Below are 113815 nucleotides of genomic sequence, written 5' to 3' on the forward strand. Positions count from 1 at the left end.
ACCAAGAACCCCGAGCTGCTCGCCTTCATCGACGAGCTGATGGGGGAAGATCTGCTGCACGCCGAGCGCAAGAGCGTCATCCGCTTCAATGGTCGCACCTACGACTACCCGCTCAACCTCGGCAACCTGCTCAAGACGGCGCCACTGCCGCTGATGGCGGGGGCGCTCAAGGATCTGCTGCTGTTGCCCTTCGCCAAGAAGCCGGCGGATTTCGCCAAGGCCAGCTTCGCCGACTGGATCCAGAGCCACTTCGGTCGCACCCTCTATCGCCAGTTCTTCGAGGGTTACACCGCCAAGCTGTGGGGCATCAACCCGGATCGGCTCTCCGCCGACTGGGCCGGCCAGCGCATCAGCCTCATCGACTTGAAGGACGTGGCGCGCCGCCTGCTGCCAAGGCGCAAGGGCACTCACTCGGTGCGCACCTATGCCCGCAAGTACCGCTATCCGAAACATGGCTTCGGCCAGATCTTCACCACCCTGGGGGAGCGGCTGGTGGCGGAGGGCGTCGTGCTCAGGACAGGGGCCACCATCAGCCGACTGACTCAAGCCGATGGCCGCATCGAGCGGGTAGAGTGGCAGCAAGAGGGCGTGGCGCAGAGTGAGACATTCGATCAGGTGATCTCCACCCTGCCGCTGCCGCTCACCTGCCAGCATCTGGGGTTGCCCTGCGACCTGCACTATCGCGCCCTGCGCTTTATCAACATGCCGCTCAATCAGGAGAACCTGTCGGACAACACCTGGCAGTACCTCTCCGATCCGCACATCCTCGCCACCCGGCTGCAGGAGCCACGCCGGCGCAGCCCCTTCATGGCGCCGGCGGGCAAGACATCCGTGATGCTGGAGGTCCCCTGCAATCCGGGGGATGCCACCTGGCAGGCACCGCTGGCGGAGCTGCGCGGCCGCATCAGCCAGGATCTGGCGAGTCTCGGGGTCGACACCGACAAGCTCGGCGAGGAGACCTTCGAGGCGCGCAGCGAACATGCCTATCCGCTGATGGATCTCGGCTATCAGCAGCGGCGCGACGCCGCCATCCAGGGCCTGATGCCCATCGCCAACCTCATCATGAGCGGGCGCCAGGGTACCTTCCGTTACATCTTCACCGACACCGCCATGGAGATGGGGCTGATGGCCGCCGACATGGTGATCGACGGGGTGGACAGACGTCACCAGATCTTCAATCATCGCAACGAAAACACCGTGATCGAAACCCAGAGCGTGGCCTGACAGGCCCCTGAACGTGGTGATCGACGGCATAGACAGGCGCCACCAGATCTTCAATCATCGCAACGAAAACACCGTGATCGAAACCCAGAGCGTGGCCTGAGCCCGGCTGAATGAATCAATAAAGGAGAGTAAGGATGAGCATCCGCCACGGTTTTATCGCCCTCTTGCTGCTTGCGAATGTGGGGCAGGCCCAGGCCTACTCCTACGCGGCGGCAGGCAAGGAGCCCCTGATCGATGCCCGCGAGCAGTTGCTGACGGCGGCGAGCGAGGGCCAGGATGGCAGCGCCATACTGGCGAGCCTCGCCGAGGAGCTCGACTATCTGGAGCAGCACCACAAGGTGCAGCTCCAGGCGCCGCTGGCCGAGGCCATCAAGGGCAAGGACGTCGAGGCGACCGCGGCCCTGCTCAATCGCGCCTACAAGGCCGAGATCGAGCGCCGCCTCGAGGGGGCCAGCCAGAATCTGGGGGACTATCAGACCGCCAAGGTGCTGGTGGTCAAGAGCAAGCGCTTCCTGGATCTGATCCTGCCCTCCCTCAATGAAGGGGATCGCAAGGCCGCCGAGCAGGCACTGGCCAAGGTGCTGGATGCCATCGGCAACCCCGGCGTGTTCGGCGTCGGCGCCAAGCCCGCCGATGCCGCCGCCTTCGCCGAGGCCGAGAAGGCGCTGATTACCGTGCTGGCCCCGCTCTGATTGCTACCCGCCGACCGATGACGACCTCTCCCCTCATCCCCAGCCCTTCTCCCGCAAGGGGAGAAGGGGGCGATGGACCTCGCAGGCAGGATACGGGGAGAGACGGGATGCGGGCACAAGGTCCCGGCCGCCAGCTTTGGCTGCTGGTGATATTGCAACTGGCCTGGATGGGCTGGCTCTTTGCCTTCCCGGTGGCGCTGGATTCCGACGATGCGCTGAACTTCGCCCACGGGGTGACACGCTTCAGCGTGCTGGAGTTCGCCCCCCACTTTCCCGGCTATCCCGCCTTTATCTGGTTCGCTCGCCTGATCCATCTGGTGGCCCCGGATCCCGCCAGCGCGGTGCAGTGGGCCAGCCTGCTCGGCAGCAGCCTGCTGCCCCCCCTGGCCGCCTGGCTGGCGGTGCGGCTGTGGCAACGACCGGCGCTGCTGGCCCCGGTCTGGCTCGTCACTATGGCGCTGCCGCTCACCCCAACGCTGGCACTGGCTGGCCTCTCCGACGGCCCGGCGCTGGCCGCCTGGCTCGGCGCCTTGCTGGCGCTACAGTATCGTCGCCTTGCCTTGGCGGGCCTGCTGGTGGGGCTGCTGCTGGCGCTGCGCCCCTCCTATCTGGTGCTGGCGCTGCTGCCAGTATTTCAAGGATGGCGGCAGGGCTGGCAAGCCAGGGAGCAGCGATTCGTCTTCCTCTTTCCCATCGCGCTGGTGGGGCTCGCCTGCCTGTTGTTTGTCTGGCAGGCGGATGGCTGGGCCTACTTCGGCGAGGGGCGGCGCTTTACCGATGGCCACTTCACCCTATGGGGCAACACGGCGGCGGCCCACGGCTCCCGCCTGCTGAGCTGGGGCCAGACCCTGTCTTCCCAGCTCAGTCCGCTCTGGCCGCTATTGTTGTGGCCGCTCTGGCTGGGGGGGCGGCGCCTGGCCGCCTGCACTGATGCACTCTGGGGAACGTCATGGCGTTGGGGCTGGCTGGCCCTGCTGCTCTGGACCCTGTTTGGCCAGAACCCGGACAATCCCCGCCACCTCGCCCCGCCGCTCTACCTTGGCCTGATCCTGCTGGCCGGCGGCCTGCCTGCGGCAAAGCCTGTCGCGGTGGCGATCATGCTGGGTGGCCTGGCGCTGCTCTGCACCACCCTTATCACCCCGGCCTTGCCGGCCTCCCTGCCTGCCATAGCGCAGGCCCGCCAACTGGCCGAGCGGCACTGTCCGGCCCTGGTCACCCAGTGGGGCGTGCGCCTGCTGCGCGAATCCAGCCCGCTGCCCGTCACCGATGGCTGGTATAAGGGCGATGCGGCGCTGGCACTGGCACGAGGCGCCTGCCGCCTCAGCCGCCGGCCCTTGGCCTCTGGCGACCTGCCGGGCCCTTACCAAGCTATCTGGTTCGCTCCCCGCTTTCGTGCCGAACCCGGCCTCTGGCTCGGCATCCCGCAGTGATCCCCTGACTCCCCGCCCAGCACGCAGGCAACAAGGTGTCATACGCTTCCCCATCAGGCTCGGCTACACTCACTGCGCATCCGCCAAGAGAGTGTCTGCCGATGAAGGGTCTCAGGGAGTGGTATCTCGTCGTGCCGAGCCTGGCGCTGGCCAGCGGACTGCTGCTGTTGCCGTTCTGGCTGCAGGGGGGCAGCCAGGGCCATGATCTGTTCCACCATCTGCTCTCCGGCCACTATTTCGCCCAGCAACTGTGGCAGGGGGAACCCTATCCACGCTGGCTGATGGCGATGAACGGCGGCTTTGGCAGCCCCACCTTCTTCTTCTATCCCCCGCTGCCCTACTATGTCAGCGCCCTGTTTGCCGGCCCCGGCGCCCTCGCCCAACACGCCATCATCCCGCTTCTGTGGAGCGCCAGCCTGGCACTGCTGCTCTCCGGCATCGCCGCCTACCTCTGGCTGCGCGGCTTCACCGCCCCCGGGCGTGCCCTGGCCGTCAGCCTGCTCTACCTCGCCCTGCCCTACCACCTGGCCATGGATCTCTACGCCCGCTTCGCCCTCGCCGAGTTCTGGGCCTTCGTCTGGGCGCCCCTGATCCTGCTGGGGCAGGATCTCGCCACCCGGCGTCAGCGGGGCGGCCTGTTGTTGATGGCCCTGAGCCTGGCGCTGCTGGCGCTCTCCCACCTGCCCAGCCTGCTGCTGATGATGGGGCTCATCAGCCTGCGTGCCCTGCTGCAGGCCTGGCAGGGCCGCACCCTGCGCCCCTGCTGGCTCATCCTGGGGGCTCAGGGGCTGGGGCTCAGCATGGCGGCCACCCTGCTGCTGCCCGCTTTGGCCGATCAGGGGGCCATCTCCATGGAGCTGATGCGCGGCGGCATGTTCGATTTTCGGCGCAACTTCCTCGACCGCTTGCCGTCCGGCTGGGAGGACTGGCGCTTTCGCAGCCACCTCGCCTGGCAGAGCCTGCTGACCCTGGCCCTGCTGCTGACCGCCTGGGCCGCCGCCCGCGAGCCGCACCATCCCGAGCTGCTGTGCTGGGGGGCGCTGGGGGTGAGTGCCTTCCTGATGATGCTGCCCGTCAGCCAGCCGCTCTGGTCCTTGCTGCCCCCGCTGCAGCGGGTGCAGTTTCCCTGGCGCCTGAACCTGATCCTCTGCCTGGCCACCGTCGCCGTGGTGGCGCTGGCCACCCCCGCGCACCGCCCCTGGCAGTGGCTCTGGTGGGGGTTGCTGCTGCTGACGCTGATCTCCGCCCTCGCCTATGTGCACAGCTCCCCCCTCACCCAGGCACCGGACAGGGCCGCCCTCGCGGACGAGTTCGACAGCAAGCGCAGCGCCCGCGAATATAGGCCCAAACAGGTGCCGAGCGGCCTGTTCGCCCCGACCCTGCTCGCCTGGAAGGAGGAGTTCCTGCCCCCCGTCAGCGCCGATCAACCCGGCGCCCACTGGACGGTGCAACGCTGGCAGCCCCGCGCGCTGGCGCTGGAGGTGACGACCAAGGTGCCGACCAAGCTGGTGCTGCACCAGTATGACTACCCCGGCTGGCAGGCCTGGCTGGATGACTCCCTGGCGCTGACGGTGAGTGCCAACCCGCAAGGGCTGCTGCAGGTCTGGGTGCCCGCCGGCAGCCACTCCCTCAGCCTGAGGCTGATGCCGCGCTGGCCGGAGCGGCTGGGCAACCTGCTGTCGCTGCTGGGCTGGCTGATCTGGCTTGGGCTCGCATGCTGTCGCCAACGATCGCCGCTAGAACGCTGATTTGTCAGCAGATCAGACCTCCCGGCACGGTGCGTGATAGTCCAGCCGGCCTGGCACAAAGCTGATAAACTTCAAGATTATTGCGCACTCCTCACTCGCTCACGATCGGATACCCTATGCCCCAGTCCATAGCCCTCTCCCCTCGCTTCCTGTTTATTCTGCTCGGTGCCCTGGCGGGTCTGACACCGCTGGCGGTCGACATGTACCTGCCCGCGATCCCGGCCATCGCCCGGGACTTGGCCACCAGCATCGACGGAGCCCAGCTCACCATCAGCGCCTTCCTCGGCGGCTTCGCCATCGGTCAGCTGTTCTACGGTCCCCTGGCCGACAGCTACGGCCGCAAGCCGGTGATCCTGGCGGGTCTCTCCATGTTTGCCATCGCCTCGGTCGGCTGCGCCATGGCGGAGTCGCTGCCGGAGCTGCTGGCCTGGCGCATGGTGCAAGCCGCCGGCGGGGCGGCCGGCTCAGTGGTGGTCAATGCCCTGCTGCGAGACATGTTCGAGAAGGATGCGTTCTCCCGCGCCATGTCCTTCGTCATCCTGGTGATGACACTGGCGCCGCTGGTGGCCCCGGTGGTAGGCGGCTACATCAGCGCCCACAGCAACTGGCGGGTGATCTTCTGGCTGCTGGTGGGCATCAGCCTGCTCATCTGCGTGGTGATGCAGTGGAAGATCCAGGAGACGCTCAAACCCGAACACCGGCAGCCACTCAAGCTCGGCCAGGTGCTGCGCAACTACTGGGGCGTGCTCTCTCACCGCGGTGCCATGGGCTATGTGCTGTGCGGCGCCCTGTCCAGCTCCGGCATGTTCGCCTTCCTGAGCGCCTCGCCCTACGTCTACATCGAGTATTTCAAGGTGCCGACCGAACACTACGGCTGGCTGTTTGGCCTCAACATCCTGCTGATGATGGTGGTCACCTTCGTCAACAGCCGGCTGGTGAAGGGGGTGGGCGCCGAGCGCATGCTGCAATACGGCCTGATCATGCTGCCGCTGGCCGGTGCCCTGCTCATCTACAACGCCTGGAGCCAGACCGGCGGCCTCTGGGGCATCGTCATCCCGGTGGTGCTGTTCGTCGGTCACATCAGCCTGGTGGGGGCCAACGCCATGACAGGCTTGATGGGCCACTTTCCCCAGTCGGCGGGCACCGCCGCGGCCCTGGCGGGCACCTTGCGCTTTGGCGTCGGCGCCCTGGTCGGCATCCTGGTCAACCTCAATCCGCCCCAGTCCCCGCTGCCCATGGCCATCGCCATCGCCAGCTGCGGCTTTGGCTCGGCGCTGAGCTACTGGCTGCTGACCAGCAAGCGCGCCGCGACGGCCTGATGGCCTCTTCGGCTCACAGTGACCCCGAAACGAAAAAGCCCTGTCCACCGGACAGGGCTTTTTGCATGCAGCGGGATCGGCGAGTGTGCTATTGATCGGCCTCCAGGCCGCTGCGCACCAGGATCTCGCTCTCGAATCCATCCAGGCTCAGCTGGTTCTTCTTGCGCCAATAGGCCTCGATGCCCTCCTTGCCCTGGCGCGTCGACCAGTTGGCCAGCGCCTCCCTGTCCCCCTGGTAGTCGTACAGGGGCACCGCCATGCCGCAGGAGGTCTGCACCCGTTCGATGTCGAGCAGGAAGATCTGCCGGGCCGCCACGCTGGCCGGAAAGCGCGCCATGGCCGCCTCCCAGCCCGGGTCGCCGCGGTGCAGCACCCGCGCCTGACCATAGGCCCGCAGTATCATAGGCGCCCCCTCGAAGGCGCAGAACATCACCGTCATGCGCGGGTTGCGCAGCACATGGGCCGCCGACTCGTTGCCGCTGCCGGTCAGGTTGAGCCAGGCCAGACGGTGGGGGTCGAGGATCCGCAGGGAGTCGCCCCCCTTGGGGGAGAGGTTGACCGTGCCCTGCTCCGCCGCCGTGCCGACGAAATAGATCTGCTGTGCCTCGATAAAGGCGATATGAGGTGGCGAGAGCGCCTCGAATAACTGTCCCATCTTCCCTTCCCCTTTCCCTCTCCATGCGCCTCAGAGCAGGGCGCTATTGAGCCACAGATGCGCCCCTATGCTGACCATATAACCAAGCAGAATGGCGGGCAACCACTTGAGGTGGCCGAAGAAGGTGTACATGCCGCGGGCCTGACCCATCAGCGCCACCCCGGCGGCGGAGCCGATGGAGAGCAGGCTGCCCCCCACTCCGGCGGTCAGGGTCACCAGCAGCCACTGCCCCGTCGCCATCTCCGGACTCATCGACAGCACGGCGAACATCACCGGGATGTTGTCGATGACGGAGGAGAGCAGGCCGATGACGACGTTGGCCCGGGTCGGATCGCCCCCCGCGTAGAGGAATTGGGAGGCCAGCTCGAGATAGCCCATGAAGCCGAGCCCGCCGACGCACATCACCACCCCGTAGAAGAACAGCAGGGTGTCCCACTCGGCCCTGGCGATCTGGCTGAACACATCGAACGGCACTACGCTATCGAGCCGCTGCAGCCGCACCTTGTCGCCGCTGCGCTCATAGCGGGCGCGCTTGCGGGCCAGGGAGCGAGCCAGGGTCTTGCGCAGGTAGAAACCGAAAAATTGCAGATAGCCCAGCCCCAGCATCATGCCGAGCACCGGGGGCAGGTGCAGGAAGTGCTGGCAGGCGACCGCGGTCACTATGGTGAGGATGAACAGCAGCACTATGACACCGGCGCCGCGCTTGAGCTCCACCTCTTCATCCTGCACCTGGGGGGCGTGGCGCGGCACCATGAGGCTCATCAGCAGGGCCGGCACCAGGAAGTTGAGCAGGGAGGGGATGAAGAGCGCGAAGAACTGGCCGAACTGCACCTTGCCCGCCTGCCACACCATCAGGGTGGTGATGTCGCCAAAGGGGCTGAAGGCGCCGCCGGCATTGGCCGCCACTACGATGTTGATGCAGGCGAGGTTGACGAAGCGGCGATCCCCCCCCGCCACCTTGAGCACCACGCTGCACATCAAGAGCGCCGTGGTCATGTTGTCCGCCACCGGCGAGATGGAGAAGGCCAAGATACCCGTGAGCCAGAACAGGGTGCGCAGGCTATAACCCGAGCGCACCAGGGCGGCGCGCAGGGCATCGAACAGCCGCCGCTCCTCCATGGCGTTGATATAGGTCATGGCCACCAGCAGGAACAGCAGCAGCTCGGCATATTCCAGCAGGTTGTGACGAAATCCGTCGTGGGCCAGGGTGCCGAGCCCCTGCTCGGCATAGACGATGCCAATCACTATCCAGATGATGCCGGCCGCGATCAGCACCGGCTTGGACTTGCGCAGCTGCAGGGACTCCTCGGCCATCACCAGCCCATAGGCGAACACGAAGAGGACGAGGGCGAACCCGCCGGCCCCGCTGTGGGTCAGGGGGATGGCGCCGCCGTCGGCGAGGCTTTCGCAGGAAAACAGACCGAGCCCGAGCAGGGCGATGAGGCGCAGGGATCCAGACATGAATGCTCTTCTCTTGAGAACCATCTGGCATTGATGCTAGCAGCGGATATCAAAATAAATCGTATTTATATCAGGCTTTTCGGCATCACTGCCCGGGGAGATGAGCGGTGTCAACGAGGGTGGAAACGTGACAAATAGGGCCCCAGACAGGGCCCTACATCGGAGCTATTTCTTGCCGAACCCGGATTGCTTGAGGGTATAGCCGGCGCTGTTCTGCCAGGCATCCAGGCCGCTTCTGTTGTTGCCCGCCACCAGACTGGCGGCCAGGCTGGGGCTGTTGAACAGCTGATCGGCGATGAACACCAGGCCGCCCTCGCTGCGGGTGCTGAGCACCCCCTTGGCCAGCAGCTCCTGGCGCAGCTCGATCACCGCCTCGCGCAGGGAGGCGGCATCTTCCCCGTTGGCGGTGGAGCCGGCCTGCACCATGAAGCCGGGATTTTGCCGCTTGCCGACCGGATAACCGTGGGCTTCCGCCCCCTTGCCGTTGAAGTGGTAGAGCTCGCGCTCCCCCGGCTTGTTGTCGGAGAGCGCCTTCTGCAGGGTCATCAGCTCGTTATAAATATCGATGGGCACGACGGCCGCCTGCTTGGTGCCCTTGCTATCGATGATAAAACTGACTTGCTTGTGTAACATCCTTGCTCATCCTGTGCCCCATGGAGACCCCTATTCTAACCACCTCTGGCGAGCGGGATCCAGCAAGGATCCTCATCCCTTTTGCAGGCCCGATCACTAACTGGCATAGTGAAAGCCATTGACCATCAACCGGTTATCCCATGCTGATCCTGCGTGACCTATCCAAGAGCTTCGACAACGGCAGCGAACGCCTGCCCCTGTTTCACGGCCTGGATCTGTGCCTCGCCGCCGGTGAGACCTGCCTGCTGCTGGGGCAGAGCGGTTGCGGCAAGTCGACCCTGCTCAACCTGATCGCGGGCCTGATCCCGCCCGATGGCGGCGAGATCTGGCTGGGGGAGACCCGGCTCGATCTCCAATCGCCGGACGAGCGGGCCCGGCTGCGCGGTCGCCACTTCGGCATCGTCTATCAGGATTTCAACCTGCTGCCGACCCTCAACGTGCAAGAGAACCTCAGCCTGCCGCTCGAGATCAACGGCCTGCCCCGCGAGCCGGCCGTGCTGGATAAGCTGCTCGAACGGCTGGGGCTGACGGATAAACGCCACGCCTGGCCGGAGCAGCTCTCCGGCGGCCAGCGCCAGCGGGTGGCCCTGGCCCGCGCCCTGATTCACCAACCCCAGTGGCTGCTGGCCGATGAGCCCACCGGCAGCCTGGACGAGCACAACGCCGAGCAGGTGATGGCGCTGATGATGGAGGCGGTCAGGGAGACAGGCGCCGGCCTCCTGCTGGTGAGCCACAACCCCGCCTATGCCGCGCTGGCAGACAGGGTGCTGCGCCTCGAGGGGGGTCAGCTGGTGCAACTCAAGGGGCCACGCCATGATTGAATCCTCTCTTCCTGAGGGCATCACATGCTGCCGCTAAAGGCGCTGCTGCGGCTCTATCGCTGGCACCCCTGGCTGCTGCTGATGAGCCTGACCGGGCTGATGCTGGGGGTCTCCCTGGTGGTCGCCATCGACCTGCTCAACCACAGCGCCAAGACCAACTTCGTCGCCGCCCGCACCCAGCTGGCGGGGGATGCCAACTATCGGCTGGCCCCGAGCGGCGGGCTGGATGAGTCGCTCTACGTCAAGCTGGTGCGCGGCCAGCGCGAGCTGGACGCCATGCCCCAGGTGCACGCCTGGCTCAAAGACGAGCAGGGTCGCAGCTTCCAGCTGCTGGGGCTGGATCTGTTCAATCCCGGCCCCCTGGCCCCGCTCTTTACCCTGGCGCCCCAGGCGACGGAAACCCCCTTCGCCCGGACCGACAGCATCTGGCTGGCGGCGCCCGAGGCCGAACGCCTCGACTGGCGCCAGGGCCAGTCCCGCAGCTTCCTGCTGGGCGAGCGTCGACTCACCCTCAGCCTGGCGGGCACCTTCACCCCGGGCCCAGTGCCCATGGATCGGTTGCTGCTCACCGACATCGGCCTGGCGCAGCCCCTGCTTGGCAAGGACGGACGGCTGGATCGCATCCTGTTCAAGCTGACGGAGCCCCAGGCCCACGCCCTGCAGGCCGCCCTGCAAGCCTATCTCCCCAATAAGCCCCTGTGGCTCGAACCCATCAGCCCGGCGCTCGATGCCAGCCAGCTCGGCGATGCCCTGGCCCTGAACCTCAGCGCCCTCTCCCTGCTCGCCATGGCGGTGGGGCTGTTTCTGGTGTTCAACGCCCAGCGCTTCGTGCAGAGCGTGCGCCGCCCCCAGCTCGCCCAGCTGATCATCCTGGGGCTGCCACCGCGCCGTGTGCTGCGCTGGCTGTGGCTGGAGCTGATGCTGCTGGCTTCCCTCGGAACCCTGCTCGGGCTGCTGCTCGGCAGCCTGCTGGCCCTGGCCCTGATGGGGCAGCTGACCCAGGCGCTGGCGGATCTCTACGGCCCCAACCCCATCAGCCTGCTGCGCCTCTCCCCCATCAGCCTGTTCAAGGCCATCGCCATCGGCCTGCTCGGCACGCTCGCCGCCAACCTGCCCGGCTGGTGGCAGCTGCTGCGCCAATCCCCCTTGGCCCTTCGCGAAGGCAACAGCAGGCCCGCCAGCCACCCGGGACGCAGACGCCTGCTGGCGCTGGCCATACTGCTGCTGTGCGCGCTCTGCCTCGCCCTGCCCCAGACCGGCCTGCCGGGCGCCCTGCTTATCGCCGGCGGCTGGCTGCTGGCCATGGCGCTCTGGCTGCCGGACGCCCTGCGCTGGCTGCTAGGCAAGTTGCGCCGCCATGGCCGCAACGGCCTGACCGCCAGGCTGGCGGTGGCCGAGACCCAATATCATCTGGATCGCACCGCCATCGCCGTGATGGCGCTGCAGCTCGCCATCGCCGCGGCCATCGGCATCGGGGTCATGGTGTCGAGCTTTCGCAGCAGCGTGGAGATCTGGCTGAACCAGCGCCTCGCCGCCGATCTCTATGTCAGCGCCCCCAAGGGAGCGGCGAGCAGCAGGGGCAGCCTGAGTCAGACTACCCTGGACGCCATCCTCGCCAACCGGTTGGTGGAGCTGGCTTCGCGCCGCGCGGTCCGGCCCGCCCGCTGGCAGGGGGAGCCGATAGAGTGGGCCCAGATGGACTTTATTCCGCCGCTCCAGGCGGCCTATCCCCTGCTGGCCGGGCGCTGGCCGGAAAAACACAATGAGGTGCTGGCGAGCGAGCCGCTGACGGTGCGGCTCGGAGTCAGGGTGGGCCAGACGCTTGAGATAACGGATGAGGCTGGCCCACGACAAGTTCTGGTCACCGGCGTCTATCAGGATTACGGCAGCGACAAGGGGCAGCTCCTGCATGCCTTCGAGCAGGGGCCGGTGCAGTCCCTCGCGCTCTTTAGCAAGACGCCCGAGCGGCTGGCCGATGCGCTGCGTGCCCAGTTCGGCGAGCGGCTCAATCTGCTACCCGCCCCCGCCATCCACGCCGCGGCGCTCAAGGTGTTCGATCAGACCTTCGTGGTCACCGAGCTGCTCAAATTGCTGATCCTGGGGATAGCCTTCGTCGGCATCGGCTCCGCCTTCATGGTGCTGGGACTGGCCCGCCGCGCCGAATTGCAGACCCTGCAGAGTCTGGGCCTGAGCCCTCGCCGCTGCCGCCTGCTGCTGGTGTGGCAAGGGGCGGGTCTGGGGCTACTCACGGCGCTGCTGGCCCTGCCGGTGGGCTATGGCCTGGCCTGGGTGCTGATCGCCGTGGTCAACCCCCGCGCCTTCGGCTGGACCCTCACCTTCGAACCCGCCCCCGCTCACGCCATCACGGCCCTGCTGCTGGCGCCGGTGTGTGGAGCCCTGGCCTCCTGGTATGCGGCAAGGAGAGTGATATGAAGTGTTTACTGCGGGCCAACCTGCTGGCCGCCCTGCTTGCCGTGCTAGGCACCAGTGTTCAAGCCCAGGATCTCGGCAACCTGCTGGGGGATGGCGGCGATCACTTTAAAAAAGCGCAGCCGGGGCAGACAGTGAACTTGCCCGCCGATCATTCCGCCCACCCGGACTACCGATCCGAGTGGTGGTATCTCACCGGTAACCTCAAAGACGAGCAGGGGCGCGAATATGGCCTGCAGTGGACCCTTTTCCGTCAGGGCATGAAGCGGCAGATTGCCTCGGACAACCCCTGGCTCGCCCCCCAGCTCTGGCTCGCCCAGTTCGCCATCACGGATCTCGCCACCGGCAAACACTTGCAGGACGAGCGCACCAGCCGCCAGGGGCCTGGGCTGGCGGGCGCCAGTGGCGGCGACTATTGGCTAAAGGAGTGGGCACTGACGTCCGAGGGGGCGGCGCTGTTCCCGGCAGAGCTCAGGGTCGACAGCGAAATTGGCCAGCTCAGGCTGCGGGTGAGTGCCCGCAAACCCCTGGTGCTGCAGGGCAAGGCGGGCTACAGCGAGAAGAGCCCGGGCAACGCCTCCTTCTACTACTCCTTCCCACGCCTGGCGCTTACCGGCACACTGACCCTGGATGGGAAGACCCGCAAAGTCAGCGGCCAGGGCTGGTTCGATCACGAGTGGAGCAGCTCGGTATTGGCCGAGTGGCAGGCGGGCTGGGACTGGTTCTCCCTGCAACTTGCCGATGGCCGCGAGCTGATGCTGTTTCGCCTGCGCACCAAACCCGGTCGCGCCAATCCCGAAAACCAGCCCGAGAACCGCTACGCCATACTGATCGAGCGCGATGGCAGCAGCCGGGTGCTGTCCCCCGACAGCATCAGCCTCACCCCAGGCAAGACCTGGCGCGGCCCCAAGGGCCAACCCTACCCCATCGAGTGGCAGCTTAAGGTCGCCGATATGAAACTGCTGATCAAAGCCCGCCAGCCCGATCAGGCCATGACCGGTCGCTTCGATTACTGGGAAGGCGCGGTGACTGTGGAGGGAGATGCCCAAGGGTTGGGCTATCTGGAGATGACGGGGTATTGAGTGCCTTAAAAACCCGATCGGCGTCAAAAAACCTTTCACACCCCACATATCGGGCACATCTTAACTCAACAAGCTAAGGGACACTTGATATAATTCTCATATGGGCCTCTTTATTTACCTAGCAGCAAATGGCGTATATCGTCTGCTAACAAGCCCAAATAATTATCAGTGAAAGCCTGATACCTCTTTGCTAGTCACGCCTATTAAACAATCACTACAACATAACTATAGGATCCTTAATGAAAAATTCTACATTGCAATTTGAACAAGTAAAATTTGAAGGGTTAAAAAATATAAACGTATTAGTAGGAAGAAATGGAGCTGGAAAAAGTAGGCTTCTTCGCAACATAGATCAATACTGTCAAAATAATAATAAATATTTCGTTAGATATATAAGCCCCGAGCGGGCAGGTGTTTTTAAACGCGATGGGAATATAATGACAAACATGGAAAGCTATCCTAACTGGCTTGCCGATGTTAGAAGAAAAAATCAAGCTGACAATTTCAAAGCCGCATCTGCCAACCTTTTACGTGAAGTAGAGACCGCTTATCTGAGAAGAATGCAAGATGATCCGGAAATAAGACTTGACCCTACAAGAAACTTTCGAACAGAAAGACTAGACAGCATAAACAAATTGCTTGCTAACTTAACTGTTTGCCAAGAGGGATCTAACTTTGTTTTTAGAAACAACGAAGGTGAACTGGTTCAACCTGATGAAATTAGTAGCGGGGAATCTGAATCAATAGCTCTTGCAGTAGAAATAATGTATTTTTTTGACAACATAAGGGCTGACACATTAAATATTCTGTTATTGGATGAACCTGATGTTCATTTACACCCAGATCTTCAAGCTCGCCTTGCCTCTTTTTTAATAAAAATTGTTGATAGTGTTGATAAAGCCGTAAAAGACAATATTATTGTGATCCTTGCCACTCATAGCACCCCTTTTATTTGCGCATTGTCTCAATCAATTAATTGCGTTATTGGAACTAAAAACTTTAACATTAATAATGTTTCATTTGTTGAAGTGAGTGATCAACTCAAAAAAATAGCACCTTTCTTTGGGCATCCGCTTTCTTTAAGCCTAAGTCAGGATGTTATGCTTATCCTCGAGGGAGAGGATGATGAGCGAGTGTGGCAACAAGCCTCTCGTACATCTCAAGGAAGAATAAAACTATTTCCTGTCATTGCTAGCTCAGTAGATCAGCAGACGCAACTAGAAAATTTTACGGCTGAGCTTATTGAAAGTCTTTATGACAACCCCAAGGCATACTCTTTACGTGATGGAGATGGAGTTCAACACCCGTTGGATCCTATTCGCTCCGTTGTTCGATTCCGTCTTCAATGCTATGCCATTGAGAATCTACTGGTAACAGAACAGGCACTTCATAAATTAGGTACGAACTGGGAAGGTTTCCAAGAAAAAGCTAAGGAGTGGTTAGATAAAAATGAGCAGCATAAGGATTATAAGAACATAAACGACTTAATTATCTCACCGGATAGGCTTAGGAATATAAAAATAAAAGATATAAGGCAATTGATTTGTGCAATATCTGGTAGCACTAAGCCTTGGGAAGTTATAGTTGGTCAAGCACTAGGCGCCCTGGACCCGTTAAATTTACCACAAGGCGAACATGATCTCCCTATGTATATTGGTTTAGATACGACATCCATATTACTTACAGCATAGGTTTACACCATGGAATAATTAAAGGTTCATATCTCCCATATATAATGCATTCCATATCCACCCCGATATGACAATCGGGGTGTCTATTCATTTTTTTATGATAGCAATAATAATTTTTCTAATGCGGCGACAGAACTGAAATTAATTAGGCTTAGGCCGACCTACCTCTCTAATTAAGTGGAATAAACTGTCTGCGCAGACAGAAACGCCAGCGACTGCCGATTAAAGTGCTCCGGCTGCTCCACGTTGCAGACATGGCCGCAGTTCTCGATGATCGCAAGCTGGCTGTAAGCATCCCGCGCCACCTGCTCGCGCACCGGGGCGATAAACATATGATCCTCCTCCCCCATCAGGTAGAGGGTCGGGATCGGCAGGGCACGCTCGCGGAAGTAGCGCATCAGGGGGTTGACCTCGGTGGCGAGGCGGAACCAGCGTTTGAACTCCTGCTGGCACAGCTTGCGGGCCTCGCGCACGAACAGATTGCGGGACTCCTGATGGTGCTGGCGCGGCATGATGATGAAGGCGAACAGCCGGTAGAGCCACATGTAGGGCAGGATGTGCTGGCCGACCCGGCCGAGCTGCACCAGCGTCTGGGAGCGGATGTCGAGTCGCAGTATGGCGCCGCCGAGTACCATGCTCTTGACCCGCTCGGGGCAGAGCTCCGCCAGGCTGCGAATGAGGATGGTGCCCAAGGAGATGCCGACGAAATGGGCACAGGGAATGCGCAGATGATCCAGCAGCCGCACTATGTCTTCGGTCACCGCCCTGAAGCTGTAGTGACCCTTGACCACCTGTTGCAGCTGGTTGGACTGGCCGTGGCCGCGCAGGTCCAGCAACAGCACGTTGAAGTGCTCGCGATAGGCGCGCAGTTGCTTGAACCAGATGGAGGAGCTGCCACCGGCGCCGTGCACGAACACCACCCAATCCCGCTCGGGGCCAAGCTCAAAGGTCTTGTGGTACAACATCTTATGGGCTCCCGGGGGGTTGGGGGATATACTCGGCGAGCATATTAACAGAAGCGGCGCCCCGCTGAATATGCTGTCACTCATCATCGGACCAGCACGGAGTCCTGTATGACGCTCACTCTTTTGCGTGAATTTCTGCTCAGCCTGCCCGGCGCCACCGAAGATACGCCGTTCGGCCCTGAGTTCCTGGTCTATCGCATCGCCGGCAAGATGTTCGCGCTGGTGAACTGGCAGGCCGATCCGCTGACCATCAACCTAAAATGCGAACCGGAGCTCGCCCTGCTGCTGCGAGAGATCCACCCCGAGGTCAAACCCGGCTGGCACATGAACAAGCAGCACTGGAACACGGTTACCCTGAGCGACACCCTGGCCAGCGATCTTTGGCAAGGCTGGGTGCACCACTCCTATGAGCGGGTGGTGGCCGGTCTGCCCAAGGCCAAGCGGCCGCAGGCGCCGGCCCGATGAGCCCCCGCGAGATGAGCCACCCAGCAGGGCAGTCGGCCCCCCTGCAGATCGTGGCGCTGCGGGAGCAGCACATCCCCCAACTGATCGCGCTGTTCGAGCAGACGGTACGCGAGACAGGTCCAGAACACTACAGCCAGGCCCAGGTCGAGCAGTGGGCCCTCGGCGCCCATCACCCCGGCCTCGCCAGCCAGCTGCGCGAGCACCACGGCTGGGTCATAGAGCAGGCGGCCGAGCCGGAGGCCATCCCGCTCGGCTTTGTCACCCTGAGCGATGACGGTCACCTCAGCCTGCTCTATGTCGGCGCCGCCCATCAACGCCAGGGGCTCGGCAGCCTGTTGCTGGAGACCGCCCTGCTGGGGGCGCGGCGACTCGGCCTGCGGCTGCTGACCACGGAGGCCAGCGCCTTCAGCCACGGCCTCTTCCTGCGTCATGGCTTCGAGCAGGCCGGATTGGAAACCGTGGAGCGCGGCGGAGTCAGTTTTGTCCGTCATCGCCTCTACTGCCGCTTGCCAAGCTAGGTCCAGCCACTAAAATACGGCCCAATTCCGCATATCAATGAATGAAGGCAACCATCATGGTGGTAGAGAGCGAAGGCTATAACGCGCTTGTAGAGTATCTGGTCAAGAGTCTGGGGCTGTTCGAGGGCCAGCAGCAGGGCACGGGCGCCCAGAGCATCGAGGATCTGGTGAGCGGCCGGATTGCCGACAACCTGATGCGCATCTGCGAGCAGAATCCCCAGCTCGATCCCAAGGTGCGCTTCATGATCATGCAGGAGGCCGATGCCGTGGTCGCCGATCTGGAAGAGGTGCTCAGTGCCGTCTGGCTGCGGGCGCCGACCCCGGCCCAGCAGGCCTTCCTCGACGAATTCATCGATCTCATCAAGAACCTGTTCGACAGCGTCATCGGCTGAGCCGCCCCGGCGCCAGCCTCCTCACTCCCCTCAACGCACCAATGAAAAGGGCCGCCTCATCGGGCAGCCCTGCTTGCTATCATTTCCAATTCATCGCGCTTTTCTAAGTTGAATGAATATCGAGGCAAGAAATGTGTCTGGTCTTGGCTGCCATCCATGGTAGCTAGCTTGTTAGTCTAGTCGAAGTCCAATTAAGTTCCCGGCCATGACACATTTTTTAAAGATTCTTTTCAATCTGATGAAGAGAGCGTCATTCAACGCTCTTTTATACCGCCTTCAGCGATTCAGGCTCGGCGGCAGACAGACCCCGATCCCGCCCAGCCCGCAGTAGCCTTCCGGGTTCTTCTTCAGATACTGCTGGTGATAATCCTCGGCGTAATAGAAGGGCGCCAGCGGCAGGATGCGGGTGGTAATGGCGCGGACATCGCCGCTCGCCGCCATGGCCTGCTGGAAGGCGGCCAGGCTCTGCTGGGCGATGGCCTCCTGGCTCTCGTCGTCATAGAAGATCACCGAGCGATACTGGGTGCCGACATCGCCGCCCTGGCGCATGCCCTGGGCCGGATCATGCTGCTCCCAGAACAGCTTGAGCAGGTCGCCGTAGCTGATGACCTTGGGGTCGAACACCACCTGCACCGTCTCCGCATGACCGGTCAGCCCGCTGCACACCTCCTTGTAGGTGGGGTTGGAGGTCAGGCCACCCTGGTAACCGGCGGCGGTGGAATAGACGCCGGGCTGTTGCCAGAACAGGCGCTCCACACCCCAGAAGCAGCCCATGCCAAACCAGGCAACCGCCATCCCCTCGGGCCAGGGGCCCTGGGTCGGGTGGCCATTCACTGCATGCTGCTGGCCTATCACCAGCGCCTCGCGTCGTCCCGGCAGCGCCTCTGCCGGTGAAATAATCTGCTCCATACCACCTGTCCTTGTATAAAAACCCGTGCGACCACAGGGCTGACGAAGAGTCACCTCGAAGATAACAGTTTATGGGGCGGGATCAACCGAAGTGCGGCCGCCGGCGGGGCGCACCGCGGCCCCCGGGTCGGCCCTCCGTCGGCAGAAAATGGTAAAAGAAAACCGAAGAATCAATATTTAGTCTTGATTTGTGAATTTATTTTCATATATTGGGCGAATTGCTGTTTTTTTATGGAAGAAGCCTCAAGTGCGTGAACGCGAACCCAGCCTGGTCTATGCCTTTCGGCAATCCACCCCCTATGTCAATGTGCACCGGGGTGCCACCTTCGTGCTGATGATGGGGGGCGAAGCCATCTGCCACCCCAATTTTGCCAACATCGTCAGCGACATCGCCCTGCTGCAGACCCTCGGCATTCGTCTGGTGTTGGTGTTCGGCTCGCGCCCGCAGAATGACGAAGCGCTGGCCAAAGCCGGCATCGAGGCGCAATACCACAGACGTATCCGGGTCACCGACGATGAGAGTTTCGACATCATCAAGCAGGTGTGCGGCGGTTTGCAGTACGACATCACAGCCCAGCTCTCCATGGGGCTGGCCAACACCCCCATGCAGGGCGCGCGCATCAGCGTGGTGAGCGGCAACTTCGTCACCGCCCAGCCGCTCGGGGTGGACGATGGCATCGACTTCTGCCACAGCGGCCGGGTGCGCCGCATCGACGTGGAGGGGATCTGCCGCCAGCTGGATCAGCAGGGGCTGGTGCTCATCTCCCCCATCGGCTGCTCGGTCACCGGCGAGAGCTTCAACCTGAGCTCGGAAGAGGTGGCCCGGCGGGTGGCGGTGGATCTCAAGGCCGACAAGCTCATCTGTTTCAGCAGCACCCAGGGGGTGATGGACAGACACGGCGAGGCCATCTCCGAGCTCTTCCCCGAGCAGGCGGAAGAGCTGCTGGTGGAGCTGGAGCAGGCGGGTGAGGAGATGTCCGGTACCGCCCGCTATCTGCGCGCCGCCATCGCCTCCTGCCGCGGCGGCGTGCCCCGCTCCCACCTGGTGAGCTATCAGGACGATGGCGCCATGCTGCAGGAGCTGTTCAGCCGCGACGGCCTCGGCACCCAGATAGTGCGCGAAAGCGCCGAGCGGGCGCGCGCCGCCACCATCGAGGACATCGGCGGCATCCTGGACCTGATCCGGCCGCTGGAGGAAGAGGGCATACTGGTGCGCCGCTCCCGCGAGCAGCTGGAGATGGAGATCGACAAGTTCACCATCATAGAGCGCGACGGCCTCATCATCGGCTGCGCCGCCCTCTACTGCTTCATGGAGGAGGCGATGGCCGAGATGGCCTGCGTCGCCATTCATCCCGAGTACCGCAACTCCAACCGCGGCGATCAGCTGGTCGCCAAGGTGGCCGAGCGGGCCAAGCGGCTCGGCATCGCGCGCCTGTTCGTGCTCACCACCCGCTCCATCCACTGGTTCAGGGAGCGGGGCTTCGAGCCGCTGGAGGTGGAGGATCTGCCGGTGGAGCGCCAGCGCCTCTACAACTGGCAGCGCCGCTCCAAGGTTTTGTCCAAGACCATCTCGTAACTGATTGATCTTGTGTCGGGTTATTGCCAATTCTTAAGTTTTTTACAAACTCGATTGACAGTGCAATCCAGTGCAGGGTATTTCTTAATGCACTCCACCGCCTGCGGTGGAGCCAGAAGAGGAGCGCTGCCCAGGCAGCCCAAGGGAGGACACCAGCGTCCTGCGAACTTGGGTCAGGGGGAGTAGCGCCGAGACGAGGCGAGTGACTGGACATCGCCACGTCGGCTGCGGGGGCTGAATCCCCCGGGTTGTCATCGGTCGTGTGCATCCCACACCGCATTCACAGCGGGTTTGGTGTGGGATGGGCACCGCGGATGGAGTGCTTCTGGCCGGGATCCTTCGCTATTCCTGCCATTTTTCGCCTCCTCCTCTCTTTTGCCTGATGAAACCGGATTTTCACATTAAGACAGGAGTACATGATGAGCCCGATCAACGTCGCCAAGTTTGGCGGAACCAGTGTCGCCGATGCCGCGGCCATGAACCATTGCGCCGACGTGGTGCTGGCCAATCCGGCGACGCGGGTGGTGGTACTGAGCGCCAGCGCCGGTGTCACCAACCTGCTGGTGAGCCTGGCCCAGGGCGAGCTCGACGAGGCGGGGCAGGATGCCCAGCTGGCCAAGCTGGCCGGGATCCAGCACGCCATCCTGAGCGCACTGGGGGAGCCGGTCGAGGTGAGCGCCCTGATCCACGCCCAGCTCGGCGAGATCCGCACCATGGCCCGCCAGGCCAGCCAGCACACAGATGCGGAGCTGGCGGACAGGCTCATCGCCTGCGGCGAGCTGATGTCCACCCGTCTCTTCACCGAGCTATTGTGCCAGCGTGGCGTCAAGGCCCGCTGGCAGGATGTGCGCCAGCTGATGCGCACCGACAGCCGCTTCGGCAAGGCGAGCGTGGATCTCGCCGCCACCCGCGCACTCTGCCAGGCCAACCTGGGCCCCCTGCTCGGCGATCACCTCGTCATCACCCAGGGCTTCATCGGTTCCGATGCCGATGGCCGCACCACCACCCTGGGTCGCGGCGGCTCCGACTACAGCGCGGCGCTGCTGGCCGAGGCACTGGATGCGGGCAGCATCGAGATCTGGACCGACGTGCCCGGCATCTACACCACGGATCCCCGGCTGGTGACCCGGGCCCGCCCCATCCCCGAAATCAGCTTCGTGGAGGCGGCCGAGATGGCCACCTTCGGCGCCAAGGTGCTGCACCCCGCCACCCTGCAACCCGCCCTGCGACAAGACATCCCGGTGTTTGTCGGCTCCGCCAAGGATCCGGCGGCCGGCGGCACCTGGATCCGCGCCAGCACCCAGACCAACCCGCTGTTCCGGGCCGTGGCCCTGCGCCGTCAGCAGGTGCTGGTCACTCTGCACAGCCTCAACATGTTCCACGCCTACGGCTTCCTGGCCGAGGTGTTCGGCATCCTGGCACGGCACCGCATCTCGGTGGACCTCATCACCACCTCTGAGGTGAGCGTCTCCCTGACCCTGGATCACACCGGCAGTCAGAGCAACGGCGAACCCATCTTGAGCGACAAGGTGCTGGCCGAGCTCGGGCAGCTGTGCAAGGTGAAGGTGGAGACCGACTTCGCCCTGGTGGCGCTGATCGGTAACCGCATGAGCGAGGCGGCCGGGGTCGGCAGCCAGGTGTTCGACGCCATCCGTGACCACAACATCCGCATGATCTGCTACGGCGCCAGCGCCCACAACCTCTGCTTCCTGGTCAAGGAGAGCGAGGCGGGCCACATCGTCAACCGCCTCCACCAGGAGCTGCTCGACTGAGCCAAGTCCGGATAAGTGACATGAAATAACGAGAGGGGCCAAGGCCCCTCTCGTTATTTCTGCGCGGTCTATGGCATCGGCATCATGCCGAGGGGTCAGAGAACGGCAGCAGGTTGGCCTGGATCTGCTCGCGCAGCCCGGCCAGCTTGCCCATCAGTGCGGCCTGATCGAGCCCGGCCTCATCGGGCCCCAGGTTGTCGACCAGCAGGGGGAAATGTTGGCTCACCGCCCGCTCCAGCCAGTCGAGGCGGCGCAGGGTGAGCGGGCCACAGCTCTTGCCGCTGAGATCGTCCTGGATGTCGAGACTATGGCTGCGGTACATGTCGCGCCACCAGCTGGCGGCCAGCCCCTCCTCGCTCGCCAGCGCCGAGCGCCACTCCGCCTGCAAGCCCTGCAACCGCGCCAGCACGGGGGCACTGGCCCCCTCCCGGGTCAGATGCTGCAACTCTTCCCTTGCCCAGGCGAGGCAGAGCTCGCGCCAATGGCGAAACAGCGGCAAGGGATCGGCCTCATCCAGCCAGAGACCGGACAGGGTGCGGGTCTCCAGCCGCTCGGGCACATGAAACTGGGGGTCGGCCAGGCCGTTGGAGTTGAACTCGTGGCGCGGATCGAAGGGCCACATGTAGCCAAAGTCGAACACCGCTATCTGCTGGCCATCGTCGAGCAGGTTGCCCGGGCTCGGATCCCAGTCAAACCAGCCCCAGCGGGCCAGCTCCGCCTGGACCGCCAGCATCTGCGCCAGGTTGCGTTTATCCAGCTGGCTGACCGGGGCACCGCGCAACCAGGGGGAGACCAGTACCCCGGCCCGGGCTGAGCCGAAGCTGGTGCAGACTACCTTGGAGAGGATGGTGGGGTGCAGCTCGCGCAGGGCCTCGATCTCGCGGCGCCGCTCCAGCTCGGTGAGAAAGGCGGTCTTGCCGTCGGCATTGGCCACCAGGGAGTCGTGCCGACGCCGTTTCAGGCACCAGTGATGCCCCTCCACCTTGAGATGGAACACCTCGGCGGTGAGGCCATGGCGATAGATCTTGAGTACGGCCGGGTGAGCCTCGGTCAACCTGAGCAACTGCGCAAGCGGCAGGGGACAGTCCCGCTCACGGCCGATCCGGATCTCCTCTTTGCTCTCCAGCATCTGGAGCAATCTTGCCTGACGTGCCGCAACCTTGGGATTCATACATGTACCTCCAGCCATTATTGAGAGACTAAGCAGCAAGCTGGAGGCAGACCAGCGGCAAAGCGCCATGATGACGCTTTCATCACAGAATGAATTCGCCCCCTGGATCGGGATCACAATTTGCAAGTTGCGGCAGTCACACAATATTCATCTTTCGGTCATTAAATTGACATCAAGGAACAAGCCCATCACCATCGGGTCAAAATAGATGCAGTCGCACCGCAGCGACCCCACCCGCTCCAAGGATGAGCCCACTATGAATGCCCCCGTTTTCGGCCGCAGCTCGCCCCCGCCATCTCGTCTGGCCAGGCTGCTGTTTGGCCTGCTGGTCGCGCTGCTGCTGCTGACGCTCATCCTGCCGGTGCTCAACCCCGGCGGCTGGCTCGGCCGTGCCCAGCCACTGATCCTGGGGCCCGCCGATCAGCCGCTCGCCACCCTCAGCCGCCACAGCCTGCTCTACAAGAGTGACAGCCGCGGCCTCTATCTGGTGGTGCGCAGCCAATGGCAGCTGCTCAAGCCGTTGCAGGAGGGGGACAAGGTGCGGGTCGAGCTGCTCAACGACAGGGGCGAGCGCATCGATCAGCTGAGTCAGGCGGTGAACAAGCGGCAGAAATGTCGCAAGGATCGCTGCACCCTGGATCTCAACAGCACCCTGCGGGCGCCGGATGATGCCCTCGACAGCCGCTACCAGCTGCGCATCGGCCTGCTGCTCAAGGATCGACCCGAGAGCGGCGAGTACAGCCAGATCCTGCAGACCCTGCCGGAGCGCGGCTTCAATCTCAGCTACCTGATGACCAGCCTGCTGCTGGTGCTGCTGGCCAGCGCCCTGGTGCTCAGGGCCTTGCTGCCACAGCTGCGCCACAGCATGGCCTCGCGGGTGTTTGGCAGCCTGCTGCTCGGCAACCTCACCTTCGTGTTGCTGCACGGCTTCGTGGTGTTCAAGCTCGGGGAGTTTCTACTCTGGTCAGGATTTCGGCCCGAGCACTATTACCTGGCCTGGGGCAGCATGGTGCTGGGCTGGAGCCTCTGCGCCCTGGCGGGCTTCAATCTCTACATGGGGCTGGTGTTCACCACCCTGTCCGGCATAGGCCTGCTCGCCAACTTCATGAAGATCGCCATCTACGGAGTGCCGCTAGGAGGCGACGATCTCGGCAACCTGATGGCGCTGCTGCACATACTGCTCGATCAACATCCTGTGCTGCCGGTGCTGGGCGGCGTCCTGCTGCTGTGGCTCTGCTGGCGCTTTGCCCTGTCGCGCTGGGTGCTGCGCACCGTCGCCGCCACCGCCGCCTTCTTCGCGCTCTGCGTGTTCGCCACCCAGACCGGCAACAAGCTGCTGGGGGCCAATGTCCGCTACGTGGACAGGGCGGTCAATTATCACAGGGACATCATCCGCTCCGGCCCCGGCCTCTACCTGTTCAACCTGGTGGACGAGATGCTGCAAAGCGGCAACGTCTTCCGCTACCCCCTGCAGATCAACGAGCGTACCCCGGAGCTCGGTCACCGGGATCCCGTCCAGTCGGCCCTGGGCCCCTCCCCGCGCTTCGATCTGGTGATAGTGCTGCAATACGAGTCGCTCTGGCTCGACTGGCAAGGCAGGATCTGCGCCCCCGCCCCGACCCTGAGCCTGCCCGCCGGGGTGGCGCAGTGGCGCAAGACCATCCACTCCCCCACCACGGGCGGCATGACGGTGCTGGCGGAGTTCGAGATGAACACCGGCCTGCCGGTGGGCCTGCTCAAGCAGGGGGTGGTGCCCTACTACTATCTCTCGGCGCAGGTGCCCGGGCTCGCGCAGAGCGCGAAGAAAAACGGCTACAAGACCCTGTTCGCCCACCCCTATGTGGAGAAATTCTGGGGCCGCGCCAAGGCCATACCGGCGCTCGGTTATGAGGAGCGCTGGTTCGACACCCGCTTCACCAGCCTGGAGCACAAGGGGCTCTACATCTCCGACGATGCGCTGATCGATCACCTGCTCAAGCGCAGCGAGCAGGACAGCCAGCCGCTGTTCGCCTACGCGGTCACCATGCAGGGCCACGGCCCCTTCGACGGCAATCGCTATCAGGCCCAGCAGATCGACAAGGCCTGCCCGGATCAGAGCCCGGCCGATCGGCAGTTGCTCAACACCTACTACACCGGGGTGGTGGATGCCATGGCCTCCCTGGAGCGGCTGCTCAAGACGCTGGATCAATCCGGCAAACGCTACCTGGTGGTGGCCTTTGGCGATCACCAGCCGTTCCTGATGTCGGCGGGCAAGGGCATCCACGGGGACAAGCCGCCCCGCGACGCCCCCTACCAGATCCCCATGATGGCCTTCACCCGCGACGATGGCTCCCTGTCGCTGGCGCGCCAGTTTGACCCGGTGCGCCAGCTCTATCAGATGGGGCAGGCCACCCGCCAGCTGCTGGCAGGCGACCTCACCCCCATCCCGGAACTGGCACTGCTCCACCCGGTGCTGGGGGAGGAGAAAGGCTTCGATCCCTCGCCGCTGGTGCCGCAGATCCGCGCCAGCTTCCGAGCCGATGCATTGCCCTGAGTTCGATTGAGAGACGAGGTCCGCAGATCCTCGCAACACCTTCAGGGCCGATGCCCTGCCCTGATCCTGCCAGAAGGTGAAAGCAAAGAGGCCGCTGGTGCGGCCTCTTTTTGTCTCTGGCAAGCCCCCGTCAGCGCCACCAGGGCTCGCACAGGCTCAGGCGCTGGGCATCCAGATCCAGCTCGGCCTCGATACCGAGCGGCACCGTCAGCATGGGGTGGGTGTGGGCGCAGTCGAACTCCGCCAGGATCGGAAACCTGGGCTCTCCCACCTGCTCCAGCAGTATGTCGAGCGGCCGCTTGCCGCTGCCCTGGCCGTCGAACAGCTCGTGCTTGCCAAGCACCAGGGCCCCGATGCGCTCGAATACCCCGCACAGCTTGAGGTGGGCGAAGGATCGCTCCACCGTCTCCGCCGACATGAGGCTGTCTTCCAGCAGCAGAATGTCCCCCGTTTCGATCGCCGGCATATAGGGCGAGCCCCAGATCCCCGCCAGGGTGTTGAGATTGCCGCCGATCAGCCTGCCCCGCACCCGGCCGCCGCCCACCGAGATCAGCCGGTTCCGTTGGCACTGCTTGGCGCGGGTCTGCTGCTCCCAATCCAGCCGCTCCTCGGTCCAGTGCATCGGGGTTGGCAAGCGATGGGGCAAGGTTCGCTCCCCGGCGAGGCAGATCTCGGTGAAAGCGGCCAGAGTCTCATCCACCAGCGGTGGCAACTCGCCAAAGGAGGCCACCAGCGCCGGACCGTAGAAGGTCACCAGGCCGGTCTGGGCATGGATGCCGAGCAGCAAGGCGGTCACATCCGAGTAGCCGATGAGGATCTTGGGGTCTCTTCTAAGCGCCTCGTAGTCGAGATAGGGCAGCAGGGAGTTGGAGTTGCTGCCGCCGATGACCGACATGATGCAGCGCACTTCTGGATCCCGGATGAGCGCGTTGAGCTCTTCGGCCCGCGCCACGATGGAGCCGGAGCGCCAGTGATCCCGCTCCCCGGTCAGGCTGCCCGCCTGGAGTGCGAAGCCCTGCGCCGCCAGATACGCCTTGGCGCGGGCGAAGCGGTTCGGTGCCCAGGCGGTGGCCGCGCTGGAGGGGGAGAAAAAGCCGATGGTGTCGCCACGCTTGAGTCGCGTGGGTTTGATGGGAGTCATAAGGTCCGCTCCTTGGTCCTGCGCCGCCCTCTGGGTCTCGGCATGGGATAAAGGATCCATATTACGACATACAAGGAGACCAAAAATAGCGCCAAATGGCGACTTTCCGTCAGAAACAACAAAGCCGATGAGCGGCTCATCGGCTTGTCATCGAGACGCGGTAAGCGTCAGAGCACCACGGCGGTGCCGCTGATGCTGACCATCAGCATGCTGCCATTTTGCCCCACCACCTCGTAGTCGATGTCGATGCCGACCACGGCGTTGGCACCCAGTGCCTGCGCGCGCTCTTTGAGCTCATCGAAGGCGATCTCGCGGGCCCGGGCCAGCTCTTTCTCGTAGGCACCGGAGCGGCCACCGATGATGTCGCGGATGCCGGCGAACAGATCCTTGAAGATGTTGGCGCCGAGGATGGCTTCGCCCACCACTATGCCGCGGTACTCGCGAATGGCCTTGCCTTCCAGGGTGGGGGTAGTTGAGAGGATCATCATAAACTCCAGCTGAGATAATGGGTTCCAGACTACCCCAAAGCCGCGGCCGGCAACATACCCCCACCGCTAATAGCCAGTCGCTCGATAAGGCCTCTCGGCGCCTCGCGGGCACCGAGCCGCGGCCATAAAAAAGGAGAGGCCAGGCCTCTCCTTCTGTCACCTGGCGATCAGACGCCCGCTTAGTGCAGCTTCATGCTCGGGCGCAGCACCCGGTTGATGCGGCCCACCAGCATGATGAGGCCGGTCTTGATGTAGCCGTGCAGGGCGACCTGGTGCATCCGGTAGAGAGAGATGTAGACCATGCGCGCGAGGTAGCCTTCCACCATCATGGAGCCACGCATCAGGTTGCCCATCAGGCTGCCCACGGTGGAGAAGCGGCTCAGGGAGACCAGGGAGCCGTGATCGTGATAGAGGTAGGGCTTCAGCTCGCCACCGTTCATCTTGGCCAGGATGTTCTTGAACGCCTGGCTCGCCATCTGGTGGGCAGACTGGGCGCGCGGCGGCACGAACTTGCCATCCGGCTGCGGGCAGGCGGCGCAGTCGCCGATGACGAAGATGTTCTCGTCACGGGTGGTCTGCAGTGTCTCTTTCACCACCAGCTGGTTGATGCGGTTGGTCTCGAGCCCCGCAATTTCCTTCATGAAGTCCGGCGCCTTGATGCCGGCGGCCCACACCATCAGGTCCGCTTCGATAAGCTCCCCATCCTTGGTGTGCAGCCCCTCGCCGGTGGCTTCGGTGATCATGGTGGCGGTACGCACGTCCACCCCGAGCTTGACCAGCTCCTGGTGAGCTGCGCCGCTGATGCGCTCCGGCAGCGCCGGCAGGATGCGGGGGCCCGCTTCTACCAGTGTCACCTTGAGGCTGTCGGTGGTGAGGTTCTTGAAGCCGTAGGCATAGAGCTGCTCCACCGCGTTGTAGAGCTCGGCGGAGAGCTCGACCCCGGTGGCGCCGCCGCCGACGATGGCGATCTTCACCTTGTCGCCCGGCTGATATTCGGTGGCGAACTGCAGGAAGCGGTTCATCATGCTGTTGTAGAAGCGGTGCGCCTGGGACGGGCTGTCCAGGAAGATGCAGTGATCCTTGATGCCCTTGGTGTTGAAGTCGTTGGAGACGGAGCCGATGGCCATCACCAGCACGTCGTAGGCCACTTCCCGCTCATGCACCACCAGCTCGCCGTTATCGTCGTGGATCGGCGCCAGCACGATGCGTTTCTCGTCGCGCTTGATGTCGGTCAGGCTGCCCAGCTGGAAGTCGAAGCCGTGGTTCTTGGCATGGGACTGGTAGCTCAGGGCATCGATGCCCGCATCCATGGAGCCGGTGGCCACTTCGTGCAGCAGGGGCTTCCACAGGTGGGTGCGGTTGCGATCGACCAGGGTCACCTTGGCCTTGTTCTTCTTGCCCAGCTTGCGACCCAGGCTGGTCGCCAGCTCCAGACCGCCGGCGCCGCCACCTACAACGACAATATTCATCATGATGATTTTCCTTGGTTCCTCAAAACGAAAGGGAGCCATTGGCTCCCTAAAACGAAATCGGTTGACGTGATGGTTCAAGCTTCCTTGAAGGCCTTCATCCGCTGCAGATGATACGAGATGTTCTTGAATTTGTGAGTCTCGTGCTCATCCCATACGATGTCGTAATAGTTCTTCAATTCACGTTCAGTTTCGCGATTATCGCGGATTTCATCCTGAACGGAAAGGATACACAGGCAGTTTCCTGAATTTTTCTTACGAAATTCGGTTACACACTTGGTGCCGATGTCGTCGTACTCTTCCGGCCTGTCGATCTTGCCCTGCATGTTCTCTGCCGGGTGCAGATTGGGGTTGAAGATCACCTGTTTGATGCCGCACAGGAAGCCGATCCGCTCGCTCCAGTAGCCCCCCAGCCCCACCCCGCAGATCAGCGGCTTGGGGTCAGTGCTCATGTCGAGCTGCTTCTTCACTTCCTTGAGCAGATGGCTCATGTCGTGGCGCGGGTGCACCGTGCTGTAGTGAACGAAGCGCACATCATCATCGATAAACTGCAACTGCAGCACTTTCTCATGATTGCCGGGGCTGGTGGCATCGAAGCCATGCAGATAGATGATCATGGATAAGACCTCAGGAACTGTGTCGGTTCTATCGAAACTACCCCAGCGACCGGCCGTGGCGCCACCAAAACATCCAACTTTCTTGCTTTGGATCACGCCCCCAGCCGCCTGAAAACGCATTTCATCCGGGGGTTGTGGTCACTCGCGGACAAATCGACCCGATTGCGCCGCTGCCCGGCGGGCCTGACGAGAGAAAAACCCCGCCTCTCGGCGGGATCTTGTCAGCTGGCGAGAGGGCCCAGGCCTCAGCCCTGGGTCTGCTCGAAGCGATCCACCGCCGCGGCCACCAGCGCCAGGCTGCCCTGCCAGAAGGCCGCCTCACGGATGTCCTGCCCCAGGTGCTTGGCCACCAGATCCTCGGCGCTCATGCGGCCGGTGTCGCGCAACAGGGCGCGGTACGCCTCGGCCACGTTCGCCTTCCCCTGCGCCTGGCGGCTCATCAGCTGGTGGTAGACCCCGAGGCTGAACAGGTAGCCAAACAGGTAGGGGTAGTTGTAGAAGCCGAAGCCGGCGATGGAAAAGTGCGCCTTGGCGGCCCAGAACATGGGGTGATAGCGCGCCAGGCTCCCTTCGTACCAGCGGCCCCAGGCCTCATCGGTCAGGCTCTTGAGCCGCGCCGCCGGGACATAGCCCTGCTCGCGCTCGGCCACCAGCGCCAGCTCGAACTCGAAGCGGGCCGGGATGTTGACCAGGAAGGTAGCGGCGCCGTCCGCCTCGGCCCAGGCGATGGCCTGGCGCTGCTCCGGGTTCTGGGCCTGCTCGAACAGGGCGCTGCGCACCAGGGTCTCGGCGAAGATGGAGGCGGTCTCCGCCAGGGTCATGGGGTAGCCGCGCTGGCTCATGGGCAGATCGCGGATCAGCCAGTTGTGCCAGGCATGGCCCAGCTCGTGGGCGAGGGTGATGACGTTGTCCATGGTGCCGGCATAGGTGATGAAGACCCGCGGCTCCACCGGCTCGGCAAACTTGGTGCAGTAGGCGCCGGTGCGCCGGTTCGGGGTCGGCGCCGCGTCTATCCAGCCGCGCTCGGCCATCATGCGGGCGAACTCCCCCATCTCGGGATCGAAGCGGGCGAAGGCCGCGGCTATGATGTCGATGGCCTCCTCGAACGTTATGGTCCGGCTGACCGAGGCCGGGGGCGGCGCGAACAGGTCCTCCGGCCCCAACTCGTCGATACCGAGCTTGCCGGCCATCAGTGCCAGGGCGCGCTGGCCCAACCCCCGGGCTCTATAGGTCTCGGCCATCATGGTGTCCAGGGTGGCGCGCTCTATGTGGCTCTGGTGACAGGAGAGATCCAGCGCATCAAGCTGACGCACCTTGCCGCGCTGGCGGGCCAGCTCGAGGCGCCAACCGTTGAGGGCGTTGAGGATGGCAGCCACCGTCTCCTGCTCCCCTTCCCAGCCGGCGCTGATGGCATCGAAGGCCTCCCGGCGCAGGGCTCTCTCCGGACTGGACAGCAGGTTGCTCGCCTCGGCCAGCCCCCTCTCCCGCCCATCGATGTGCAGGCGGATCTTGCCCACCAGATCGTTGTAGAGGTTGCCCCAGGCGTGCAGGCCATCGGTACCGAGGCCGATCACCAGCTGCTCGGCCTCCACCGGCAGGCGCTGATCCTGCAGCCGGCGCTCGTGGCGCAGGCGGTAATCCTCCTCCCCCAGCAGCGGATCCTGCATCAACCGCTCGAACTCGGATTCAGGCAGCCCCAGCATCAGATCCTCCACCGGCGCCAGGGCCTTGAACAGGTCCGCATTGAGGGCGCGGGCACGGGAGGCCAGCTGCTTGGCCAGCGGATCCCGGGCATCCTGACTGCCCTGCGAGGCCGCCAGCACGGCGATGTTCCAGCCGATGTTGCGGATGCGCTGGGCGCGCAGGCGCACCTCGCGCAGGAAATCCTGCAGGGCATCGGCCTGCTCGCGCACCGCCCCTAGCCCATTGATGAAGCCGGTCAGCTCCTCGAGGCTGGCGCGGGCCAGGCTCATGTCCGCCTCCAGCATGGCGCTGTCGAGGGAGGGGTAGATGTGCTGGTTGTGCCACTGCTGTGGGTAGACTGGTTGTTGCATCAGACGCTCGTGATCGGAGACGGGCGCTGGCCCGTCATGAAATAGGGGTGGCCCCCAGCGAGGGCCACGATTAAGGGTTGCGGTGGACTATATCAGCCGCTCGAGGCGGCTGACCGCCGCCTCCACCTGGCGCAGGCTCTCCTGCCAGAAGGCGGGCTCGCGAATGTCGACGCCCAGGTGCTTCTCCACCAGATCCTCGGCGCTCATGCGGCCGGTGTCGCGCAGCAGCTCCCGATAGGCCTGGACAAACTCCTTCCCGGCCCGCTCCTTCTGGGCATAGAGCCCCAGGCTGAACAGGTAGCCAAACAGATAGGGGTAGTTGTAAAAACCGAGCTCGGTGATGGAGAAGTGGCTCTTGCTGGCCCAGAACAGTTCGTCATATTGGCTGAGGCTGTCACCATACCACTGCTCCTTCATGGATTTCATCATGCCGCGCAGCTCGCCGGCCCCCACATAGCCCTGCTCCCGCGCCGCCACCAGCGCCCGCTCGAAGTGGAAACGGGACGGAACGTCGAGCAGCAGGCTGGCGGCCCGCTCCCCCTCCAGCCAGGCGATGGCCCTGCGCTGCTCCATGTTGTCGGTGGCGGCCAACAGGGCATCGCGCACCAGGGCCTCGGCAAACAGGGAGGCGGTCTCGGCCAGCGTCTTGGGGTAGTCGCGCTGCGCCAGCGGCAAGTCCCGCAGCAGCCAGCTGTGCCAGGCATGGCCAAGCTCGTGGGCCAGGGTGATGAGGTTATCCATGGTGCCCTCGAAGGTGAGAAACACCCGAGGCTCGGCGGGCTCGGCATACTCGGTGCAATAGGCGCCGCTGCGCCTGTGTTCGCTCGGGGCCGCATCGATCCAGCCCCGCTCGGCCATCATGTGAACGAAGGCCCCCATCTCGGGATCGAAGCCGGCGAAGGCGTCGGCCACCAGCGCCAGCGCCTGCTCGAAGTCGATGTTGATAGGTGTCAGCGCAGGGGGCGGCGCATAGAGATCCCAGGGGGCGAAGTCGGTGATCCCCTGGGCACTCGCCATGGCGCGCAGGGCCCGCCGGCCCAGCTCCTTGTGGGCCTCGGCCTCTGCCATCAGGGTATCCAGCGTGCTGCGCTCGAGATGGCCCTGATGACAGGAGAGCGCCAGGGCATCGAGCCGCCGCCGCTGGCCACGCCGGCTGGCGAGCTCGTTGCGCCAGCCGTTGATGGCATTGAGGATGGCGGCCACCGTCTCCTGCTCCCCGGCCCAGGCCTGTTGAATGCCATGCCAGGCACTGGCGCGCCGCGCCCTGTCCGGGTGGGATAGCAGATTGTCCGCCTGGGCCAGCCCCATGGGTTCTCCCTCCACCAGCGGTCTGAGCCGGGCCACCAGGCTGTCGTAGAGATGGCCCCAGGCGTGCAGCCCATCCACCCCCAGCCCCTCGATCAGCTGCTCGCTCTCGAGCGACAGCCGCTGATCCTGCAACTGGCGATCGTGACGGATGGCATAGGCCAGCTCGAACAGCTCGGGATCCTGCAGCAGGCTGCGCAGCTGGGCCTCGGGGGCGCCCAGCCAGAACAGGGCCACCGGCTTGACGAGCTGGGCGAGGCTCGTCTGCAACTGCTGGCCGCGGGAGAGCAGCACCTTGGCCGGCTCGTCGCGACCGTTGCGGCTGAGCCGGTTGTAGGCATAGGTCTGGCTGTTCCACTCCAGCCGCCTCACCTCATCCGCCTGGCGCCGAATGGCCCGCAGCAGATGGCGCAGGGCGTTGATGTCATGGGTCTCTGGCAACTCGGCCAGCAGGGGGATCAAGGTAGACAGGAGCTGGTGGGCGTGCTGGAAATCGGCGTCGACGGCCGAGCAATCGGGGGCGGCATAGATGTGATCATCCAGCCAAGCGGTTGTGGTCATAACTGTCCTTATTGTTTGCATCCATGGCAGCTGGCTCCGTCTCTGTGGAGGGATGCCAGCCAGGATAGTACGAAGGGTGCCGGCGCTTGCCTAGCCCCCATTCGCGTCAGCAAACGGGACGCACGATGAGTGCGACGGCCCCTATCGGCCGCCTCACCCACGGCCGTTATTTGGCGGGCTTCAACTTGCTCACCAGGGTCATGGCCAGCACCAGCACCAGGCCCGCCACTACGCCGGCCACCGCATTGAGCAGGGTCGGCGTCAGGGCGGCCAGCACTGTGCCCACGGTTGGCAGGGTGGCCACGGCCTCGGCGGCTCCCTCCACCAGGTGATGGGCGAAGGGCCAGCCGTGCACCAGGATGCCGCCGCCGACCATGAACATGGCGATGGTGCCGACCAGCGCCAGCAGGTGCATCAGGCGGGGAGCCGTCACCAGCAGGCCGCGCCCCAGCAGGCGGCGCAGGGCGCCGGCGTCCGGCTTCTTCAGCAGGTGCAGGCCGATGTCGTCCAGCTTGACGATGAGCCCCACCAGGCCATAGACCCCCACCGTCATCAGCAGGGCGATGCCCGCCACCACCGAGATCTGCAGGGAGAGACTGGTGCCTTGGACTGTGCCGAGGGCGATGACGATGATCTCGGCGGAGAGGATGAAGTCGGTGCGAATGGCCCCCTTTATCTTCTGCTGCTCATAGGCCAGCATATCGTCCGGCACGGGCTCCGCCCCCGGCCCCGACCCCTCGTCGCCGTGGGGCAGGAACTTGTGGGCCAGCTTCTCCGCCCCCTCGAAGCAGAGGTAGGCGCCCCCCAGCATCAGCAGGGGGGTGATGAGCCAGGGCACCAGCACGCTGATGGCGATGGCGGCCGGCACCAGGATCAGCTTGTTGCGAAAGGACCCCTTGGCCACCGCCCACACCACCGGCAGCTCCCGCTCGGCGCGCACCCCGGAGACCTGCTCGGCGTTGAGGGCCAGATCGTCCCCCAGCACCCCGGCGGTCTTCTTGGCCGCCGTCTTGGTCATCAGCGCCACGTCATCGAGCACGCTGGCAATATCATCGAGCAGGGCCAACAGACTGGTTCCGGCCATATCAAGCATTCCTCATATCAGTGGTGAGAGCCCCTCGGGCAGATGGCCTGGCGACGACCTTGCTCATCAGGGGTTCCGCATTGCGGGCAAAAGATGGCACAGTGTAACGAGAAGCCGCCGTTTCGGCAGCACCCATAGCAGGGTCAATTGACCTTGTTTTACCCGCAAGCCCCTAGCCCAAGGAGTTCCCATGCAACCCTGGCAACCTCTGCTCGATTTCTGGTTTGGCGATGATGCCGACGACGCCGCTCGCGCCAACCGGCAGGCCCCGCTCTGGTGGGGCAAAAGCAGCGAGACAGATGCGCTGATCGCCAGCCGCTTCGGCGCGCTGGCCGCGGCGGCCGCCGCCGGCGAGCTGGCCCCCTGGGCCGAGGTGCCCGTCGGCCGGCTGGCGCTGATCCTGCTGCTCGATCAGCTGCCGCGCAACATCCATCGCGGCACCCCCGGCGCCTTTGCCCAGGATCCGCTGGCCCGCGAGCTCTGCCTGAAGGGCTTGTCGCTCGGGGCAGACAGGGCACTCTCGCCGCTGGGGCGAGTCTTCTTCTACCTGCCGCTGGAACACGCGGAGTCCCGGGAGCAGCAGGCTCGCAGCGTGGCGCTGTTCGAGGGGCTGGCGGCCGAGCAGGAGGGCAGCCCCGCCGGGGTCACCTTCGCGGGCTTCGCCGACTACGCCCGCCGCCATCAGGTGATAATCGAGCGCTTCGGCCGCTTCCCCCATCGCAACGCCATCCTGAGCCGCACCGACACGCCGGAGGAGGCGGCCTTCTTGCTGCAACCCGGCTCTGGCTTCTAGGCCCCACCGCAAACCGCAGAGATAAAAAAACGGGCCCACTGGGCCCGTTTCGCATTGCTTGGCTCGGGGGATCAGGCCGCCTCCGCCAGCGCCTCCTCTTTCTTCTGGTACGCCTGGGGCGAGAGCCCCAGCAGCTCCTGCACGGTCGATGCCACCGTGATGGAGGAGATGGTGCCCACCAGGATGCCGGCGAACAGGGTAAAGGAGAAGCCGTAGAGCGCATCGCCGCCGAACAGCAGCAGGGCCCCGACGGTGAAGAGGGTGGTGCCCGAGGTGATCATGGTGCGGCTGAAGGTGGCCTTGATGGCCACGTCCGAGCACTCGTGGATCCCCATCTGGGTGCGCGAGCTGAGCAGGTCCCGCAGCCGGTCCGAGATGACGATGCTGTCGTTGAGCGAATAGCCTATCACCGCCATCAGGCCGGCGATCACGTTGAGATCGAACTCGATGTGGAACAGCGCCAGCAGCCCCAGCGCCACCAGACCGTCGTGCAGCACAGAGACCAGGATGCCGATGGCCTGGCGCCACTCGAAGCGCACCGCCAGGTAGGCGGAGATGGCGAGCGATGCCACCAGCACCGCCAGCATCCCCTGCTGGAACAGCTCGGCGCCCACCTGGGGGCCGACTATGGTGGTGCGCAGCAGCTCCACCGGCAGGCCGAGCTGCTGGCTCAGCATCACCGCCAGCTCCTCGGCCGGCCAGGGCAGCTCGTGGGGCGGCAGCTTGATGAGCCACTCCCCCGGGATGCCGGCGCCGCCGAGCTCCACCGCCCCCGCCAGCGGGGCGCTCAGCAGGGCGTTGAGCTCATGGGCCTCCTTCAGGGTCTGGATGCGAAATTCCAGCAGTATGCCACCGGTGAAGTCGAGCCCGAGCGACAGCCCGTTGATGGCCAGCACGGCGACGCTCGCCACTGTCAGCAGCACGGAGATCCACAGTCCGATGTAACGCCAGCGGGTCAGGCCCATGGCAGCGATCATTCTCAGCATTGTTCTTCCCTCGACAGCAGATGGCTCGGGCTTCCCAGCGGGAAGCCGGTGGCGCGGAGCAGGCTCGAACCCACGGCGCTATGACACAGGCAACTCGTTCTGATCATGGTCATACCCTCAGCAGCTTGGCGCTGCTCTTGCCCCAGAGGGGGTTGATGATGGCGCGGGTGCCCCAGATGCCGGTCACCATGCTGGAGATGAGCCCCAGGATCAGGGTGATGGAGAAGCCCTGCAGCGGGCCTGAGCCGATGGAGTAGAGCACCACGGCGCAGATCAATGTGGTGATGTTGGCGTCGAAGATGGTGCGAAACGCCGAGCGATAGCCAAAGTCGATGGCGTTGGCCAGGCTCCCCCCCTCCCGCAGCCGATCCTTGATCCGCTCGAAGATGAGCACGTGGGTGTCCACCGCCATGCCGACGGTGAGCACCAGGCCGGCGATCCCCGGCAGGGTCAGCACGGCCCCCGGCAGCACCGCCAGCATGCCCACCTGCATCAGCAGGTTGGCGATGAGCGCCGTGATGGCGACCCAGCCGAACTTGCGATACCAGGCCATCATGAACAGCATCATGCCCGCCATGCCAAACGCCAGGGCGGTGAAACCCGCCTCTATGTTCTGCAGCCCCAGGGTCGGGCCGATGGAACGCTCCTCCAGGATCTTGAGCGGTGCGGTGAGGGCGCCTGCCCGCAGCAGCATGGCCAGCTCCTGGGCCTCGGGCAGACTGCCAATACCTGTGATGCGGAACTGGTTGCCGAGCGCCGTCTGTATGGTGGCGACGTTGATCACCTCGCTCTGGGCCCGCAGCTTGCCCTGGGCGTTGGTCTTGTATTCGGTGAAGACGGTGGCCATCGGCTTGCCTACGTGCTGGCGACTGAACTGGTTCATCTTGCTGCCACCCAGGCTGTCGAGCACGATATTGACCTGGGGTTGGCCCATCTCGCCCATATTGGCGCGGGCATCGACGATGTGCTCACCGCTCAGCACCGGTTTGCGCGCCAGACCGACCGCCTGACCGCTGCGATCCGCCATGAAGAAGCGGCTGTCGGCCTGGGCCTCGTAGAAGGCCAGCGATGCGGTAGCGCCTATCACTTCCTTGGCCTGCTTGGGATTGTGTACCCCGGGCAGCTCGATGCGGATGCCGTCCTGGCCCTGACGCTGGACCGAGGCCTCGACGATGCCGAGCTCGTTGATCCGCTTCTTCAGGATCGACAGGTTCTGGGTCACGGCGTTGTTGGCCAGCAGGGTGCGCTCGGCCTCGCTCATCACCAGCCGCAGCTCATTGCCGCTGCGATTGAGTTGCCACTGATCCTGCCGGGTACCGGCGGAATCCTTGATGATGTTGAGCCAGGGGGCCTGATCCGCCACCTCGGGCAGCGTGACTCTCACCTCCCCCTCGCTCACCCGGGCCACGTTGGCGCCGCGCAGGCGCGCCTCGCGGAACTGGGTGCGCAGCATGTCCACCAGGTTCTTGGTCTGGTTGTCCACCACGAAGCTGAGATCGACCCCGATCAGCAGCTGGGAGCCGCCGCGCAGGTCCAGCCCGAGCTTGATGGGGGCGGCGCCGAGCTGGCTGATCCAGGTCGGGGCATTGGAGTAGAACTCCAGGGTCAGGGCCGCGCTGTCATGACCCTGCTGCTCCAGCAGCTGCTTGGCCCTTTGCTGATCGGCCTGGCTGTTGAATACCAGCTCGACCCGCTCTTTCTGCTGCACCTGTTTGACCGGCTCTATCTGGTGATCGCGCAGCAGGCTGCGCTGCGCCTCGGTCAGGCTGGTCTGGCCGTGCAGGCCGAGGGAAGGCTGCTCACCGAAGAAGGTGGGCAGGGAATAAAACGCGAAGGTGAACAGCATGAGCAGCAGCAGGGCGTACTGCCACAGGTTCATGCGGTTCAGGGTGATGCGACTCTTTTTTCTCATGGCAAAGGCCTCTGTCGGGCGAAGGCGGCGGGCACGAAACCAGGGTTCGCACCACGCAAGAAAATTCAAATGAGATGGCGGGCCCGTTCACATGCGGTGAACAGGCTTTATGAGCGGCGATGAGGCAGTGCGGTAAGGCCAGACCCCATCGGGATCAGGCGAGATAACTCTGGGAGAAACGGTATTGCAGGTGCTGGCGTTGCAAGCGATGCCGGTGAATGGTGGCAAAGCGATCGCGGAAGCTGTGTTTGGGGTAGAGCAGGGCGGCGTAGAGCAGCAGGCCACACAGCAGCAGCAGGATGGCCTGCTGTGACCAGCTCATGATCAACTCGTAGACGACGCTCTTTGGCTGGTTGTCGCCGCGCAGGGAGTGCTCGAGGCGCAGCAGATGATTCTGGTGGGAGCCGACAAACTTGACGACACCGTCGTCGCTGTCGCTGGCGCCGTGGCTGGCCTGTACCAGCTCGGACTGATCTCCTGCGCCGGCCTCCGTCATCATCTGGCTCTGCTGGGCGGCGGACCGATGAGCGGATACCTTGAGCCCCTCCACCGAGACGGTAGAGAGCAACAGAGTGAGCGCGATGAGCAGGGTCATCGTCGCCAGTTTCACTTTGTCCAGCAGGCTCAAACGGTTAATTCCTGAAAAATAGAGGGGGCAAACTACCACAGCCCCCCGGATAGAACAAGGACGGCAGGCCTCGCGGCCTGCCGTCCTTGTCCCCTAGGGGACGCGCCATCAGCCGCCTTTGGTCATGGCCGCGAAGTCCTCGGCATAGTCCTTGAGCAGGCTATAGAGGTGGGCACGCTGGGAGAGATCCATCGACTGGCTGAGATCGCTGAGCCACTTGATGGTGCGCTGGCGGGACTGGTCGGTGTAACCGGTGAAGCGCCCGTCCATCAGGCCGTCCCCCTGTTGCAGCAGACGGGTCAGCTCCTTGCCAAAATCCGGGCTCTGGCGCTGCTTCATCAGCCGATCCAGCTCCAGGCTCCAGGCCCCCTGGAACTCCAGCCAGGGCCCCATCATCTCGTATTGCCACTCGGCCCATTGGGCGATCAGCGGCTCCTGGGCCGGCTTGACCCTGCCTATCCAGAACCGCAGCCGCTCGTTCATCTTCTCCCTGAAGCCCTTGAGCATCTCCTCCCTGGACTCGGTGGCGAAGTCATGCTGGCGCTCCTGCTGGCGCTTCACCCTGTCGGTCATGAAGTGGGCCACCTGGGCGTCGGTCAGGGTGCGAGCGAGGCGCACGGTGCGGGGGATGGCATTCTCCAGGGTGCGGGTCAGGCTGCCCTGTACCTTGTCGAGATGATACTCGACCTGGACCGGGCTCATGGGGCTCGCCACCGCCTTGGCCAGGGCATCGAGATCCCTGGCGTAGATGGGCAGCTCATGTTGGCGGTGCCAGGCCATCAGCCCCTTCACCTCGCTGTCGAGCAGCTTCTTCTGGCTGCGATCCAGGGAAAAATAGTCGTCCAGCTGCCAGACGATGGCCGAGTCGAGCCAGTAGTAGATCACCCGGGTCGCGCAGCCCGTCAGCAGCAGGCAGAGCAGCAGCAGGCTCCAGCTACGGGGTTGACGCCATGAGAATGTGGTCACCATGCATGCCTCCAATTCGTTGAAAAAATAAGCGTCATTCGATGCACTCGAGCCAGTCTCACTCCAGACGTTGGCGGTGGCGGTCGATCAGGGTCTGATAATCGGGGCCGGCTTGTTGCTCCGCCATCAGCAGGCCCCACAGCAGGGCGATGTAGTCAACCCATGGCAGGAAGGCGTCGGCCTGAAATCCCTTGCCATTGAGCAGCTTATGAGTGCCTCCCCTGTCTTCAAGATAGCAGTTCTCCAACTGACTCTGCTGCTCTTCGCTCCAACCGTGGGTGCGCACTATGCTGGCGAGCTCGAACCCCGGGTGGCCGGCGGCGCCATACTCCCAGTCGATGACCCAGGGTCGGCTGCCCAACAAGTTAGCCGGATTGAGATCGTGATGGCAAGGGAGCCAGCAATCGTCCGGCTCGCGGCTGGCGAGCAGGCCCCGCTCCAGCGCCGGCAACCAGGCCGGCACCTGGGCCAGCCTGGCGCGATAACCGGCGCTGTGGGCCCGCACCGCCATCACCACCCGGGGCAGCGGCAGCCGGTGCAGGCGGCGCAGCGCCTCGGCCAGCAGGCGGGGCTGTTCGGCTGGCGGCGGTGGCGCCACTTGCCAGTTTGGCTCGTCGCACCAGTCCAGCAGCATCAGACCGGAGGCCGGATCGCTGTGATGGCACGCCAGGGCCAACCCCTGCCCCACCGCCCCCTGGTAGAGCTGCCATTCGGTGGCCCGATCGATACCTAGCCGCACCGGATCCGGGTGACCGAGCCGCAAAAAGTAGCTGAGCCCCGAGGAGAGGCGCAGCCGGTAGTTGCAGTTGGTCAGGCCGAGGGCTAAGGGCTCGAGCTTCCCCTGCCGCCAGGGGGCCGGCAGGCGGTTCAGCAGTTCGAGCTCGGCCAGATCGCCGGACTGGGTCCGCGCCGCAGCGACAGCTTTGTGCAGATTACCGGGCTGTTTGTTCACATCACCAAGCTTCTTGTTCACATCACCAACCGAAAGTGGAGGTCTTCGCCTGCTTGCGGATCTCTTTCTGATCGGCCCACAGCAGCTCGCCGTTTTGCAGATCCATCAGGTTCATGGTCATCTGGTAGTAGACGTCCTTCACCTTGCCGTTGTCCTTGACGATGCTGGCCAGGTTGCCATAGACCATGTAGCGGGCGCCGGTCTGCTTGCCGAGCCGCACCATGGAGGCGGAGTCCACCATGCCGCTGCTCTGCTGATACTCGAGCTGCTGCTTGACCGCGGCCACCTTGCTCATGTCGACGAAGCGGAACTTGCCGGCCCGCAGCAGCTTGGTGCGCATGGTGTCGGTGATGGCCTCGGTGTCGATGTGCTCCGAGGTCTTGTTGCGGATGCTGTCCATAAACAGCACGGGACGGCCCGCCGCGGTGATCTCGCCGGTGGCGGGAGAGCTCAGCATGGAGTCCGCCATCTTGTCGGCGATGGCCTGCAGATCCGACGAGCCGTAATCCACGGTCACCGTCTCGGTTTCGGTCGGATCGCCATAGCTGACGGTGGTGCTGGAGCAGCCGCCGAGCAGCAGGGTACCGCTCAGGATCAGCAGGGCATGGTTCATTTTCATCAGTTCGATTCCTCAATCACTTCGCGTACATAGACCCTGTATCCCTGGGCGGTCGGGTTAGGCGCCAGGGCCGACAGGGTGCGGCTCTGGTAACCGTGCAGCTTGATGGGGGTCCAGCCGCGACCATCGCTGACCAGCTCCTGGCCGCTGCCATCATACCAGTAGAACAGGTATTGCAGATGGCTGTCCCCCGAGCGGCTATTGGCCAGGATCACGTTGACCTGCAGCAAGCCATTCTGCTCGCGGCGGCTCTGCTCGGTCAGGGAGACGTCGAGGCCGCTGTTGTGTGTCTCCAGCTGGGCCGCGCCCCCCGCCGGGGCATAGAGCGCCACGCCGGCGGTGTTGGTGGTACAGGCTGACAACAGCAGCATCAGGCCAAGGGCCGCACCATGGGCTTTCATCGTATTCTCCTTATCGACCGCCAAAGGTGGCCATCGGTGGCTGCCCCGCAAGGGGCATAAATCACATCGGGTGTGGCCGCTAGAGCGGCAGCACCCGGGTCGTCAGGCCGGCACCGAGCCGCTGCACCCACACCAGGGTGGTGCGGCCGCCATGGACGGTGAGCGGCAACTCGCGGCGGGCACTGCCCGCCCCCAGCTGGAGCCGCACCTCTCCGGCCGGCAGCATCCCCTGCCAGCTGGAGGCCTGGGCCGGCAGCGTCAGCCAGCTGCGGGTATCTGCCCGCTCCGACAGGGTGTTGAAGATGCCGACCATGATGTTGCCCACGTCTCCCCCCTCCTTGGCGGCGCTGCGCCGCAGCTGCTCCTTGGTCAGCAGCCGCAGCGCCTGCCGGGTCAACATGCCCGGCAACCGCTCCTGCAGATCCTTGGCGGCCAGCGCCCCTAGCTGGACCAGGGGGCTGGTCTGCTCCTGGCGGCCGCCCACCGAGACCAGCAGCGGCCCGCCGTCGCTGGCCCGATTATCGTAATAGGGCACCGCCACGGTAAAGGTCCGAAAATCGCCGCCCGAGGTGGCGATGGGCAGCGGCAGGAACAGCTCCCGCCGCGCCGGGATCAGGCCATCTTCAAACAGCACCACCAGCTGGCCCTGATCCTTGAGCAGTGGCGGCGCCTTGCGACCGACGCTCTTCTCGGTCTCCTTGAGCTCATCGGTGGAGCCGCGCAGCCGCGCCAGCCGCAGCAGGGCATCCTGCAGGCTCCGGTTGTCCGGCGCTATCTGGTAGCCGCGCTGGTAGTCGACCCAGGCATCGTTGAGCTCCCCGGCCGCCTCATAGAGGACGCCGGAGAAATAGAAGGTGTAGGCGTTCTGGAAGCCGTTCTTCACCTGACCTATCAGGCGATCGAGCTCGGGGGCCCCGCGCGACATGAGCTGGCGCATCTGTTGCTCGGTGCTCGCCTCCCGCCCCTGCCGTTCGGCCTGCCGCACCTCGGCGGCCCGCGCCTTGAGCGCCCGCTCCTGCACCTGATTGGCGCGGCGCACCTCCACCAGGGCGCCGTCGGCATCCCCCCGTTGCAGGTAGTTCAGCGCCAGATAGTGGTGCAGCATGGTGCGCTCGTAGTCGGGCACCCGATAGGCCATGGTCTGATCGTTGGTGAGCAGGCTGCCCGCCTGGGCCAGGCCGCGGCTCAGCCGGTACTCGGCCTGGTTGTCCTCCCAGCCGAGGCGACCGTCGGCGGCGGCGAAGGCCTGCTTGCTGCCGGCATCCTGGCCGGCGAGCCAGGCGATACGCCCCTGCTCCAGCCGATCCAGCACATAGCTGTCGTCCCCCAGTGTCGAGTCGCGAACCTCGGGCAGCGCCTCGGCGGCATGACCCAGCAGCAACTGATTGCGCAGCGGCACCATCTGATCTGAATAGGAGACGAAGAGATCCTGCCAGTGGGAGGCGCAGCCCCCCAGCAGCAGACCGGCCAACAGCAGGCCGGTCAGTGGGGCGGGACGGATCACAGGCTGAGCAGAGGGCCCAGCGGCTGGCCACCGACCAGGTGCATGTGGATGTGGTAGACCTCCTGCCCGCCGTGGCGGTTGCAGTTCATGATCAGGCGATAGCCGTTTTCGGCGATGCCCGCCTCGCTCGCCAGCTTGCGGGCGACGGTGAACATGCGACCGAGGGCCAACTCATGATCCGGCTCCACGTCGTTGACGGTGGGGATCAGCACATTCGGCACTATCAGGATATGGGTCTTGGCCTTGGGCTGGATGTCGCGAAACGCGGTCACCAGATCGTCTTGATAAAGGATGTCGGCGGGGATCTCTTTGCGGATGATTTTGCTGAAAATGGTTTCTTGCGCCATGGGTAACTCCTTTATATGAAAAAGAAAATTTAACACAAACCTCAAGCGACTCCCAAAAATACCGCCGTGGTCCGCCAAGTGTGACACAAGCCGATATTTGGCACAGCCGTTGTCCCAATCCCTTCAGTTATTGTTAAAAATACCGATAGTCAGGGGGACGTCCTCCGTATCATCGACGCCTCGCCCGCACAGGGTGGAGTGCAGGGTACCAAAAGGACGGGGTACTCAGGCAAGGGACTTTTGCATAGACAGCGGGACAATAATGAAACAAACCATGTCAGACCTCTCGATCTTACAGAGAGTCTATTTAGGCTTTGCCATCCTGGTCGCCGTGATGGTGGCCACCTCGGTGCTGACGTTTCGTAGCCAGAGCGAGCTCAATCAGGCGCTGGATCAGGTGACGCAGCAATCCATGCCGCTGGTGATCGCCAGCAGCCAGACCCAGATAAGCCTGCTCAGCGCCAACAAGTGGCTCACCGACGTGCTGACCGAGCAGGACACCAAGTTGCTGCAGGGGGAAGTGGCCGAACTGCAACAGGCCAAGCAGCAGGTCGACAAGATGCTGGCCAGCCTCAAGCAGCAGGTCGCCAGCCACCCAGAGCTGCAGGGGGAGATGGCCGCCCTAAGCCAGCTGGTCGATGACTATCTGCGGCTGACCCAGACCCTGCCCACCGAGCACGAGGCGCTGCTCACCCGGCTGCACAAGGTCAACCAGGCCAAGGGCCAGTTCCAGGTCAGCCTGCCCCAGTTCAAGAAGAACCTCGGCGACATGATGGTCACCGTCGACGACAGTTTCATCAAGATGCTGTCCGAGACCCTGACCACCAAGCTCTCCGCCATCGAGCTCTCCACCATGGATGCCCTCAACCAGAGCATCCCCGCCCCCATCGAAGCGGCGCTCAAGCGCAACAAGATGCAGATCGAGGGCTTCAACAGCACCATCAAGGATCTGCAGGGGGAGCTCAAGGATTTTGACAACAACATGGGCCACTACGTCCATGGCTTCGTGCGCGACACCACCGCCACTGAAGGGGTGCTCGCCCAGTACCTGGCGCTGATGAAGCAGCAACAGAGCATGCGTGAGCAGAGCAAGCAGGCGAGCCAGCTCATCGTCAGCATCCAGAACAAGCTGGAGGGGATCACCGCCCAGAGCCAGCAGCTGATGAACGCCAGCATCAAGGCCTCCGATCGGGTGCAGACCCGAAGCACCCTGACCCAGGGGATCAGCATAGTCATCGCCATCTTCGTCGCCATCCTGGTGGCCTATACCCTGGGCAAGGCCATTCGCCGCCCGCTCAAGGAGCTGCTGCGGGTGCTGACCGAGGTGACCCAGGGCGACATGACCCAGCGGGTCGGCTTCAAGAGCCAGAACGAGTTCGGCCAGCTCGGCAGCCAGATCAACCTGCTGATCCAGCAGATGGGGGATGTGCTCCGCCAGCTCTCCCAGGCGTCGAACCAGCTCAACAGCGCCGCCCACGACAACCGCCACACCACCGAATCGGTGCGGGCCGATCTGGAGAAGCAGCGCCAGGAGACCGCCTCGGTCGCCGCCGCCATGACCCAGATGGAAGCCTCGGTGCGGGAGGTGGCCCAGGCCGCCAACCAGACCCTGGAGCGGGTGCAGGATGTGGAGAAGGCCTCGGAGGTGGGCCGCAAGGTGATGGCCGGCAACATCACCACCACCCATCAGCTGGCGGGCAAGCTGCAGCAGACCGGTGCGGTCATCGCCGATGTGAGCGCCATGAGCGGCCAGATCGGCAACATCCTCGACGTCATCCGCGGTATCGCCGAGCAGACCAACCTGCTGGCCCTCAACGCCGCCATCGAGGCCGCCCGCGCCGGTGAGCAGGGCCGCGGCTTCGCGGTGGTGGCGGACGAGGTGCGCAACCTGGCCGGCCGCACCGCCCAGTCCACCAGCGAGATCCAGACCATGATCGAGAACCTGCAGCAGGGGGTCGCCCGGGCGGTCGACGTGATGCAGGAGTGCTCCCGCGAGATGGACAGCTGCGTGGATCAGAGCTCCCAGGCCAACAACGCCATGGAGGAGGTGCAGGGCATAGTGGTGCTGATCAGCGACATGTCGAGCCAGATCGCCTCCGCCGCCGAGCAACAGCAGGCCACCAGCGCCGACATCGCCACCAACCTCAACCGCATCTCGGACATCTCGGATCTCAACTATCGGGGCATAGAGCGGGTGGCCGAGACCAGCCAGCAACTCGACAGCTTGGCCGAACAGCAGGAGGGGCTGGTGCAGCGCTTCCGGCTCAGCGCCTGAGCTTTACCGGGCGTTCTGTAACCAAAGAGAGGGGCCTGCGGGCCCCTCTCTCGTGACGCCGCAAAGCGCCTGGCGCGAAAGTCGGATCCCGATCACGGACAGGGGCGCACCGCTGCGCCAGCATGGGCCATCGACCTCTTTTGACCCCCTCGGCCAGGCCGAGCCCAGGATCTCGCCATGATCTCCCTCAGCCAGTTGCTGCTGTTTGCCGGCGCCGCCCTCTTGATGGCCCTGACCCCCGGTCCCAACATGCTCTATCTGCTCTCCCGCTCCCTCTGCCAGGGGCGGATGGCGGGCATCATGTCCTGGTGCGGTGTGGTGCTGGGCTTCAGCGTGCATATGCTGTGCGCCGCCATCGGCCTGACCGCCCTGTTCATGACGATCCCGCTGGGCTATGAGCTGCTCAAGGTGGCCGGCGCCCTCTACCTGCTGTGGCTCGCCTGGCAGGGCATACGGCCGGGAGCCCGCTCCCCGTTCGAGCCGACCGCGCTGGCGGCCCAGTCCCCCGGCCGGCTGTTCCTGATGGGGCTGCTCACCAGCGTGCTCAACCCCAAGGTGGCCATCTTTTACCTGTCGGTGCTGCCCCAGTTCATCGCGCCGGACGCGGGATCCGTGCTCAGCCAGAGCCTGCAACTCGGCACGGTGCAGGTGCTCATCAGCGCCGTCGTCAACCTGATGGTGGCCCTGTCCGCCGCCCGCCTCGCGCTCTGGTTCGCCCGCCACCGCCTCTGGCTCGCGGTGCAGCGTTACGTGATGGCCACGGTGCTGGGGCTGCTCGCCGTCCGTCTGCTGGCCCAGGGCCGCAGCTAGCAAACCCCGCCCGGCCCCAGACAACAAGAAGGCTCCCGTAGGAGCCTTCTTTGATTGGACCTTCGATGCGGCCAATGGGCCACATCAGGGTTCAGGCGTAGGCGATGGCGCCCTTGCCGACCCCCTCATAGGCCACTATCTTCACGAACTTGTCGCCCACCTGTTGCTTCACCTCGCGGGCGATATGGTGGGCCAGCAGCTCTATGGTGGTGTCGGTGTCGATCATCTCCACCTCAGCCGCCGGCATGGCGAGCTGGAACAGACCCTGGGGCGCCATGTACTTGAAGCCAAGGTGATGCTCACCCAGCTCGGCCTGCGCCAGCTCGCTTAAGGCCAGTTCGTTCAAGGGGACCTTGTCCTCCTCGGTGCCGAGGTAGATGTCGGCCCAGCGCTCGGCCCAGTTCAGCTCGAGCTCCCCATCCCGCTCGCCATCCACCAGGATCTCGATGGGAGAGCGATGGCCGTGGGCGATGCGCTGGCAGTTGCCATCGTGCTTCTTGAGCCCGTGGCTGTAGTGATAGAAGGCGCCGTCGAGCCGCTCCTGGCGCAGGGTCAGCGCCAGATCCTTAATGTTGTCCGGCAGCCGCTTGGCCAGTACCGCCAGCAGATAGCGGGTCACCGACTCCTTGTCCACCTGGGGCGCCGGGATGAAGGCGAACGCCTGGGACGGGCAACGCAGGTGGATGGAGCGCTGGGGGCGCAGCAGATCCACGGTGCACTCGCCGTCGTCCAGGGGGTGGATGTGCACCAGGGCGCTCTCGGTCGGCACCAGCAGCTTGTGATCCACCTCTTCATCGATGATCGACTTGATCAGCTTCTTCACCCGACCAAAGTCCAGCAGCATGCTCATCTCGTTGAGCTCGCCGCTCATCTCGATGTCCACCAGCCAACTCTCCCCCACCATGCCGCGACGCTCGCACAGGTAGCTGGAATCGATCACAGTCAAATCTCTAACAAATAACTTCATCACTCAGGCCTTGCTACAGAGAAAGTGCAGTTTGCGATATTATGACCCCGGATTATCGGCAAAGGAACTGGAACCCCCCATGAACAAATTGCTTATCAAGAATGCCACCCTGGTCAACGAAGGCCGCATCTATGCTTCCGACGTCTTGATCGAGGGTGAGCGGATCGCCCGCATCGCCCCGGACATCAGCGCCCCCGATGCCGTGGTGATCGATGCCGCAGGCCGTCACCTCATCCCCGGGATGATCGATGATCAGGTCCATTTCCGGGAACCTGGCCTGACCCACAAGGGGACCATCGCCAGTGAATCCCGGGCCGCCGTCGCCGGTGGCACCACCAGTTTCATGGAAATGCCCAACGTCAATCCCCAGACCACCACCCTCGACGCCCTCGAAGCCAAATACCAGATAGCCGCCAACTCCGCCGCCGCCAACTACAGCTTCTACCTGGGTGCCACCAACGACAACCTGGAAGAGATCAAGAAGCTGGATCCCAAGCAGTCCTGCGGCATCAAGATCTTCATGGGAGCCTCCACCGGCAACATGCTGGTGGACAACCAGGAGACACTGGCGGCCATCTTCCGCGAGAGCCCGGTGATGATAGTCACCCACTGCGAGGACACCCCCTCCATCAAGGTGCTGGAAGACGAGGCCCGTGCCAAGTGGGGCGAGGATGTGCCGATGCGCGAGCACGGCCGCATCCGCAGCGCCGACGCCTGCTACAAATCCTCCAGCATGGCGGTGGGGCTGGCGAAGCAGTACGGTGCCAAGCTGCACGTGCTGCACCTGACCACGGCCAAGGAGCTGTCGCTCTTCACCGCCACCCCGGATCTGAAGGATCTCAAGGACAAGAACATCACCGCCGAGGTGTGCGTTCATCATCTGTTCTTCAACGAGGCGGACTACGACACCCTGGGCAGCCAGATCAAGTGCAACCCGGCGGTGAAGAGCGCCGCCGACCAGCACGCCCTGCTGGATGCGGTGCGCAACGACGTGCTCGACATCATCGCCACCGACCACGCCCCCCACACCTGGGAAGAGAAGCAGAACAGCTACTTCAAGGCGCCGTCCGGCGTGCCCCTGGTGCAGCACTCCCTGCAGGCACTGCTGGAGCTCTACCACAACGGTGTCTTCTCGCTGGAGACTATCGTCAAGAAGACCTCCCACGCGGTGGCCGAGCGCTTCCAGGTGCAGGATCGCGGCTACATCCGCGAGGGTTATTTCGCCGACCTGGTGCTGCTGGACCTCGGCAAACCCTATGTGGTCAACGACAGCAACCTGCTCTATCTGTGCGGCTGGTCGCCCTTCAATGGCTACCGTTTCCAGAGCACCATAGAGATGACGCTGGTCAACGGCCAGATCGCCTGGCAGAACGGTCAGGTCACCGATCAGGTATTGGGCAAGCGGCTCACCTTCAACCGCTGACCTTTGCTCGCGAGCGATGCCTGTCACTCGTGCCAAACGGCCGCCCATCGGGCGGCCGTTTTCATGCCGGACGGCGAATTGGCGCCGACAAAATGAGCGACTGGTCACACTTTGATCCGAGGTTGCTCGTAAAGCAGACGAACGCACTCAGGAGTGGATTTCCCCTGTTGACAGGATCGGGGCATCTCCATAAACTCCCTCCCCGTCAGCCGAGCTGACTCCGTCGGTGTGTAGCGCAGCCAGGTAGCGCATCTGCATGGGGTGTAGAGGGTCGGAGGTTCGAATCCTCTCACACCGACCAAATTCCCCGAGAAAGGCCTTGTCTAACGACAAGGCCTTTTCTTTTTGTGCTCCCCTGCCTCTTTTTGTGTTCCCCTGCGTGGCCGCGCCGCGATTGTCTCGCCCGGTGCTTTGTGCTGTAGTGATGCCGTGTTTCGCCAACCGGCTTGCAAACTAGATGTCGCGTATTGCCCCCCTCTCCCTCGGTTCCCGCCTGTGCGGCCTGCTGCTGATCGGCCTGCTGAGCGGCTGTGCCACCCCCTATGACAGCGAAAAATCCTTCTGGAACGGCCGCACCGGCTTCTCCCAGACCCAGCTCGGCACGGATCGCTGGCAGCTGGAGTTTGTCGGCAACGAGCTGGTGGACAGGGAGACGGCGCGCAAGTACGTGCTCAAGCGCGCGGGGGAGATGGCGCTGGCACTGGGGTACGCCTGGGTGCAGGTGCATGAGCTGAGCGTTTCACGAGATGCGGTCAGGGTGACCCCCGCCCGCCCCCGGTTCGGCTTCGACGAGTATGAGCCCGACACCTTCATGGACGAGATGCATGTGCAGCATGTCACCTCGGCCCTGTTGATCTTCTCCCTCGCCCAGCGCGCAGTAAACGAGCAGAGTCTCGAAGCTATTTATATTGCAAATGTAAAAATAAACAGTGATTAATATAGATTAATTGCAAGATCTATATCACATACAACTAATAACAACATAAAGTTCTGCCATAAGCCGCTGGATTTCCCTTTCGTGATTAGGCATTCTGCCAGCACACCGGCTGTCAGGATTCCATGGCCCGGATCACAAAAACGGACTGAGGTGGCCCCCCGCCACCTGTACACGCACTGCACACAGAGACACTGGGACTCCCCCATGAAAATGAATAAGTTGACGGTTGCCATCCTCATCGCGATGTTGCTTGGCATTTTTACCGGTCAAGGTTACCGCCTGCTGGCGCCCGCTCAGGCGGCTGATTTCGCCAGTGACATCACCATCTTGACCGACATCTTCCTGCGCCTGATCAAGATGATCATCGCCCCCCTGGTCTTCACCACCCTGGTGGTGGGCATCGCCAAGATGGGCGACACCCGCACCGTGGGCCGCATCGGAGTCAAGACCCTCGGCTGGTTCATGCTGGCCTCGCTGATGTCCCTGACCCTGGGCCTGATCATGGTGCACCTGATGCAGCCGGGCGTGGGGCTCTCCCTCTCCCTGCCCGATGACACCGCCAGCTCCGGCGTGGTCGCCAGTGCCCTCTCCCTCAAGGACTTCGTCACTCACGCCATTCCCAAGAGCGTGATCGAGGCCATGGCCACCAACGAGATCCTGCAGATAGTGGTGTTCTCCCTCTTCTTCGGGCTGGCCGCCGCCGCCCTGGGCGATGCCGCCAAACCCGTGGTCAAGCTGATGGCAAGCAGCGCCGAGATCATGCTGAAGGTGACCGGCTACGTGATGAACTTCGCCCCCTTCGCGGTGTTCGGCGCCATCGCCGCCATGGTCGCCAAGGAAGGGCTCGGCATCCTCGCCACCTACGGCACCTTCATGGCCCAGTTCTATCTGGCCCTGGCCTGCCTCTGGCTGCTGCTCATCGCCATGGGTAGCCTGTTCATCCGCCGCCGCATCCTGACCCTGCTGTCCATGATCCGCGAGCCCATACTGCTGGCCTTCTCCACCGCCAGCTCCGAGGCCGCCTACCCCAAGACCCTGGATCGGCTGGAGAAGTTCGGCTGTGACAAGCGCATCGCCAGCTTCGTGCTGCCCATGGGTTACTCCTTCAACCTGGACGGCTCCATGATGTACTGCACCTTCGCGGTCATGTTCATCGCCCAGGCCTACGGCATCGAGCTCAGCATGGCCCAGCAGATCACCATGCTGCTGCTGCTGATGGTCACCTCCAAGGGGATGGCCGGGGTGCCGCGCGCCTCCCTGGTGGTGATCGCCGCCACCCTGAACCAGTTCCAGATCCCGGAGGCCGGCATCCTGCTGCTGCTCGGCATCGACCACTTCCTCGACATGGGCCGCTCCGCCACCAACGTGCTGGGCAACGCCATCGCCGCCAGCGTGGTGGCCAAGACCGAAGACAGCCTGGGAGAGACCCAGCCCGAGGGCGAACTCGCCAAGGCTTGAGCCAACTCCACCCAGCAAAAGGCCCGCAGATGCGGGCCTTTTGCTGGGCGGTAATCAGCACCAACGCCGCACCCGCCGGCAGTACTGCACATAGGCGATGCCGAAGCGGGCACGCAGGGCGCGCTCCTCCGGCAGGATCTGAAAGCGGGTGAGCCAGCCCAGCAACAGCAGCGGACCCAGCCAACCCCAGAGGCCGCCGAGATAGCAGGCCAGTGCCATCAACCAGCAGAGCAGCCCCAGATACATGGGGTTGCGGCTGAGGTGATAGACCCCCTGGGTCACCAGCACCCGGCACTGTTGCAGGCGGATCGGATTGACCGTCGTGCGCTGCCGATGAAAGTTCAGCAGCGCCCCGCCCCCCAGCAGGGCGCCCGCGATCAGCAGGCCGCCAGCCAGGATGAGCGCCACCCCGCCCCCCCTCTCATCCCCCCGCCCCAGCCACATGGCAAGCGCGATCACGACAAACAATAACAAGGGTGGGATACGCAGCTCGAAACGCATATTTTCTTCCTGCAACATGTGCCACAAATGGCGCCATTACGATACACTCGCAGCGCCGGTAGCTGGGCAAAAAGTGACAAAGATCATCAGCATAGCAACATGCAGCCCCAGCGACACCGCGTCTCGCATCAACCGAGATCATCCTCAACACGAACAATAAGAAGGAATCACCTCATGCACAAGCAAACCCTGCTCGCGACCCTGATCTTCGGCCTGCTCGCCGGCCAGGCCGTCGCCGCCCCCTACCTGCCACTCGCCACCGATCTGCGCAACGGTCAGGAGCAGACCGCGACCAACGCCTGGCTGGAAGTGGACTTGGGTGCATTCGAACACAATATCCAGACCCTCAAGGATCGCCTCGGTGACAAGGGGCCGCAGATCTGCGCCATCATGAAGGCCGACGCCTACGGTCACGGCATCGATCTGCTGGTGCCCTCGGTGGTCAAGGCCAATATCCCCTGCATCGGCATCGCCAGCAATGAAGAGGCCCGCGTGGCCCGTGAGAAGGGCTTCGAAGGCCGACTGATGCGGGTGCGCGCCGCTACCCCGGCCGAGGTGGAGCAGGCGCTGCCCTACAAGCTGGAAGAGCTCATCGGCAGCCTGGAGAGCGCCAAGGGCATCTCCGACATCGCCCTGCGCCACAACACCCAGATCCCGGTCCATGTCGGCCTGAACTCCGCCGGCATGAGCCGCAACGGCATCGATCTGCGCCAGTCCGGTGCCAAGGACGAGGCCCTGGCCATGCTCAAGCTCAAGGGCATCACCCCGGTCGGCATCATGACCCACTTCCCGGTGGAGGAGAAAGAGGACGTCAAGCTGGGGCTGGCCCAGTTCAAGCTGGACAGCCAGTGGCTGCTCGAGGCGGGCAAGCTGGATCGCAGCAAGATCACCATCCACGCCGCCAACTCCTTCGCCACCCTGGAAGTGCCGGACGCCTACTTTGACATGGTGCGCCCGGGCGGCCTGCTCTACGGCGACTCCATCCCCTCCTACACCGAATACAAGCGGGTGATGGCGTTCAAGACCCAGGTTGCCTCGGTCAACCACTACCCGGCCGGCAACACCGTCGGTTATGACCGCACCTTCACCCTCAAGCGCGACTCCCTGCTCGCCAACCTGCCGCTCGGTTACTCCGACGGCTATCGCCGGGCGCTGAGCAACAAGGCCTATGTGCTGATCCAGGGCCAGAAGGTACCAGTGGTGGGCAAGACCTCCATGAACACCATCATGGTGGACGTGACCGATCTCAAAGGGGTGAAACCCGGTGACGAGGTGGTGCTGTTCGGCCGTCAGGGGGATGCCGAGGTGAAGCAGGCGGATCTGGAGGAGTACAACGGTGCCCTGCTGGCCGATATGTACACCATCTGGGGCTACACCAACCCCAAGAAGATCAAACGCTGATCGGCCATCTGATATGAAAAAAGGGCTCCCATGGGAGCCCCTTTTATTGGTTCTAGATGGCGCTGCGCTTAGGCAGTCTTTTTACGGGTCACCCAGAGGCTCAACCCCATCGAGCTCAGCAGGATCAGGGCCACGACGCCCAGGGCGATGTCACTCAGGGGGATCTTGAGCAGACCCCGCCGAGATTATTCACGCCGCCTTTTTACGGGTCACCCAGAGGCTCAATCCCATAGAAGTCAGCAGGATCAGCGCCACCACGCCCAGCGCTATGCCGGTGGGGATCTTGAACACCTCCAGCAGCAGCATCTTGACCCCGATGAACATCAGGATCAGCGCCAGCCCGTATTTGAGCAGGGCGAAGCGCTCGGCCACCCCTGCCAGCAGGAAGTACATGGCACGCAGACCCATGATGGCGAAGATGTTGGAGGTCAGCACGATGAAGGGATCCGTGGTCACCGCGAAGATGGCCGGGATGCTGTCCACCGCGAAGATGAGATCGCTCACCTCCACCAGCACCAGGATCAGCAGCAGCGGTGTGGCATAGCGCACCCCGTCACGCCAGACGAAGAAGTTCTCCCCTTCCAGGCTTTCGGTCACCTTGAAGCGGCGGCGCATCCAGCCCAGCAGCGGGTTGTTGCCAAGATCCGGCTCCTTGTCGGCGGCCCACAGCATCTTGACCCCGGTCAGCAGCAGGAAGGCGCCGAACAGGTAGAGGATCCAGTGGAACTGCTCGATGAGCCAGCTGCCGGCGAACACCATGCCGGCCCGCATGACGATGGCACCCAGCACCCCGTACAGCAGCACCCGGCGCTGCAGCTCGGCCGGGATGGCAAAGTAGCCGAACAGCATCAGCCAGACGAAGACGTTGTCCACCGCCAGCGCCTTCTCGATGAGGTAGCCGGTGAGGAACTCCAGCCCCTTCTGGTTGGCTATTTCACGGCCTGCGCTGTGATCCAGCCAGAACCAGATGGCCAGGTTGAACAGCAGCGCCACGCTGATCCAGACCAGGGACCAGATGCCCGCCTCCTTGAGCGACACCTTGTGCGCCTTGCCACCGCCGACAAAGCGGATGTCAATCCATAACAGGGCCAGCACTATGCTGAAGAAACCGGCCCACATCCACCATTCACCCATTTTCACTTCTCCCAGAAACGACAAAACCCACGACCGAGAGGCGTGGGTTTGCGTTTGGAGCAGATACACCTTGCCTCTCGGCAAGGTCTCACTTACAGCAAAAATATTGCTGCCCGGCTGCCGGGTGCACTGCAGGAAATGGGTGCACCGTAATGACGACAAACCGGCGAGAAGTTACTCCCCTTGTGCGGCGGATAGTATCAGCCTCGAAAGATAACGCCAAGAGGCATCTTATCCGCCACGGCAAAAAATCGGGGCGCCACCTGGGCGCCCCGCATACTCATCTCAGGCTCAGAGTGGATCCACCTTGAGACAGGAGACCGCGTGGTCAAAGTTCCCTTCCAGCATGGGCCTGGTCTTGGCACACTCGGGGCCGGCCACCGGGCAGCGGGTGCGGAACACGCAGCCGGACGGCGGGTTCATGGGAGACGGCAGATCCCCCTCCAGGATCTGGATGACCTTGCTGCGCTCCAGGTCCGGATCCGGAATGGGCACCGCCGACATCAGCGCCTTGGTGTAAGGGTGCAAGGGGTTGGCGAAGATCTCCTGGCGAGTGCCAAGCTCCACCGCGTTGCCCAGATACATCACCAGCACCCGATCCGAGATGTGCTTCACCACCGACAGATCGTGGGCGATGAAGATGAGCGACAGCCCCATCTCCTTTTGCAGGGACTTGAGCAGGTTGACCACCTGGGCCTGGATGGAGACATCCAGCGCCGACACCGGCTCGTCACAGATGATCATCTTGGGCTCCAGGATCAGCGCCCGGGCGATGCCGATGCGCTGGCACTGACCGCCGGAAAACTCGTGAGGATAGCGGTTCACCAGGTTGGGCAGCAGCCCCACCTTGGTCATCATGGTGCGCACCTTCCCCTTCACCTCATCCCGAGACAGCTTGGGATAGAAGGTGATGAGCGGCTCGGCGATGATGTCGCCTATGGTCATGCGCGGGTTGAGGGAGGCCAGCGGGTCCTGGAAGATCATCTGGATCTCCTTGCGCTTCTCCCGCAGCGCCCCCTGATCGAGCTGGGTCAGATCCTGGCCCAGCCACACCACCTTGCCGTCGGTGGCAGGCACCAGGCCGATCAGCGCCCGTGCGAAGGTGGACTTGCCACAGCCGGACTCGCCGACCACCCCCAGGGTCTCCCCCTCGTACAGGCGCAGGGTCACCCCGTCCACCGCCTTCAAGGCGGAGGGTTTGGCCCAGGGCCAGGCCTTGTCACTCTTGATGCTGAAGTGGACCTTGAGGTCGGACACTTCCAGCAGCAGTTTCTTGTCAGTACCCATTTAGTTTGCCCCCTTGATCATGGCATCCGATACCCAATGGCAGGCCCGTGTCCGTCCGTCGCCGAAGGGGGTCAGGATCGGGGATTGCTGGCCACAGATCTCGTGAGCCCGGTGGCAGCGCTCCTGGAAGGGGCAGCCGACGGGCAGACGCAGCAGGTTGGGCGGATTGCCCGGGATGGTGGGCAGCACTTCCCCCTCGGTGTCGAGACGGGGAATGGCGCGCAGCAAGCCCTCGGTGTAGGGATGACTCGGGCGATAGAAGATGTCGTTGACCCTGCCGTACTCCATGGTGCGGCCGGCATACATCACCAGCACCTTGTCACAGATGCCGGCGACGACGCCCAAGTCGTGGGTGATCATGACGATGGAGGTGTTGAACTCGCGCTTGAGCTCGTTCATCAGGGTCATGATCTGGGCCTGTACCGTCACGTCCAGCGCCGTGGTCGGCTCATCGGCTATGAGCAGCTGCGGGCGACACAAGAGTGCCATGGCGATCATCACCCGCTGGCGCATGCCACCGGAGAATTCGTGGGGGTACATGTTCATCCGCTTGCGCGACTCGGGGATCTTCACCGCATCGAGCATGCGTACCGACTCCTCGAACGCCGCCGCCTTGCTCGCCCCCTTGTGCAGCATCAGCACTTCCATCAGCTGATCCTTCACCTTCATGTAGGGATTCAAGGAGGTCATGGGGTCCTGGAAGATCATGGCGATCTTCTCGGAGCGGATCTTGTTGAGCTTGGATTCCGGCAGATTCAGGATCTCCTCGCCCTGAAACTTGGCCGACCCGGTGATGATGCCATTCTTGGCGAGCAGCCCCATGATGGCAAAGGCCGTCTGGGACTTGCCGGAGCCGGACTCGCCGACGATCCCCAGGGTCTCGCCAGCCGCCAGGGAGAAGTTGAGGTCGTTGACCGCCACCACATTGCCGTCCGGGGTCTTGAACTCGACCCGCAGATCTTTTACATCCAGTAATTTCATATAAACACTCCTTATCGATCTTTCGTGACGCTTTCCTGCCGATCCTTCAGACGCTATTAGCGGTCCTTGGGATCGAGGGCGTCACGCAGACCATCCCCGAGGAAGTTGAAGCAAAACAGGGTCACCACCATGAAACCGGCGGGGAACAAGAGTTGCCAGATGGCCACTTCCATCGACTTGGAGCCTTCATCCAGCAGGGCACCCCAGCTGGTCATGGGTTCCTGCACGCCGAGCCCAAGGAAGCTCAGGAAGGATTCGAACATGATCATGCCCGGCACCAGCAAGGTGGCGTAGACGGCCACGATGCCGAGCACGTTCGGCACTATGTGACGGGTGATGATCTTCCACTTGGAGACGCCACAGACGTGGGCCGCCTCGATAAATTCCTTGCTCTTGAGGCTCAGGGTCTGGCCTCGCACGATCCGCGCCATGTCCAGCCAGCTCACCGCGCCGATGGCGAGGAAGATGAGGGCCAGGTTGCGACCGAAGAAGGTCACCAGCATGATCACGAAGAACATGAAGGGGAAGGCGTTGAGGATCTCCAGTACCCGCATCATCAGGCTGTCGACCCGTCCGCCGATGAAGCCGGAGGCCGCGCCATACAGGGTGCCGATGACCACGGCCACCATGGCGCCCATGATGCCGACCATCAGCGAGATGCGGCCGCCGAGCAAGGTGCGCACGAACAGATCGCGGCCCAGGCTGTCGGTGCCGAAGTAGTGACCCGCCTCCATGTCAGGGGCCGATTGCATGGCACCCCAGTCCGGATCGTCGAAGGTATATTGGGACAGATGGGGCCCGACTATCACCGCCAGACCGATGATGGTCAGGATGATGAGGCTGGTGAGAGCCGCCTTGTTACGCAGGAAACGGCGACGGGCATCCTTCCACAGGGAACGCCCTTCCACCACTTCCACTTTCTGGGCGAACGCCTCGATGGCTTCGCGCTTCTCAGTTGTGACAACCATGATGTACTCCCGACTTAGTAACGGATCTTGGGATCGATGACGGCATAGAGGATATCGACCACGGCGTTAAAGGTAATGGTGAGGGCGCCGACCAGAATGGTCAGACCGAGCACCATGGAGTAATCACGGTTGAGCGCACCGTTGACGAACAGCTGACCGATGCCCGGCAGGCCGAAGATGGTCTCGATGACCACGGAGCCGGTGATGATGCCGACGAAGGCCGGGCCCAGGTAGGAGACCACCGGCAGCATGGCCGGCCGCAGCGCATGGCGCAGTATGATGTGACGCAGCGGCAGGCCCTTGGCGCGGGCGGTGCGGATGAAGTTGGAGTTCATGGTCTCTATCATGCTGCCGCGCATGATGCGCGAGATGGCGGAGATGTAGTACATCATCATGCCAAACACCGGCAGCACCATGAACTGCACCCCTCCTCCCTGCCAGCCCCCGGCGGGGAACCAGCCAAGGTAGATGCTGAAGAAGAGCACCAGCAAGGGCGCCAGCACGAAGCCCGGGATCACCACCCCGGCCATGGCCGACGACATCAGCAGATAGTCGATGATGGTGTTCTGTTTGAGCGCCGCTATGGTGCCGAAGATGGCCCCCAGCATCACCGCCAGCACGAAGGCCGCCGAGCCAATCTTGGCTGAGACCGGCAGCGCCTGGCTGACCAGATCGTTGACGCTGAAGTCCTTGTACTTGAAGGAGGGGCCCAGATCGCCTTGCAGCAGGTTGCCCAGATAGGTGAGGTATTGCACGCCGATGGGCTTGTCCAGGCCGTATTTGGCCTCGATGTTGGCCAAGACTTCCGGCGGTAGGGCGCGTTCGCTGGTAAAGGGGTTGCCAGGAGCGAAGCGCATCATGAAGAAGGAGACGGTGATCAGGACCAGCAGGGTCGGGATCGCTTCCAGTAGACGTTTAAAAATGAATTTCAACATAGACATTTCCTGTCCTGTACTGCTTCCAAAGGGTCGCGGTTGTAATAAAGGCCCGCCGTCTGGCGGGCCTGCTTGTTATGCGACTTGTTGCTTTACTCAGTGAGCAATGATGTACATGTCTTTGCTGTAGAGGTTATCCAGCGGGTTGGCCGGGTAGCCGCCCACATAAGGCTTGACCATACGGGAGGTCACATACTGGTAGATGGGTGCGATCGGCATGTCCTTGGCCAGGATATCTTCGGCCTGGACATAGAGCTTGTTGCGTGACTCTGCATCTACCTGATTGCGCGACTCGGCCATCATCTTGTCGAAGGCAGCATTGGAGTACTTGCCGTCGTTGTTGCCGTGGGTGGTCTGCATCAGATCCAGCATGGAAGAGGCTTCGTTGTAGTCGGCGATCCAGCCACGACGAGCCACATCAAACTGACCCTGCTTGAGCGTTTCCAGGTAGGTCTTCCACTCCTGGTTCACCAGGCTCACCTGCACGCCCAGCTTCTTCCACATGGAGGCGACGGCCACGGCCACCTTCTTGTGGTTGTCGTCGGTGTTGTAGAGCAGTTCAAACTTGAGTGGATTGTTCGGGCCGTAACCGGCCTCGGTCAGCAGCGCTTTGGCCTTGGCATCACGCTCGGCCTGGCTCAGCTTGGACCAGGCCGGTGCCACCGGCTTGAAGCCGTCCACAAAGTCCGGCACCAGGGCATAGCCCGGGGTCTCGCCCTTGCCCATCACCTTGTCGGCGATCACGTTGCGATCGATGGCATAGGTGAGCGCGGTACGCACCCGCACGTCGTCATAGGGTTTGCGCTTGGTGTTGAAGGTGTAGTAGTAGGTACCCACGTAGCCACTGACCTGCACCTCACTCGGGTGCTCCTTCTTCATCTGCTTGAAGCGCTCGATCGGCATGTTGTAGGTCAGATCGAGTTCACCGGCCAGATAGCGGTTCAGCTCGGCGTTGGTGGACTGGATCGGCAGGTAGGTGACCTTGTCGACCACTGTCTTGGCGTTGTTCCAGTAGTTGGGGTTGCGCTCGACATCGACGCGCTCGTTGACGACCCAATCCTTCAGCTTGTAGGCACCGTTGGAGACCATGTTGGCCGGCTGGGTCCACTTGTCACCAAACTTCTCGATCACCGCTTTCGGTACCGGGTAAGTGGTGGTGTGGGATAGCATGCTGACGAAATAGGGGATCGCTTTTTCCAGCTGCACTTCGAAGGTGTAGTCGTCTGTGGCCTTCACTCCCAGGGTATCGGCAGGCTTCTTGCCAGCGATGATGGCACTGGCGTTGACGATGGTCGGAAGCTCCATGTACCAGGCATAGGGAGAGCCAGTCTTGGGGTTGACTGCACGCTGGAAGGCAAAGACGAAATCATGGGCGGTCACCGGCTCGCCATTGGACCACTTGGCATCTTTGCGCAGGTGGAACACGAAGTGCTTGTTGTCCTTGGTTTCCCAGGACTCGGCGACGCCGGGCAGGGTCTCACCCTTGGGGCCTGAGCTGACGAGACCCTCGAACAGGTCACGCAGAATATTGGATTCGACCGTTCCTTCGGTCTTGTGCGGATCCAGGGTGGCGGGTTCTGAACCGTTACCTTTCACCAGAGACTGCTCGGGGGCGAGCTTGGTGCCAGCGGGGACATCTGCGGCCTGAGCCAGGCTGGCCCCACCGAATAGCGCAGCCAATAAAAGGGTATTTATCATTGTTTTTTTATGAGTCATTTCCATTTACTCCAACAAGAACATTCCATGCATTTGCCATAAGTGCGAGCCTGAGGTCGCAATCAGCATAATTCCCTGTCATTTCTGATAATGCAACATATATCATCAGAGCTGGTGCTAAGCCTTGGTCAAATAAACAGCTTTTAAGCCATTCCCTAGCATTTAAACAGGCTGGTTTGGTGCTTTTATATACAGCCCCGCCCGATTCTAGGAAATGGCTAACAAAAAAGAAACAATAAAAAGCCGGTCACTGGGACCGGCTCCGACAAAACAGACCTGAATCACATCAATCCGGGGAAGACGCCCTTGACGCCAGCCACCATGATCTCGATGCCAAGAGACATCATGATGAGCCCCATGATCCGGGTCACCACGTTGATGCCGGTGTTCCCCATCAGTTTGAACAACAAGGGGGCGGCACGGAAGATGAGCCAGGAGCAGTACGCAAAGGCCATGGCCACCACGAACATGCCCAGCAATTGGGGCCAGGTTTTCTGGCTGGCATAGACAATAGAAGAGGAGATAGCCCCGGGCCCCGCCATCAGCGGCAGCGCCAGCGGCACCACGGCGATGGATTCCCGCGCGGCCAGTTCGCCCTTCTCCTGCTTGTTATGCTTCACCTCGCCCAGCTTGCCTTGCAGCATGGACCAGGCGATTAGAGTGATCAGCGAACCACCGGCGATGCGAAATGACGCCAATGAGATGCCGAAACTATCCAGGATCAGCTGCCCCATGCACATGGAGACCATCAGGATCACCACCACCGCAATATGGGCCGTGGTATTGGTCTTCATCCGCTCTTCCGGCTGCATGTGGCCCGTCAGGCTGACAAAGACCGGCAACAACCCAAGCGGGTTGATGATCGCAAACAGACCAACGAAAAATTTCAGATACAAAGAGACGTCAATTGCTGCCATAGGCGCCATCCAGAATCAAACGGGGCCACATGGGCCATCCCAACAAAAACTGTGCGTAAATTTACACCATGCTCATGACCTTCACCAATCAAATAATCTCACCCTTTCCGTGGCTTTTCAGTTAGTTCCTCTAATGAATCGACATAATTCAACATATCGAGTTGTTAATGCCAGCCTGGTGAAATTAACATTTTGGCAAAATTCATTAGCGCTTTATCTGACCACCTTGTCTTGTCACGATATTTTGCATCGCAAAAAGAGACATTTTCATTGATTGATATGGAGCCAAGTTGCAATGAAACCGGATGCGCAGCCCCTTGGCGCGGCGGCTCTCCGACTCGCGTTGCCAACTGATTATCGACGATCTCTGTCCTAACATTTTGGCCCAGAGTCAGGATCAGGGTCGAACGGAAATCACACTATCGCATGTCAACCCGTGCCGGCATCTTCTGCTGTGACCGCCGAGGGCCAGCAAGCGGCCCTTTGGGTGTACTGATGGATGAAAAAAACACGCTTTTTTGCCGCAAACAACGGTAACAAGGTAAGGGGCTACCGCGAGATGATCGCCTTCGAATCCAGCGCGCCCCTGACCCACTCGGGCCGAAGGCGCTCGAGATCCCTTGGCGCATCTTCACTAACCATTTGAAAAATTAAACATATCCCTTAATTAATGCAGGGATTATCGCCGCCAGACCCCGCCCTGCTTGCAGATCGCCTCAACCGATCTACATATATGAAACAAAATTTCTTTTGTTCTTTTGTTACATATGATCCAGATCAAGTTTTTCTGCAGCGACCCCGCTCTATAATCGACTCAGAAAGCAATTTAGTAAGGCATGTAAATACCCCGTTGTGGTGATTCTATCCTTGACAGGAAGGCTATAATTGCCGGGCATTGCCAAGGTCTTACTAAACAGTTTTCAAATCATCAGGAGATAAACATGGCAGTAACCAATTTGGCTGAACTGGATGCACTGGTTGCCCGCGTCAAAGAAGCACAGCGTGAATTCGCCAGCTTCTCGCAAGAGCAGGTAGACAAGGTTTTCCGTGCCGCCGCCCTGGCCGCCAGCAACGCCCGTATCCCCTTGGCCCAAATGGCCGTGGCAGAGTCCGGTATGGGTATCATCGAAGACAAGGTTATCAAGAACCACTTCGCCTCCGAATACATCTATAACGCTTACAAAGACGAGAAGACCTGCGGCATCCTGAGCCAGGATGACGAGATGGGCACCATGATCATCGCCGAGCCGGTAGGTATCATCTGCGGTATCGTTCCGACCACCAACCCGACCGCTACCGCGATCTTCAAAGCCCTTATCTCCCTGAAGACTCGTAACGCCATCATCTTCTCCCCGCACCCCCGCGCCAAGAACTCCACCAATACCGCTGCCAAGCTGGTACTGGATGCAGCCATCTCCGCCGGTGCACCGAAAGACATCATCGGCTGGATCGATCAACCCTCTGTTGAGCTGTCCAACGCGCTGATGAAGCACAACGACATCAACCTGATCCTGGCCACCGGTGGCCCGGGCATGGTGAAAGCCGCTTACTCCTCAGGCAAGCCTGCTATCGGTGTAGGTGCGGGTAACGTGCCGATCGTCATCGACGAAACCGCCGATGTGAAGCGTGCCGTCGCCTCCATCCTGATGTCCAAGACCTTCGACAACGGTGTGGTCTGTGCGTCCGAGCAAGCGGTCATCGTGGTTGACTCCATCTACAACCAGGTGAAAGAGCGTTTCTCCAGCCACGATGGCTACATCCTGTCCAAAGATGAAGCTGACAAGGTACGTAAGGTGCTGCTGATTAACGGCGCGCTGAACGCCGACATCGTGGGCCAGCCGGCCACCAAGATCGCGGCAATGGCTGGCGTGACTGTGCCTGCCACCACCAAGATCCTGATCGGTGAAGGTCTGGAACTCTGCGCTGAAGATGAGTTCGCTCACGAGAAGCTCTCCCCGACGCTGGGTATGTTCCGTGCCAAAAACTTCGAAGACGCTGTTGATATGGCCTGTGACATGGTCAACATCGGTGGTATCGGCCACACCTCCGGCCTGTACACCGACCAGGATCGCAACGCCGACCGCATCAGATACTTCGGCGACAAGATGAAGACCGCCCGTATCCTGATCAACACCCCCTCCACCCAGGGCGGTATCGGTGACCTGTACAACTTCGCTCTTGCTCCTTCCCTGACCCTGGGTTGCGGCTCCTGGAGTGGTAACTCCATCTCCGAGAACGTCGGTCCCAAGCACCTGATCAACAAGAAGACAGTCGCAAAACGGGCAGAAAATATGCTGTGGCACAAACTTCCGAAATCCATCTATTTCCGTCGTGGCTCCCTGCCGATCGCCCTCGGTGATCTGGAAGGCAAGAAGCGTGCAATGGTGGTCACCGACCGCTTCCTGTTCAACAACGGCTATGCCGACGACGTGGTTCGTCTGCTCAAGAAGCTGAACATGGAAGTGGAAGTATTCTACGAAGTAGAAGCCGACCCGACCCTGTCCATCGTCCGCAAGGGCGCCGAGATGGCCAACTCCTTCAAGCCGGACGTTATCCTGGCGCTGGGTGGTGGCTCACCGATGGATGCGGCCAAGATCATGTGGGTCATGTACGAGCACCCGGACACCGCGTTCGAAGATCTGGCCATGCGCTTCATGGATATCCGCAAGCGTATCTACAAGTTCCCGAAAATGGGCGTGAAGGCCGAACTGGTCTGTATCACCACCACTTCCGGTACCGGCTCTGAAGTCACCCCGTTTGCGGTAGTCACCGACGACGCCACCGGCATGAAGTACCCGCTGGCCGACTACGAGCTGACCCCGAACATGGCCATCGTCGATGCCAACCTGGTCATGAACATGCCCAAGTCCCTGTGCGCCTTCGGTGGTGTGGATGCGGTCACTCACGCCATGGAAGCCTACGTTTCCGTACTGGCTAACGAATACTCCGATGGCCAGGCACTGCAAGCGCTGAAGCTGCTGAAAGAGTATCTGCCGTCCAGCTACCAGAACGGTGCCAACGATCCGGTTGCTCGCGAGAAGGTGCACAATGCTGCGACCATCGCCGGTATCGCATTCGCCAACGCCTTCCTGGGTGTCTGTCACTCCATGGCGCACAAGCTGGGTGCTGAATTCCACATTCCGCACGGCTTGGCTAACGCCCTGCTGATCAGCAACGTCATCCGCTACAACGCGAACGACAACCCGACCAAGCAGACCGCGTTCTCCCAGTACGATCGTCCGCAGGCTCGTCGTCGTTACGCCGAAATCGCCGACCACCTGGGTCTGACTGCGGCCAGTGACCGTACCGCTGCCAAGATCGAGAAGCTGCTGGCCTGGCTGGACGAGCTGAAAGCGACCCTGGGCATCCCGGCCTCCATCCGTGAAGCCGGTGTGAACGAAGCCGACTTCCTGGCCAAGGTTGACCAGCTGGCCCTGGAAGCCTTCGATGACCAGTGCACCGGTGCCAACCCGCGCTACCCGCTGATCACCGAGCTGAAAGCCATTCTGATGGACACCTACTACGGCCGTCCCTTCACCGAGGAAGCTCAGGTAGCGACCAAGGTGGAAGCCAAGGTAGAGACCAAGGTTGAAAGCAAGAAAAAATCCAAGGCCTGATAACTGGCCTTGTGATAGAGAGCCCGCGCACCTGCGCGGGCTTTTTTATTTGTCTATCTGTTTAATTTTGCTAGCTTGTTGGTAGGCAAACACGAAACAAGAGCTAGCCAATGGCGCTGATCCAAGCCTCCATCGAGCAGTTAAGAATCGGCCACTACATCCATCTCCCCACGGGATGGACCAGTCACCCTTTCATGTTCAATGCCTTCAAGATCCGCGATCAGCAGCAGCTCGACATCATCCGCCACCTCGAACTCACCCTGCTGATGGTGGATCCCACGCGAAGTGATCTCCCGGTCGAGCCCCTCTTGCACGGTGATGCGATCCCCGTGATCACTCAGCCCCTTCCCCTCGACGAGCCCTTCCTCCCCGAACCAGCCATGTTCGACGAGAAGGCCTTTCGCCGCTCCCTGCGCGCCGCCGACAAGGCATTCGGCCAATCCCTGTCCGAGCTGCGCGATGCGCTTGGCGCCCTCAACCTCAAGCCGGACGAGGGGCTGGCCCACACGGCGCAGATAGTGCGCGATGCCGCCGCCCGCATGGCCGCCCACGAGGGGCCGCTGGGCTTGCACCTGATCCGCAGCCAGCACACGGATATCCTGCTGCAGCACAGCCTGAGCGTGGCCTTCATCGCCATGCTGATGGCCCGCGAGCTGGGCATGAGCCCCGTCGAGATGGAAGAGGTGGGGCTGGCCGGGCTAGTCCACGACATTGGCGAGCTCAGGATCCCGAGCCAGATCACCCAGAAGCGGGGGGAGCTCAGCCGCGCCGAGCTGAATTTTCTCAACATGCACCCCCAGTACGGGCTGGAGATGCTCAACCATCTGCAGGCATTTGAGCCCAGGATCCGCCAGGTCGCCCATCTGCACCACGAGCGACTCGACGGCAGCGGCTTCCCGCTCGGCAGCAAGGGGGCAGAGATCCCTCCCCTCGCCCGCCTCATCGGCCTGGTGGATTACTACGATGAGCTGCTGCACCCGCGCAGCAGCGCCACCCCGGCGGCGCCGAGTCAGGCCATAGCCCAGCTCTACAAGCAGTCCCAGAAGAAGTTCGATCAGGATCTGGTCAAATTGCTGATCAAGGTGCTGGGGGTCTATCCACCCGGCTCCCTGGTTCGCCTCGACGACGGCTTGGTGGCACTGGTGCTCTCCACCGAGCCCAGCATGCCGCTCAGACCCAAGGTGCTGCCCTACTGCAAGGCGCAGCGCCCGGAAGGGGTACCGATGATCGATCTGCGGGAGGACGGGAGAGCCATCACCGCCTGCATCAGGCAGGAGGAGCTGGACGAGGGGCAACGGCTGTTTTTCAACCTGACCCGGCGCTTCTGTTACTATTTCGCCTTCTGAGTTATCCCCAGAAGCTGGGGATAACTCATTGGACAAACCTGAATAATTGCCCAATCCCCCTCAAAATGGTCCGCTATTGAACCTGAATAAAAAACGCCCAGCCAGAAGGCTGGGCGGAGCATGCTACCTCCGTGTAGCGTATCCAGCGGATACATTCATGCTCTCTTCAGCAATACCAAGCCTGTATCGATTACACAAATATCAATTTAACATGCTGATTTTATATGGTTTTACTCCAGCATTCTGGCAAACTGCTCGCCGCGATACACCCATTGCCCGAGACGGAACAGGATCCGGATCACAAAACGCCGCGCCGGGGCCACTGCGCGGCATGGTTTTAAAGGAACGTTTTTTATGCAGTTAGTCCTCTCCCTGCTGCAGCAGATGAGCGTCAGCCTGGTCATCGCCTACCTCTTTTCCAAGAGTCCGCTGCTGCGCCCCCTGGCCAACTACTCGGTCAGACTCCCCCACAAAGTCTTGATATACGTTATTTTTTCCTGCTTCTGCATCCTCGGCACCTATGTCGGGCTGGACATAGATGACGCCATCGCCAACACCCGCGCCGTCGGTGCCGTGCTGGGCGGGCTGCTGGGGGGTCCGCTGGTGGGCTTTCTGGTGGGACTGACCGGTGGCCTGCACCGCTATACCCTCGGCGGATTTACCGATCTCGCCTGCGCCATCTCCACCACCTGCGAGGGCTTGCTGGGTGGCCTGGTGCACTGGCGACTGATGCGGACCAACCGGGTGGATGCCCTGTTCAAACCCCGGATCGCCTTCTTCACCACCCTCTACGCCGAGATCTTGCAGATGGTCATCATACTGCTGGTCGCCACGCCCTTTGAGCAGGCCCTGCAGCTGGTGCGCACCATCGCCACCCCCATGATCCTGGCCAACTCCTGCGGGGCGGCGCTCTTCATCAGCATGATCCGCGACCAGCAACGGATGTACGAGAAGTTCTCCCGGGTCTTCTCCGCCAAGGCGCTCACCATCGCCAACCGCACCGTCGGCATCATGACCCAGGGCTTCACCGTCGAGGCGAGCAACAAAATCGCCCGCATCGTGCAGGAAGAGACCGGGGTCGGCGCCGTCGCCATCACGGACACTGACAAGATCCTGGCCTTCATCGGCACCGGCGAGGATCACCACAAGCCGGGCACCCCCATCACCTCGGCCATCACCCTGCAGGCCATAGCCCGGAACAAGGTGCTGTTCGCCGACGGCAACCGCCAGCCCTATCGCTGCAGCATCTCCCCCCAGTGCCAGCTCGGCTCGGTGCTGGTGATCCCGCTGCAAGGGGACAAGGGGGTGATAGGCACCATCAAGCTCTACGAGCCCAAGAAGCGATTGTTCCTCAAGATCAACCACACCCTGGGGGAAGGGATCGCCAACCTGTTGTCCCAGCAGCTGCTGAGCGGCCGGCTGGAGCAGCAACAGCGGTTGCTGGTGCAGTCCGAGCTCAAACTCATCCAGGCCCAGATCAACCCCCACTTCCTGTTCAACACCCTCAACACCATCAGCGCCATCACCCGGCGCGACCCCGAGCGGGCACGCCAGCTGCTGCTGCATCTGTCCCGCTTCTTTCGCAAGAACCTCAAGCGCCAGAGCGACATGGCCACCCTGCAGGAGGAGCAGGAGCACTGCCAATCCTACCTGGAGATCGAGCAGGCCCGCTTTGGTGAGCGATTGACAGTGCAAAACGAGATCCCGCCGCGGCTGGGCCAGCTGCAGTTGCCGAGCTTCACCCTGCAGCCCCTCATCGAGAATGCCATCAAGCACGGCATCTCCACCCTGCTGGAGCATGGCCGCATCCGCCTCTACGCGGAGGAGACCCCCGAGCAGGTCAGGCTCTGCGTCGAGGACAACGCCGGTGCCTGGCAGGGAGATCTGACGGGGGACGGGCTCGGCATGAACATAGTGGACCGCCGCCTCAAGAGTGCCTTCGGCGATCGCTTCGGCCTCAGCGTCCAGTGCGAGCCGGAGCAATGGACCCGGGTCTCCTTCAGCATCCCCAAGGCGCCCCGGCCCCCTTCCAAGGAGATAACATGATCCGCATCCTGATCGTCGATGACGAGCCCTATGCCCGCGAAGAGTTGGCCGAGCTGCTCGGCACTGACCCCGATATCGAGATCCTCGGCGCGGCCGCCAACGCCCTTGAGGCGCTGCCGCTCATCCAGCGACTCAAGCCGGACGTGGTGTTTCTCGACATCCAGATGCCCAAGCTCAGCGGCATGGAGCTGGTAGCCATGCTCGATCCCCTGCCCCGCATCGTGTTCGTCACGGCGTTTGATGACTATGCCATCCAGGCCTTCGAGGAAAACGCCTTCGACTACCTGCTCAAGCCGGTCGAGCCCATCCGGCTGGCCAAGACGCTGGCGCGCCTCAAGCAGGATCTCACCCCGCAGTCCATCACCTCGCTGGCGCCCGCCATTCGCCACATTCCCGGCTACCTGCACAACCGGGTGCGGCTGCTGCCCATAGAGCAGGTGGAGTACGTCTTCTCGGATCTCGGCGGGGTGCACGTCGCCTGCCAGGGGGAGCTGTTTCACACCCAACTCACGCTCAAGTCGCTGGAGGAGAAGACCCCGCTGCTGCGCTGCCACCGCCAATATCTGGTGGCCCCACACGCTATCTTCGAGATCCAGTTGCTGGAGAATCAGCTGGCCCAGATCGTCACCCAAAGCGGGGCCAGGGTGCCGGTCAGCCGCCGCTACCTCAAGGAGCTGAAGGATGAGTTAGGCCTGGAGTGAGATGACCTGAGTGTGCGCCGGCTCACAGTCGGCAACCGCTCGGGTCGCCATGTCGCCGCTCACCACCTTTACCTGCCGTTAACAGAAGAGCCCACTTAGACTGACCGCGCACACCATAAAATAACAATGCTGGAGCGTAACAATGATCTGGTTCTTCCTCTGCGTCGGCCTGCTAGTGGCTGGCTATTTCTTCTATGGCAAGTTCATCGAGCGGATATTTGGCCCGCAACCCGAGCTCGCCACCCCCGCCATCACCATGGCCGACGGCGTGGACTATGTGCCCATGTCGGACAAGAAGGTCTACCTGGTTCAACTGCTCAACATCGCCGGGGTCGGCCCCATCTTCGGCCCCATCCTGGGTGCCCTGTACGGCCCGGTCGCCATGCTCTGGATCGTCTTTGGCTGCATCTTCGCCGGCGCGGTACACGACTACTTCTCCGGCATGCTGTCGGTGCGCGCCAAGGGTGCCTCGGTACCGACAGTGGTCGGTGAGCACCTGGGCACCACCGCCAAGCACTTCATGAACCTGTTTGCCGTGGTGCTGCTGATGCTGGTGGGCGTGGTGTTCGTGCTGAGCCCGGCGGGCCTGCTGGCGAACCTCACCTCCACCGATCTGGTCTACTGGATAGTGGCGATCTTTGCCTACTACATCCTCGCCACCATAGTCCCCATCGACAAGATCATCGGTCGCTTCTACCCCATCTTCGGCGCCCTGCTGGTGTTTATGTCGGTCGGTCTCATCATCGGCCTCATCGTCTCCGGCAAAGGCTTCTACAACACCGGGATGGACTTCTCCAACCTGCACCCGACCGAGCTGCCGCTGTGGCCGCTGCTGTTTATCACCATCGCCTGTGGCGCCGTCTCCGGCTTCCATGCCACCCAGTCCCCGCTGATGGCGCGCTGCATGCAGAACGAGAAGTCCGGTCGCTTCATCTTCTACGGCGCCATGATAGGTGAAGGGATCATCGCCCTCATCTGGTGCACCCTGGGTCTCTCCTTCTACGACAGCACCGAAGCGCTCAACGCCACCCTGGCGAGCGGCGGCCCGGCGGCCGTGGTGCACGAAGTCTCCACCAGCCTGCTCGGCACGGTCGGCGGCATCCTGGCCATCCTCGGCGTGGTGATCCTGCCCATCACCTCAGGTGACACCGCGTTTCGCAGTGCCCGCCTCATAGTGGCGGACTTCCTGAAGCTGACCCAGAAGCCCATGGCCAAGCGACTGCTGATCGCCGTCCCCATGTTCATCCTCGGCTTCATCATCTCCAAGGCGGAGTTCGGGGTGATCTGGCGCTACTTCGGCTGGGCCAACCAGACCACCGCCGTCATCATGCTGTGGGCCGCCGCCGCCTACCTCATCAAGGAAGGCAAGCTGCACTGGGTCTGCACCATCCCCGCCATGTTCATGACCGCCGTGGTGTTTACCTATCTGGCCAACGCGCCCATCGGCTTTGGTCTGGCGATGGACATCTCCACCATCATCGGCCTGGTGTGTACCGCCGTCATCACCCTGGCCTTCCTGATCAGGTTCAGGCCATCCCGGCTGAGTGCGGTGAAGGAGAACTAACCCGCGTATCGCACCCAAATAAGAAGGCCCGGCATCGCTGCCGGGCCTTCTCGTTTTCCCTCTGCATTCACCCCTGTCTGGCCGCCGGACGCGCCTCTGCGGGGGCCTCGGCCGGGGCCTGATACCAGTGCTCTCTGGCCACCAGCACCGCCTGCTCCGGCTGGGCGATGAAGTTGGGGGACATGATCTGCACCCCGAACTCATTGAACACATCCTGGATGTGGCCATGCAGCTCCGTCTTGGCCACCGCGGGCAACAAGCCGTTCTTCATGCGCACCTGCAGCTCGTACTCCACATACCAGTCCTGCAGGTTGAGCTGGCGCACCAGCGGTGGTTCGGCCTGATTGAGCTGCTGGCAGCGCCGCGCCGCCAGCTCCAGCATGGCGTGCACCTGGCGCCAGGGGGTGTCGTAGCCGATGGTCACCTTGGTCAGCAGGGCGACCCCCTTGTCCCCCGCCAGCCGCGTGAGATTGGTCACCCTGCCGCCGACCACCACGGCATTGGGCAGGGTTACCTCGTGATCCTGACGCGTCACCAGCTTGGTCGAGAGGGCGTTGAGCTCGGTCACCATCCCCTCCACCTCGCCGATCTGCACCAGATCACCGGGCCGCAGGGCGCGGGAGTAGATGAGCACCAAGCCGCTCATGGCATGGTTCATGATCCCGGCCGAGCCCAGGGTCACCATCAGCCCGAAGAAGACGCTGATCCCCTTGAAGGCGTCGGAGTTGGCGCCGGGCAGGTAGGGATAGGCCACCGTCAGGGCGAACAGCCAGATCACCACCGAGAGCAGCCGCCGGGTGGCGCCTATAGTCTCGGCGTGCAGGCCCTGCACCCGGAACTGGCCGCGCTCGATGCGATCGAACACTATGGCCAGCATCCGGATGAAGAAGCGGGTGATGACGATGATCAGCAGCACCGTTACCAGCCCCGGCATGGCCGCGATCATACCCTCCAGCATGTCGCCGCACAGGGTGAACAGGGAGTCTCCCAGCCGCTCGCTCCAGGCCCGCGTTTGCGGAAAGAGCCCCAGCACATAGGTGAGCCAGCCATAGGTGAGCGCGAAGATCAGCAGCAGCGTCAGCAGACTCAGCAGGCGAGCCTCGACATTGCCCGCCACCTGGCGCCACTGATGGGGGATCAACCCCCTCTGCAACAGCAGGCGGTTGGCGAGCCACTTCTTGACCAGCCGCAGCCCCTTTTGCAGCAGCCAGACCAGGCCAAAGAAGAGGGCACTGGCCAGCAGGGTCTTGCCGACGGCCTTGAGCAGATAGGGGGCTGAATGCAGCTCAAGATACTTGATGCGGACCTCATCCAGGCGCAGCCGGACCCGCTCGGCCGCCTGATCCAGCGTCAACTCATCGAATTCGTCCAGATCGCCGGCCAGCAGCACCAGAATGCGCTTGCCGTTCACCATGAACTCCCGGCTATCCTGGCCGACCCGAGTCCCCTTGGCCAGGGTGACGGGCGAGTTCAAGTCGCCGGGCGCCATGGCCTGGAGCCGCTCATGGACCAGCCGCACCCTGGCCGCCCCATCCAGGCTGCCATACTTGGTCTGCAACATGACGATGGGCTCATGGAGCAGGATCAGGGTCTGTGACCGCTCCTGCTCGGTGGGCGCCATCCTGGGCTCTGCCGCCCAGCCGATCCTTGCCGACAACAGGCTGACCAGCAGCAGCCCTCCCCATAACAGACTCATCCAGCATGGTCTTTTCATCGCTAACTCATCTCCTTGAGCTGTGACATCCGAATCCCTTCTCCCCTTTGATTTTACAGAAAGAAATTCATCGTGCGCGGTTTATGACCAGCCAATGAACCGAGGCTGTACCGGAATGTCAACACTCTGATTGCAGTCTTGCGCTGACGTAATATGCTGTCATCATGCACCAGAAACTATGGGTGCAAGTCAGTGTGTGACCTTGCAGCCTCGATTGGAGACATTAATGATACCTGATTACATACTTACCTACGTTGCCCTCGGGATATTGGTGTTTGTCGTTCTGGTCATGTTCTACGGTGTAATCGTTATTCACGATATCCCGTATGAAATTGCCAAACACCGCAATCATCCCCATCAGGATGCGATTCATGTGGCGGGCTGGGTTAGCCTGTTTACCCTGCATGTGCTCTGGCCCTTCCTCTGGATCTGGGCCACGATTTATCGCCCCGATCGGGGTTGGGGTTTCAATCAGCGTCTGGAAAAAGACGAGAATGAGATCTCCACGCTCAAGCAAGAACTTGCCGCATTGCAAGCCCGTATGGCAACGCTCGAACAGACCGAAAAGTAGGTAATATTTCATGGACTTGCTACTCATTCTTACCTATACAGCCATCTGTGTAGGGATTTTCAAGATCTTCAAGATCCCGCTCAACAAGTGGACAGTGCCGACGGCCGTGCTCGGTGGCGTCTTCATCATAGGGGCGCTCATCGTACTGATGAACTACAACCATCCCTATTCTGAAATGTCGCGCAACTACTACGTCTCCACCCCCATAGTGCCTCTGGTGAAAGGCCGCGTCAGCGAAGTTGATGTCAAGCCCAACCAGAAAGTCAAAAAGGGAGATGTGCTGTTTCGCATCGAGTCAGAACCCTTCGAGCAAAAGGTCGCCAGCCTGACGGCGCGGCTCGACTCCAATCAGGATTTCCTCAAGGCACTCGGTGCCAGACTCCGTTCAGCCAGCCTGGATCGCGATCGTGCCCTGGAACTGGTACGCCGCGGCATCGGCAAGCAGCGTGACCTCGACGTCACCCAGGCCAACGTGGACGACATCGTCGCCCAGCTGGATCAGCAAAAAGCGACCATCAATGATCTGCAGGCACAGCTCAACGAGGCCAAGTACGCGCTGGAGCAGACCGTGGTCTACGCCCCGAGCAATGGTCACGTCGTCCAGCTGGCGCTGCGCCCCGGCATGATAGCGACCCCCTACATGTATCGCCCTGTGATGACCTTCATCCACGAGGACGATACCTCTTATGTCGGCTGGTTCTGGCAAAACAGCATGCAGCGACTGGCTGTCGGCGATGAAGCCGAGGTGGTGATCGACGGTATCCCAGGCAAGATCTTCAAGGGTGAGGTACAAGCCGTGATCCCCGCGATCGCCTCGGGTAACGTGCAGGCCAACATAGGTTTGCTGGATCAGACCTCAGCCCAGGTGCCGGGCCGTCTGCCTGTCCTCATCAAGATCACCGACCCCGAGTGGTCCAAGTATCAGGTGATCGCGGGCTCGAGTGGCCAGGCCGCCATCTACACCGATTATTTCGAACATGTGGCCATCATGCGTAAGATTCTGCTGCGCATGGGTAGCTGGCTCAACTACCTGTTCCCCTTCCACTAAGCAAGATTGCACTCTCTCGGCGGGCCAGAATCATTCTGGCCCGCTTCCTTTGGCGGCGAGACGCCCGTCACCACCTTGCCCCATATCACTTCTGCCCTCTCACGCCTGCCCGCTGCATTTTGGCGGCAAGATCCCTATAATGGCGCCACCTCGCACCGACCAGTCTCCTCATGTTCGTTCTCAGACCCTATCAGACAGACGCGGTCAACGCCGTCATCAAGCACTTTCGTCAACGTCCGGATCCCGCCGTGGTGGTATTGCCAACCGGCGCCGGCAAGAGCCTGGTGATCGCCGAGCTGGCCCGCAAGGCCCGTGGCCGGGTGCTGGTGCTGGCCCACGTCAAGGAGCTGGTGGAGCAGAACCACGCCAAGTACGAGGCCTGGGATCTGCGTGCCGACATCTTCGCCGCCGGGCTGGATCGCAAGCAGGCCAGCGCCCAGGTGGTGTTCGGCTCGGTGCAGTCGGTGGCCCGCAACCTGGCTGCCTTCGATGGCGCCTTTTCGTTGCTCATCATCGACGAGTGCCACCGGGTCTCGCTCGATGATGACAGCCAGTACCATCAGGTGATCGGCCATCTCAGAGCCACCAACCCGGCCCTCAAGATCCTCGGCCTCACCGCCACCCCCTACCGGTTGGGGCTGGGCTGGATCTACCGGCGCCACTATCACGGCATGGTGAAGAGCCACGGCGAGCGGCTGTTTGGCGACTGCGTGTTCGAGCTGCCGCTGCGCTACATGGTGAAGAATGGCTACCTGACCCCGCCCCGGCTGGTCGATGCCCCCATAGTCCACTACGACTTCAGCAAGCTGGTGCCACGGGAGAACGGCCTGTTCAGCGAGGCGGATCTCAATGGCGAGCTCAAACGCCAGCAGCGGGTCACCCCTCATATCCTGAGCCAGGTGCTGGAATACGCCGCCGATCGGCAGGGGGTGATGATCTTCGCCGCCACCGTCGAGCACGCCCGCGAAATCCAGGGCCTGCTGATGGCAAAAGAACAATCTGCGGCCCTCATCACCGGCGAGACCCCGGGCCCGGAGCGGGATGCCCTCATCCACGCCTTCAAGGCGCGGGAGATCAAGTTTCTGGTCAACGTGGCGGTGCTCACCACCGGCTTCGATGCCCCCCATGTCGATCTCATCGTGATGCTGCGCCCCACCGAATCGGTGTCGCTCTATCAGCAGATCGTCGGCCGGGGCTTGCGCCTGTCGCCGGGCAAGGCCGATTGCCTGGTGCTCGACTACGCCGGCAACAACTTCAACCTGTTCGCCCCCGAAGTGGGGGAGCCCAGGCCCCATGCCGGCACCGAGCCGGTGCAGGTGCCCTGCCCCGCCTGCGGCTTTGCCAACACCTTCTGGGGCAAGACCGACGAGGATGGCAAGGTGATCGAACACTACGGCCGCCGCTGTCAGGGGCTGTTCGAGGATGACGAGGGCAACCGGGAGGAGTGTGACTACCGCTTTCGCGCCAAGATTTGTCCCGCCTGCGGCGCGGAGAACGACATCGCCGCCCGCCGTTGCCAGAGCTGCGATCAGTTGCTGGTGGATCCGGACGACAAGCTCAAGGAGGCGCTCAATCTCAAGGATTGCATGGTGATCCGCTGCGCCGGCCTCACCCTGGCTGCGGGTCGTGGCAAACAGGGGGAGCGGCTGGAGGTCACCTACCACGATGAGGACGGGCTGACCTTGACCGAATACTTCGGCTTTCACTCCCCGGCAGCACGGCGCTTGTTTCAACAGCACTTTGTGCGTCATCATTGGCCCGCCCCGGGCCTGGAGCCCGAATTCACCACCCTGGACAGCGTGCTGGCGGCCGACACCCAGTTTCGTCATCCGGATTTTGTCATCGCGCGCAAGTCCGGGCGCTTCTGGCAGGTGAAAGAGAAAATTTTTGATTATCAGGGTCGATACCGTACCGCAGACACCCTGAGTTAGTGCCCGCTTCTTGCTGGCAGCTGAGAGAGCGAGTCATTGACTACCAGGGCCGATGTCGTACCGCAGACACCCTTAGTGAGTGCCTGCTCCTGGCGAGCGGGTGAGAGAGTAAATGGTTGGTTATCAGGGTTGGCATCGCACTGCCGACCCCTTCGTCAAGTTAGAGGATCTTATGCAGCGGCTGTTGATTGGTTTTTGTGCTCTGTTTTCCATGGTGGCCCACGCCACCCCGCTGACCCCGCCCAAGGGGGGCCAGTACGCCATCATAGTGCAAGGCAACGGCGGGGTTGAATTCGCCCGTCACGCCGACGACATGATAGCGCCCGCCTCCACCATGAAGGTGCTCACCGCCCTGGCCGCCCGCCTCGAACTCGGCGCCGACTTCCGCTTCGCCACCGACGTGCAGGCCCAGCCCGGCGCCAAGCAGGGGAACGTCATCAATGGCGATATCTGGATCAACTTCGTCGGCGATCCCACCCTGTCACGGATGGATCTGGTGGCCCTGTTCAAGCAGCTCGGAGTCACCCGCATCCAGGGCAATGTCTACGTCAACACCGGCGCCTACAACGGCTACGAGCGCGGCAACGGCTGGTCCTGGGGGGATCAGACCCTCTGCTTCGCGGCGCCTGTCTCCTCCGTCATCATCGACAAGAACTGCGCCTACGGCACCATCACCGCCACCCAGATTGGCAAGCCGGCCATCGGCAACGTGGCCACCGGCGTGCCCATCGGCATAGGAGCCGACAACGTGGAGGTGATGAGCTATGGCGACATGGCGCGCCAGTTCTGCGCCCTGGAAGTGGACATGGCCAAGGGCAACTTCTATGAGCTCAAGGGCTGCATCAGCCCGAACAAGGAGCCGCAGGGCCTGCGCTTTGCCATCCACGACGTGGAAGCCTGGGGCTGGGACAACATCCGCTGGGCCATGAACCGCGCCGGGATCAGCCACGACGGCCTGCTGCGCGTCACCCACAAGGCACCGGTCGGTGCCGAGACCCTGGCCACCCACTACTCCGTCTCCCTGCCCGTCATGCTGAGCAAGATGCTGAAGAGGTCGGACAACCTCTATGCCGACACCTTCCTGAAGACGGTGGGTCGCCACTATTACAACAAGCCGGGCAGCTACCGCAGCGGCACCATGGCGGTGCGCGCCATCCTGACCAAGAACGGCATCGATCTCGGCAACGCCACCCTGGCCGACGGCTCGGGCCTCTCCGCCCACAACCTCATCAGCGCGCGCCAGATGCTGTCGGTGCTGAACTTCATCCAGAAGAATGATGCCCAGCTCGACTTCATCAAATTGCTGCCCAGCGCACAGGTCGACGGTACCCTGGCCTGGCGCCGCAGCGTCACCGCCCCCATGATGAAGAACAAGGTGCATGCCAAGACCGGCACCATCACCGGCACCTCCAACCTGGCCGGTTTCATCGACACGGCGAGCGGTCAGCGCAAGGCCTTCGTCATGTTCCAGCGCGGTCTGTCCCAGGATCCGGCCACCCACGAACGCTACCGTGCCAGCAAGGCACCCTGGCCCTGGACCGGATTTGAGAAAGGAGTGCTGGAGAGCATCTACCAGCAGCAACCCATCCAGATTGCCGAGCAATAAATCGGGGCCCTCATTAGCCCTGGACTGTGTTTGAGAGGGGGCTGCTGGAAAGCATTTACCAACAGCAGCTCTTTCAGATTGCCGAGCAATAAATCGGGGCCCTCATTAGCCCTGGACCGGGTTTGAGAAGGGGCTGCTGGAGCGCATTTACCAGCAGCAACCCATCCAGATTGCCGAGCAACATGCGGCTGGCTATCGAAGATGCCGAACATGGGTATCGGCAATTTCCACTTTGACTGACCCTGAGGCGGGGCTATGCTGTGCCCTGCCTCATATCACGGAGAAAAAAGATGTTTGTAGAAATTTTTGGTCGTCCCGGTTGCCCCTATTGTGTCCGTGCCAAGCAGATCGCCGAGCAGCTGGTCGAAGAGCGCGACGATTTCGAGTTCCGCTATGTGGACATCAACGCCGAGGGTCTGACCAAGGACGATCTGGCCGCCAAGGCGGGCAAGCCCGTTACCACTGTGCCGCAGATCTTCCTGGATGAGCAGCACATCGGTGGCTGCACCGATTTCGAGGCCTATGCCAAGGCCAATCTGGGCCTCTGATCCCAGCATCATCTGCATATAAAAAAGGCGCCCTCTGGCGCCTTTTTGCATCATGGCCACCGCCACACTGGCTCAGTCCAGCGGAGTGAAGCGGCTCACCACCGCACCCTGATGCTCGATCCACTCCATGAACATGGCGACGGGGCGGGCATAGACGGCCCCATCCTGCTCGGACTGGTAGATGACCAGCGACTCCTGGGTTTCGGTATGAGTGGCCAGGGTGAGAACCCGATAATGGCCTCCCTTGAAGTGACGGTAGCGACCGGGTGCGGGTGCGCGCATGGCAATGCCTCGATGAGATGATGAAAAAGCCCGTCGGACGAGGTCCCGAGACGGCCAGGACCAGGGGCTGACGCCGGTTTCCTGATCCAGCCAATCGTGCCAGATGGGATGAATATTTCAATACACTAGGGCGGCCTGGTGAAAGCATTCCTCATCTTTCACTGGTTTCTCGCCAGACAGACAAACGATCCTGCTGAAATCAACAAATTGGTAACCCTGTTTGATGGTGAAAAATCAGGGATTTATTCCAGAAATAAGATTGTTCTAGCATTCAATTCTGTGAAGAATAGGGGCAAAGAAATTAGATACTAAAACTCGCTTTCTGCCAACGCGCCCCCAGGGGAAGGAATCACGCTCACCATGTTCACTATCGACAAGTCGCACAAGCTCGACGATGTCTGCTATGACATCCGCGGCCCGGTGCATAAAGAGGCTCGCCGTCTCGAAGACGAAGGCCACCGCATCCTCAAGCTCAATATCGGCAACCCGGCCCCGTTCGGTTTCGATGCACCGGAGGAGATCATCAAGGATGTGATCCTCAACATGCCCCAGAGCCAGGGCTATTGCGACTCCAAGGGGCTGTTCTCGGCCCGCAAGGCGGTGATGCAGTATTACCAGCAGAAAGGGATGCGCAAGGTCGACATCGATGACATCTACATCGGCAACGGCGCCAGCGAGCTGATCGTGATGGCCATGCAGGCGCTGCTCAACAACGGCGACGAGATGCTGGTGCCCTCTCCCGACTACCCGCTGTGGACCGCGGCCGTCACCCTCTCCGGCGGTCATGCGGTGCACTACCGCTGCGATGAAGGGGCCGACTGGCATCCGGATCTGGACGACATCCGGGCCCGCATCACCCCGCGCACCCGCGGCCTGGTGCTGATCAACCCGAACAACCCGACTGGCGCCGTCTACGGTAGCGAATTCCAGCTGGAGCTGATCGAGATCGCCCGCCAGCACAACCTCATCATCTTCGCCGACGAGATCTACGACAAGATCCTCTATGACGACATCTCCCACACCAGCGTCTGTACCCAGTGTGACGATGTGATGGTGGTGACCTTCAACGGCCTCTCCAAGGCCTACCGTGCCTGTGGCTTCCGCCAGGGCTGGATGGTCATCACCGGCCCCAAAGGCCGTGCCAAGGGCTATATCGAGGGGCTGGAGATGCTGGCCTCCATGCGACTCTGTGCCAACGTGCCCATGCAGCACGCCATCCAGACCGCGCTCGGTGGCTACCAGAGTATCAACGAGCTGATCCTGCCGGGCGGCCGGCTGCGTCGCCAGCGGGACAAGGCCTGGGAGCTGCTCAACGAGATCCCGGGGGTCTCCTGCGTCAAGCCCAAGGGGGCGCTCTACATGTTCCCGCGCCTGGATCCCAAGGTGTACGACATTCGCGACGATCAGAAGATGGTGTTCGACCTGCTGCAGCAAGAGAAGCTGCTGCTGGTGCAGGGCACCGGCTTCAACTGGCCGGCGCCGGATCACTTCCGGCTGGTGTTCCTGCCCCGTGAAGAGGAGCTGGAAGAGGCCATAGGCCGCCTCGCGCGCTTCCTCAGAGGCTACAAGCAGTAAGCCCCGCACGTCACAAAAAAGGCTCCCGAGGGAGCCTTTTCTATTGCGCCCATCCCTGGGCCGCGCCAACAAAAAAGCCCCGTCTGTGACAGACGGGGCTTTTTGCAGGCCGGGAGCGGGAACCGCCCCGGCCCAGGGTCGGTTTACAGCTCGACCACGTCGAAGCGCACGTCCGGATTCACATCCGCATCGTAATCCACCTCGTCCAGACCGAAGCCAAACAGGCGCAGAAACTCCTGCTTGTAACCGGTGTAGTCGGTAAGCGTGGACAGGTTCTCGGTGGTGATGGAGGGCCAGAGATCGCGGCAGGTCTGCTGCACGTCGTCACGCAGCTCCCAGTCATCCATGCGGATGCGGGCCTGCTCGTCCAGCACCAGCTCCTCGCCATAGAGGCGGGTGCGCAGCATGCGGTCGACCTGCTCCATGCAGCCTTCGTGGATGCCCTTCTCTTTCATGATCTTGAAGGCCATGGAGATGTAGAGCGGCATCACCGGAATGGCGCTGGAGGCCTGGGTCACCACGGATTTCAGCACGGCCACGTGAGCGGTGCCGCCCTTGCCGGCCAGATCGCCACGGATGGCGGTGGCGGCGCGGTCCAGATCTTCCTTGGCGCGGCCCAGGGTGCCATGCCAGTAGATGGGCCAGGTCAGATCGGTACCTATGTAGGAGTAGGCAACGGACTTGGCGCCGTCGGCCAGCACGCCCGCGTCACGCAGGGCCGCCATCCACAACTCCCAGTCCTGACCGCCCATGACGGTGATGGTGTTCTGGATCTCTTCCTCGTTCGCCGGCTCGACGGTGGCGGTGATGATCTGATCCTTGTTGGTATCGATGGCGGTGGTGGTGTAAGTCTCGCCGATGGGTTTCAGGGCGGAGCGCACCACTTCACCGGTATCCGGCATCTTGCGTACCGGCGAGGCCAGGGAGTAGACCACCAGATCGATCTGGCCGAGATCGGCCTTGATGAGTTCGATCACCTTGGCGCGGCACTCGTTGGAGAAGGCATCGCCATTGATGCTCTTGGCGTACAGGCCGGCCTCTTTGGCCGCCTTGTCGAAGGCGGCGGAGTTGTACCAGCCGGCGGAGCCCGTCTTGGTCTCGGAGCTCGGCTTTTCGAAGAAGACGCCAATGGTGGCGGCGCCGGAGCCGAAGGCAGTGGCAATGCGCGAGGCCAGGCCGTAACCGGTGGAGGCGCCGATCACCAGTACCTTCTTGGGACCATTCTCGATGGTGCCCTTGGCCTGGGTGTAAGCAATCTGGCGACGAACATTGGCTTCACAACCGACCGGGTGGGTGGTGGTACAGATAAAGCCGCGAACCTTGGGTTTGATGATCATAGGGGGTCTCGACACCGTTAAATGAATGAAATCGGGGCATAAGATACCTCATTGTGGCCCGTTATGGTGCTCTGATGTGTTGAACTGCCTGGAAAACCGGCAAAGTGCCGTCGCCCACCGCGAAAAATGAAAAATCCGTTGGTGCAAGACAACACCCTCAACCCAATTGGGTGTATCAACCTCAGCGACCTGGAAACTACCCAGTGCGAAAGCCGTTTAAAGAGGGATAAAAGGCCGGTGAATCAACACAGGCCCAGTGATAGCACCGGCCTGATAAAATGCCTTCTGGCCAATGGCCACCCCTCGCACCACTACCACGCCACCGCGAGCAGCGCCCCCGGCAGGATGAAGCTGTGTCTGCCAATAGTGGCAGCGCGATGGTCTGGGTGCGCCTCGGCATAGTCTTGGCCAGGGCCACCAGCTGGCGTTCCAGCTGCTTGACCTCGGAGGCCAGCAAGCGTTCCTGGTCGGTCAGCACACGGCCTGCCCGGCACCGGCTTGCTGTTCAGCCCGCAGCTGCGCCAGCTTGTCACGGGAGAGCACGCTGGCCAGTTCGAGCTGGGTCAATGCCTCGGCGGATTGGTTGAACTGCGCGATCAGTTCCAGCTGCTGGCTTAAGCCATCCAGCGTTTGCGCCAGGCGGGTGGTCTCGGCTGCGGTCTCATCGGAGATGGGGCCCAGCTGCTGCACCTCTCCCGCCAACGCGGCCAAGTCTTCCCGGCCGGTGACCTTGGCCGCCAGCTCAAGGGCGAGTTTCAGGTTGGAAGAGGTGGACATGAGGCATTCCTGAGAGATTCAGAGTTGCCCTATTGTGAAGGGATGACAAAACGGGAGGGTTTATGACGAATTACAGAGACCCGTCACAGGAATACGGCAAACATCTCATTACTCTACACAGTTAAAATTATTGTTTGGAGAGAACAATGCATTGGCTTAAACGCATTATTTTTGGCTGGGATAACACGACCTCAGAACCAGTACAAGAGAAGCAGATAATCCGTCTAGACGATCAGTCGTATCATTCCAACAACGACATTATCTCCGGTATGGAGTTCTCCGCAACCCTGAAGATCAGAACGCCCCTAAAAGCTCTCAAGCATCACGGTGAAATTTTTGATGGCCCACCAAGTCAAACACCTGACTATGGCTCGCAAGCTGACGGCATTTGGACCTTCCAAACGAGTTCATTTCGTGAAATTGGCATAGCGATTGATGAACCCGAGTTCACTCACGCTTCTGACATAGGCCCAATTGAACCATCTCGATATATTCCATTCTTGATCCAGTTCAGAACCATCGTTGAGGGTAACTTGGCTCATGAAGAAAAACTTATTCAGTTAGCCTCACTTCCAAAACACTCTCCCCTATCTAAAGAGATATGGTGCAAACTTACGAATAACTATGAAGATTTTCCTGCATCATTCTTCTATCTCCAGTTCACCATTCTTCCAGGTATTGGAAGACAATCGGCGAAAAGACTTTATGAGTATGGATTTAGCACTACTATTGAGATAGTTAACGCAAGCATTCCGAAACTTACTGCGGTGCCTGGATTAGGCAAAGCCACTGCGACAAAGATTAAGGCATTTAAATTTTATAGTATCGAGTAGTAATGTCTGATAATTAAAATCAAAATCACTTCGTAATGATACTTAATTGAGGTCTGAAATTACCCATGACCAGCATAAATTTCCATCCAATTTTATTGGACACTTGGCATTCCATACTAAGCATTCTTAACTCTGCTTTTATCAGCGCTTTCTTTTCTTCCTTGGCAGGTGCTGGTCTCGGTGTCTGGGGTGCCCAACGGTTCACTGAACGCACTACAAGGCGAAAAGAATTATTGGATGCCTTAAGGCAAGTCAACGGCTTGATTGTTTTAGGTGCCACCATAGCAAATCAAGCCATGCGCTTAAAGAAACAGCATATTGAACCACTTTCGATAACCTACTTCGAGGAAAGAAAAAGAGCAGAGAATCTGAATGCTGCCTATCTGCATGGTAGTGCACCTGAGAAGATTTACTTTAAACTTGAAATGATGCATATCACTCCACTCATCACCCCCATCGAGGCACTCAAAAATATAACGTATTCTGCACGGTTAATGCCTGGTAGAGCTCTAGCTTTAGTCTCTATGGTGGAACAATCACTTACAGAGATGTCTCACTCAATTAAAGTCCGATCTGAGCAGATTGAAGTATTCAAGAACCAAGAAATGCCTACAGTAATCTCTGTGCAAAACTATTTTGGACTGACTCGAAGAGATGGAAATACTGATGCGCTATACCATGATTCCATGGTAGCTATCAGGGAATATACGAACGATGTGATTTTTTTTGCAGTCGAACTTACAGAAGATCTTCAAATACATGCAAACAAAATTCATGAAAAACTCATCCATTTAACCAAGGATGTTGGCAATGTAAATACTGTAGATTATTCTACCCCTCGACGGCTAGGCATCATACCTCCCAGAGAGAATTATGAAGATTGGTTGTCTGGGTTCAAAAGTCATGACTGAATCAATACAGCTTCGCATATCCATTTCTAAGATAAGCATGAAGTGATGATATCCTATTTATTCGATTTCAAAACGGCGGGTCTCCCCGCCGTTTTCATTCCCCAACCATCACACCGTCTCCGGTCGGTCCACATAGAAGGGCGCGGTCTCACCGTCCAGGGCCAGCAACTCCCCCCTCCAGCTCGATCTCGATGGGCTTGTCGCTGAGGAAGTCCACCGCCTTCTTGGGGCCAGGCTGGCGCGGGGCACAATCAGGATGACGGACTCTCCACCGATCACGCTGCGCCCATCCAGGGTCAGCTTGGCCTTCACCTCCGGCTGCACGTTGCCGGCGATGCGGGTGCCTGTGACTGCGTTGTAACTGCCGCTCACCGTCACCGGACCACCGTCTGCCACCGCCCCGGCCTTGGTGGCGCGCAACAGCCCCAGGGCATAGTTGATCTCGAAGTCGGTGCCGAGCACCAGAGCAGTGGCGCCCTCCTTCACCACCAGGCCGGTGGCCGAGAGGTTGGTCTTGCCCAGGCTCACCCACTTGGGGTGCGCCGGCAGGGTCAGCGCCATCTCGGTCAGTGTCCCCGCTCCCTGGTTGATCGGGCTCTCCAGCCCAGGTGGGACCAGCGGGATCTCGCTGGTCTTGATGGTGACAGTGGCGGGCTTGGGTACGAAGTAGGTGCCCCGCTATTAATTACATGTTCTTCACACATATTAATTACAATTTTAAAGTTTCATTTTCAAAAACATTAATATAACTTCGCAGCATCTAGGCATCAATTAAAGGGTTGACACAGGACCCTCGTCTGGGTATTTTTTTGCTCCTGCATATTGTTATGCAGCACTTAAAATGACTGTGACTTGATGTTTTAAGGAGATGAGATGGCAATCATAGACTCAACAACTCAAGAGTTCCAACGCTTTATTAAGAACGGTGGCTCACTGACATTTACCGTTGATGCTCGCGATATCTCTGTTAGTGATTTCGAAGAGCTTGATAGCATCAAGCCAATTCTCTGCAGTGGCTTCGAAATCCCTCCGGCTCTCGTCATTCATGACCCGCTGGAGAAGACGGTGATACATAAATATGGTGACGAGTGGACTAACATAGTCGAGGAAATATATAGCCGAGATGGGCGCATTGTTTACAAAAAGCAGCCCTCTGGCCAATTCCTTGCTACATGCACCATCCCTGCCAACGCCTGATATAAAGACTCTCTGGTTATGTAAAGTAAAACCCCGCCATGGCGGGGTTTTACTCGATGTGAGCAGCACCACTCTTGCTATCCAGACAATCCAGGCTGATACCGGGGCCCGATCAATTGCCACTGCTCCGCCACTACCGCATGGGTTTAGGGCAGCCCATGTTGGCGACCCAATTTCGCTATGTTGCGACTGTTGAACTCATCCCGGATAGCCCTATCTCGCAACGCCACCTTGGGATGATCCCCGCTGGGGATATAGTCAACGCAACCACCCATACAGTGCACCTCTGCCAGCACCGGCTCACGGGCTGGGGCAAGCAATAGGTACAATATGACGCAGGGCCGCGCGACCGGGCCGATAGCCCGAATGTGACGGTGGATGGACTGGCATTTCGATTGGATTTTGTACTGTTTTTCCCACATAGCTCGTCACTACTCTGGAGCACCTTGAAGTGATGGGCCTTATGAGAGCCACCGCACAGGCAAACCGGCTGGCAACGCCAGAACACCTTCATAAACTGTGGCAATCTGTCATGAAGCGGCTCGCCGCAGCGACTACTGTTTCAGATACCCGATGCAACCGGCAAGTCACCTGCCCAGGCTTGGTTGTGCAGGCACCGCATTCAAGGAGGAGTCCATGTCACGCATTCTGGCCATCTGCCTCACCAGCCTGGTTCTCACTGCCCCGCTGGTTACCCAGGCCGCCGTCTATCAATGTACAGTCAACGGCCGCATCAGCTTCAGCGACATCCCCTGCAGCGGTGACGCCAAACCCATGGACTTGCGCGTCTACACCCCACCGGTCGAGGCGGTGGCAGAGGCCAGCAAGCAGACCCAGGAGATAGAAAAAAATCTGGCCGACAGCCAGAAGCAGCGCCAGATTGCGACCCTGCGCGCCGAGATGGAGGCCAAACAGCAGAAGATGAAAGGTGAGATCGCCAGGTTCAACGGGGCCACGACATCCCAGACCGGCGAGCCACTCTCCGCCGCCGAGATACAGTCCCTGACCCGCCGCCATCAGAGCGACATGGAGGCCCTGAACAAGCAGATCACGACCCTTCAGCAGCAGAAATAGACAGGCTCAGGTGCCAACGTCGGCGCCTGAACCTGCAAACTGGAATGAAAAGGGGGAGCCAAGGCTCCCCCCTTGCTACTCCCCTCAATACTGGGTTTCGAAAGCGGCCTCGGTGACCCCGGCCGGCAGCGCCAGGGCGCCGGGCGTGGTCTTGCTGACCACCAGCCTGCTGGCCAGGGTGAAGGTCAGCGGCGCTATGGCCGACACCTCGCTGGACGGGGCCACATACAGCTTGTAGGTCCCGGGCTCGATGACCCACTCGCTGTTGAGGTTGTCGAAGCTGGCCAGCCAAGTGGCCGGGATCTCGAAGCTCAGCGTCTCGCTTGCCCCCGCCGCCAGCAGGCCGGTCTTGGCGAATGCCTTGAGCTCGATGGCCGGCTTGCCGAGGGTGCCCGCCGGCGCGGCCACATAGACCTGGGCGGCCTCCTTGCCCGGTACATCGCCACTGTTGTACACCGTCGTCGTCAGGCTCAGCTTGCCCCCTTGCTCGGTGAGGCTGTTGGCCGTGATCGCCGTGTTCTTGTAGTCGAAGCTGGTGTAGGAGAGTCCATAGCCAAAGGGATAGCTCACCCCCTTGCCGAAGGTCGCATAGTAGCGATAGCCGACATAGATGCCTTCGTTGTAGTAGTGGGTATCTATGGTGCCATCACCGTCGGTGTCGGTACCTGGGAAGCCCTTGGACGAGGGCACATCTGTGTAGCTGAGGGGGAAGGTCTGGGTCAGCTTGCCGCTGGGGTTGACGGCCCCCGACAGCAAGTCGGCCACCGCATTGCCCGCCTCCTGCCCCGGCATGTAGGCCAGCAGTATGCCGTCTACCTTATCCTGCCAGGCGCTGGTGTCCATGACGCCACTGATGTTGAGCACCACCACCACCTTCTTGCCCTGGCCGTGGAAAGCGGTCGCGATGTCGTCGATCAGGCTCTGCTCCACATCCGACAGCTGGTAGTCGCCCTTCAGGTTCTGGCGATCCACCCCTTGCATGGAGTTGCGGCCCAGGGTGATGACGGCGACGTCATTGCTGGCGGCGTAGGCGCCGATGTCGCTCGGGCTCAGCGCCGGCTCCGGGCAGCTCACCACGGTGGAGATGCCACCGAAGTCGCTCGATGTCTTGTTCGCCTCGAAGAAGCTGCGATAGAACTCCTTCAGCCCGGCATCGACGGCGAACTGCTGTGCCAGCCCGTCCACCATATTGACGGTATGGGCCGCGTTCACATCACCGCTGCCGGCCCCGCCCTTGAGCGTGTTGATCTGGGTGATCCCGAAGGAGGCGACCTTGCTGCCCTTGGTCAAGGGCAGGCTGGCCTGGCTGTTTTTCAGCAGCACCATGCCGTCGCTGGCCGCCTGCCGGGAGAGGCGAGCATGGCCGTCGAGATCCGGCGCATTGCCGGCCACATAGCCCTGGTTCGATGGCATCTTCAGCACCTGGGTCAAGATCCGCACCGCCCCCTGCGCTATGGTATCGGCGCTCAGATCCCCGGCGGCATAGGCCTCCTGCAGGCCGGTCAGGGCATCCCCGTAACCGTATGGCAGGGCCGGACCACCCGGTTCAATCAGGTCGTTGCCCGACTTGATCATCGCGGCATAGCTACCATCCCCCGACCACCAGTCGCTCATGACGAAGCCCTCGAAGCCCCATTCGTCCCGCAGCACAGCGGTGTTGAGATCGGCCCACTGCCCGGTGTAGGTGCCGTTGACCTTGTTCATGGCGGTCATCACCGCCCAGGGGTTGGCGTGCTCCTCCGCGTATTGGAAGCCCCGCAGATAGATCTCCCGGATGGCTCTTGGGGAGATGATGTTGTCCACGATGGAGCGCGAGGTCTCGGCATTGTTGGCGATGAAGTGCTTGATGGTGGTTCCCACCCCCTGGGCCTGCGCCCCCGCCACCTCGGCGGCCCCCATCACTCCCGACACCAACGGATCCTCGGAGAAGTATTCGAAGTTGCGACCGTTGAGCGGGTCGCGCTGGATATTCATGCCGGGTGCGAGCCAGACATCCAGCCCGTACTCCTTGATCTCGTTGCCGATGGCGACCCCCACCTGCTTGACCAGGGCCGCATCCCAGGTCGAGGCCAGCAAAGTGCCCACCGGGAAGGCGGTGCCATAAAAGGTGCCCGCTTCCCCGTCCCGGGTCGGCGTGATGCGCACCCCGGCAGGCCCATCCGCCAGCTTGCTGGCCGCGATGTCCAGACCCGACTCGGCGTTGTAGACCCCGTTGATGTAGCCCACGCTGCCGGGCACATCGCTCTTGAGGTTATTCAGGGCATCCTTGTTGGCCACGAAGGCGCCATTGGCAAACACATAGCCAGGCCCCACCAGCATCCCCAGCCGCTCCTCGGGCGTCATCTTCTGCACCATCCCCTCGGCGAGGGCACGGTAATAGGCGTTATCTTTGTTGACCTCTGTCTTGGCGCTGGAGCTGTTGTCATTGCATCCTTGCGCCACCAGGGCCACTGCGATGGCAATGGCAACCCCACTCCATCTGTTGAGGTTATTATTATGTTTCATATGATTCCCTTTCATTCCATGTTCAGGTGAACAAACAAGCCAGAATAGCCTGCGCAGCGTAGCGCGAAGACAAGGGTGCCCGCTTTGCATCCGGGAGCGGGAATTGTGCATGGCGGTGGTGATATTCAATATCACCACCGCCATCACAGCGTTACATTTGGTTACAACAACAGACGTTAAGTTTCACTGCATTTGATCTGACGCGCAGTTATCTCACCGGGAAGATGCCTTAATCGCGCAGCGCAGCAGGATGCTGCCTGGCCAGCACAATAATACTTATCAGGCATGAAGGGACTTATATGGGGAAGAGCGTTTCCAATATTATCGCCAGATCGACGCTGCATTTCCTGCGCGAAAATGGCGTTAATACCGATGCCATCCGTGCGCAGTGTCAACTCAGCCAATATGAGCTGGATAAGAATGATGGCCGCCTCTCGGACAAACAGCATCTGCGCTTTATTAGAGAGACGGAGCCATATGATTTCCTGTGGCAAGAGCGCATGCGCCAAACCGATGCAGATGACCAGATCATCAGCGGGGCCTACGCATTATTCCCGGAGCTGGTGGGTTATTGCCTCAATCAGAAAAATGCCGAGGAGGCGGTGCTCGGCTATATCCGCAACCGGGTCATCATCGGCAACTGCGACAACTTCGTCCTGCGCAAAGAGGGGGAGCATCTCGCCATCGGCTATGTCGAGGAGTCAGGCATGCCGCAGCGCAACTACTCCGCCATCGGCAACTTCATGCTGCTCAGGGCCCTCGTCCGTCTCTATGCCCCCACCACCGAGAGCGCCGTTTCCCTGCGCGGGAACGATGAGCGCGGGCGCAAGCGGCTCGATGATGCCTTCGGCTGCCACTGCCAGTTTGGGCAGGAGGCCAACATCATCTACTTCAAGGGGGCCGATCTGGCCAGCCCGGCCGAGACCTATCTGCCCCTGCTCAACAAGAATCAGCACCAGCTGATCACCCGCAAGGTGGCGGTGCTGGAACATGAGCAGGGTTTTTCATCCCTGATCTATTCCCTGCTCGATGAGGTCATCGAGAATGACCATATCCAGGATGAGACCAGTTTCATGGATCATATTTGTGCCGTCATGGGCATGAGTCGCTGGACCATCAATATTCGCCTCGGTCAGGAGGAAACCAATCTCAGCCTGCTATTAAAAAAGGTGCGAATAAATAAGTCCTGTCGCTGGCTGGCCGAAACCAACCTGAGTATTCAGGATATCAGCGAACGGCTGCGTTTCTCTTCCCTCTCGGTATTCTCGCGGTTCTTCTCGACCCATATGGGTTCTTCTCCCCTGCACTATCGGCGCCGGCTCGGTCAGCGGATCTGATGGGCCTCATATAAATAGATCTCATGTAAATGGGTGTGACGCCGATAATCTCGCCCCCAGGCCTGCAATCATATTCCGAATGGCACCATAATTGTGGGGTGCCAATTGATGCGTATTTATGGCTGCATCCTGCATGACCGGGAGATCACCCTGTGATTATCCGACCACGCAGGGGCTAGCCGATATTCAAGTCTCCTCACCCAATAAATTAATCGGCACTGAAAATTAAAAATACAAAAAGTTCACCGTAATTCGAGTAGGGTTCATGGGATAGCGATGCTATTGTTAATTTACTCAGATTACGGTCAGTCTGTCATTCAAGGGTCTCATGGAGGAGCTCTGTTATGTTCTGGAAACGCACAACCAGCAAGGAAGCGAGTGAACAGGCGGCAAGAGTGATGGAGCTGGGGGCCTTCGAACAAGCCATCCAGTCTCAGGTTCCCTACATCCAGTTTACCCCGGCGGGCATAGTCACCTTCGTCAACGACCTGTTCCTGAAGATAGTGGGCTTTCAACGGGAGGAGCTGATCGGCAAGCACCACAGCGCGCTCTGTTTCCCGGAAGACGTCAAGACCCGTGAATACGAGAGCCTGTGGCAGGATCTGCGCGGCGGCACCGCGCGCAATGGCCGCTTCATCCGCCAGTCGAAGTCCGGCAAGGCCGTCTGGCTGGAGGCCACCTACTTCCCCATCATGATCGACGGCCGGGTGGCCAGGGTCGCCAAGGTCGCCTCCGATGTGAGCCCGCAACAAAGCTCACTGGAGCGCACCCAGGCCCTGCTGGCGGCACTCGACAAGTCGCTGGCGGTGATCGACTTTCAACCGGATGGCACCGTCATCACCGCCAACCAGAATTTCCTCCACTGCTTCGGCTACCGGCTGGAGGAGGTGGTCGGCAAGCACCACCGCCAATTCTGCGATCCCGAGTTTTATCATAAGAACCCCAACTTCTGGCGGGATCTGGGCTCGGGCAACATCAAGTCAGGGCTCTTCATGCGGTTGGGACGCCATGGCGAGAAGATCTGGCTGGAGGCGACCTACAACCCCATCTTCAACCACGAGGGCAAGGTGGTAAAAATCATCAAGCTGGCGAGCGACATCACCGAGCGGGTCGAGAAATCCATCTCTACCCGTGAGGCGGCCCAGAAGGCCTGCGCCATCGCCAGCGAGACCGTCTCGAGCGCCGCCAAGGGGCGCGAGGTGATCGACAAGGTGCTGGAGACCTCCCGCCACATCAACACCTCGGTCAACGAGGTCAGCATGCAGATAGATCTGCTCAATCAGCAATCCAAGAGCATCGAGTCCATCATCTCGACCATCAGCGGCATCGCGGATCAGACCAACCTGCTGGCACTCAACGCCGCCATCGAAGCGGCCAGGGCCGGGGAGCAGGGCCGGGGCTTTGCGGTGGTCGCGGACGAGGTGCGGCAACTGGCCGCGCGCACCTCTAGCTCCACCAACGAGATCGTCTCGGTCATCAAGCACAACTCCGACATCACCTCGAAGATCACCCAGACCGTCTCCATCGTCTCCGACAAGGCGGTGGCGGGACAGGAGCAGGCCAACATCGTCTCCAGCGTCATCAAGGAGATCATCGAAGATGCCAACTCGGTCTCGGACACCGTCAAGAGCCTGTCCATCTAAGCGCTGGTCACAACAAAACACGGGGCCTGTCCCCGTGTTTTTGTTTGCTGGCTGGGCTAGCCGTTATTCAGTTCGCGACTCAATCCTCCCCCTGCAGGTAGCGTCTGGCATCCTCGTCGGCCGATGCCAGGGCCGCCTCCCACAACTCGGCGATGCGCAGCCCCTCCTCGCCCACCGCCTCCTCCTCCAGCGCCTCCAGCGCCCTCGCATCGGCCAGGGTAAAGGGATGGTGGGTCAGCAGCGTCTGCGCCCTCGCCAGTAACATCATGCTGTTCATCGCTCGGCTCCTCACTCTCTGCACGCTTGCGCCATGCGGCCACACTGCTACTCAAAATGTAGCCAAGGTAGCCAACAAAGGGCCGCTGACCAACTCAGTCCGCGCGATGAACAGGGGACAAACCCCGGGTCTATGATGACGCCTCTGCCGCAGGCCTAAGCCACGACACCGGCCTGGGCACGGTCACCGTACCGGGACAAGATCAGGGAAAAAGGAGGGAAAGGGGCACGGCGCCCCCCTAAATTGGCCATCCGAATAATAACCATGCGGCCTTCCGGTTGTCTAAAGGCACCTAAAATCAGATAATACGGTCGCCTTCATACCGGATAACCCATCTCCCATGACTGAGTACCTGCTTTTACTGGTCGGCACTGTCCTGATCAACAACTTCGTGCTGGTGAAGTTTCTCGGCCTTTGCCCCTTCATGGGCGTCTCTGGCAAGCTGGAAACCGCCATCGGCATGGGACTGGCCACCACCTTCGTGATGACGCTGGCCAGCGCCTGCTCCTATCTGATGGAGCACTATATTCTGATCCCGCTGAACATCGCCTACCTGCGCACCCTCGGCTTTATCCTGGTGATCGCGGTGGTGGTGCAGTTCACCGAGATGGTCATTCGCAAGAGCAGCCCGACCCTCTATCGCCTGCTCGGCATCTTCCTGCCACTCATCACCACCAACTGCGCCGTGCTCGGCGTGGCGCTGCTGAGCATCAACGAACGCCACAACTTCATGCAGAGCATCATCTACGGCTTCGGCGCGGCGTGCGGCTTCTCGCTGGTGCTGATCCTGTTTGCCGCCATGCGCGAGCGTCTGGTGGCCGCCGATGTGCCCACCCCCTTTCGCGGCGTCTCCATCGCCATGGTCACCGCCGGGCTGATGTCGTTGGCCTTCATGGGCTTTACCGGCCTCATCAAGATATAGCGCTATGACCCATATACTCTTTGCCATCCTGGTGCTGGCCCTGCTGGCCCTGGCCTTCGGCCTCATTCTGGGCTTCGCCGCCGTCAAGTTTCATGTCGAGGCGGATCCCATCGTCGATCAGCTCGACGCCCTGCTGCCCCAGACCCAGTGCGGCCAGTGCGGCTATCCCGGCTGCAAGCCCTACGCCGAGGCGCTCGCCAACGGCGATCAGATCAACAAGTGCGTGCCCGGTGGCGATGCCACCATGCGCAAGATAGCCGACCTGATGGGGGTCGAGCCCCAGCCGCTCGGCGGCGGTGACGAGGCGGCGGTGCCCATCAAGAAGGTGGCCTTCATTCACGAAGACAGGTGCATAGGTTGCACCAAGTGCATCCAGGCCTGCCCGGTCGATGCCATCCTCGGTGCCACCAAGGCGATGCACACCGTCATCGTCAGCGAGTGCACAGGGTGCGATCTCTGTGTCGACCCCTGCCCGACCGACTGTATCGAGATGATCCCGGTTCCGACCACGGTCGATAACTGGAAATGGGATCTGGCCAAGGTCACCATTCCGGTCAAGATAGTGGAGTAACCATGCAGTCCTTGCTCGAACGCATCAAAGCCGGCACCCTCTGGGATTTTCACGGCGGCATTCATCCTCCCGAAAACAAGCACCAGTCCAGCCTGACACCTGTGATGGACGCGGGGATTCCTCCCCAGCTCATCATCCCGGTGCGCCAGCACGCGGGCCCGGCCGGCGATCTGCTGGTACGGGTCGGTGACAAGGTCAAGAAGGGTCAGCCGCTGACCCGCTATGACAAGGGCCGCATAGTGCCGGTGCATGCCTCCACCTCGGGCACCGTCACCGCCATCGACCTCCATACGGTGGCCCATCCGTCCGGTCTCGACGATCTCTGCATCACCCTCACCCCGGATGGGGAAGATGCCTGGGGAGTGCGCGACGCTCGCCACGATTACTGGAACCTGGAGCGGGGCGAACTGCTCGAGCGCATCCAGCAGGCCGGTATCGCCGGCCTCGGCGGCGCCGTGTTCCCGACCCACAGCAAGCTCGATGGCCGCGGCCAGCTCACCGAGATCCTGATCGTCAACGGCCTGGAGTGCGAACCCTACATCACCACAGATGATCGGCTGATGCAGCAGTATGCCGACGAGATCATGGACGGCATCCGGGTGCTCAAGCACCTGCTCAAGCCCAAGCTGACCCTGATCGGGGTGGAAGACAACAAGCCGGCGGCCATCGACGCCCTCAACCGCCATGCCACAGACCCGGATGTGCTGGTCAAGGCAGTGCCGACCAAGTACCCCTCCGGCGGGGCCAAGCAGACCATAGAGCTGCTCACCGGACGCCAGGTTCCCAAGGGCGGCCGGGCGGTCGACATGGGCATCATGGTGCTCAACGTCGCCACCGTGTTTGCCATCAAGCGCGCCATCATCGACGGTGAGCCGCTGATCGAGCGCATCGTCACCCTCACCGGGGATGCCTTCAAGAAGCCGGGCAACGCCTGGGTGCGCCTCGGCACACCGGTGCGCTGGCTGTTGCAGCGCTTCGAGCTGCAGCCGGAGGCGGATCAGCGCGTCATCATGGGCGGCCCCATGATGGGCTTCACCCTGCCCCACGCCATGGTGCCCGTGGTCAAGGCCACCAACTGCCTGCTCTCCCCCACCCGGGCCGAGCTGCCGCCCCCCGGCCCCGAGCAATCCTGCATCCGCTGCAGCGCCTGTTCCGACGTCTGCCCCGCCAACCTGCTGCCGCAGGAGCTGTACTGGTACAGCCGGGCCAAGGAGTACGACAAGGCCGAGGGGCTCAACCTGTTCGACTGCATCGAGTGCGGCGCCTGTGCCTGGGTCTGCCCGAGCGAGATCCCGCTGGTGCAGTACTACAAGATTGCCAAGGATGACATCCGCGAGGTCCACGCCGAGGCCGAGAAGGCCGAGCGCGCCAAACAGCGATTCGAGGCCAAGCAGGCCCGCTTCGAGCGGGAAAAAGCCGCGCGCGAGGCCCGCCATGCAGAGGCGGCGGCCCAGCGCCGCCAGGCCATGACGACAGCGGGTGGGGAAGACCCAGTCGCCGCCGCCCTGGCCCGTCTCAAGGCCAAGCAGGCGGCCACCGCCACCGCCGCCGGCGCAGAGGCGCAACCGGACAACGCCGCCATGATGGCGGCCCGCGAGGCCCGCAAGCAGGAGGCGCTGGCCCGTCGCGCCGCCAAGGCCAGCGATGGCGACGAAACGGTCGCCACCATCACGGCGGTGACGCCCGAGGCAGATCCCAAGAAGGCGGCCATTGCCGCCGCCATCGCCCGTGCCAAGGCCAAGAAAGCCGCCCAGGCTGCGGGGGAAGTGATCGCCGAGCCCGAGGCTAACACAGCCGAGGCCACTGTGACCGAACCGGCTCCCGTCGCCGAGGTCGATCCCAAGAAGGCGGCCATTGCCGCCGCCATCGCCCGTGCCAAGGCCAAGAAGGCCGCTCAGGCTGAGGGGGAAGCGGCCGAGGCCCCGGCGGTCGAACCGGCCCCCGCTGCCGACGTCGACCCCAAGAAGGCGGCCATCGCCGCCGCCATCGCCCGTGCCAAGGCCAAGAAGGCTGCCCAGGCTGCGGGGGAAGCGGTCGCCGAGACTGAGGCCAACACAGCCGAGGCCCCGGCGGTCGAGCCGGCCCCCGTCGCCGACGTCGACCCCAAGAAGGCGGCCATCGCCGCCGCCATCGCTCGCGCCAAGGCGAAGAAACTGGCCGCCGAGGCTGCCGCTCAGGGCGAGACAGAGTCAGACCCACTTTCCGACAAGAGTCACTGATCCATGTTCAATATCGCGAGTGCGCCGTTTGCCCATAACCGCAAACAGACCCAGACCCTGATGTTGCTGGTGATCCTGGCCTGTCTGCCGGGCCTGCTGGCCCAGATCTGGTTCTTCGGCTGGGGAACCCTGATCCAGATCCTGCTGGCGCTGGCGACGGCGCTGGGCAGCGAGGCGCTGGTACTCAAACTGCGGGGCCGCCCCGTCAAACCGGCCCTGCTGGACGGCAGCGCGGCGCTGACCGCCGTGCTGATCGGGCTCTCCCTGCCCCCCCTGCTGCCCTGGTGGATGCTGGTGCTGGGCACCGCCTTTGCCATCATCATCGCCAAGCACCTCTATGGAGGGCTGGGCCAGAACCTGTTCAACCCGGCCATGGTGGCCTATGTGCTGCTGCTGGTCTCCTTCCCGGTCCAGATGACCAGCTGGTTGCCGCCGTCGAGCATAGCGGCCTATGACCTTGGCTTCGGTGACGCCGTCTCGGTGATCTTCACCGGCTTCAGCCTGGACGGCTACAGCATGCTGCAGCTCAAGCAGGGGGTGGATGGCCTGACCATGGCCACGCCGCTCGACACCCTGAAGACCGGCCTGACCCAGGGCCTCACCGCCAGCGAGGTGATGACCCACAAAGTGTTCGAGGGCTGGGGCGGCATCGGCTGGAACTGGGTCAACTTGTGCTATCTGCTGGGGGGCCTGTTCCTGCTGCAGCAGAAGGTGATCCACTGGCGCATTCCGGTCGCCGTGCTGGGGGCCTTGCTGCTCTCTGCCACCCTGGGCTATCTGGCCACGCCGGACGCCACCGCCACCCCCATGCTGCACCTGTTCAGCGGCGCCACCATGTTGGGGGCCTTCTTCATCGCCACCGATCCGGTGAGTGCCAGCACCACCCCGCGGGGCCGGCTGGTATACGGCGTGCTGATCGGCGTGCTGGTCTACCTCATTCGCCGCTACGGCGGTTACCCGGACGCCTTCGCCTTCGCGGTGCTGCTGGCCAACCTGTGCGTACCGCTGATCGACAGCCTGACCCGCCCCAAGGTCTATGGAGCGCGCCGCAAATGACCTCATCTTTGACTTCTCATCCCAGCGGAACCGGAGCCACAACATGTTAAAGAGCATGCGCAAGAACGGCGTGACCCTGGCCCTGTTCGCCCTTGGCTGCACCGCCATGGTGGTGCTGACCAACGAGCTGACCAAGGACCGCATCGCCCACCAGCAACAGCTGGAGAAGCTGCGCACCCTCGAAGCCCTGTTGCCGGAGGGGAGCTATGACAACGATCTGGTGGCCAGCTGCAAGCTGGTCAGGAGCCGGGAATATCTGGGCAGCGATCAGCCCATGCCGCTCTATACCGCGACGCTCAACGGCGAGCACTCCGGCTATGCGCTGGAAACCGTGGCCCCCGACGGCTACAGTGGGGCCATTCGCATGGTCGTAGGTACCGATGCCAAGGGCGCCGTCAGCGCGGTGCGGGTGCTGGCCCACAGGGAGACCCCGGGTCTGGGCGACAAGATCGAGCTGAAGAAATCCAACTGGATCGACAGCTTCGTCGGCCGGGTGCTCAATGCGGACAACGACGCGAGCTGGGCGGTGAAGAAGGATGGCGGCGAATTCGACGCCTTCACCGGCGCCACCATCACCCCTCGCGCCGTGGTCAAGGCAGTGAAGAACCTGCTGCTGTTGCAGCAACAGCACCCGGAGCTGCTGCGTGACGCCCCCCCCTGCGACACAGCCCCATGATCCCGGTCGATAATGAACCGAGATGGCACAGATTGACGGCCGAAGCCGGCTACTCGAACACAGCGGAGCCAACAGATGGAACAGATTGATGTGATTGACGATCAGGGTCTCGCCAGCGAGAGCAATGGCCGTCGCGAAGAGCTCAAGGAGCTGATGCTGCAGGGGCTGTGGAAGAACAACCCCTCCCTGGTGCAGGTGCTGGGCTTGTGCCCCACCCTGGCGGTCTCCTCCACCTTCACCAACGCCCTTGGGCTGGGGCTGGCGACCATGGTGGTGCTGATCAGCTCCAACCTGGCCATCTCCCTGGTGCGCAACTGGGTGCCCAAGGACATTCGCATCCCGGTCTACGTGATGATCATCGCCGCCCTGGTGACCAGCGTGCAGCTGCTGATGAACGCCTACACCTATGGCCTCTATCAGGCGCTCGGCATCTTCATCGCGCTGATCGTCACCAACTGCGTCATCATAGGCCGGGCCGAGGCCTATGCCTCCAAGAACCCGCCCCTGCTGGCGGCCATCGACGGCTTGATGATGGGGCTCGGCTTCACCCTGGTGCTGCTGGTGCTGGGGGGGCTGCGGGAGATCATCGGCATGGGCACCCTGTTCGACGGTGCCGATCTGCTGCTGGGAGACTGGGCCAAGTCACTGCGCATCGAGCTGTTCCACGCCGATGCCAGCCTGCTGCTGGCGATCCTGCCGCCCGGTGGCTTCATCGGGCTGGGGCTGCTCATCGCCGGCAAGAATGCCATCAATGACTGGATGGGCCGCAAGCAGAGTGCCGACAAGGCCCACTGCAGCGTGCCGGCGGCCGGTGCCCGCGCCACCCAGCTCTAATGCTCTTGCGCCAGGACAGACCCGAGAATCGATGAACAATCAAAAACGCAGACAGATTCTGGAGCGGCTGCGGGACAACAATCCCCACCCCACCACAGAACTCAACTTCAACTCGCCGTTCGAGCTGCTGATCGCCGTGCTGCTGTCGGCCCAGGCCACCGACGTGAGCGTCAACAAGGCCACCGACAAGCTCTATCCGGTGGCCAACACCCCGGCCGCCATGCTGGCGCTCGGGGTGGACGGGGTGAAGCAGTACATCAAGACCATAGGCCTGTTCAACACCAAGGCCGAGAACGTCATCAAGACCTGCGCCATCCTGCTGGAGCGCCACGGCGGCGAGGTGCCGGAGGACCGCGAGGCGCTGGAGGCCCTGCCCGGTGTCGGTCGCAAGACCGCCAACGTGGTGCTCAACACCGCCTTCGGCTGGCCCACCATCGCCGTCGACACCCATATCTTTCGCGTCTCCAACCGCACCGGCTTCGCGGTGGGCAAGAACGTGGATCAGGTGGAGGAGAAGCTGCTCAAGGTGGTGCCCGCCGAGTTCAAGCTGGATGTGCACCACTGGCTGATCCTGCACGGTCGTTACACCTGCCTGGCGCGCAAACCCCGCTGCGGCTCCTGTATCATCGAAGACTTGTGTGAGTACAAAGAAAAGGTCTACCCGGAGAGCTGATCGATGAGGCGCCTGCACAACATGCAGCCGCACGAGCCTCGTGATTCGGCCTCTGTTATCAACGATTTGTGTGAATACAAAAGAACCACTACCCGGAGAATTGAGCAATGAGAATCCTGCATACGATGTTACGCGTCGGCGATCTGCAACGCTCCATCGATTTCTACACCCGCGTGCTGGGGATGAAGCTCTTGCGCAAGAGCGAGAACAGCGAATACAAGTACACCCTGGCCTTCGTCGGTTATGGCGACGAGAAGGACGAAGCCGTCATCGAGCTCACCTACAACTGGGGCGTGAGCGAGTATGAGCTGGGCTCGGCCTACGGCCATATCGCGCTGGAAGCGGACGACATCTACGGCACCTGTGATGCCCTGCGCGCCGCCGGCGCCAAGATCACCCGCGAGCCGGGCCCGGTCAAAGGCGGCACCACCGTCATCGCCTTCGTGGAAGATCCCGACGGTTACAAGATTGAACTGATCGCCAAGAAAGACGCAGGCGCGGGCCTCGGCCAGAGCGTCTGAGTCACACCAGTACCCTCCCTTGCATGGAGGTGAATAAAAAACGGGGCCCAGGGCCCCGTTTTTTATGCTCGAGATTTCTGCCGTGGCAGCCAGCCATCAGGCCAGCCGGAAGCGGCCTATGGTCTGGCGCAGACCCGCCGCCAGCTGGCTCAGCTCCAGGCAGGCGCGGGCGGTGTGATCCGCCCCTATGGCCACCTCGTTGGAGGATTCATTGATCCGCTCCACGTTGCGGCCGAGCTCATCGGAGACCGCGTCCTGCTCGCCGCAGGCGCTGGCGATCTGGATCCCCTGGCCGATTGTCACAATCGGCCCGCCAGCGTGGACAAAGGGGAGCGCCGGCGATGTAATGGAGCCCTCGTCTCCCTTCGCCTCAAGGTCTTGTCCATGGATAACGCATCGACCCTCCCCCCTTCCTGGTCCATTCAACTGCGCGAGCAGATGCAGGCCCGCCCGCTCACCGCCTTCGGGTTGCTGATCGCGCTGGTCGCCGTGCTGCTGCTCCTGCTGCAGAGCCTCGTCATGCTGGCGACCGGTGACATCAGCCCGGGGGTTCGTTACGGCCTCATCGGCGGTGTCGCCGGTTTCGCGGCCACCGCCCTCGGCGCCCTGCCGGCGCTGTTTCTGCGCGCTGTGCCCCAGCGGGTGGAGGACGGCATGCTGGGTTTTGCCGCCGGCATGATGCTGGCGGCCAGCGCCTTCTCCCTGCTGCTGCCTGGGCTGGAGGCCGCCGAGGGGATCACCGGGGACGGTTTTCTCGCCGCCGCCGTGGTGGTCGCGGGCATGACCCTCGGGGTGCTGCTGATGCTGGGGCTGGATCAGTTTACCCCCCACGAGCATGACAAGACCGGTCCCTGCGGCCCCGGCCATGAGAGCTGCTCCCGGGTCTGGCTGTTCGTGTTTGCCATCGCGCTCCATAACCTGCCGGAGGGCATGGCCATCGGGGTCAGCTTCTCCCAGGGGGACATGGCGGTGGGCCTGCCGCTGACCACCGCCATCGCCCTGCAGGACATACCGGAAGGGCTCGCAGTCGCGCTGGCCATGTGCGCCGCCGGTTTTCGCCCCTCGGTCGCCGTGCTGGTCGCCATCGGCAGCGGCCTGCTGGAACCGCTCGGTGCCCTGCTCGGGGTCGGTCTCGCCAGCGGCATGGCCCTCGCCTACCCCATTGGCCTGGGACTGGCCGCCGGGGCCATGCTGTTCGTGGTCTCCCACGAGGTGATCCCCGAGACCCACCGCAACGGCCACCAGACCCATGCCACCCTCGGCCTGATGGCGGGCTTCGCCCTGATGATGACGCTCGACACGGCGCTGGGTTGAGGCGCGGATTGCCGGTCGGGGGAGCGGGCTGGTTTATTTAGACGCCACACCGGCCTCCCCTGCCCGCATTCGACCACCGGCACTCGGCGCCGCCCTTATCTTTTGCTATGATCCGCGCCAACTTATTCGGCCCAAGGGCCATAGAGACGAGGTAGAGGATGAAAGTAGGTATTATCGGCGCCATGGAGCAGGAAGTGGCCCTGCTGCGCAGCCAGCTGAGCGAACTGACCACCCTGCAACTGGGCGGCTGCGAGTTCTATCAGGGCCGGTTGGCCGGTAAAGAGGTGATCCTGACCCGCTCCGGCATCGGCAAGGTCGCCGCCAGCGTCGCCACCGGCCTGCTGCTGGAGAAATTTGCCCCGGATTGCGTCATCAACACCGGCTCCGCCGGCGGTTTCGCCCAGGACCTGCACATAGGTGACGTGGTGATCGCCAGCGAGATGCGCTTCCACGACGTGGACGTGACCGCCTTCGGCTACGAGATGGGCCAGATGGCGCAGCAGCCCGCCGCCTTCCCCTGTGACGAGAAACTGATCGCGCTTGCCCAGAGCTGCATCGCCGAGCAGGGCAAGCATCAGACCAAGATCGGCCTCATCTGCACCGGTGATCAGTTTATGTGCAAGCCGGACGCCATCGCCAAGGCCCGTGCCGACTTCCCGCAGATGCTGGCGGTCGAGATGGAAGGGGCCGCTATCGGCCAGGTGTGCCACATGTTCAAGGTGCCCTATCTGGTGGTGCGCGCCATGTCTGACATCGCCGGCAAGGAGCAGGTGGAATCCTTCGATGCCTTCATCGAGGTGGCAGGCCAGCACTCGGCCGAGATGATCATCAAGCTGCTCGGCAAGCTGTGATCGACGCCGCCGCCCTGGCACCCATGGCCGCCTCGCTGGTCTCGACTACGGCGGCCATGTTAGTGGGCGCCGCCCTGCTGGAGTCTATCCTGCCCTGGCCTGCCCGCTTTCGGCTCGGGGCCACGGTGCCGCTGCTGACGCGGCTCGGTCGGCGGGTCTATCGCCCCGACGGCTCGCCCAGGCAACAAACCCAGGCGGGGCTGCTGGCCCTGCTGGTGGTCTGGCTGCCCTGCGCCGCCGGGCTCTGGGCGGTGCGCAACCTCTCCCTGTCCGAGCCCCTGTTCGATCTCCTGTTCCTGCTGCTGATGCTGGAATCACGGCCGCTGCGGGAACTCGCCAAGGCGACCCGGGTGCTGGCGACTCAGGAGACGCTGGTCGTGGCCCGCCTGCAGGCGGCGCCCTGGCTCAAGCGCGAGACGGGGGCGATGTCGGTGATGGGGCTGAACAAGGCGGTCAGCGAGAGCTGCGTGCTGCGCCTGGTCGGCCAATGGGCCGGCCCCTTGCTGGGCTTCGCCCTGGCGGGCGTGCAAGGCGCCCTGCTCTGGCGCCTCGCCCAGCTGATGAATCAGGGCTGGAGCCCGAAACAGCCGCAGTTTGCCTATTTCGGCCGCCCCGCCGCCGCGCTCTATCAGGCACTCTGCGCGCCCGCCATCCTGCTGCTGGGGCTGCCGCTATTACTAACCCAGTTGCGTCAGCTGGGCAGCCGGCTGCGCGCTGCCCTGCACTGGCCCTATCCGGCCATGGGCTGTCTGCTTGGCCTGCTGGCTCACGCCTGCGGCAGCCGACTGGGGGGCCCCCGCTACTATCAGGGGCAGCTAGTGCGCTTTCCGGTGTTTGACGCACACGCCGAACCCGCCGCCGACTCGCCGCAACGCCTGCTCCGGCGCCTGCTGCTGACGGGCTGGGGCTGGCTGGCGCTGGCGCTGCTATTGACCCTGCTGGAGCAATTCCATGGCTAGTATCTTCAGCCCGCGCACCCTGGGCGCGCTACTTTGCCTGCTCTGTTGGCCGCTGGCCGGGCTGGCGCAGACGCCGCAGCGCATCATCAGCCTCACCCCTCATCTGACCGAGCTGCTGTTCGATATCGGTGCCGGGGATCGCATAGTCGCGACCGACGATGCCTCCGACTTTCCCCCCGAGGCGCAGGCGAAGCCGCGGGTCGCCAACTACCGCAGCATCAACCTCGAGGCCCTGCTGGCCCAGAAACCAGATCTGGTGGTGGCCTGGCGCTCGGCCCAGTCCCGCATGCTGGCCCCCGTCGAGCAGCTCGGCATCCCCATCTTCTATTCGGAGCCCACCGACTTTGCCTCGCTGGCCGACGAGATGCGCCGCCTCGGCACCCTGCTCGGAGTCGAGCAGCAGGCTAATCGTGAGGCCGATGCCTATCTGGCGCGGCTGGATGCCCTGAAACAGCGCTACGGCCAGCCCAAGCCGGTCTCGGTGTTCTACCAGCTCTGGACCCCGCCGCTCACCAGCGTCAACGATTCGACCTGGCCGGGCCAGGCCATCGCACTGTGCGGCGGCACCAACGTGACCGCCGCGGCCAAGACCCCCTACCCCCAGATCGGGCTGGAGCAGGTGATCAAGGCCAACCCGCGGCTTATCCTGGCCGGCAGCCGGGATCCCGCCGTGCTGACCCACTGGCAGCAGTGGTCCATGCTGGATGCCGTCAAGCACCGGCGGCTCGCCCTCATCAACCCCGATGAGCTGCACCGCTTCACCCCCAGGGCCCTCAACGCGGTGGAGCAACTGTGCAAGGAGATCGCCCGGAGCAACCCGGCCTCCCCCGCCTGACCCCTGCCTCCCTCCGCGGGTCATCCGTCCGATGACCCGCCATTATATGTGGCATAAAATATGCTTCCAATCTGCCAGATACTCACTTCATAACGGGACAATGACATGTTCAACGGAAAAACGATCCTGATCACCGGCGGCACCGGCTCCTTTGGCAAGAAATTCATCGAGACAGTCCTCTCCCTCTACACCCCGAGCAGGTTGATCGTCTATTCCCGTGATGAACTCAAACAATTCGAGATGCAGCAGCGCTTCAACCATCCCTGCATGCGTTACTTCATCGGCGATGTGAGGGATGCCGAGCGGCTCAACATGGCCATGCACGGCGTGGATTTCGTGGTGCATGCCGCGGCCCTCAAGCAGGTGCCGGCCGCCGAATACAACCCCATGGAGTGCATCAAGACCAACGTGGGTGGCGCGGAGAACGTCATCAAGGCGGCGCTCAACAACGGGGTCGAGAAGGTGATCGCCCTCTCCACCGACAAGGCCGCCAACCCGGTCAACCTCTATGGCGCCACCAAGCTCTGCTCCGACAAGCTGTTCGTCGCCGCCAATAATATGGCGGGCAAGAACCCGACCATCTTCTCCGTGGTCCGTTATGGCAACGTGGTGGGCTCTCGCGGCTCGGTGGTCCCCTTCTTCGACAGGCTGATCAGAGAGGGTGCCAACCATCTGCCGATCACCCATGCCGAGATGACCCGCTTCTGGCTCACCCTGCAACAGGGAGTCGACTTCGTGTTGACCAACTTCCAGCGGATGAAGGGAGGGGAGCTGTTTATCCCCAAGATCCCGTCAGTGCGCATCACCGATCTGGCCAGCGCCATGGCGCCGGAGCTGCCGCAAGAGATCGTCGGTATTCGCCCAGGCGAGAAGCTGCACGAGGTGATGTGCCCGGCCGATGACTCCTATCACACCTTCGAGTTCAACGACTATTACGTGATCTCCCCCAGCATCAGTTTCACCAGTCGCAACAATGACTTCGCGGTCAATGCCCTGGGGGAGACAGCCACCCTGGTCGAGCCCGGCTTCGAATACAATTCCCTAAACAATCGGCACTTCCTGTCGATAGACGAATTGAAGATGATGAACCAGCAGGTGCTAGCCGAATGATCCCCTATGGACGCCAATCCATCACAGATGAAGATATCGATGCCGTCGTTGCCGTCCTGAAGTCGGACTATCTCACCCAGGGTGAGGCGGTGCCCGCCTTCGAACAAGGGCTGGCCGACTATTGCCAGGTCCCCCATGTGATCGCCTGCAACAATGGCACCACGGCGCTCCATCTGGCCTGCGCCGTGCTGGAGCTGGGGGCCGAAGATTGGGCCTGGGTCTCGGCCATCAGCTTCGTCGCCTCCGCCAACTGTGCCCGCTACTGCGGTGCTCAGGTGGATTTTGTCGATGTGGATCCCGAGACCGGCAACCTCAGCGTGGCGGCCCTGCGGGAGAAGCTGAGCGCCGTCCAGGGAACCTCCCGCCTGCCCAGGGTGCTGGTCGCCGTGCATCTGGCGGGCCAACCCTGTGATCTGAGCGAGATCGGCGCCCTGTGCCGGCAATATGGCATTCACCTCATCGAGGATGCCTGCCATGCCCTGGGGGCCAGCTATCAGGATATCCCCATCGGCAGCTGTGCCCACAGCGACATGACCGTCTTCAGCTTCCACCCGGTGAAGCCCATCACCACAGGGGAAGGGGGCGCCGTCACCACCCGTGATGCCGCGCTGGCCGCCAAGCTGAGGCTCTATCGCAGCCACGGCATCACCCGCGATGCCGAGCAGCTGGACTCCCCCAGTCCGGGTGGCTGGTACTATGAGCAGCAGGTGCTCGGCTTCAACTATCGGCTGACCGACATTCAGGCCGCGCTGGGCCTGAGCCAGCTCGGCCGCTTGTCCCACTTCATCGACCGGCGCCAACAACTGGCTGCCCGCTACGATGAATTGCTGACCGAGCTGCCGCTGCGACCGCTGCGTCAAGACAATGACCGTAGCTCCGGCTACCACCTCTACGTGATCCGGGTCGCCGACCGGGATCAGGTGTTTGCCCGGCTGCGCGAGGCCGGCATAGGCGTGAATGTCCACTACATGCCCATACCGGCGCAGCCCTATTATCGCAGTCTGGGGCAGGATCCCGTCGATTACCCCGGCGCCCAGGCCTACTACCGACAAGCCATCAGCCTGCCTCTGTTCCCCAGCCTCTCATTGGCCGAGCAGGACAGGGTCATCCAGACCCTGGAGCGGGTGTTATGCGCCTAGCCCTGGGCACGGTACAGTTCGGGCTCGCTTACGGCATCAGCAACCAGGCAGGACAGGTCGGTGATGATGCCCTCGACGATATCCTGACGCTGGCTCGCCAGCTGGGCATCGATACCCTGGACACGGCGCAAGCCTATGGCAATGCCGAGTCGCGGCTCGGCAGCCGCCACAGCGCCGACTTTCTGCTGGTGGACAAGCTGGCCCCCGGTATCCTGGCCAGCGAGGTCGCTGCTTCCGTCGACAACAGCCTGCGCCAACTGGCACGCCCGAGGCTGGATGGGCTGCTGCTCCATCGCGGCCAGGACGCCAGCCCCGCCCTGTTCGAGCAACTGATGGAATTGCAGCGACAAGGCAAGGTGGGCAAGCTGGGGGTGTCAGTCTACTCCCCTGACGAGCTGGATCTGTGGTTGAGCCAGGGCTACCCATTGCAGCTGGTGCAACTGCCCGCCAACCTGCTCGACCAGCGCTTCCTGCGCACGGGCTGGCTGGACAGGTTGCAGGCGCTGGGGTGCGAGATCCATGTGCGCTCCCTCTTCCTGCAGGGGCTGTTACTGATGCAGCCAGCTCTGCGACCCGACTATTTTCAGCGCTTCGCCCAGCCACTGACAAGGCTGGATCACTGGCAGCCCCATCTTCCGCTTCTCGACAAGGCGCTGTCACTGATAGCGGCCCTGCCCCAGGTCAGCCGGTTCGTGGTGGGGGTCTGCCATGCCCATGAGCTGGCCGCCATCGCCGCGGCCTATGCCCGGCGGCAGACATTGAGTGACACCGAGCTGGCCGGCCTCGCCTGCGACGAGCCCGGCCTCATCAACCCGGCACAGTGGAAGTCATCATGATCCTCGGAATCCTACAGGCCAGGGCGAGCTCCAGCCGGCTGCCAGGCAAGGTGCTCAAACCCTTGCTGGGCGTCCCCATGCTAGCCCGCCAGATTGAACGACTGAAACGATCGACCAGGCTGGATCAGCTGATGGTCGCCACCAGCGACCAGGCCGACGATGAGGCCATCGCCCGACTGTGCGCACAGCTGGACGTGCCCTGTTTTCGTGGCCCCCTGGACGACGTGTTGCAACGCTTCCATCTGGCCGCGCAACCCTTTGATCCCAGCCAGATCGTCAGGCTCACCGGCGACTGCCCGCTGGCGGATCCAGAGCTCATCGATGAACTCATCGAATTCCACCTGCAGGGTGGCTATGACTACAGCAGCAACTGCTGGGATCCCAGCTACCCGGATGGCCTGGACGCCGAGATCCTGAGTGCCGCCACCCTGCGTCTGCTGGCAGCGCAGGCCCAGAGCCCGGCCGAGCGAGAGCATGTCACCTATTACATCCGCCAACATGCCGAGCTGTTCAAGATAGGCAGATTGAGCCGCACGCCGAGCCTGGCCCAACTGCGCTGGACGGTGGACGAGCCCGCCGATTTCGAGCTGGTCGAGCAGATTTACCAACGCCTCTATCCGCTCAACCCTGCGTTCAGCACCGGGGATATCCTCAGCCTGCTGGCCCGGGAACCACAGCTCGCGACCCTGAACACCCAACACCGGCGCAATGAAGGGCTGGAAACATCTCTGGCCAAGGAGAAGCACTCATGACCTCACGTTATCAACATTCAATGGCACTCTCTGCCCGGGCCGAACAGAGCATTCCCCTTGGCTCCCAGACCTTCTCCAAGAGCCGTCTCTGCTTCCCCTACGGCGCCGCTCCGCTGTTTATTGAGCGCGGCCAGGGCGCCAGGGTGTGGGATGTGGATGGCAACTCGTATCTGGACTTTGCCAGCGGTCTGCTCGCCATCAGCCTCGGCTATTGCGACCCGGATGTGAACCAGGCCGTGCTGGAGCAGCTCAACCTGGGCTCCATCTTCTCGCTCCCCCACCGCCTGGAAACCGAGGTGGCGGAGCAACTCATCGAGCTGATCCCCTGCGCCGAGATGGTCCGGTTCGGCAAGAACGGCACCGATGCCACCTCCGCCTGCATTCGCCTCTCCCGCGCCGTGACCGGCAGGGAGCGGGTCGCCGTCTGTGGCTACCATGGCTGGCAGGACTGGTACATAGGCTCCACCACGCGCCACCTGGGGGTACCCGAGTGCGTGCGGGAGCTGACCCATCGCTTCGATTACAACGATCTGGCGTCACTGCGAGCGCAACTCGAGGCCCATCCCGGGGAGTTTGCCGCCGTGATCCTGGAGCCGATGAACGTCGCCTGGCCCACCCCCGAGTTTCTGCCCGGCCTGCGCCAGCTGTGTGACCAGCATGGCGCCCTGCTCATCTTCGACGAGACCATCACGGGTTTTCGCTTCCATCTGGGCGGCGCCCAGACCCTGTTCGGCGTCACGCCGGATCTGGCCGCCTTCGGCAAGGGCATGGCCAATGGCTTCCCCATCTCCGCCGTGGTGGGCCGTCGCGATCACATGCAGCGCATGGAGGATATCTTCTTCTCCGGCACCTTTGGCGGCGATGCCATCGCCCTGGCCGCGGCCAACGCCGTGATCAAGAAGATGCGCAGCCTCGATGTGCCTGCCCGACTGGCCGAACGGGGTCAGCCCCTGCTGGACGGACTGGATAGCCTGTTGCAGACACTGGATGCCCCCCAATGGCTCAAGACCGCCGGTCACCCGAGCTGGAGCTTCCTGCTGATCGGCGATTCGGCCAACAATTCCAGCTGGCTGCTCAAGAGCTACTTCATTCAGGAGCTGTGCAAACGCGGCATCCTCAGCCTGGGTAGCCACAACATCAACCTGGCACACAGCGAACAGGATATGAGGACGCTGCTGGATGTCTATGCCGAGGTTCTGCCGGAACTGATCCGTCTGGATGCCGACAACGCCATCCATCAGGCCCTGGATGGCGAGCCGATCCAGCCGGTGTTCAAGGTGCGTTGAGTGCTGCCGCTGTGGATTTTCAGCGAAGGGGATAATGAGCGGGGTCTCGGCCATCTCAGTCGCTGCAGTGCCTACGGGGCGGCCTGGCGGCAACAGGGCGGTACCGTCCATTGGATGGTCGAAGGCGATGAGCTGGCGCAAGCCTTGCTCAAGGGTGAGAGCGTCAGCTGGGGCAGCTGGGGCAGCTGGCAACAGCAAAGCGTCTCCCCACGGCAGGCGGTCGCCATCGTCGACTCCTACTCGGCGAGTCTGGCCACCCTCGAGAGTATCTCGGCTGGCTTCCAGCGGGTCATCTATCTCGATGACACCGAGCGCCTGAGCTACCCCAGGGGGTTGGTGATCCATGCCAGCCCCGGCACGCCCAGCCACCAGTCGGGCGCCGCCAGCTGGCAATGGGGGCCTCGCTGGCAACCCCTGCGCCCCCCCTTCTGGTCCCTGCCTGCCCGTACCCGGGTCGCCGCCCGCATAGAGCGCATCCTGATCATCATGGGAGGCACAGATGTGCGTGACCTGACCCCAGGCTTGGTGGCCTGGTTGCGCCGGCATAGACCCGAGACTGAACTGGAAGTCGTCACCCGGGAGCCCGACCCGCGCCTTGAGGGGTGCAGGCAACATCACCGCCTCGACGCCGAGCAGATGGCCGGCCTCATGTCTCGCTGCGACATGGCCATCAGCAGTGCCGGACAAGTCACCTATGAGCTGGCGCGCTGCGGCCTGCCGGGCATCCTGATCGGGGTCGCCGACAACCAGGCAAGCCAGCTGGCCGGCTGGTGCAGCAGTGACGCTTTTCTCTCGGCGGGTTGGTGGCACGAACCAGCATTATTCTCCCGACTGGAACAGGGCCTGTCCAGGCTGGCGCCAGCAGATGAGCGCGCCAGACGGACCCTCAGGCTGCAGACGCTGATGGCAGGAAATGGAACCCTGGAGGCACTCTCATGGCTCAAGCAGACATAGACCTGCAACGGCACTTCAGCCTCGCAGGGCTGGAGCTCATCCCCTTCGCCATGCTGGACGAGCCGCAGATAGTGGCGGTCTGGCAGATGCGAAACCATCCGGAAATCGCACGCTGGATGAGCACGGGGGGCAATATCAGCCTAGAGGCCCATCGCGCCTTCATGGCGCGCCAGCAAGATGAAAGCCGCAATCTCAACTACCTCTGCCAGGACGCGCAAGGGATCCTCGGGGTGGTCGCCCTGCACCGGCTGGACTGGCAAAATCGGCTGGCCTGGCTTGGGATCTATCGCAATCCCTGGCGCACCGACAAGGGGCTGGGGATGCGTCTGCTGGCCGCCATCAACCAGCTGGCATTCGAGGTCGCGCGCTTGCACACCCTCAAGCTGGAGGTCGCGGCGGACAATAAAAGAGCCATTCAGGCCTATTTGAGGGCCGGTTTTTGTCAGGAAGGCGCCTGGCGGGAAGCGGTCTACCGACCCCATACCACACATTATGTCGATCTCTTGCTCATGGGGATCACCGAACAGGAGTGGAGACATCCATGAACCCAAGCAGGGCTCAAGCCATCAATCCGAAGCGATGCTTCATCATCGCCGAACTCTCGGCCAACCATGGCCACTCACTGGACAAGGCCCTGGCGACGGTGCGCGCCGCCAAGGAGTGCGGTGCCGATGCCATCAAGATCCAGACCTACACGGCCGATACCATCACCCTGGATTGCGACAATGAATACTTCCAGATTAATCAGGGCACTATCTGGGATGGCACCACGCTATACAAGCTCTATCAAGAGGCCTATACCCCCTGGGAATGGCATGCCGCCATCCAGGCCGAAGCAGAGAAAGCAGGGCTTGTCTTCTTCTCGACCCCCTTTGACTTCACCGCCGTCGATTTCCTGGAGAGCCTCGATGTCCCCCTCTACAAGATCGCCTCGTTCGAGATCACCGACATTCCGCTGATCGAATACGCGGCCAGCAAGGGCAAGCCGATGATCATCTCGACCGGCATCGCGACCCTTGCCGATATCGATGCGGCCGTGCAGGCCTGCCGCCGCATGGGCAATCAGGATATCACCCTGCTCAAGTGCACCTCTTCCTATCCCGCCCCGGTGGAAGAAGCCAACCTGCTCACCATCCCCAATATGCGGCAGACATTTGGCGTCAAGGTGGGATTGTCGGACCATACCCTGGGGCAGGCCGTGGCCATGGCCGCCGCCGCCCTGGGTGCCGAGGTGATAGAGAAACACTTCATCCTGGATCGCGCATTGGGTGGCCCGGATGCCTCCTTCTCCATGACCCCAGCAGAATTTGGCCAGATGGTGGCGGGCGTAAGGCAAGTGGAGGCCGCACTGGGTGAGATCAGCTATAGCCTCAACCCCAAGGCCGAGCAGAACCGTCTGTTTTCACGTTCGTTGTTCGTCTGTGAGGATATGAAGGCGGGAGAGGCGTTCACTCCCCGTAATTTGCGATCCATCCGACCCGCTCACGGGTTGCCCCCAGTCCACCTTCCCTCCCTGCTGGGCCGCTGGGCCAGCCAGGATATTCAGGCCGGCACGCCGCTGGCCTGGTCATTGGTTTCCCAAGCTGCCGAGGAGCGCTAGATGCAACAGAAGAACGTCTTCATGGCACAAGAAGGGAATGAGTGGTACGAGCGAAACAAGACCGCCATTCTCGGCAAGTCGCTGGCCAGCGATCCCATCTTCAAGGCGCTGCACTATCTGGCGGTCAAACCCGCCCGGATCCTGGAGATAGGCTGCGCCAATGGCTGGCGACTGGCGCAGCTGGCCGAGCATTATGGTGCCCGCTGCTATGGGGTGGATCCGTCGGCAAGTGCCATCCAGGATGGGCTCTCTCGCTATCCAGGGTTGCATCTCTCCGTAGGGACCGCCGATTGTCTGCCCGAGATAGAAGCCGTCGATCTCATCATCTTCGGCTTCTGCCTCTACCTGTGCGACCCACAGGATCTGTTCAAGATTGCCGCCGGCAGCGATGCCCTGCTGGCCGATCGGGGTCTGATGACCATCATGGATTTCAATCCTCCGGCGGGCCACTATCGCAACGACTACCAGCATCACGCCAATCTCTTCAGCTACAAGATGAACTACGGGGAGCTGTTTGGCTGGCACCCTGGCTACCATCGTCTGTTCGAACACGTGCAGCATCACGATGGCGGCGCCGAACTGGAGCCAGATGCGCTGATCTCGGTACAGATATTGCGAAAGGATGCGAGGCTGCTCGCGGCGCAGAACCCCTACCCCAAGAGATAAAAATACCGACCCCAGGGTCGGTATTTTCATTTTCTGCTCTTACTTTCTGAATGCTTCGGCTCTTATTTCCGGAACAGTGCCATCACTTCGTTATCAATCATGTCGACGCTGTCGAGTGCCCTTGGATACATCTCCCTCGCCTTGGCTAAAAACTCCAGCCAGAGATCGATGGCGGGTTTCATCAGCACCAGCGTCTCCTCTTCACCCTCGAATGAATAGAGAATGGAGCTCAACAGGGTGAACACATAATTCATCGACCCTACCATGGTCTGGGAAATATGTTGCTGCCGGGTGGCGGCGATCTGGGAGAGATAGCCAAAGTTACGCAGCATCAGCTGATTCAACTCATTACGAGACCTGAAGTCCTGTTGCCATTCGGCCATCATCTTGTCGATGAGGATATTGAAGAACTCGATATCCAGCAAGGGTTCAAAATCCTGCTTTGACAAGGGAATGGGGGCGCAGAGCCCGGCGATCTCCTCGAGCAGCGCAGGCTTGTCGACCCGATGGAGCAGGCTTATTTCTGCACTCAGCAAGGCTCTGGCGTGCTCAATCTTGGCACCATCGCTGCAGTTGAAGCATCGAACATCTTCATTCGCAGCCAATACCTGCTCTATCACGCGGCGGGAGGTGTCAAACATGGCGTTGCTGATGACGGTGCCATCAAAGTTCCCTGCACGCCGCCACTGGCTGTCGCCATACATCAGGTCGCCAAGGGCCCCGGCATTTTCCTCATTGTTGTAATAGGAGCTGAGCTTCGAATGATGGTGTCCCTTGTGCTTGTAGCCATTATCCAGGCCGAACAGATAAAGGTTCTTGAAACCGAGGTGAGTGGGCGCGCTGACACCGATATTGCCCACCAGAGGGTTGACACCGCCAAGGGCGGCACAGGCTTGCCAGCCTGGGAAGTAGTTCCGATAGAGCACCACCCCTGGCTCACTGAGCTTGAAGACAAGTGCCGATTGATTGAAGAGTGTCGCGCAATCAGGATGGATCACATCCGTACTCAAGAATAAAACATCCCGCAGATATTCAGGGTCATTCAGGTTGACCAGGAAGTCATAGACTATCTTGGTGCGTTCGGTTTCCACGTGAATATCTGGCTTGATGCCCACCTTGTGCAATGCCGAAATAGCACTGCCACACGAGATCAAAATAGCCTTGTCTTTATTCTCCCTGATGACCGCGATTGATTCATCCAGCGAGGGGCCATTGGCAATGATGAAGACGGGGGTCCGGTGATATTCTGGCGCGACCCTCTGGTCTTGTTTCAAAAAAGGGACCGCACGTTCGATATTGTTGATGGTGTGAGACAAGGCAATCAGGTTGTCATCGAAGAAGCCCCATCCCATCACCAACAGATAATATTCTTGCTGCACCTTCTCTATCAGTTTCCTTATCTTGTCGTTCTGATATCCCCACATGATGAAGGCATTGGCGATAAGGAAAGAGCCACGACTATGAATGGCCGACGAGAAGTCCTTCACTATGGTCTCTTCATCCTGCCCCAACAGGATGTGCAGCCCCAGATTTTCCTGATGCAAATAAGCCAGCAGCGGTGCCCAATCAAAACAGAATAGCGACCCGTAGAAGAGATCCAGATCAGGTTCAAACAGGAACAGAGTACCGATCTTGCACCGCTCATAGAGATAGCCGAGGTGGTAACCCAGACCCACCCCGAAGATAAGGGCGCTGGGTACCTCGAGGGGAACCCGGCTCAACATGTCTTCCCTGGTAGATATGTCGTCCAGATAAGCATTCAGTTTGTTGAGGTATTCCACATGCATGAAGCCCAGTGGATTGGCCTCTTGACTGAAGGAGAACTTGGATAGCCCCCCCTTCTCCATGAACTCCTTAACCAGGGTCTCGCAGATGAGATAGGGCTCGGCGCCATACACGGCGACGTCATCATCGAGCCAGGCCAGATTGGGCTGGCCATTTTCACTACAGAAAAATCTGAAGGGACGAGCGGGTTGATAGGCTTCATACATGTCCGCAATATGGGGAATATATTGGCGAAAGGCCGCCATATTCTGCGCAAAGCGAAGCGGTAACGCCGCCGCCATGGCCACTTCCTGCTCTGCCTGTTGTTGCAGTCGCAGCGCCTCCTGTTCAGCTTTTGCCAATGCAGTATCAATATTGACGGACATCAGAACTCCTTGCTGTTCACTCGATAGGCTTGCCCGGCCTTGTTGGCCCGCCCGACCTGGGTCAGCTGTTTAAAAACGGCTTGATGATGGCTGATGGCCAGGGCTTTCATCTGCTTTTCTTGAATGGAGAGACTTGTGGCCAAGGCGGCGATGTCCTGTTGTTGCAGAGGATCATCTTTTGCCAATTGAGCCAGACGAGCGATCAAGGCCAGACGCTCATCCATGCACAATAACGCCTCGTCGTATCGCTGCTGTTGCAACAGCGCCTCCATTAAACTGGCATTTTCCGTCAATGCCTCATCGAGGGAGGCTGACGTGACGTTCACAGCTCACCCAGCTGTTGTCTCATTTGGTAGCCTTGCTGCTTTTCTGTCTCCGGCAGTTGATCCCAACCGGATTTGATTGTCACCATCAGCCCCATGACCTC

Annotated in this window: 102 protein-coding genes, 1 tRNA gene, 1 pseudogene and 1 riboswitch (2 of these 105 only partly in view); of the genes and pseudogenes, 61 read left to right on the top strand and 43 right to left on the bottom strand. The window is 61.9% G+C overall.

Translation table 11 applies throughout. The features are described 5' to 3' along the window. The 5 genes from KW825_RS01445 to KW825_RS01465 all read left to right on the top strand — a co-directional run. Nucleotides 1–1224, top strand: the 3' portion of a protein-coding gene (locus KW825_RS01445) for an FAD-dependent oxidoreductase (protein WP_218327976.1). The gene continues 198 nt to the left of window position 1, outside the view; the window shows 1224 of its 1422 coding nt (coding positions 199–1422); the start codon falls outside the window, past its left edge; it ends in the stop codon at nucleotides 1222–1224. Between the two features lie 134 nt (nucleotides 1225–1358). Then, nucleotides 1359–1916, top strand: a complete 558-nt coding sequence (locus tag KW825_RS01450) for a hypothetical protein (protein ID WP_218327977.1) — start codon at nucleotides 1359–1361, stop codon at nucleotides 1914–1916. A gap of 140 nt (nucleotides 1917–2056) precedes the next feature. Further along, on the top strand, nucleotides 2057–3346 hold the full coding sequence (locus KW825_RS01455; RefSeq protein ID WP_218328156.1) for a hypothetical protein: 1290 nt from the start codon (nucleotides 2057–2059) through the stop codon (nucleotides 3344–3346). A 101-nt stretch (nucleotides 3347–3447) separates the two neighbouring features. Beyond that, entirely contained in the window at nucleotides 3448–5094 is a 1647-nt protein-coding gene (locus KW825_RS01460) for a hypothetical protein (protein ID WP_218327978.1), read from the top strand. A 116-nt stretch (nucleotides 5095–5210) separates the two neighbouring features. Next, nucleotides 5211–6413 carry a Bcr/CflA family multidrug efflux MFS transporter gene (locus tag KW825_RS01465; protein WP_042653468.1) on the top strand — a complete coding sequence of 401 codons (1203 nt, stop codon included), beginning with the start codon at nucleotides 5211–5213 and terminating at the stop codon, nucleotides 6411–6413. Nucleotides 6414–6501: 88 nt separating this feature from the next. Here KW825_RS01465 and KW825_RS01470 read toward each other — a convergent pair whose 3' ends face one another. The 3 genes from KW825_RS01470 to KW825_RS01480 form a co-directional block, all read right to left on the bottom strand. After that, on the bottom strand, nucleotides 6502–7068 hold the full coding sequence (locus KW825_RS01470) for a pyridoxamine 5'-phosphate oxidase family protein (RefSeq protein ID WP_218327979.1): 567 nt from the start codon (nucleotides 7066–7068) through the stop codon (nucleotides 6502–6504). 30 nt (nucleotides 7069–7098) lie between these two features. Continuing rightward, nucleotides 7099–8529: a sodium:proton antiporter NhaD gene (gene nhaD / locus KW825_RS01475; RefSeq protein WP_218327980.1), complete on the bottom strand. Its 1431-nt coding sequence runs from the start codon at nucleotides 8527–8529 to the stop codon at nucleotides 7099–7101. A gap of 165 nt (nucleotides 8530–8694) precedes the next feature. Next, complete coding sequence (locus KW825_RS01480; RefSeq protein WP_042653465.1) at nucleotides 8695–9162, bottom strand: DUF4357 domain-containing protein; 468 nt, start codon at nucleotides 9160–9162, stop codon at nucleotides 8695–8697. A gap of 140 nt (nucleotides 9163–9302) precedes the next feature. Here KW825_RS01480 and KW825_RS01485 point away from each other — a divergent pair, with 140 nt between their 5' ends. The 4 genes from KW825_RS01485 to KW825_RS01500 all read left to right on the top strand — a co-directional run bounded on the left by KW825_RS01485 (nucleotide 9303) and on the right by KW825_RS01500 (nucleotide 15186). Then, nucleotides 9303–9983, top strand: coding sequence for an ABC transporter ATP-binding protein (locus KW825_RS01485; protein ID WP_218327981.1), 681 nt, complete (start codon nucleotides 9303–9305; stop codon nucleotides 9981–9983). A gap of 24 nt (nucleotides 9984–10007) precedes the next feature. Then, complete coding sequence (locus KW825_RS01490) at nucleotides 10008–12416, top strand: FtsX-like permease family protein (RefSeq protein WP_218327982.1); 2409 nt, start codon at nucleotides 10008–10010, stop codon at nucleotides 12414–12416. Next, a complete protein-coding gene (locus KW825_RS01495; RefSeq protein WP_218327983.1) occupies nucleotides 12413–13495 on the top strand; it encodes a lipocalin-like domain-containing protein in 1083 nt (360 codons plus the stop codon). The genes KW825_RS01490 and KW825_RS01495 overlap by 4 nt, the downstream gene beginning before the upstream one ends. A gap of 239 nt (nucleotides 13496–13734) precedes the next feature. Continuing rightward, nucleotides 13735–15186, top strand: coding sequence for an AAA family ATPase (locus KW825_RS01500; protein WP_218327984.1), 1452 nt, complete (start codon nucleotides 13735–13737; stop codon nucleotides 15184–15186). Between the two features lie 173 nt (nucleotides 15187–15359). Here the strand turns inward: KW825_RS01500 and KW825_RS01505 are convergent, their stop codons facing one another. Further along, nucleotides 15360–16151, bottom strand: coding sequence for an alpha/beta fold hydrolase (locus tag KW825_RS01505; protein ID WP_218327985.1), 792 nt, complete (start codon nucleotides 16149–16151; stop codon nucleotides 15360–15362). A gap of 108 nt (nucleotides 16152–16259) precedes the next feature. Here KW825_RS01505 and KW825_RS01510 point away from each other — a divergent pair, with 108 nt between their 5' ends. From KW825_RS01510 to KW825_RS01520, 3 genes are read left to right on the top strand one after another with little or no spacing between them, the layout of a single operon-like run. Next, nucleotides 16260–16616, top strand: a complete 357-nt coding sequence (locus KW825_RS01510) for an MmcQ/YjbR family DNA-binding protein (protein WP_218327986.1) — start codon at nucleotides 16260–16262, stop codon at nucleotides 16614–16616. A gap of 11 nt (nucleotides 16617–16627) precedes the next feature. Beyond that, the gene (locus KW825_RS01515) at nucleotides 16628–17134 is read left to right on the top strand and encodes a GNAT family N-acetyltransferase (protein ID WP_218327987.1); all 507 of its coding nucleotides are present in this window, start codon (nucleotides 16628–16630) and stop codon (nucleotides 17132–17134) included. Nucleotides 17135–17190: 56 nt separating this feature from the next. Then, nucleotides 17191–17526: a DUF3802 family protein gene (locus KW825_RS01520; RefSeq protein ID WP_218328157.1), complete on the top strand. Its 336-nt coding sequence runs from the start codon at nucleotides 17191–17193 to the stop codon at nucleotides 17524–17526. Between the two features lie 276 nt (nucleotides 17527–17802). On the opposite strand, the gene msrA is transcribed toward KW825_RS01520, so the two are convergent. After that, nucleotides 17803–18435 (bottom strand): peptide-methionine (S)-S-oxide reductase MsrA, encoded by a 633-nt coding sequence (msrA, locus tag KW825_RS01525; RefSeq protein ID WP_042653457.1) that lies wholly within the window; start codon nucleotides 18433–18435, stop codon nucleotides 17803–17805. Nucleotides 18436–18682: 247 nt separating this feature from the next. Between msrA and argA the strand changes: the two genes are divergently transcribed. Both argA and lysC read left to right on the top strand, forming a co-directional pair. Beyond that, complete coding sequence (argA, locus tag KW825_RS01530; RefSeq protein ID WP_218327988.1) at nucleotides 18683–20011, top strand: amino-acid N-acetyltransferase; 1329 nt, start codon at nucleotides 18683–18685, stop codon at nucleotides 20009–20011. Between the two features lie 108 nt (nucleotides 20012–20119). After that, nucleotides 20120–20344: riboswitch (Lysine riboswitch) on the top strand. An 86-nt stretch (nucleotides 20345–20430) separates the two neighbouring features. After that, on the top strand, nucleotides 20431–21783 hold the full coding sequence (lysC, locus tag KW825_RS01535; RefSeq protein WP_218327989.1) for a lysine-sensitive aspartokinase 3: 1353 nt from the start codon (nucleotides 20431–20433) through the stop codon (nucleotides 21781–21783). Between the two features lie 82 nt (nucleotides 21784–21865). Here the strand turns inward: lysC and KW825_RS01540 are convergent, their stop codons facing one another. Beyond that, on the bottom strand, nucleotides 21866–22954 hold the full coding sequence (locus KW825_RS01540) for a hypothetical protein (protein WP_218327990.1): 1089 nt from the start codon (nucleotides 22952–22954) through the stop codon (nucleotides 21866–21868). Nucleotides 22955–23210: 256 nt separating this feature from the next. On the opposite strand from KW825_RS01540, the gene KW825_RS01545 reads away from it, so the two are divergent. Then, nucleotides 23211–25487 carry an LTA synthase family protein gene (locus KW825_RS01545; RefSeq protein ID WP_218327991.1) on the top strand — a complete coding sequence of 759 codons (2277 nt, stop codon included), beginning with the start codon at nucleotides 23211–23213 and terminating at the stop codon, nucleotides 25485–25487. 130 nt (nucleotides 25488–25617) lie between these two features. On the opposite strand, the gene KW825_RS01550 is transcribed toward KW825_RS01545, so the two are convergent. The 7 genes from KW825_RS01550 to KW825_RS01580 form a co-directional block, all read right to left on the bottom strand. Beyond that, nucleotides 25618–26628 carry a S66 peptidase family protein gene (locus KW825_RS01550; RefSeq protein WP_218327992.1) on the bottom strand — a complete coding sequence of 337 codons (1011 nt, stop codon included), beginning with the start codon at nucleotides 26626–26628 and terminating at the stop codon, nucleotides 25618–25620. A gap of 167 nt (nucleotides 26629–26795) precedes the next feature. After that, nucleotides 26796–27113, bottom strand: coding sequence for a heavy metal-binding domain-containing protein (locus KW825_RS01555; protein ID WP_042653452.1), 318 nt, complete (start codon nucleotides 27111–27113; stop codon nucleotides 26796–26798). Nucleotides 27114–27295: 182 nt separating this feature from the next. Further along, nucleotides 27296–28588: an NAD(P)/FAD-dependent oxidoreductase gene (locus KW825_RS01560; protein ID WP_218290384.1), complete on the bottom strand. Its 1293-nt coding sequence runs from the start codon at nucleotides 28586–28588 to the stop codon at nucleotides 27296–27298. A gap of 74 nt (nucleotides 28589–28662) precedes the next feature. Beyond that, entirely contained in the window at nucleotides 28663–29202 is a 540-nt protein-coding gene (gene ycfP, locus KW825_RS01565; protein ID WP_042653450.1) for an alpha/beta hydrolase YcfP, read from the bottom strand. Between the two features lie 245 nt (nucleotides 29203–29447). After that, on the bottom strand, nucleotides 29448–31256 hold the full coding sequence (locus KW825_RS01570; RefSeq protein ID WP_218327993.1) for a M3 family oligoendopeptidase: 1809 nt from the start codon (nucleotides 31254–31256) through the stop codon (nucleotides 29448–29450). Between the two features lie 87 nt (nucleotides 31257–31343). Continuing rightward, a complete protein-coding gene (locus KW825_RS01575; RefSeq protein WP_218327994.1) occupies nucleotides 31344–33122 on the bottom strand; it encodes a M3 family oligoendopeptidase in 1779 nt (592 codons plus the stop codon). 166 nt (nucleotides 33123–33288) lie between these two features. After that, a complete protein-coding gene (locus KW825_RS01580; RefSeq protein WP_042653447.1) occupies nucleotides 33289–34206 on the bottom strand; it encodes a DUF808 domain-containing protein in 918 nt (305 codons plus the stop codon). A 190-nt stretch (nucleotides 34207–34396) separates the two neighbouring features. Here KW825_RS01580 and KW825_RS01585 point away from each other — a divergent pair, with 190 nt between their 5' ends. Continuing rightward, nucleotides 34397–34999, top strand: coding sequence for a DUF924 family protein (locus tag KW825_RS01585; protein ID WP_218327995.1), 603 nt, complete (start codon nucleotides 34397–34399; stop codon nucleotides 34997–34999). A 71-nt stretch (nucleotides 35000–35070) separates the two neighbouring features. On the opposite strand, the gene secF is transcribed toward KW825_RS01585, so the two are convergent. The 9 genes from secF to hinT form a co-directional block, all read right to left on the bottom strand. Then, nucleotides 35071–35985 (bottom strand): protein translocase subunit SecF, encoded by a 915-nt coding sequence (gene secF / locus KW825_RS01590; protein ID WP_197720918.1) that lies wholly within the window; start codon nucleotides 35983–35985, stop codon nucleotides 35071–35073. 109 nt (nucleotides 35986–36094) lie between these two features. Continuing rightward, nucleotides 36095–37897 (bottom strand): protein translocase subunit SecD, encoded by a 1803-nt coding sequence (gene secD / locus KW825_RS01595; RefSeq protein ID WP_218327996.1) that lies wholly within the window; start codon nucleotides 37895–37897, stop codon nucleotides 36095–36097. 154 nt (nucleotides 37898–38051) lie between these two features. Further along, complete coding sequence (locus KW825_RS01600; RefSeq protein ID WP_218327997.1) at nucleotides 38052–38525, bottom strand: hypothetical protein; 474 nt, start codon at nucleotides 38523–38525, stop codon at nucleotides 38052–38054. Nucleotides 38526–38633: 108 nt separating this feature from the next. Continuing rightward, nucleotides 38634–39494, bottom strand: coding sequence for a DUF6279 family lipoprotein (locus KW825_RS01605; RefSeq protein WP_218290376.1), 861 nt, complete (start codon nucleotides 39492–39494; stop codon nucleotides 38634–38636). A 55-nt stretch (nucleotides 39495–39549) separates the two neighbouring features. Next, on the bottom strand, nucleotides 39550–40422 hold the full coding sequence (locus KW825_RS01610; RefSeq protein WP_218328158.1) for a choline/ethanolamine kinase family protein: 873 nt from the start codon (nucleotides 40420–40422) through the stop codon (nucleotides 39550–39552). 43 nt (nucleotides 40423–40465) lie between these two features. Beyond that, nucleotides 40466–41062, bottom strand: coding sequence for a penicillin-binding protein activator LpoB (gene lpoB, locus KW825_RS01615; RefSeq protein ID WP_042653442.1), 597 nt, complete (start codon nucleotides 41060–41062; stop codon nucleotides 40466–40468). Beyond that, nucleotides 41062–41463 carry a YcfL family protein gene (locus tag KW825_RS01620; RefSeq protein ID WP_218327998.1) on the bottom strand — a complete coding sequence of 134 codons (402 nt, stop codon included), beginning with the start codon at nucleotides 41461–41463 and terminating at the stop codon, nucleotides 41062–41064. Before KW825_RS01620 ends, lpoB begins: the two co-directional genes overlap by 1 nt. 79 nt (nucleotides 41464–41542) lie before the next feature. Further along, nucleotides 41543–42964 (bottom strand): hypothetical protein, encoded by a 1422-nt coding sequence (locus tag KW825_RS01625; RefSeq protein ID WP_218328159.1) that lies wholly within the window; start codon nucleotides 42962–42964, stop codon nucleotides 41543–41545. Then, entirely contained in the window at nucleotides 42964–43314 is a 351-nt protein-coding gene (hinT, locus tag KW825_RS01630) for a purine nucleoside phosphoramidase (protein ID WP_033129807.1), read from the bottom strand. The genes KW825_RS01625 and hinT overlap by 1 nt, the downstream gene beginning before the upstream one ends. A gap of 262 nt (nucleotides 43315–43576) precedes the next feature. Between hinT and KW825_RS01635 the strand changes: the two genes are divergently transcribed. Together KW825_RS01635 and KW825_RS01640 are read left to right on the top strand one after the other, a co-directional pair. Further along, nucleotides 43577–45589, top strand: a complete 2013-nt coding sequence (locus KW825_RS01635) for a methyl-accepting chemotaxis protein (protein WP_218327999.1) — start codon at nucleotides 43577–43579, stop codon at nucleotides 45587–45589. A 177-nt stretch (nucleotides 45590–45766) separates the two neighbouring features. Further along, nucleotides 45767–46399, top strand: coding sequence for a LysE family translocator (locus KW825_RS01640; RefSeq protein ID WP_042653439.1), 633 nt, complete (start codon nucleotides 45767–45769; stop codon nucleotides 46397–46399). A 91-nt stretch (nucleotides 46400–46490) separates the two neighbouring features. On the opposite strand, the gene KW825_RS01645 is transcribed toward KW825_RS01640, so the two are convergent. Continuing rightward, entirely contained in the window at nucleotides 46491–47366 is an 876-nt protein-coding gene (locus KW825_RS01645; protein WP_218328000.1) for a 6-carboxytetrahydropterin synthase, read from the bottom strand. A gap of 79 nt (nucleotides 47367–47445) precedes the next feature. Between KW825_RS01645 and KW825_RS01650 the strand changes: the two genes are divergently transcribed. From KW825_RS01650 to KW825_RS01665, 4 genes are all read left to right on the top strand, one after another. Then, nucleotides 47446–48789 (top strand): dihydroorotase, encoded by a 1344-nt coding sequence (locus tag KW825_RS01650; RefSeq protein ID WP_218328001.1) that lies wholly within the window; start codon nucleotides 47446–47448, stop codon nucleotides 48787–48789. Between the two features lie 224 nt (nucleotides 48790–49013). Then, a tRNA-Pro gene (locus KW825_RS01655) sits at nucleotides 49014–49090 on the top strand. A gap of 156 nt (nucleotides 49091–49246) precedes the next feature. Further along, the gene (locus KW825_RS01660) at nucleotides 49247–49726 is read left to right on the top strand and encodes a hypothetical protein (protein WP_218328002.1); all 480 of its coding nucleotides are present in this window, start codon (nucleotides 49247–49249) and stop codon (nucleotides 49724–49726) included. A 204-nt stretch (nucleotides 49727–49930) separates the two neighbouring features. Next, nucleotides 49931–51184, top strand: coding sequence for a dicarboxylate/amino acid:cation symporter (locus KW825_RS01665; RefSeq protein ID WP_042651762.1), 1254 nt, complete (start codon nucleotides 49931–49933; stop codon nucleotides 51182–51184). Between the two features lie 54 nt (nucleotides 51185–51238). Here the strand turns inward: KW825_RS01665 and KW825_RS01670 are convergent, their stop codons facing one another. After that, the gene (locus tag KW825_RS01670) at nucleotides 51239–51685 is read right to left on the bottom strand and encodes an isoprenylcysteine carboxylmethyltransferase family protein (protein ID WP_170175998.1); all 447 of its coding nucleotides are present in this window, start codon (nucleotides 51683–51685) and stop codon (nucleotides 51239–51241) included. A 174-nt stretch (nucleotides 51686–51859) separates the two neighbouring features. Between KW825_RS01670 and alr the strand changes: the two genes are divergently transcribed. Continuing rightward, a complete protein-coding gene (gene alr, locus KW825_RS01675; RefSeq protein WP_042654536.1) occupies nucleotides 51860–53086 on the top strand; it encodes an alanine racemase in 1227 nt (408 codons plus the stop codon). Nucleotides 53087–53275: 189 nt separating this feature from the next. Here alr and KW825_RS01680 read toward each other — a convergent pair whose 3' ends face one another. The 7 genes from KW825_RS01680 to KW825_RS01710 form a co-directional block, all read right to left on the bottom strand. Continuing rightward, nucleotides 53276–54220: a TerC family protein gene (locus KW825_RS01680; protein ID WP_218328003.1), complete on the bottom strand. Its 945-nt coding sequence runs from the start codon at nucleotides 54218–54220 to the stop codon at nucleotides 53276–53278. A gap of 291 nt (nucleotides 54221–54511) precedes the next feature. Continuing rightward, nucleotides 54512–55507, bottom strand: coding sequence for a murein tripeptide/oligopeptide ABC transporter ATP binding protein OppF (oppF, locus tag KW825_RS01685; RefSeq protein WP_218290368.1), 996 nt, complete (start codon nucleotides 55505–55507; stop codon nucleotides 54512–54514). Next, nucleotides 55508–56488 carry an ABC transporter ATP-binding protein gene (locus KW825_RS01690; RefSeq protein WP_042654533.1) on the bottom strand — a complete coding sequence of 327 codons (981 nt, stop codon included), beginning with the start codon at nucleotides 56486–56488 and terminating at the stop codon, nucleotides 55508–55510. It abuts the gene before it with no gap. A gap of 56 nt (nucleotides 56489–56544) precedes the next feature. Continuing rightward, nucleotides 56545–57456 (bottom strand): oligopeptide ABC transporter permease OppC, encoded by a 912-nt coding sequence (oppC, locus tag KW825_RS01695; RefSeq protein ID WP_042654532.1) that lies wholly within the window; start codon nucleotides 57454–57456, stop codon nucleotides 56545–56547. A gap of 14 nt (nucleotides 57457–57470) precedes the next feature. Next, on the bottom strand, nucleotides 57471–58391 hold the full coding sequence (gene oppB, locus KW825_RS01700; RefSeq protein WP_042654531.1) for an oligopeptide ABC transporter permease OppB: 921 nt from the start codon (nucleotides 58389–58391) through the stop codon (nucleotides 57471–57473). Between the two features lie 96 nt (nucleotides 58392–58487). After that, nucleotides 58488–60107, bottom strand: a complete 1620-nt coding sequence (locus KW825_RS01705) for an ABC transporter substrate-binding protein (RefSeq protein ID WP_218328004.1) — start codon at nucleotides 60105–60107, stop codon at nucleotides 58488–58490. Between the two features lie 281 nt (nucleotides 60108–60388). After that, nucleotides 60389–61024, bottom strand: a complete 636-nt coding sequence (locus KW825_RS01710; protein WP_042654529.1) for a YchE family NAAT transporter — start codon at nucleotides 61022–61024, stop codon at nucleotides 60389–60391. A 941-nt stretch (nucleotides 61025–61965) separates the two neighbouring features. On the opposite strand from KW825_RS01710, the gene adhE reads away from it, so the two are divergent. From adhE to KW825_RS01735, 5 genes are all read left to right on the top strand, one after another. Next, the gene (gene adhE, locus KW825_RS01715) at nucleotides 61966–64641 is read left to right on the top strand and encodes a bifunctional acetaldehyde-CoA/alcohol dehydrogenase (protein WP_042654528.1); all 2676 of its coding nucleotides are present in this window, start codon (nucleotides 61966–61968) and stop codon (nucleotides 64639–64641) included. A gap of 110 nt (nucleotides 64642–64751) precedes the next feature. Further along, entirely contained in the window at nucleotides 64752–65987 is a 1236-nt protein-coding gene (locus tag KW825_RS01720; RefSeq protein WP_218328005.1) for an HD-GYP domain-containing protein, read from the top strand. Nucleotides 65988–66341: 354 nt separating this feature from the next. Then, nucleotides 66342–68033 (top strand): sensor histidine kinase, encoded by a 1692-nt coding sequence (locus KW825_RS01725; RefSeq protein WP_218328006.1) that lies wholly within the window; start codon nucleotides 66342–66344, stop codon nucleotides 68031–68033. After that, nucleotides 68030–68734 (top strand): two-component system response regulator BtsR, encoded by a 705-nt coding sequence (gene btsR, locus KW825_RS01730; RefSeq protein ID WP_218328007.1) that lies wholly within the window; start codon nucleotides 68030–68032, stop codon nucleotides 68732–68734. The genes KW825_RS01725 and btsR overlap by 4 nt, the downstream gene beginning before the upstream one ends. A gap of 142 nt (nucleotides 68735–68876) precedes the next feature. Then, nucleotides 68877–70298 (top strand): carbon starvation protein A, encoded by a 1422-nt coding sequence (locus KW825_RS01735; protein ID WP_042654524.1) that lies wholly within the window; start codon nucleotides 68877–68879, stop codon nucleotides 70296–70298. Nucleotides 70299–70365: 67 nt separating this feature from the next. Here KW825_RS01735 and KW825_RS01740 read toward each other — a convergent pair whose 3' ends face one another. Next, nucleotides 70366–71994, bottom strand: a complete 1629-nt coding sequence (locus tag KW825_RS01740) for a mechanosensitive ion channel family protein (RefSeq protein ID WP_218328008.1) — start codon at nucleotides 71992–71994, stop codon at nucleotides 70366–70368. A 244-nt stretch (nucleotides 71995–72238) separates the two neighbouring features. Here KW825_RS01740 and KW825_RS01745 point away from each other — a divergent pair, with 244 nt between their 5' ends. From KW825_RS01745 to KW825_RS01765, 5 genes are all read left to right on the top strand, one after another. Then, nucleotides 72239–72583 carry a DUF3302 domain-containing protein gene (locus KW825_RS01745; protein ID WP_126623294.1) on the top strand — a complete coding sequence of 115 codons (345 nt, stop codon included), beginning with the start codon at nucleotides 72239–72241 and terminating at the stop codon, nucleotides 72581–72583. Between the two features lie 10 nt (nucleotides 72584–72593). Next, entirely contained in the window at nucleotides 72594–73631 is a 1038-nt protein-coding gene (locus KW825_RS01750; RefSeq protein WP_218328009.1) for an HlyD family secretion protein, read from the top strand. 170 nt (nucleotides 73632–73801) lie between these two features. Continuing rightward, entirely contained in the window at nucleotides 73802–75562 is a 1761-nt protein-coding gene (locus tag KW825_RS01755; RefSeq protein ID WP_218328010.1) for a DEAD/DEAH box helicase, read from the top strand. Between the two features lie 172 nt (nucleotides 75563–75734). Further along, nucleotides 75735–77168 carry a D-alanyl-D-alanine carboxypeptidase/D-alanyl-D-alanine-endopeptidase gene (gene dacB, locus KW825_RS01760; protein WP_218328011.1) on the top strand — a complete coding sequence of 478 codons (1434 nt, stop codon included), beginning with the start codon at nucleotides 75735–75737 and terminating at the stop codon, nucleotides 77166–77168. A 290-nt stretch (nucleotides 77169–77458) separates the two neighbouring features. Continuing rightward, nucleotides 77459–77716, top strand: coding sequence for a GrxA family glutaredoxin (locus tag KW825_RS01765; RefSeq protein WP_218290361.1), 258 nt, complete (start codon nucleotides 77459–77461; stop codon nucleotides 77714–77716). A gap of 72 nt (nucleotides 77717–77788) precedes the next feature. On the opposite strand, the gene KW825_RS01770 is transcribed toward KW825_RS01765, so the two are convergent. Then, nucleotides 77789–77998, bottom strand: a complete 210-nt coding sequence (locus KW825_RS01770; protein WP_042654518.1) for a DUF1653 domain-containing protein — start codon at nucleotides 77996–77998, stop codon at nucleotides 77789–77791. A 360-nt stretch (nucleotides 77999–78358) separates the two neighbouring features. Between KW825_RS01770 and KW825_RS01775 the strand changes: the two genes are divergently transcribed. Further along, entirely contained in the window at nucleotides 78359–79573 is a 1215-nt protein-coding gene (locus KW825_RS01775; protein ID WP_042654517.1) for a pyridoxal phosphate-dependent aminotransferase, read from the top strand. 143 nt (nucleotides 79574–79716) lie between these two features. Here the strand turns inward: KW825_RS01775 and fabV are convergent, their stop codons facing one another. Both fabV and KW825_RS01785 read right to left on the bottom strand, forming a co-directional pair. After that, entirely contained in the window at nucleotides 79717–80910 is a 1194-nt protein-coding gene (gene fabV / locus KW825_RS01780) for an enoyl-ACP reductase FabV (protein WP_042654516.1), read from the bottom strand. A 471-nt stretch (nucleotides 80911–81381) separates the two neighbouring features. Continuing rightward, nucleotides 81382–81687 carry a hypothetical protein gene (locus tag KW825_RS01785; protein WP_256353721.1) on the bottom strand — a complete coding sequence of 102 codons (306 nt, stop codon included), beginning with the start codon at nucleotides 81685–81687 and terminating at the stop codon, nucleotides 81382–81384. A gap of 146 nt (nucleotides 81688–81833) precedes the next feature. Between KW825_RS01785 and KW825_RS01790 the strand changes: the two genes are divergently transcribed. Together KW825_RS01790 and KW825_RS01795 are read left to right on the top strand one after the other, a co-directional pair. After that, nucleotides 81834–82520, top strand: coding sequence for a helix-hairpin-helix domain-containing protein (locus KW825_RS01790; protein WP_218328012.1), 687 nt, complete (start codon nucleotides 81834–81836; stop codon nucleotides 82518–82520). Nucleotides 82521–82585: 65 nt separating this feature from the next. After that, nucleotides 82586–83431 carry a hypothetical protein gene (locus KW825_RS01795; protein WP_218328013.1) on the top strand — a complete coding sequence of 282 codons (846 nt, stop codon included), beginning with the start codon at nucleotides 82586–82588 and terminating at the stop codon, nucleotides 83429–83431. A gap of 108 nt (nucleotides 83432–83539) precedes the next feature. Here the strand turns inward: KW825_RS01795 and KW825_RS01800 are convergent, their stop codons facing one another. Further along, complete coding sequence (locus KW825_RS01800) at nucleotides 83540–83992, bottom strand: hypothetical protein (RefSeq protein ID WP_256353722.1); 453 nt, start codon at nucleotides 83990–83992, stop codon at nucleotides 83540–83542. 312 nt (nucleotides 83993–84304) lie between these two features. Here KW825_RS01800 and KW825_RS01805 point away from each other — a divergent pair, with 312 nt between their 5' ends. Next, nucleotides 84305–84628: a hypothetical protein gene (locus tag KW825_RS01805; protein ID WP_218328014.1), complete on the top strand. Its 324-nt coding sequence runs from the start codon at nucleotides 84305–84307 to the stop codon at nucleotides 84626–84628. A gap of 146 nt (nucleotides 84629–84774) precedes the next feature. Here KW825_RS01805 and KW825_RS20710 read toward each other — a convergent pair whose 3' ends face one another. After that, on the bottom strand, nucleotides 84775–85050 hold the full coding sequence (locus tag KW825_RS20710) for a Mor transcription activator family protein (protein ID WP_371315760.1): 276 nt from the start codon (nucleotides 85048–85050) through the stop codon (nucleotides 84775–84777). Between the two features lie 214 nt (nucleotides 85051–85264). On the opposite strand from KW825_RS20710, the gene KW825_RS01815 reads away from it, so the two are divergent. Further along, complete coding sequence (locus KW825_RS01815) at nucleotides 85265–85702, top strand: DUF4124 domain-containing protein (RefSeq protein ID WP_218328015.1); 438 nt, start codon at nucleotides 85265–85267, stop codon at nucleotides 85700–85702. An 84-nt stretch (nucleotides 85703–85786) separates the two neighbouring features. On the opposite strand, the gene KW825_RS01820 is transcribed toward KW825_RS01815, so the two are convergent. Continuing rightward, entirely contained in the window at nucleotides 85787–88207 is a 2421-nt protein-coding gene (locus KW825_RS01820; protein WP_218328016.1) for a beta-glucosidase, read from the bottom strand. 500 nt (nucleotides 88208–88707) lie between these two features. On the opposite strand from KW825_RS01820, the gene KW825_RS01825 reads away from it, so the two are divergent. Continuing rightward, entirely contained in the window at nucleotides 88708–89544 is an 837-nt protein-coding gene (locus KW825_RS01825; RefSeq protein WP_170175996.1) for an AraC family transcriptional regulator, read from the top strand. 344 nt (nucleotides 89545–89888) lie between these two features. Further along, the gene (locus tag KW825_RS20650; protein WP_218328017.1) at nucleotides 89889–91187 is read left to right on the top strand and encodes a methyl-accepting chemotaxis protein; all 1299 of its coding nucleotides are present in this window, start codon (nucleotides 89889–89891) and stop codon (nucleotides 91185–91187) included. 79 nt (nucleotides 91188–91266) lie between these two features. On the opposite strand, the gene KW825_RS01835 is transcribed toward KW825_RS20650, so the two are convergent. After that, the gene (locus KW825_RS01835; RefSeq protein ID WP_218290353.1) at nucleotides 91267–91464 is read right to left on the bottom strand and encodes a hypothetical protein; all 198 of its coding nucleotides are present in this window, start codon (nucleotides 91462–91464) and stop codon (nucleotides 91267–91269) included. 340 nt (nucleotides 91465–91804) lie between these two features. Between KW825_RS01835 and rsxA the strand changes: the two genes are divergently transcribed. The 8 genes from rsxA (at nucleotide 91805) to gloA (ending at nucleotide 98936) form a co-directional block, all read left to right on the top strand. Further along, entirely contained in the window at nucleotides 91805–92386 is a 582-nt protein-coding gene (gene rsxA / locus KW825_RS01840; RefSeq protein ID WP_042654507.1) for an electron transport complex subunit RsxA, read from the top strand. A gap of 4 nt (nucleotides 92387–92390) precedes the next feature. Then, on the top strand, nucleotides 92391–92957 hold the full coding sequence (rsxB, locus tag KW825_RS01845) for an electron transport complex subunit RsxB (RefSeq protein WP_042654506.1): 567 nt from the start codon (nucleotides 92391–92393) through the stop codon (nucleotides 92955–92957). A 2-nt stretch (nucleotides 92958–92959) separates the two neighbouring features. After that, complete coding sequence (rsxC, locus tag KW825_RS01850) at nucleotides 92960–95176, top strand: electron transport complex subunit RsxC (RefSeq protein ID WP_218328018.1); 2217 nt, start codon at nucleotides 92960–92962, stop codon at nucleotides 95174–95176. Nucleotides 95177–95179: 3 nt separating this feature from the next. Continuing rightward, on the top strand, nucleotides 95180–96232 hold the full coding sequence (rsxD, locus tag KW825_RS01855) for an electron transport complex subunit RsxD (protein WP_218328019.1): 1053 nt from the start codon (nucleotides 95180–95182) through the stop codon (nucleotides 96230–96232). Between the two features lie 43 nt (nucleotides 96233–96275). Then, on the top strand, nucleotides 96276–96908 hold the full coding sequence (gene rsxG, locus KW825_RS01860; RefSeq protein ID WP_218328020.1) for an electron transport complex subunit RsxG: 633 nt from the start codon (nucleotides 96276–96278) through the stop codon (nucleotides 96906–96908). 75 nt (nucleotides 96909–96983) lie between these two features. Next, nucleotides 96984–97742 (top strand): electron transport complex subunit E, encoded by a 759-nt coding sequence (locus KW825_RS01865; RefSeq protein WP_042654503.1) that lies wholly within the window; start codon nucleotides 96984–96986, stop codon nucleotides 97740–97742. 31 nt (nucleotides 97743–97773) lie between these two features. Next, nucleotides 97774–98415, top strand: coding sequence for an endonuclease III (nth, locus tag KW825_RS01870; RefSeq protein WP_218290350.1), 642 nt, complete (start codon nucleotides 97774–97776; stop codon nucleotides 98413–98415). Between the two features lie 107 nt (nucleotides 98416–98522). Next, nucleotides 98523–98936, top strand: a complete 414-nt coding sequence (gene gloA, locus KW825_RS01875; protein WP_042654501.1) for a lactoylglutathione lyase — start codon at nucleotides 98523–98525, stop codon at nucleotides 98934–98936. 96 nt (nucleotides 98937–99032) lie between these two features. Here the strand turns inward: gloA and KW825_RS01880 are convergent. Next, nucleotides 99033–99221, bottom strand: a pseudogene (locus KW825_RS01880) (methyl-accepting chemotaxis protein); the annotation flags it as partial. Nucleotides 99222–99320: 99 nt separating this feature from the next. On the opposite strand from KW825_RS01880, the gene KW825_RS01885 reads away from it, so the two are divergent. From KW825_RS01885 to KW825_RS01945, 13 genes are all read left to right on the top strand, one after another. Further along, nucleotides 99321–100250 carry a ZIP family metal transporter gene (locus KW825_RS01885; protein ID WP_218328021.1) on the top strand — a complete coding sequence of 310 codons (930 nt, stop codon included), beginning with the start codon at nucleotides 99321–99323 and terminating at the stop codon, nucleotides 100248–100250. 158 nt (nucleotides 100251–100408) lie between these two features. Further along, on the top strand, nucleotides 100409–101101 hold the full coding sequence (gene mtnN, locus KW825_RS01890) for a 5'-methylthioadenosine/S-adenosylhomocysteine nucleosidase (RefSeq protein WP_218328022.1): 693 nt from the start codon (nucleotides 100409–100411) through the stop codon (nucleotides 101099–101101). A gap of 23 nt (nucleotides 101102–101124) precedes the next feature. Next, nucleotides 101125–102060 (top strand): cobalamin biosynthesis protein, encoded by a 936-nt coding sequence (locus tag KW825_RS01895; RefSeq protein WP_218328160.1) that lies wholly within the window; start codon nucleotides 101125–101127, stop codon nucleotides 102058–102060. Continuing rightward, on the top strand, nucleotides 102053–102895 hold the full coding sequence (locus KW825_RS01900) for a cobalamin-binding protein (protein ID WP_218328023.1): 843 nt from the start codon (nucleotides 102053–102055) through the stop codon (nucleotides 102893–102895). Before KW825_RS01895 ends, KW825_RS01900 begins: the two co-directional genes overlap by 8 nt. Before the next feature lie 105 nt (nucleotides 102896–103000). Next, the gene (gene pseB, locus KW825_RS01905) at nucleotides 103001–104005 is read left to right on the top strand and encodes a UDP-N-acetylglucosamine 4,6-dehydratase (inverting) (protein WP_218328024.1); all 1005 of its coding nucleotides are present in this window, start codon (nucleotides 103001–103003) and stop codon (nucleotides 104003–104005) included. Then, a complete protein-coding gene (gene pseC, locus KW825_RS01910) occupies nucleotides 104002–105144 on the top strand; it encodes a UDP-4-amino-4,6-dideoxy-N-acetyl-beta-L-altrosamine transaminase (protein ID WP_218328025.1) in 1143 nt (380 codons plus the stop codon). The genes pseB and pseC overlap by 4 nt, the downstream gene beginning before the upstream one ends. Next, complete coding sequence (locus tag KW825_RS01915) at nucleotides 105135–105980, top strand: aldo/keto reductase (RefSeq protein ID WP_218328026.1); 846 nt, start codon at nucleotides 105135–105137, stop codon at nucleotides 105978–105980. Before pseC ends, KW825_RS01915 begins: the two co-directional genes overlap by 10 nt. Next, nucleotides 105977–106732, top strand: a complete 756-nt coding sequence (locus tag KW825_RS01920) for a cytidylyltransferase domain-containing protein (protein WP_218328027.1) — start codon at nucleotides 105977–105979, stop codon at nucleotides 106730–106732. The genes KW825_RS01915 and KW825_RS01920 overlap by 4 nt, the downstream gene beginning before the upstream one ends. Further along, nucleotides 106729–108018, top strand: coding sequence for an aminotransferase class III-fold pyridoxal phosphate-dependent enzyme (locus KW825_RS01925; RefSeq protein WP_218328028.1), 1290 nt, complete (start codon nucleotides 106729–106731; stop codon nucleotides 108016–108018). Before KW825_RS01920 ends, KW825_RS01925 begins: the two co-directional genes overlap by 4 nt. Then, a complete protein-coding gene (locus KW825_RS01930; protein WP_218328029.1) occupies nucleotides 108019–108972 on the top strand; it encodes a hypothetical protein in 954 nt (317 codons plus the stop codon). It begins immediately after the preceding gene. Further along, on the top strand, nucleotides 108954–109517 hold the full coding sequence (pseH, locus tag KW825_RS01935; RefSeq protein ID WP_218328030.1) for a UDP-4-amino-4,6-dideoxy-N-acetyl-beta-L-altrosamine N-acetyltransferase: 564 nt from the start codon (nucleotides 108954–108956) through the stop codon (nucleotides 109515–109517). Before KW825_RS01930 ends, pseH begins: the two co-directional genes overlap by 19 nt. Next, nucleotides 109514–110572: a pseudaminic acid synthase gene (gene pseI / locus KW825_RS01940; protein WP_218328031.1), complete on the top strand. Its 1059-nt coding sequence runs from the start codon at nucleotides 109514–109516 to the stop codon at nucleotides 110570–110572. The genes pseH and pseI overlap by 4 nt, the downstream gene beginning before the upstream one ends. Beyond that, entirely contained in the window at nucleotides 110573–111238 is a 666-nt protein-coding gene (locus KW825_RS01945; RefSeq protein WP_218328032.1) for a bifunctional 2-polyprenyl-6-hydroxyphenol methylase/3-demethylubiquinol 3-O-methyltransferase UbiG, read from the top strand. A 62-nt stretch (nucleotides 111239–111300) separates the two neighbouring features. Here the strand turns inward: KW825_RS01945 and KW825_RS01950 are convergent, their stop codons facing one another. The 3 genes in view from KW825_RS01950 to fliS are tightly spaced (each overlapping or abutting the next) and all read right to left on the bottom strand, a layout consistent with a single transcriptional unit that may run on beyond the window. Next, nucleotides 111301–113388 carry a 6-hydroxymethylpterin diphosphokinase MptE-like protein gene (locus KW825_RS01950; protein ID WP_218328033.1) on the bottom strand — a complete coding sequence of 696 codons (2088 nt, stop codon included), beginning with the start codon at nucleotides 113386–113388 and terminating at the stop codon, nucleotides 111301–111303. Next, complete coding sequence (locus KW825_RS01955) at nucleotides 113388–113714, bottom strand: hypothetical protein (protein ID WP_232018922.1); 327 nt, start codon at nucleotides 113712–113714, stop codon at nucleotides 113388–113390. The genes KW825_RS01950 and KW825_RS01955 overlap by 1 nt, the downstream gene beginning before the upstream one ends. Then, nucleotides 113711–113815, bottom strand: partial view of a flagellar export chaperone FliS gene (gene fliS, locus KW825_RS01960; protein ID WP_042654486.1) — the 3' end only. It continues 318 nt past the right edge of the window; only the last 105 of its 423 coding nucleotides appear in the window; its start codon lies beyond the right edge, outside the window — the gene reads right to left on this strand; the stop codon is at nucleotides 113711–113713. The genes KW825_RS01955 and fliS overlap by 4 nt, the downstream gene beginning before the upstream one ends.

The sequence above is a fragment of the Aeromonas sp. sif2433 genome (genome assembly GCF_019218705.1).
In the GTDB taxonomy this organism is placed as follows: domain Bacteria; phylum Pseudomonadota; class Gammaproteobacteria; order Enterobacterales; family Aeromonadaceae; genus Aeromonas; species Aeromonas encheleia.

What these genes read in the sequence shown, in the direction of transcription:
- KW825_RS01585 (WP_218327995.1), top strand. Translation starts at nt 34,397, where the DNA reads ATGCAACCCTGGCAACCTCTGCTCGATTTCTGGTTTGGCGATGATGCC.
- KW825_RS01555 (WP_042653452.1), bottom strand. Translation starts at nt 27,113, where the DNA reads ATGATCCTCTCAACTACCCCCACCCTGGAAGGCAAGGCCATTCGCGAG.
- KW825_RS01885 (WP_218328021.1), top strand. Translation starts at nt 99,321, where the DNA reads ATGGATAACGCATCGACCCTCCCCCCTTCCTGGTCCATTCAACTGCGC.
- KW825_RS01725 (WP_218328006.1), top strand. Translation starts at nt 66,342, where the DNA reads ATGCAGTTAGTCCTCTCCCTGCTGCAGCAGATGAGCGTCAGCCTGGTC.
- KW825_RS01945 (WP_218328032.1), top strand. Translation starts at nt 110,573, where the DNA reads ATGCAACAGAAGAACGTCTTCATGGCACAAGAAGGGAATGAGTGGTAC.
- KW825_RS20650 (WP_218328017.1), top strand. Translation starts at nt 89,889, where the DNA reads ATGTTCTGGAAACGCACAACCAGCAAGGAAGCGAGTGAACAGGCGGCA.
- KW825_RS01705 (WP_218328004.1), bottom strand. Translation starts at nt 60,107, where the DNA reads ATGACTCATAAAAAAACAATGATAAATACCCTTTTATTGGCTGCGCTA.
- KW825_RS01805 (WP_218328014.1), top strand. Translation starts at nt 84,305, where the DNA reads ATGGCAATCATAGACTCAACAACTCAAGAGTTCCAACGCTTTATTAAG.
- nth (WP_218290350.1), top strand. Translation starts at nt 97,774, where the DNA reads ATGAACAATCAAAAACGCAGACAGATTCTGGAGCGGCTGCGGGACAAC.
- KW825_RS01670 (WP_170175998.1), bottom strand. Translation starts at nt 51,685, where the DNA reads ATGCGTTTCGAGCTGCGTATCCCACCCTTGTTATTGTTTGTCGTGATC.
- fabV (WP_042654516.1), bottom strand. Translation starts at nt 80,910, where the DNA reads ATGATCATCAAACCCAAGGTTCGCGGCTTTATCTGTACCACCACCCAC.
- KW825_RS01950 (WP_218328033.1), bottom strand. Translation starts at nt 113,388, where the DNA reads ATGTCCGTCAATATTGATACTGCATTGGCAAAAGCTGAACAGGAGGCG.
- btsR (WP_218328007.1), top strand. Translation starts at nt 68,030, where the DNA reads ATGATCCGCATCCTGATCGTCGATGACGAGCCCTATGCCCGCGAAGAG.
- rsxA (WP_042654507.1), top strand. Translation starts at nt 91,805, where the DNA reads ATGACTGAGTACCTGCTTTTACTGGTCGGCACTGTCCTGATCAACAAC.
- KW825_RS01710 (WP_042654529.1), bottom strand. Translation starts at nt 61,024, where the DNA reads ATGGCAGCAATTGACGTCTCTTTGTATCTGAAATTTTTCGTTGGTCTG.
- KW825_RS01920 (WP_218328027.1), top strand. Translation starts at nt 105,977, where the DNA reads ATGATCCTCGGAATCCTACAGGCCAGGGCGAGCTCCAGCCGGCTGCCA.
- KW825_RS01640 (WP_042653439.1), top strand. Translation starts at nt 45,767, where the DNA reads ATGATCTCCCTCAGCCAGTTGCTGCTGTTTGCCGGCGCCGCCCTCTTG.
- KW825_RS01785 (WP_256353721.1), bottom strand. Translation starts at nt 81,687, where the DNA reads ATGTCCACCTCTTCCAACCTGAAACTCGCCCTTGAGCTGGCGGCCAAG.
- KW825_RS01820 (WP_218328016.1), bottom strand. Translation starts at nt 88,207, where the DNA reads ATGAAACATAATAATAACCTCAACAGATGGAGTGGGGTTGCCATTGCC.
- mtnN (WP_218328022.1), top strand. Translation starts at nt 100,409, where the DNA reads ATGAAAGTAGGTATTATCGGCGCCATGGAGCAGGAAGTGGCCCTGCTG.
- KW825_RS01495 (WP_218327983.1), top strand. Translation starts at nt 12,413, where the DNA reads ATGAAGTGTTTACTGCGGGCCAACCTGCTGGCCGCCCTGCTTGCCGTG.
- secD (WP_218327996.1), bottom strand. Translation starts at nt 37,897, where the DNA reads ATGAGAAAAAAGAGTCGCATCACCCTGAACCGCATGAACCTGTGGCAG.
- oppB (WP_042654531.1), bottom strand. Translation starts at nt 58,391, where the DNA reads ATGTTGAAATTCATTTTTAAACGTCTACTGGAAGCGATCCCGACCCTG.
- KW825_RS01540 (WP_218327990.1), bottom strand. Translation starts at nt 22,954, where the DNA reads ATGAATCCCAAGGTTGCGGCACGTCAGGCAAGATTGCTCCAGATGCTG.
- KW825_RS01915 (WP_218328026.1), top strand. Translation starts at nt 105,135, where the DNA reads ATGCGCCTAGCCCTGGGCACGGTACAGTTCGGGCTCGCTTACGGCATC.
- KW825_RS01570 (WP_218327993.1), bottom strand. Translation starts at nt 31,256, where the DNA reads ATGCAACAACCAGTCTACCCACAGCAGTGGCACAACCAGCACATCTAC.
- KW825_RS01550 (WP_218327992.1), bottom strand. Translation starts at nt 26,628, where the DNA reads ATGACTCCCATCAAACCCACGCGACTCAAGCGTGGCGACACCATCGGC.
- pseC (WP_218328025.1), top strand. Translation starts at nt 104,002, where the DNA reads ATGATCCCCTATGGACGCCAATCCATCACAGATGAAGATATCGATGCC.
- KW825_RS20710 (WP_371315760.1), bottom strand. Translation starts at nt 85,050, where the DNA reads ATGTGGGAAAAACAGTACAAAATCCAATCGAAATGCCAGTCCATCCAC.
- KW825_RS01790 (WP_218328012.1), top strand. Translation starts at nt 81,834, where the DNA reads ATGCATTGGCTTAAACGCATTATTTTTGGCTGGGATAACACGACCTCA.
- KW825_RS01925 (WP_218328028.1), top strand. Translation starts at nt 106,729, where the DNA reads ATGACCTCACGTTATCAACATTCAATGGCACTCTCTGCCCGGGCCGAA.
- lysC (WP_218327989.1), top strand. Translation starts at nt 20,431, where the DNA reads ATGAGCCCGATCAACGTCGCCAAGTTTGGCGGAACCAGTGTCGCCGAT.
- KW825_RS01660 (WP_218328002.1), top strand. Translation starts at nt 49,247, where the DNA reads ATGTCGCGTATTGCCCCCCTCTCCCTCGGTTCCCGCCTGTGCGGCCTG.
- KW825_RS01575 (WP_218327994.1), bottom strand. Translation starts at nt 33,122, where the DNA reads ATGACCACAACCGCTTGGCTGGATGATCACATCTATGCCGCCCCCGAT.
- KW825_RS01825 (WP_170175996.1), top strand. Translation starts at nt 88,708, where the DNA reads ATGCGCCAAACCGATGCAGATGACCAGATCATCAGCGGGGCCTACGCA.
- KW825_RS01500 (WP_218327984.1), top strand. Translation starts at nt 13,735, where the DNA reads ATGAAAAATTCTACATTGCAATTTGAACAAGTAAAATTTGAAGGGTTA.
- dacB (WP_218328011.1), top strand. Translation starts at nt 75,735, where the DNA reads ATGCAGCGGCTGTTGATTGGTTTTTGTGCTCTGTTTTCCATGGTGGCC.
- KW825_RS01650 (WP_218328001.1), top strand. Translation starts at nt 47,446, where the DNA reads ATGAACAAATTGCTTATCAAGAATGCCACCCTGGTCAACGAAGGCCGC.
- KW825_RS01775 (WP_042654517.1), top strand. Translation starts at nt 78,359, where the DNA reads ATGTTCACTATCGACAAGTCGCACAAGCTCGACGATGTCTGCTATGAC.
- KW825_RS01720 (WP_218328005.1), top strand. Translation starts at nt 64,752, where the DNA reads ATGGCGCTGATCCAAGCCTCCATCGAGCAGTTAAGAATCGGCCACTAC.
- alr (WP_042654536.1), top strand. Translation starts at nt 51,860, where the DNA reads ATGCACAAGCAAACCCTGCTCGCGACCCTGATCTTCGGCCTGCTCGCC.
- KW825_RS01745 (WP_126623294.1), top strand. Translation starts at nt 72,239, where the DNA reads ATGATACCTGATTACATACTTACCTACGTTGCCCTCGGGATATTGGTG.
- hinT (WP_033129807.1), bottom strand. Translation starts at nt 43,314, where the DNA reads ATGGCGCAAGAAACCATTTTCAGCAAAATCATCCGCAAAGAGATCCCC.
- KW825_RS01750 (WP_218328009.1), top strand. Translation starts at nt 72,594, where the DNA reads ATGGACTTGCTACTCATTCTTACCTATACAGCCATCTGTGTAGGGATT.
- KW825_RS01795 (WP_218328013.1), top strand. Translation starts at nt 82,586, where the DNA reads ATGACCAGCATAAATTTCCATCCAATTTTATTGGACACTTGGCATTCC.
- pseB (WP_218328024.1), top strand. Translation starts at nt 103,001, where the DNA reads ATGTTCAACGGAAAAACGATCCTGATCACCGGCGGCACCGGCTCCTTT.
- oppF (WP_218290368.1), bottom strand. Translation starts at nt 55,507, where the DNA reads ATGGGTACTGACAAGAAACTGCTGCTGGAAGTGTCCGACCTCAAGGTC.
- KW825_RS01605 (WP_218290376.1), bottom strand. Translation starts at nt 39,494, where the DNA reads ATGGTGACCACATTCTCATGGCGTCAACCCCGTAGCTGGAGCCTGCTG.
- pseH (WP_218328030.1), top strand. Translation starts at nt 108,954, where the DNA reads ATGGCTCAAGCAGACATAGACCTGCAACGGCACTTCAGCCTCGCAGGG.
- KW825_RS01485 (WP_218327981.1), top strand. Translation starts at nt 9,303, where the DNA reads ATGCTGATCCTGCGTGACCTATCCAAGAGCTTCGACAACGGCAGCGAA.
- KW825_RS01835 (WP_218290353.1), bottom strand. Translation starts at nt 91,464, where the DNA reads ATGAACAGCATGATGTTACTGGCGAGGGCGCAGACGCTGCTGACCCAC.
- lpoB (WP_042653442.1), bottom strand. Translation starts at nt 41,062, where the DNA reads ATGAAAATGAACCATGCCCTGCTGATCCTGAGCGGTACCCTGCTGCTC.
- KW825_RS01465 (WP_042653468.1), top strand. Translation starts at nt 5,211, where the DNA reads ATGCCCCAGTCCATAGCCCTCTCCCCTCGCTTCCTGTTTATTCTGCTC.
- KW825_RS01740 (WP_218328008.1), bottom strand. Translation starts at nt 71,994, where the DNA reads ATGAGTCTGTTATGGGGAGGGCTGCTGCTGGTCAGCCTGTTGTCGGCA.
- KW825_RS01635 (WP_218327999.1), top strand. Translation starts at nt 43,577, where the DNA reads ATGAAACAAACCATGTCAGACCTCTCGATCTTACAGAGAGTCTATTTA.
- oppC (WP_042654532.1), bottom strand. Translation starts at nt 57,456, where the DNA reads ATGGTTGTCACAACTGAGAAGCGCGAAGCCATCGAGGCGTTCGCCCAG.
- KW825_RS01680 (WP_218328003.1), bottom strand. Translation starts at nt 54,220, where the DNA reads ATGGGTGAATGGTGGATGTGGGCCGGTTTCTTCAGCATAGTGCTGGCC.
- KW825_RS01865 (WP_042654503.1), top strand. Translation starts at nt 96,984, where the DNA reads ATGGAACAGATTGATGTGATTGACGATCAGGGTCTCGCCAGCGAGAGC.
- KW825_RS01560 (WP_218290384.1), bottom strand. Translation starts at nt 28,588, where the DNA reads ATGATGAATATTGTCGTTGTAGGTGGCGGCGCCGGCGGTCTGGAGCTG.
- KW825_RS01895 (WP_218328160.1), top strand. Translation starts at nt 101,125, where the DNA reads ATGGCCGCCTCGCTGGTCTCGACTACGGCGGCCATGTTAGTGGGCGCC.
- adhE (WP_042654528.1), top strand. Translation starts at nt 61,966, where the DNA reads ATGGCAGTAACCAATTTGGCTGAACTGGATGCACTGGTTGCCCGCGTC.
- KW825_RS01505 (WP_218327985.1), bottom strand. Translation starts at nt 16,151, where the DNA reads ATGTTGTACCACAAGACCTTTGAGCTTGGCCCCGAGCGGGATTGGGTG.
- gloA (WP_042654501.1), top strand. Translation starts at nt 98,523, where the DNA reads ATGAGAATCCTGCATACGATGTTACGCGTCGGCGATCTGCAACGCTCC.
- KW825_RS01580 (WP_042653447.1), bottom strand. Translation starts at nt 34,206, where the DNA reads ATGGCCGGAACCAGTCTGTTGGCCCTGCTCGATGATATTGCCAGCGTG.
- KW825_RS01450 (WP_218327977.1), top strand. Translation starts at nt 1,359, where the DNA reads ATGAGCATCCGCCACGGTTTTATCGCCCTCTTGCTGCTTGCGAATGTG.
- KW825_RS01620 (WP_218327998.1), bottom strand. Translation starts at nt 41,463, where the DNA reads ATGAAAGCCCATGGTGCGGCCCTTGGCCTGATGCTGCTGTTGTCAGCC.
- KW825_RS01765 (WP_218290361.1), top strand. Translation starts at nt 77,459, where the DNA reads ATGTTTGTAGAAATTTTTGGTCGTCCCGGTTGCCCCTATTGTGTCCGT.
- rsxC (WP_218328018.1), top strand. Translation starts at nt 92,960, where the DNA reads ATGCAGTCCTTGCTCGAACGCATCAAAGCCGGCACCCTCTGGGATTTT.
- KW825_RS01770 (WP_042654518.1), bottom strand. Translation starts at nt 77,998, where the DNA reads ATGCGCGCACCCGCACCCGGTCGCTACCGTCACTTCAAGGGAGGCCAT.
- ycfP (WP_042653450.1), bottom strand. Translation starts at nt 29,202, where the DNA reads ATGATCATCTATCTGCATGGCTTCGATGCCACCAGCCCCGGCAATCAT.
- KW825_RS01645 (WP_218328000.1), bottom strand. Translation starts at nt 47,366, where the DNA reads ATGAAGTTATTTGTTAGAGATTTGACTGTGATCGATTCCAGCTACCTG.
- KW825_RS01815 (WP_218328015.1), top strand. Translation starts at nt 85,265, where the DNA reads ATGTCACGCATTCTGGCCATCTGCCTCACCAGCCTGGTTCTCACTGCC.
- KW825_RS01690 (WP_042654533.1), bottom strand. Translation starts at nt 56,488, where the DNA reads ATGAAATTACTGGATGTAAAAGATCTGCGGGTCGAGTTCAAGACCCCG.
- KW825_RS01520 (WP_218328157.1), top strand. Translation starts at nt 17,191, where the DNA reads ATGGTGGTAGAGAGCGAAGGCTATAACGCGCTTGTAGAGTATCTGGTC.
- KW825_RS01490 (WP_218327982.1), top strand. Translation starts at nt 10,008, where the DNA reads ATGCTGCCGCTAAAGGCGCTGCTGCGGCTCTATCGCTGGCACCCCTGG.
- rsxB (WP_042654506.1), top strand. Translation starts at nt 92,391, where the DNA reads ATGACCCATATACTCTTTGCCATCCTGGTGCTGGCCCTGCTGGCCCTG.
- KW825_RS01900 (WP_218328023.1), top strand. Translation starts at nt 102,053, where the DNA reads ATGGCTAGTATCTTCAGCCCGCGCACCCTGGGCGCGCTACTTTGCCTG.
- KW825_RS01800 (WP_256353722.1), bottom strand. Translation starts at nt 83,992, where the DNA reads ATGGCGCTGACCCTGCCGGCGCACCCCAAGTGGGTGAGCCTGGGCAAG.
- pseI (WP_218328031.1), top strand. Translation starts at nt 109,514, where the DNA reads ATGAACCCAAGCAGGGCTCAAGCCATCAATCCGAAGCGATGCTTCATC.
- rsxD (WP_218328019.1), top strand. Translation starts at nt 95,180, where the DNA reads ATGTTCAATATCGCGAGTGCGCCGTTTGCCCATAACCGCAAACAGACC.
- rsxG (WP_218328020.1), top strand. Translation starts at nt 96,276, where the DNA reads ATGTTAAAGAGCATGCGCAAGAACGGCGTGACCCTGGCCCTGTTCGCC.
- KW825_RS01515 (WP_218327987.1), top strand. Translation starts at nt 16,628, where the DNA reads ATGAGCCACCCAGCAGGGCAGTCGGCCCCCCTGCAGATCGTGGCGCTG.
- secF (WP_197720918.1), bottom strand. Translation starts at nt 35,985, where the DNA reads ATGCTGAGAATGATCGCTGCCATGGGCCTGACCCGCTGGCGTTACATC.
- msrA (WP_042653457.1), bottom strand. Translation starts at nt 18,435, where the DNA reads ATGGAGCAGATTATTTCACCGGCAGAGGCGCTGCCGGGACGACGCGAG.
- nhaD (WP_218327980.1), bottom strand. Translation starts at nt 8,529, where the DNA reads ATGTCTGGATCCCTGCGCCTCATCGCCCTGCTCGGGCTCGGTCTGTTT.
- KW825_RS01735 (WP_042654524.1), top strand. Translation starts at nt 68,877, where the DNA reads ATGATCTGGTTCTTCCTCTGCGTCGGCCTGCTAGTGGCTGGCTATTTC.
- KW825_RS01665 (WP_042651762.1), top strand. Translation starts at nt 49,931, where the DNA reads ATGAAAATGAATAAGTTGACGGTTGCCATCCTCATCGCGATGTTGCTT.
- KW825_RS01755 (WP_218328010.1), top strand. Translation starts at nt 73,802, where the DNA reads ATGTTCGTTCTCAGACCCTATCAGACAGACGCGGTCAACGCCGTCATC.
- KW825_RS01510 (WP_218327986.1), top strand. Translation starts at nt 16,260, where the DNA reads ATGACGCTCACTCTTTTGCGTGAATTTCTGCTCAGCCTGCCCGGCGCC.
- KW825_RS01470 (WP_218327979.1), bottom strand. Translation starts at nt 7,068, where the DNA reads ATGGGACAGTTATTCGAGGCGCTCTCGCCACCTCATATCGCCTTTATC.
- KW825_RS01480 (WP_042653465.1), bottom strand. Translation starts at nt 9,162, where the DNA reads ATGTTACACAAGCAAGTCAGTTTTATCATCGATAGCAAGGGCACCAAG.
- KW825_RS01545 (WP_218327991.1), top strand. Translation starts at nt 23,211, where the DNA reads ATGAATGCCCCCGTTTTCGGCCGCAGCTCGCCCCCGCCATCTCGTCTG.
- KW825_RS01460 (WP_218327978.1), top strand. Translation starts at nt 3,448, where the DNA reads ATGAAGGGTCTCAGGGAGTGGTATCTCGTCGTGCCGAGCCTGGCGCTG.